This window comes from Cytobacillus oceanisediminis, from assembly GCF_003182355.1.
GTDB classification, from domain to species: Bacteria; Bacillota; Bacilli; order Bacillales; family Cytobacillaceae; genus Cytobacillus; species Cytobacillus oceanisediminis_A.
Genome location: NZ_QGTW01000019.1, coordinates 1 through 84,410, shown reverse-complemented (window position 1 = coordinate 84,410; position 84,410 = coordinate 1). Strand labels below are relative to the sequence as shown.

Annotated in this window: 76 protein-coding genes, 1 tRNA gene, 1 riboswitch and 3 other annotated features; of the genes, 73 read left to right on the top strand and 4 right to left on the bottom strand. The window is 41.6% G+C overall.

The genetic code is table 11. From position 1 onward, the window contains the following. The first annotated feature begins 223 nt into the window (after positions 1–223). The 27 genes from DFO73_RS25270 (at position 224) to DFO73_RS25135 (ending at position 30,971) form a co-directional block, all read left to right on the top strand. Positions 224–688, top strand: a complete 465-nt coding sequence (locus DFO73_RS25270; protein WP_110067450.1) for an acyl-CoA thioesterase — start codon at positions 224–226, stop codon at positions 686–688. Between the two features lie 147 nt (positions 689–835). Continuing rightward, positions 836–1,060 (top strand): helix-turn-helix domain-containing protein, encoded by a 225-nt coding sequence (locus tag DFO73_RS25265; RefSeq protein ID WP_009333184.1) that lies wholly within the window; start codon positions 836–838, stop codon positions 1,058–1,060. A gap of 179 nt (positions 1,061–1,239) precedes the next feature. Beyond that, complete coding sequence (locus tag DFO73_RS25260; protein ID WP_110067449.1) at positions 1,240–1,698, top strand: MarR family winged helix-turn-helix transcriptional regulator; 459 nt, start codon at positions 1,240–1,242, stop codon at positions 1,696–1,698. A 10-nt stretch (positions 1,699–1,708) separates the two neighbouring features. Further along, on the top strand, positions 1,709–2,503 hold the full coding sequence (gene racE / locus DFO73_RS25255) for a glutamate racemase (RefSeq protein WP_110067448.1): 795 nt from the start codon (positions 1,709–1,711) through the stop codon (positions 2,501–2,503). A gap of 144 nt (positions 2,504–2,647) precedes the next feature. Then, positions 2,648–4,792: a DNA helicase RecQ gene (gene recQ, locus DFO73_RS25250; RefSeq protein WP_110067447.1), complete on the top strand. Its 2,145-nt coding sequence runs from the start codon at positions 2,648–2,650 to the stop codon at positions 4,790–4,792. Positions 4,793–5,100: 308 nt separating this feature from the next. Next, the gene (locus tag DFO73_RS25245) at positions 5,101–6,174 is read left to right on the top strand and encodes a GerMN domain-containing protein (protein WP_110067446.1); all 1,074 of its coding nucleotides are present in this window, start codon (positions 5,101–5,103) and stop codon (positions 6,172–6,174) included. Between the two features lie 208 nt (positions 6,175–6,382). Further along, positions 6,383–7,153, top strand: a complete 771-nt coding sequence (gene rph, locus DFO73_RS25240) for a ribonuclease PH (RefSeq protein ID WP_110067445.1) — start codon at positions 6,383–6,385, stop codon at positions 7,151–7,153. Position 7,154: 1 nt separating this feature from the next. Continuing rightward, the gene (locus DFO73_RS25235) at positions 7,155–7,766 is read left to right on the top strand and encodes an XTP/dITP diphosphatase (RefSeq protein WP_110067444.1); all 612 of its coding nucleotides are present in this window, start codon (positions 7,155–7,157) and stop codon (positions 7,764–7,766) included. Beyond that, the gene (locus DFO73_RS25230; RefSeq protein ID WP_110067443.1) at positions 7,763–8,281 is read left to right on the top strand and encodes a metallophosphoesterase; all 519 of its coding nucleotides are present in this window, start codon (positions 7,763–7,765) and stop codon (positions 8,279–8,281) included. The genes DFO73_RS25235 and DFO73_RS25230 overlap by 4 nt, the downstream gene beginning before the upstream one ends. Before the next feature lie 143 nt (positions 8,282–8,424). After that, a tRNA-Arg gene (locus tag DFO73_RS25225) sits at positions 8,425–8,501 on the top strand. Positions 8,502–8,913: 412 nt separating this feature from the next. After that, entirely contained in the window at positions 8,914–9,816 is a 903-nt protein-coding gene (gene ilvE, locus DFO73_RS25220) for a branched-chain-amino-acid transaminase (RefSeq protein ID WP_110067442.1), read from the top strand. Positions 9,817–9,835: 19 nt separating this feature from the next. Then, positions 9,836–10,095: a binding site (T-box leader), on the top strand. A 78-nt stretch (positions 10,096–10,173) separates the two neighbouring features. Next, a complete protein-coding gene (ilvB, locus tag DFO73_RS25210; RefSeq protein WP_110067440.1) occupies positions 10,174–11,892 on the top strand; it encodes an acetolactate synthase large subunit in 1,719 nt (572 codons plus the stop codon). Continuing rightward, positions 11,889–12,407 (top strand): acetolactate synthase small subunit, encoded by a 519-nt coding sequence (ilvN, locus tag DFO73_RS25205; protein ID WP_110067439.1) that lies wholly within the window; start codon positions 11,889–11,891, stop codon positions 12,405–12,407. The genes ilvB and ilvN overlap by 4 nt, the downstream gene beginning before the upstream one ends. Before the next feature lie 59 nt (positions 12,408–12,466). Continuing rightward, positions 12,467–13,489, top strand: coding sequence for a ketol-acid reductoisomerase (gene ilvC / locus DFO73_RS25200; RefSeq protein ID WP_110067438.1), 1,023 nt, complete (start codon positions 12,467–12,469; stop codon positions 13,487–13,489). Continuing rightward, entirely contained in the window at positions 13,476–15,020 is a 1,545-nt protein-coding gene (locus DFO73_RS25195; protein ID WP_110067437.1) for a 2-isopropylmalate synthase, read from the top strand. The genes ilvC and DFO73_RS25195 overlap by 14 nt, the downstream gene beginning before the upstream one ends. Before the next feature lie 68 nt (positions 15,021–15,088). Beyond that, positions 15,089–16,201 (top strand): 3-isopropylmalate dehydrogenase, encoded by a 1,113-nt coding sequence (leuB, locus tag DFO73_RS25190; protein ID WP_110067436.1) that lies wholly within the window; start codon positions 15,089–15,091, stop codon positions 16,199–16,201. Between the two features lie 71 nt (positions 16,202–16,272). Continuing rightward, entirely contained in the window at positions 16,273–17,688 is a 1,416-nt protein-coding gene (leuC, locus tag DFO73_RS25185; protein WP_110067435.1) for a 3-isopropylmalate dehydratase large subunit, read from the top strand. A gap of 16 nt (positions 17,689–17,704) precedes the next feature. Then, on the top strand, positions 17,705–18,298 hold the full coding sequence (gene leuD / locus DFO73_RS25180) for a 3-isopropylmalate dehydratase small subunit (protein ID WP_110067434.1): 594 nt from the start codon (positions 17,705–17,707) through the stop codon (positions 18,296–18,298). A 97-nt stretch (positions 18,299–18,395) separates the two neighbouring features. Continuing rightward, positions 18,396–19,427 carry a tetratricopeptide repeat protein gene (locus DFO73_RS25175; protein WP_110067433.1) on the top strand — a complete coding sequence of 344 codons (1,032 nt, stop codon included), beginning with the start codon at positions 18,396–18,398 and terminating at the stop codon, positions 19,425–19,427. A gap of 159 nt (positions 19,428–19,586) precedes the next feature. Continuing rightward, positions 19,587–20,873 carry a trigger factor gene (tig, locus tag DFO73_RS25170; RefSeq protein WP_110067432.1) on the top strand — a complete coding sequence of 429 codons (1,287 nt, stop codon included), beginning with the start codon at positions 19,587–19,589 and terminating at the stop codon, positions 20,871–20,873. 968 nt (positions 20,874–21,841) lie between these two features. Next, a complete protein-coding gene (clpX, locus tag DFO73_RS25165) occupies positions 21,842–23,107 on the top strand; it encodes an ATP-dependent protease ATP-binding subunit ClpX (RefSeq protein WP_110067431.1) in 1,266 nt (421 codons plus the stop codon). A 184-nt stretch (positions 23,108–23,291) separates the two neighbouring features. Next, positions 23,292–24,959, top strand: coding sequence for an ATP-dependent protease LonB (lonB, locus tag DFO73_RS25160; RefSeq protein ID WP_110067430.1), 1,668 nt, complete (start codon positions 23,292–23,294; stop codon positions 24,957–24,959). Between the two features lie 275 nt (positions 24,960–25,234). Next, positions 25,235–27,562, top strand: a complete 2,328-nt coding sequence (lon, locus tag DFO73_RS25155) for an endopeptidase La (protein WP_110067429.1) — start codon at positions 25,235–25,237, stop codon at positions 27,560–27,562. After that, positions 27,559–28,140, top strand: a complete 582-nt coding sequence (gene yihA / locus DFO73_RS25150; protein ID WP_110067428.1) for a ribosome biogenesis GTP-binding protein YihA/YsxC — start codon at positions 27,559–27,561, stop codon at positions 28,138–28,140. Before lon ends, yihA begins: the two co-directional genes overlap by 4 nt. 327 nt (positions 28,141–28,467) lie before the next feature. After that, complete coding sequence (locus DFO73_RS25145) at positions 28,468–29,250, top strand: transporter substrate-binding domain-containing protein (RefSeq protein WP_110067427.1); 783 nt, start codon at positions 28,468–28,470, stop codon at positions 29,248–29,250. 320 nt (positions 29,251–29,570) lie between these two features. Further along, positions 29,571–30,218, top strand: a complete 648-nt coding sequence (locus DFO73_RS25140) for an amino acid ABC transporter permease (protein ID WP_110067426.1) — start codon at positions 29,571–29,573, stop codon at positions 30,216–30,218. Between the two features lie 15 nt (positions 30,219–30,233). Continuing rightward, on the top strand, positions 30,234–30,971 hold the full coding sequence (locus DFO73_RS25135) for an amino acid ABC transporter ATP-binding protein (protein ID WP_110067425.1): 738 nt from the start codon (positions 30,234–30,236) through the stop codon (positions 30,969–30,971). A gap of 53 nt (positions 30,972–31,024) precedes the next feature. On the opposite strand, the gene DFO73_RS25130 is transcribed toward DFO73_RS25135, so the two are convergent. Beyond that, the gene (locus DFO73_RS25130) at positions 31,025–31,510 is read right to left on the bottom strand and encodes a LiaI-LiaF-like domain-containing protein (protein ID WP_110067424.1); all 486 of its coding nucleotides are present in this window, start codon (positions 31,508–31,510) and stop codon (positions 31,025–31,027) included. Between the two features lie 315 nt (positions 31,511–31,825). Here DFO73_RS25130 and hemA point away from each other — a divergent pair, with 315 nt between their 5' ends. The 8 genes from hemA (at position 31,826) to ysxE (ending at position 41,133) form a co-directional block, all read left to right on the top strand. After that, on the top strand, positions 31,826–33,172 hold the full coding sequence (hemA, locus tag DFO73_RS25125; RefSeq protein ID WP_110067423.1) for a glutamyl-tRNA reductase: 1,347 nt from the start codon (positions 31,826–31,828) through the stop codon (positions 33,170–33,172). Positions 33,173–33,186: 14 nt separating this feature from the next. Then, positions 33,187–34,020: a cytochrome c biogenesis protein gene (locus tag DFO73_RS25120; protein ID WP_110067422.1), complete on the top strand. Its 834-nt coding sequence runs from the start codon at positions 33,187–33,189 to the stop codon at positions 34,018–34,020. Between the two features lie 50 nt (positions 34,021–34,070). Then, on the top strand, positions 34,071–35,006 hold the full coding sequence (gene hemC / locus DFO73_RS25115) for a hydroxymethylbilane synthase (RefSeq protein WP_110067421.1): 936 nt from the start codon (positions 34,071–34,073) through the stop codon (positions 35,004–35,006). Beyond that, a complete protein-coding gene (locus tag DFO73_RS25110) occupies positions 35,003–35,794 on the top strand; it encodes a uroporphyrinogen-III synthase (RefSeq protein ID WP_110067420.1) in 792 nt (263 codons plus the stop codon). Before hemC ends, DFO73_RS25110 begins: the two co-directional genes overlap by 4 nt. Next, entirely contained in the window at positions 35,794–36,774 is a 981-nt protein-coding gene (gene hemB / locus DFO73_RS25105) for a porphobilinogen synthase (RefSeq protein ID WP_110067419.1), read from the top strand. The genes DFO73_RS25110 and hemB overlap by 1 nt, the downstream gene beginning before the upstream one ends. A gap of 30 nt (positions 36,775–36,804) precedes the next feature. Beyond that, the gene (hemL, locus tag DFO73_RS25100) at positions 36,805–38,091 is read left to right on the top strand and encodes a glutamate-1-semialdehyde 2,1-aminomutase (protein ID WP_110067418.1); all 1,287 of its coding nucleotides are present in this window, start codon (positions 36,805–36,807) and stop codon (positions 38,089–38,091) included. Between the two features lie 416 nt (positions 38,092–38,507). Next, positions 38,508–39,719, top strand: a complete 1,212-nt coding sequence (spoVID, locus tag DFO73_RS25095; protein WP_110067417.1) for a stage VI sporulation protein D — start codon at positions 38,508–38,510, stop codon at positions 39,717–39,719. 355 nt (positions 39,720–40,074) lie between these two features. Continuing rightward, the gene (gene ysxE, locus DFO73_RS25090; RefSeq protein ID WP_110067416.1) at positions 40,075–41,133 is read left to right on the top strand and encodes a spore coat protein YsxE; all 1,059 of its coding nucleotides are present in this window, start codon (positions 40,075–40,077) and stop codon (positions 41,131–41,133) included. Positions 41,134–41,147: 14 nt separating this feature from the next. Here ysxE and DFO73_RS29530 read toward each other — a convergent pair whose 3' ends face one another. After that, a complete protein-coding gene (locus DFO73_RS29530) occupies positions 41,148–41,339 on the bottom strand; it encodes a hypothetical protein (RefSeq protein WP_110067415.1) in 192 nt (63 codons plus the stop codon). 284 nt (positions 41,340–41,623) lie between these two features. After that, positions 41,624–41,896: a binding site (T-box leader), on the top strand. A gap of 212 nt (positions 41,897–42,108) precedes the next feature. On the opposite strand from DFO73_RS29530, the gene DFO73_RS25075 reads away from it, so the two are divergent. The 34 genes from DFO73_RS25075 to pheA all read left to right on the top strand — a co-directional run bounded on the left by DFO73_RS25075 (position 42,109) and on the right by pheA (position 76,833). Beyond that, a complete protein-coding gene (locus DFO73_RS25075; protein WP_110067413.1) occupies positions 42,109–44,754 on the top strand; it encodes a valine--tRNA ligase in 2,646 nt (881 codons plus the stop codon). 70 nt (positions 44,755–44,824) lie between these two features. After that, a complete protein-coding gene (locus tag DFO73_RS25070) occupies positions 44,825–46,141 on the top strand; it encodes a bifunctional folylpolyglutamate synthase/dihydrofolate synthase (protein ID WP_110067412.1) in 1,317 nt (438 codons plus the stop codon). An 85-nt stretch (positions 46,142–46,226) separates the two neighbouring features. Beyond that, on the top strand, positions 46,227–47,936 hold the full coding sequence (locus DFO73_RS25065) for a sensor domain-containing diguanylate cyclase (protein WP_110067411.1): 1,710 nt from the start codon (positions 46,227–46,229) through the stop codon (positions 47,934–47,936). Positions 47,937–48,328: 392 nt separating this feature from the next. Further along, complete coding sequence (locus DFO73_RS25060; protein ID WP_142669546.1) at positions 48,329–49,006, top strand: hypothetical protein; 678 nt, start codon at positions 48,329–48,331, stop codon at positions 49,004–49,006. A gap of 156 nt (positions 49,007–49,162) precedes the next feature. Further along, a complete protein-coding gene (locus DFO73_RS25055) occupies positions 49,163–50,350 on the top strand; it encodes a VanW family protein (RefSeq protein ID WP_142669545.1) in 1,188 nt (395 codons plus the stop codon). A 39-nt stretch (positions 50,351–50,389) separates the two neighbouring features. After that, on the top strand, positions 50,390–50,797 hold the full coding sequence (locus tag DFO73_RS25050) for a type II secretion system protein (protein WP_110067408.1): 408 nt from the start codon (positions 50,390–50,392) through the stop codon (positions 50,795–50,797). Between the two features lies 1 nt (position 50,798). Next, positions 50,799–51,209 carry a PulJ/GspJ family protein gene (locus tag DFO73_RS25045; RefSeq protein ID WP_110067407.1) on the top strand — a complete coding sequence of 137 codons (411 nt, stop codon included), beginning with the start codon at positions 50,799–50,801 and terminating at the stop codon, positions 51,207–51,209. Between the two features lie 13 nt (positions 51,210–51,222). Further along, complete coding sequence (locus DFO73_RS25040; RefSeq protein WP_110067406.1) at positions 51,223–52,347, top strand: hypothetical protein; 1,125 nt, start codon at positions 51,223–51,225, stop codon at positions 52,345–52,347. 52 nt (positions 52,348–52,399) lie between these two features. After that, on the top strand, positions 52,400–54,046 hold the full coding sequence (locus DFO73_RS25035) for a GspE/PulE family protein (RefSeq protein ID WP_110067405.1): 1,647 nt from the start codon (positions 52,400–52,402) through the stop codon (positions 54,044–54,046). Between the two features lie 10 nt (positions 54,047–54,056). Next, on the top strand, positions 54,057–55,097 hold the full coding sequence (locus DFO73_RS25030; protein ID WP_110067404.1) for a type IV pilus twitching motility protein PilT: 1,041 nt from the start codon (positions 54,057–54,059) through the stop codon (positions 55,095–55,097). Continuing rightward, entirely contained in the window at positions 55,097–56,308 is a 1,212-nt protein-coding gene (locus tag DFO73_RS25025; protein ID WP_110067403.1) for a type II secretion system F family protein, read from the top strand. The genes DFO73_RS25030 and DFO73_RS25025 overlap by 1 nt, the downstream gene beginning before the upstream one ends. Positions 56,309–56,386: 78 nt before the next feature. Continuing rightward, a riboswitch (cyclic di-GMP riboswitch) is annotated at positions 56,387–56,470 on the top strand. Positions 56,471–56,598: 128 nt separating this feature from the next. Then, positions 56,599–57,099 (top strand): type II secretion system protein, encoded by a 501-nt coding sequence (locus tag DFO73_RS25020; RefSeq protein ID WP_375137349.1) that lies wholly within the window; start codon positions 56,599–56,601, stop codon positions 57,097–57,099. A 146-nt stretch (positions 57,100–57,245) separates the two neighbouring features. Next, on the top strand, positions 57,246–58,001 hold the full coding sequence (locus tag DFO73_RS25015; RefSeq protein WP_110067401.1) for a prepilin peptidase: 756 nt from the start codon (positions 57,246–57,248) through the stop codon (positions 57,999–58,001). Between the two features lie 16 nt (positions 58,002–58,017). Further along, positions 58,018–58,995: a type IV pilus biogenesis protein PilM gene (gene pilM / locus DFO73_RS25010; protein WP_142669544.1), complete on the top strand. Its 978-nt coding sequence runs from the start codon at positions 58,018–58,020 to the stop codon at positions 58,993–58,995. 9 nt (positions 58,996–59,004) lie between these two features. Next, a complete protein-coding gene (locus DFO73_RS25005) occupies positions 59,005–59,601 on the top strand; it encodes a PilN domain-containing protein (protein WP_110067399.1) in 597 nt (198 codons plus the stop codon). Next, the gene (locus DFO73_RS25000; RefSeq protein WP_110067398.1) at positions 59,601–60,620 is read left to right on the top strand and encodes a LysM peptidoglycan-binding domain-containing protein; all 1,020 of its coding nucleotides are present in this window, start codon (positions 59,601–59,603) and stop codon (positions 60,618–60,620) included. The genes DFO73_RS25005 and DFO73_RS25000 overlap by 1 nt, the downstream gene beginning before the upstream one ends. Before the next feature lie 112 nt (positions 60,621–60,732). Beyond that, positions 60,733–61,794, top strand: coding sequence for a hypothetical protein (locus DFO73_RS24995; RefSeq protein ID WP_110067397.1), 1,062 nt, complete (start codon positions 60,733–60,735; stop codon positions 61,792–61,794). 224 nt (positions 61,795–62,018) lie between these two features. Then, positions 62,019–62,588: a Maf family protein gene (locus DFO73_RS24990; protein WP_110067396.1), complete on the top strand. Its 570-nt coding sequence runs from the start codon at positions 62,019–62,021 to the stop codon at positions 62,586–62,588. A gap of 50 nt (positions 62,589–62,638) precedes the next feature. Next, on the top strand, positions 62,639–63,328 hold the full coding sequence (radC, locus tag DFO73_RS24985; RefSeq protein WP_110067395.1) for a RadC family protein: 690 nt from the start codon (positions 62,639–62,641) through the stop codon (positions 63,326–63,328). Positions 63,329–63,513: 185 nt separating this feature from the next. Continuing rightward, positions 63,514–64,536, top strand: coding sequence for a rod shape-determining protein (locus DFO73_RS24980; RefSeq protein ID WP_110067394.1), 1,023 nt, complete (start codon positions 63,514–63,516; stop codon positions 64,534–64,536). A 199-nt stretch (positions 64,537–64,735) separates the two neighbouring features. Beyond that, positions 64,736–65,620 carry a rod shape-determining protein MreC gene (gene mreC / locus DFO73_RS24975; RefSeq protein ID WP_110067393.1) on the top strand — a complete coding sequence of 295 codons (885 nt, stop codon included), beginning with the start codon at positions 64,736–64,738 and terminating at the stop codon, positions 65,618–65,620. Further along, positions 65,617–66,132, top strand: coding sequence for a rod shape-determining protein MreD (gene mreD / locus DFO73_RS24970; RefSeq protein WP_110067392.1), 516 nt, complete (start codon positions 65,617–65,619; stop codon positions 66,130–66,132). Before mreC ends, mreD begins: the two co-directional genes overlap by 4 nt. Before the next feature lie 308 nt (positions 66,133–66,440). Further along, positions 66,441–67,118 carry a septum site-determining protein MinC gene (minC, locus tag DFO73_RS24965; RefSeq protein ID WP_110067391.1) on the top strand — a complete coding sequence of 226 codons (678 nt, stop codon included), beginning with the start codon at positions 66,441–66,443 and terminating at the stop codon, positions 67,116–67,118. Between the two features lies 1 nt (position 67,119). Further along, a complete protein-coding gene (gene minD, locus DFO73_RS24960) occupies positions 67,120–67,923 on the top strand; it encodes a septum site-determining protein MinD (RefSeq protein WP_110067390.1) in 804 nt (267 codons plus the stop codon). A gap of 138 nt (positions 67,924–68,061) precedes the next feature. Next, positions 68,062–68,838, top strand: coding sequence for a M23 family metallopeptidase (locus DFO73_RS24955; protein ID WP_110067389.1), 777 nt, complete (start codon positions 68,062–68,064; stop codon positions 68,836–68,838). Further along, entirely contained in the window at positions 68,831–69,697 is an 867-nt protein-coding gene (locus tag DFO73_RS24950; protein WP_110067388.1) for a M50 family metallopeptidase, read from the top strand. Before DFO73_RS24955 ends, DFO73_RS24950 begins: the two co-directional genes overlap by 8 nt. Before the next feature lie 58 nt (positions 69,698–69,755). Continuing rightward, complete coding sequence (locus DFO73_RS24945; protein WP_258309762.1) at positions 69,756–71,231, top strand: Rne/Rng family ribonuclease; 1,476 nt, start codon at positions 69,756–69,758, stop codon at positions 71,229–71,231. Between the two features lie 189 nt (positions 71,232–71,420). Next, positions 71,421–71,545 (top strand) — a sequence feature (ribosomal protein L21 leader region). 13 nt (positions 71,546–71,558) lie between these two features. Then, positions 71,559–71,867 carry a 50S ribosomal protein L21 gene (gene rplU / locus DFO73_RS24935; RefSeq protein WP_076257366.1) on the top strand — a complete coding sequence of 103 codons (309 nt, stop codon included), beginning with the start codon at positions 71,559–71,561 and terminating at the stop codon, positions 71,865–71,867. 14 nt (positions 71,868–71,881) lie between these two features. After that, a complete protein-coding gene (locus tag DFO73_RS24930; RefSeq protein ID WP_110067385.1) occupies positions 71,882–72,223 on the top strand; it encodes a ribosomal-processing cysteine protease Prp in 342 nt (113 codons plus the stop codon). After that, positions 72,224–72,517 (top strand): 50S ribosomal protein L27, encoded by a 294-nt coding sequence (gene rpmA / locus DFO73_RS24925; RefSeq protein ID WP_026585361.1) that lies wholly within the window; start codon positions 72,224–72,226, stop codon positions 72,515–72,517. It abuts the gene before it with no gap. Positions 72,518–73,025: 508 nt separating this feature from the next. Then, positions 73,026–73,577 carry a sporulation initiation phosphotransferase B gene (locus DFO73_RS24920; protein ID WP_110067384.1) on the top strand — a complete coding sequence of 184 codons (552 nt, stop codon included), beginning with the start codon at positions 73,026–73,028 and terminating at the stop codon, positions 73,575–73,577. A 144-nt stretch (positions 73,578–73,721) separates the two neighbouring features. Then, the gene (obgE, locus tag DFO73_RS24915; protein ID WP_110067383.1) at positions 73,722–75,017 is read left to right on the top strand and encodes a GTPase ObgE; all 1,296 of its coding nucleotides are present in this window, start codon (positions 73,722–73,724) and stop codon (positions 75,015–75,017) included. Between the two features lie 25 nt (positions 75,018–75,042). Further along, positions 75,043–75,498, top strand: coding sequence for an ACT domain-containing protein (locus tag DFO73_RS24910; RefSeq protein ID WP_110067382.1), 456 nt, complete (start codon positions 75,043–75,045; stop codon positions 75,496–75,498). A 456-nt stretch (positions 75,499–75,954) separates the two neighbouring features. Continuing rightward, on the top strand, positions 75,955–76,833 hold the full coding sequence (pheA, locus tag DFO73_RS24905; protein ID WP_110067381.1) for a prephenate dehydratase: 879 nt from the start codon (positions 75,955–75,957) through the stop codon (positions 76,831–76,833). A 287-nt stretch (positions 76,834–77,120) separates the two neighbouring features. Here the strand turns inward: pheA and DFO73_RS24895 are convergent, their stop codons facing one another. Next, positions 77,121–77,660 carry a transcription repressor NadR gene (locus DFO73_RS24895; protein WP_110067379.1) on the bottom strand — a complete coding sequence of 180 codons (540 nt, stop codon included), beginning with the start codon at positions 77,658–77,660 and terminating at the stop codon, positions 77,121–77,123. A gap of 66 nt (positions 77,661–77,726) precedes the next feature. Further along, complete coding sequence (locus DFO73_RS24890) at positions 77,727–78,875, bottom strand: IscS subfamily cysteine desulfurase (protein ID WP_258309761.1); 1,149 nt, start codon at positions 78,873–78,875, stop codon at positions 77,727–77,729. A gap of 393 nt (positions 78,876–79,268) precedes the next feature. On the opposite strand from DFO73_RS24890, the gene nadB reads away from it, so the two are divergent. From nadB to safA, 4 genes are all read left to right on the top strand, one after another. Next, positions 79,269–80,855 carry an L-aspartate oxidase gene (gene nadB / locus DFO73_RS24885; RefSeq protein ID WP_110067378.1) on the top strand — a complete coding sequence of 529 codons (1,587 nt, stop codon included), beginning with the start codon at positions 79,269–79,271 and terminating at the stop codon, positions 80,853–80,855. Continuing rightward, on the top strand, positions 80,824–81,660 hold the full coding sequence (nadC, locus tag DFO73_RS24880; RefSeq protein ID WP_110067377.1) for a carboxylating nicotinate-nucleotide diphosphorylase: 837 nt from the start codon (positions 80,824–80,826) through the stop codon (positions 81,658–81,660). The genes nadB and nadC overlap by 32 nt, the downstream gene beginning before the upstream one ends. 33 nt (positions 81,661–81,693) lie before the next feature. Continuing rightward, positions 81,694–82,800, top strand: coding sequence for a quinolinate synthase NadA (nadA, locus tag DFO73_RS24875; protein ID WP_110067376.1), 1,107 nt, complete (start codon positions 81,694–81,696; stop codon positions 82,798–82,800). Between the two features lie 186 nt (positions 82,801–82,986). Continuing rightward, a partial coding sequence (gene safA, locus DFO73_RS24870; protein WP_110067375.1) for a SafA/ExsA family spore coat assembly protein occupies positions 82,987–84,410 on the top strand: 1,424 nt, incomplete at its 3' end.

The window sequence follows — 84,410 nt, the reverse complement described above, 5'->3', positions numbered from 1 at the left end:
GGGGCTTAAATAAAATGACCCCGGAACAATACCGGAGTCATTTACTAGCCGCATAGGCGCTTTTTTAAACTGTCCGTAAACTGGGGCACAGTTCAATTTTGGAAAGGGGGTATCTTTTTATTTTATCTAATGAAACCCAAAATGTTTTCAAATAATTCCAAAAACATTATAATAATTAGAAGTAGAGTGAATGCTCATTCATAATTAGCTAGGAGGAAACAGCATGGGGAAATTAAACTATATAGAGGATTTTAAAGCGTGGGAAGAAGAGTTTATCTTTTTTCATCCCATTAAGGTACGTTTTTCTGAAACAGATATGTTTGGACATTTGAACAATACTGTTCCATTCACATATTATGAAGAAGCAAGGATTGAATTCTTTAAGAGCAAAGGATTTATGCAGGATTGGGTAAAACGGGATAATGAAACAATCCCGGTTGTTGCAGACCTTCAATGCGATTTTTTAAGCCAGGTATTCTTTGATGAAGAAATTAAAATATATGTAAAGGCTGCTTCCATAGGGCATTCTTCTGTCGATCTTCACTATATGGGAAAGAAGGCAGACGGTTCTATTTGCTTTGCTGGGAGAGGGACAATGGTGCAGATATCCAAAAAAACAGGCAAGGGTGTCCCTTGGACTGAGGATATGAAAGAATTGCTGAGAAGCAAAGTTAAAGTACGAGCCTAGCGGCACAAAGGCACATTTTTTGAAAATAACTTTCTCCTTTATGTAAATATAGTCACTTCAGCACTTTTGCTGACATATGATATGTTGACTAAATATATACCCATCCCGCGGTTCATAGCTGGCGAAAGGCAAGGAGGGTTACAATACTTGAAGGAGAATGAATATACTCACAAGCCGTTACTCACCAAACGAGAAAGAGAAGTATTCGAATTGTTAGTACAAGACAAAACAACAAGGGAAATCGCTGGTGAATTGTTTATAAGCGAAAAAACGGTTCGGAACCACATTTCCAATGCCATGCAAAAGCTTGGTGTAAAGGGGCGTTCACAAGCTGTTGTAGAGCTCCTTCGAATGGGAGAGCTAGAACTTTAATCTAGACCGGCTATCCTTATGGGATGCCGGTTAACACATTTATACAGGCGAATTTTTGAGCAGGTATTTATTTCTGTCTTGAAATTTGCGCTGAAAAAGGTGAAAATAAATGCACAAGGGCAAAAAATATCGTTTTTTGTATATATAAATCGTAAAAGCTGAAATGGGAGTGTTTATTGATGAAGCTTGAAGATTCTAAAACAAACGAAATACATGATGTTGTGGCTGACATAGAAAAAGACCTAAGATACATATCCGGCATAATCAAGCAAAAGGGGCGGGAAATTTTAAGTGATTTTACAATCACACCACCCCAATTTGTAGCTTTGCAATGGCTTTTTGAAGAAGGAGACATGACAATAGGAGAGCTCTCAAACAAAATGTATCTTGCCTGCAGCACGACAACAGACCTGGTTGACCGTATGGAAAAGAATAATCTGGTTAAAAGAGTCAAAGATCCAAACGACCGAAGAGTAGTCCGCATCCAACTGTTGGAAGTAGGCGAACGGATTATTGAAGAGGTTATTAAAAAGAGGCAGGAATACTTGAAAGAGGTTCTAAGGGACTTCACAAATGAAGAGGTATTATTCCTCAAAGATAACTTAATGAAGTTACACCAAGATATGCGCATAGAATGAGGCGGTATGTTTGAAACAACCTATAGGAATTATTGACTCCGGAGTTGGAGGCTTAACTGTCGCGAAAGAAATTATGCGGCAGCTGCCAAATGAAGATATTGTTTACCTCGGTGACACGGCCCGCTGTCCCTACGGCCCCCGCAGTGGTGAAGAGGTAAAAGCATTTACATGGCAAATGACTCAATTTTTATTAGGGAAAAATATTAAGATGCTTGTAATCGCATGCAATACAGCTACAGCAGTAGCCCTCGAAGAAATTCGCCAAGAACTGTCCATACCTGTTATTGGTGTTATTTTTCCCGGTGCAAGAACGGCGATTAAAGTAACCCAAAACCATACAATCGGTGTTATTGGAACGGAAGGTACGGTCAAAAGCAGAGCCTATGAAAAGGCATTAATTCAGATTAACAGCAAATCCATCGTCCACAGTCTCGCATGCCCAAAGTTTGTTCCACTTGTTGAAAGCGGAGAATATGAAGGGCCTGTTGCTAGAAAAATTGTGGCGGAAACACTGCAGCTCTTAAAAGGCAGAGGAATGGATACACTTATTCTCGGGTGTACACATTATCCTCTTTTAGAACCGATTATTAAAAATGTCATGGGAGAAGACGTAAAGGTAATCAGTTCGGGTGAAGAGACAGCAAGGGAAGCCAGTACCATTCTTCATCATCACGGATTACTGAAGGAAAGTGCTGAGGAACCCGAATATAAATTTTTTACGACTGGATCCACTGCGATTTTTTCAAAGATTGCATCAAAATGGCTAAAAACACCTGTAAATACGGCAGTGAAAATTATGCTTTAAGTTTTCAGGAAAGCCGGCTAACACCTTCTGTCCGATTTAATTCAGAAGGTGTTTTTTTAATTTTTCTTTAAGGTTACAATCTAAAGAAAGCTTTGGTATCATGAAAAATGAGATACAAAAAAATGAATTGAGTTGGTGATCGATTTGCTGGCACAAGCTGAAAACTATTTGAATGAGTATTTTGGATACACCTCTTTCCGCCCTGGACAAAAGGAAATTATCCAAAATATTATTGGACAAACCAATACCCTTGGAATTCTTCCGACAGGAGGCGGAAAGTCAATCTGCTTCCAAATTCCCGCTCTTGTACTCCCCGGAACGGCCATCGTCATTTCTCCGCTAATCTCCTTAATGAAAGATCAGGTAGATGCCCTATTGACTGCCGGAATCCCTGCTGCTTATATCAACAGTTCATTATCCGCTGATGAGTACCAGTACATAATGGCAGGAATCCGACATGGTGAATACAAGCTCGTTTATGTTGCGCCGGAACGGTTTGATTCACCTGCATTCTTAGAGCTGTTAAATGAAGTGCCTATCAGTGAGATTGTTTTTGATGAGGCGCATTGCATTTCGCAATGGGGCCATGATTTCAGGCCAAGCTATCGTTCTGTTGTCAGCCAGCTAGGGAGCTTGAATCAGAACCCTGTTGTAGCTGCTTTGACTGCAACAGCGACACGGGATGTGGCGGATGATATTCGCAGGCTTTTAAACATCGGCGAAGAAAGTACTTTTATTACAGGTTTTGGACGGGAAAACCTGGCTTTTCAAGTAATGAAGGGTGTTAATAAAAGAGATTTTATTATTCAAAGCATTGAAAAGCACAAAAATGAAGCGGGCATCATTTATACTTCCAGCCGCAAGGAAACAGACCAGCTTTATCAATTTTTAAAAGGAAAGAGCTATTCTGTTGCGAAATACCATGCCGGTTTAAAGGAAGAAGAACGGAAAAAAGCCCAGGATGCGTTTGTTTATGATGAAGCGGAAATCATGATAGCTACAAATGCATTTGGGATGGGTATTGATAAATCCAATGTCAGATATGTTATCCACTATAATCTGCCCCGGAATATTGAAGCCTATTATCAGGAAGCAGGAAGAGCGGGAAGAGACGGAGAGGAGAGTCTGTGCTATTTGCTGTTTGCTCCGCAGGATATTCAGCTCCAAAAATTTCTAATAGAAGAAAGCAATCTGGACCGGCAGAAAATGGAGCAGGAATACAGCAAATTAAAGGATATGGTGAATTATTGCCATACAGAAAAATGCCTTCAATCTTATATCATTGAATACTTTGATGAGAATGCGGAATCGTTCAGCTGCGGAAAATGCAGCAGCTGCTTGGATGACCGTAAAAGCATAGATATTACACAGGAAGCTTTAATGATTTTTTCGTGTATTAAACGAATGGGAGAGAGGTTCGGAATTACATTAACTGCTCAGGTTTTAAAAGGTTCCAATAATAAAAGGATCCGCGAAATGAACTTTAATCAGCTATCAACTTTCGGGCTATTAAAAAACCGTAAGGAAAAAGAGATTGCAGACATTATGAATTACCTGCTTGCTGAAGGTTTTTTAACTTTAACGGATGGAAAGTATCCAACTGTAAAGCTTTCGGCAAATGCTGTTCCAGTTTTAAAGGGACAGGAAAAAATCGCAATGAAAATAAAAGAGCCTGAGCTTATTCAGGAAACAGAAGAAAATGATGAACTATTCTCAGTTTTACGCAATTTAAGAAAGAAGCTCGCAGACGAAGAAAAAGTTCCTCCATATGTTGTATTTGCCGATGCTGCATTAAAAGAAATGAGCCGCTGCTTTCCTGTTAATAAGGAAATGATGCTTAATATCAAAGGTGTAGGGCAAATGAAGTTTGATAAATATGGTGAGTGTTTTATCGAGGAAATTAAAAACTTTGTTGAGGAGCATAATATTTCACCTGTACCTGTTAACTCCGAAAGAACGGGAAAGGCTGAGGAACCTTTGGACGATCGCCCCAGCTATCTGATTTCATTTGAATATTATATGGATGGGGTTCCAATTAGCGAGATTGCCAAAAAGCGAAATTTCTCAACAATAACGATTCAGGAACATATACTTCGTTCTGTAAAAGAAGGTCAAACGATTGACTGGTCTGAAATTTTTGATGACGGAGAGGAACAGCTTGTCTTGAAAGCAGTGGACAAAGTCGGGAAGGACAAGCTTAAACCGATTAAGGAAGAACTTCCTGATGAAATCGATTATTTTACAATAAAAGCTGTGCTGGTTAAGAACGAGCTGCAGGAACAAAAATAGTAAAAGAGAGAGAAGCTCCGTTTGGGGCTTTTTTTTGTTACTGCTATTTTTGCAGTTTTGGTTTTTAAAATTAACTTTTGGGGAGGAGAATCAAGAGGAGTGAGGCATTGAGATTGGAAGAGCCGATGCGCACGCAGTTTATAAGTGGGGATTCTTAAGATTGAAGTTGACGCCGGTTATCTTTGCCGGAACGATTCGGTTTGTCCGAATTTGTCAAAAATCTATTAACACTTTTCTTCCGAAAGGCGGTCTAAATTACAGATAGGCTCGTATACATGTAGTACAAACTGTCTCAGGGGGGATTAAATATGTCTATAAATAAAAAATCGACTATAGTTTCAGCAGTTCTCGTTTCATCAGTTTTATTATCAGGGTGCGGATTATTTGGAAGCCAGGGAAAGGAAAAGGTAGATCCGCCAAAAGCAGTAACGTATTCGGATGAAGGAGAAAATGTAGCTGAAGAAACAAATGGCACAGAAACGGAAACAGCAGAGAAAGAAGAAGGTGTTGCAGCAAACCTTCAAACAGAGCTTTATTTAATTGATAAAAATGGCTATGTTGTGCCGCAGACACTGGAGCTTCCGAAAACAAATTCTGTTGCCACACAGGCTTTGGAATACTTGGTAGAAAACGGGCCTGTAACCGACCTGCTTCCTAACGACTTCAGAGCTGTCCTTCCAGCAGATACAAAGGTTTCAGTCAATATTAAGGATAAAGTTGCTACTGTAGACTTCTCCAAAGAGTTTCAGGAATACGCTCCTGAAGATGAAATGAAAATTCTGGAATCTGTTACTTGGACGCTGACGCAATTTGATTCCATTGATAAAGTAAAGCTGACTTTGAACGGGCATGAATTAAAAGAAATGCCTGTAAATGGAACACCGATTGCTGCATCATTAAGCAGAACCAATGGAATTAACATGGATACTGCAGAAGTAGTAGACATAACGAATACAAAACCGGTTACAGTTTATTACCTTGGCGGTGATGAAGAAAACTATTATTATGTTCCTGTCACGAAACGTGTCAGCAATAAAATGGACAACAATGTGGAAGCTGTTGTAAACGAATTGGTTAAAGGGCCAAACTATGCTTCCAAACTGGTAACAGACTTCCTGCCGGATGTTCAGCTGCTTGAAGATCCTAAGGTGGAGGACGGAAAAGTAACTCTTAACTTTAACGAAAATGTGTTCAGCAGCTTTGAAGAGAAAATTATCTCTCAGCATCTGTTGAATGCCCTTGTCCTCTCTTTAACTGAACAAAAAGGAATCGAGAGCGTTGCTGTCACAGTTGATGGCAAAGCAGAAATTGTAAATGAGAACGGGGAAAAGTTAACAGAGCCAGTCACACGTCCTGAAAATGTGAATACAGGAAGTTTTTAAAAAAGCGGATTTTGTTATACTATATAGTAACAGGAAAAAGAGGTAGGCATTTATTGCCGCCTCTTCTTTGTTGGAGAAAACCGGACTGCCAAGTTAGAATGGCAACTCCATTCAAAGATTACATATCTTTTAAGCAGAGCAGGGCATTTGTCCGGCTAAAGACAAACCAATGGATATCCATACGGAAAATTAAAGGGGGAAACAGATCATGCGTGCAGATGGACGTGAACCAATGCAGCTAAGGCCTATACATATTGAAACAGATTACTTAAAGCATCCTGAAGGCTCTGTCCTTATTACAGTAGGAGATACAAAGGTGATTTGTACGGCTAGTATCGATGAGAGGGTGCCGCCATTTATGAGGGGACAGGGAAAAGGATGGATAACAGCTGAGTATTCGATGCTGCCAAGAGCTACAGAACAGAGAAACATCAGAGAAGCAGCAAAAGGAAAAATCACTGGAAGAACAATGGAAATCCAGCGTCTGATCGGGCGTGCCCTTCGTGCAGTTGTCGATTTGGAGGCACTTGGAGAAAGGACTGTCTGGCTGGATTGTGACGTAATACAGGCGGACGGAGGCACACGGACAGCATCTATTACAGGTGCATTCATTGCGATGGCACAGGCAATGGACAAGCTTTACAGCAATAAAAAGCTTCCGCAATATCCTGTAAATGATTTTCTTGCTGCTACCAGTGTAGGAATACTTGATAATAAGCAGGCGGCAGTAGACTTGAATTATATTGAGGACTCTTCAGCACAAGTGGATATGAATGTGGTTATGACGGGCAACGGAGAATTTGTAGAACTTCAAGGTACAGGGGAAGAGGCGACATTTTCTTATGCACAGCTTCAGGAATTATTAAGTGCTGCACAAGGAGGCATCTCAGAGCTGTTTGAACACCAGAAGGCTGCCCTTGGAGAGAAAATCACAACAAGCATAAATAACAAAAGAGAAAAGCTGGAGGGGAAGGCGTAGAATGCAAGAAGTTATAATCGCAACTAAAAATGCAGGCAAAGCCAAGGAGTTTGAGCGGATGTTCAAACCTCTTGGCTATGAGGTCAAAACTTTATTGGACTATCCTGACTTTCATGAAGTTGAAGAAACCGGCACCACCTTTGAAGAGAATGCCATTTTAAAAGCTGAAACTGTTTCCAAAGCGTTCAAAAGAATGGTCATTGCCGATGATTCCGGACTGATGATAGACGCGCTTGAGGGCAGACCTGGCATTTATTCTGCGCGGTATGCGGGTGAAGAAAAAAACGACCAGAAAAACATGGACAAAGTTTTGGAGGAGATGGAGAACACACCCGATAACAGCCGCCAGGCGAGGTTTTACTGCGCTCTGGCAATTGCTGCACCTGGGAAGGAAGCATTAACAGTTGCAGGGACTTGCGAAGGCTTCATTTTAAGAGAAAAAAGAGGTGCTCATGGGTTTGGCTATGATCCTATTTTCTTAGCGGAGGAGAAAGGAAAAGCGATGGCGGAGCTAAAGCCTGAAGAAAAAAGCCAAATCAGCCATCGTGCAAAGGCACTTAAAAAGCTGGAAGAGCTGCTCCCTTCTTTTCTTTCTGGAGATGAAAAAGCATGAAAATCCTTATCCTAAGCGACAGCCACGGACTAACTTCCGAACTCAAGCAAATCCGTGACCAGCATACTGGGATGGATCTTTTGATTCATTGCGGAGATTCAGAACTGCAGGCTGATGACGAATCTATTAACGGGTATACTGTTGTAAGGGGAAATTGTGACATTGAGGCAGGGTTCCCAGAAGATCGTGTTGAAGAGGCTGGAGGGCTGCGCCTATTTGTTACACATGGCCATAGGTATTCAGTAAAGTCTACCCTAATGAATCTCTCATACCGCGCACGCGAAATGGAAGCGGATATTGTATGTTTTGGGCATTCGCATTATCTGGGAGCTGAAATGGTTGATAACACCTTATTTATTAATCCCGGAAGCATCAGGCTGCCAAGGGGGAGAAGAGAAAAAACATATATAATTCTGGAAGCTAAGGAAAGAGATATCATCCTGGATGTTTATGATACAGCCACAGGGAAAATTCCAGAACTGTCTCAAAAATTTTCACTGGCAAAAAAGCAATAACTTGAATATAATAACTGAGGGGAGCCAGGCTTCCCTCGAATAAAATTTTTTTTAATAAAGTGTTGACTTTGGATTGTTTGTCTAATATAATAAAACTTGTCTTTGAGATAATCTTTCTCGAAACTTTAGTTATTATTTTAAACGTCCCAGTAGCTCAGCAGGATAGAGCAACGGCCTTCTAAGCCGTCGGTCGGGAGTTCGAATCTCTCCTGGGACGCCATTTACACACCTAGCAACACTACATATCTTACCGAATTTTACTCACCTTATTAGGTGAGTTTTTTTGTTCCGCGAAAGGCCATCACTTTGCTCTCAAAAAGTTATCTGCGATCTCCTCTGATAAGAAAATTTTTAAAAAAATTTTGTCCCAAAGAATGTGAATATACCAACAATGTAAGCGGATACAAAAAAACTAACAAATCTAAATTATCAAATAATTCACAAAAGGGTGTTGACGGCTGTTAAAAATGGGCGTAAGATAGTCCTCAATATAAGAAATCAAAACCTGAATTGAATAAAAGCGTTACAGCTAAAATAAAAATTTTCGGCAATGAAATTTGCAGATTTTTTTAACCTAAAAATTCAGCGGTTTAAAGTGTTAAATTATTTGGATTAAGTGAGAGGTGTTTTTCGTGCCTGAACAGTGGATCTTTTTAAACGGAGAATTCGTTACAAAGGAAAACGCGAAAATTTCTGTTTATGACCATGGTTTTCTATATGGCGATGGTGTTTTTGAAGGTATCAGGGTATATAGCGGAAATATTTTTAGAATGAAGGAGCATATGGATCGCCTGTATCGATCAGCAAAGTCAATTATGCTCAATATTCCCTATACACAAGAAGAGTTCACTGACCTGGTGGTAAAAACAGTTGAACGAAACCAGCATGAAAGTGCTTATATTCGAATAGTAGTGTCGAGAGGAGTAGGCGACCTTGGACTGGATCCTAACAACTGCAGGGGGGCCAATGTTGTAATCATCGTAGAGCCTTTGGCCATATTCCCTAAACACCTTTACGAAACAGGATTGGAAATTGTAACAGTTGCAACCCGGCGAAACAGACCCGATGTTTTAAGTCCAAAAGTAAAATCCTTGAACTATTTAAATAATATTCTTGTCAAAATTGAAGCCCGATTGGCCAATGTAAATGAAGCATTAATGCTTAATGATCAAGGCTATGTGGCGGAAGGCTCAGCAGATAATGTATTTATTATAAAGGACGGGGTATTCTACACTCCTCCTGGATATGTTGGAGCGCTGGAAGGAATCACAAGAAATGCTGTTATCGATATAGCTGAAGAGCTAGGATATGAAGTAAAGGAAGAACCCTTTACAAGGCATGATGTTTACACAGCAGACGAAGTTTTCTTAACCGGGACAGCCGCGGAAGTCATCGCAGTTGTAAAAGTGGATGGCAGGCCAATAGGCAACGGCGTCCCAGGAAGCCATACCAAACATCTCCTGGAGAAATTCAGGGAGCGGGTTGTAGCAGAAGGGATTAAGGTGATCTCTCGAGCAGCTCCGCACGTAAGCTGACAAATGATTTAAACAAATAGGAAAAGCGTGGAAGAGGATAAGTAGTTTTATGACAAGGCGTTCACAGAGAGCCGGAGCTGCTGAAAACCGGCAATGCCCTCATAAAATGAACTCACCTCGGAGCGCAGGCCTGAAAGATGATTATCAAGTAGGGGCTGCCGGGTGTGCTTCACCCGTTATCAAAACGGATAGCAGATTTGCTATTCATGAGTGCACGCATTTAAGCGTGAATCAGGGTGGTACCGTGGAACAGGTTATCAAAGCCTTTTCATCCCTTAAGCCTAGTATCAATAGGTGTGTATGGGGATGGAAGGGCTTTTTATATTGGAGTAAAAAACATGAGGAGGTTATTAACAAATGTTGCAGGAAGCTGCCTTAACAGAAACAAAAACGGAGACCGAATCGGTTACCGGTGCAGATCTGTTATTAAGAGCCTTGGAGAAAGAAAATGTTGAAGTGATTTTTGGTTATCCGGGAGGAGCTGTTCTTCCAATTTACGACAAGCTGTATGACTCAAAGATTCTTCATGTTTTGCCCCGCCATGAGCAGGGAGGAATTCATGCAGCCGAAGGATATGCCCGAATCTCAGGAAAGCCTGGTGTTGTGATTGCCACGTCAGGTCCGGGAGCTACAAATATTGTAACCGGACTTGCGGATGCAATGATGGATTCACTTCCTCTTATTGTTTTTACAGGCCAGGTGGCAACAGGTGTTATTGGATCGGATGCCTTTCAGGAGGCAGACATCCTTGGGATAACAACCCCTATCACAAAATATAACTATCAGATCCGCAGCATCGAAGATATACCAAGAGTCGTGAAGGAAGCTTTTTATATAGCTTCAACCGGAAGACCAGGACCGGTACTCATTGATGTCCCTAAAGATATCGCATCATTAGCAGCAGAGCCCCCAGAGGAACAGGAAATTAATTTGCCGGGGTACCAGCCAACATTAAAGCCGAATTATTTGCAGATCCGCAAACTAACAGAAGCAGTTAGCAGAGCGAAAAAGCCTGTTATTTTGGCTGGAGCCGGAGTTCTGCATGCAAGAGCTTCCGGGGAATTAAAAGAGTACGCTGAACAGCAGCAGATTCCGGTTATCCATACATTGTTGGGGCTTGGAGGATTCCCGGCCAATCATCAGCTATTCATTGGAATGGCAGGGATGCACGGCTGCTATACGGCCAATATGGGATTGACAGAATGTGATTTGCTGATTAATATTGGTGCCCGCTTTGATGACAGGCTAACAGGTAATTTAAATCATTTTGCACCAAATGCAACAGTTGCCCATATTGATATTGATCCTGCAGAAATCGGCAAAAACGTTCCAACAACCATTCCGATTGTAGCAGATGCAAAAGAAGCCCTGGAGCAGCTGATCCAGCAGGACGGCAAACCGCCCGCCCACAAAGAGTGGATCGAAACCATCCAGCAATGGCAGAAGGAATTTCCTTACTTCTACGATAAAGAAACAACTGGTTTAAAGCCTCAAAAAGTAATGGAAATGCTCCACTCCAAAACTGGAGGAGATGCGATTGTGGTAACCGACGTAGGACAGCATCAAATGTGGGCAGCCCAGTATTATCGCTTTAATAAAGCTGACAGATGGGTAACCTCAGGGGGGCTTGGTACTATGGGATTTGGTTTTCCGGCAAGCATAGGTGCACAGCTGGCAGATCCTGATGCATGTGTGCTCGCTGTTTGTGGGGATGGCGGTTTTCAAATGTCCACCCAGGAGCTGGCAGTCATAAAAGAACTGAACTTGCCTGTGAAAATAATCATTTTAAATAATATGGCCCTTGGCATGGTTCGCCAATGGCAGGAAATCTTTTATGAATCGCGTTTTTCACATAGCAAGATACCTGTACAGCCATCGTTTGTTAAGCTGGCAGAAGCATACGGCATTAAAGGCTATGTAATCCAATCAGAAGAAGAGGCTGAGGCTATTTTGGCTGATGTGCTTCATAGCCGTGAACCGGTGCTTTTGGACTTCAGAGTCGATCCGGATGAAAATGTATATCCAATGATTGCCCCTGGAAAAGGACTTCACGAAATGGTAGGTGTTAAACCATGAAAAGAGTAATTTGCCTGACTGTTATGAACCGGCCGGGCGTCCTGAACAGAATTACAAATCTATTTTCAAAAAGAAATTTTAATATTGAAAGCATCTCTGTCGGCCTTTCCGAACATGAAGGGATGTCCCGAATAACTTGTGTCGTCCATGTGGAGGATGACAGGGCAAGCGAACAAATTACCAAACAATTAAATAAGCAAATTGATGTCATTAAAGTAACGGATATTACAGACCAGTCAATTGTTGCAAGAGAACTTGCTCTTATCAAAGTCCAGGCAGTTCCTTACACCAGAAATGAAATATACTCTTTGATTGAGCCATTCAGGGCTTCGGTTATAGATGTAAGCAAAGACAGCATGACCATTCAAATAACCGGAGAATCTGATAAAGTGGAAGCTTTCATTGACTTGATAAAACCATACGGCATTAAAGAGCTTGCCCGAACCGGAACGACTGCATTTCCAAGAGGAACACAGCGTTCTTCCCAGCAGCAGAAGTCATATTCCATTGTTTAATTTTAATTTATTGAAAATTAATAATCCAAAAAACTTTAAAAAAGAGAGGGAGATTTAAAATGGCAAAAATGTATTATAACGGAGATGCAAATGCAGAATATTTAAACGGAAAGAAAGTAGCGGTGATCGGTTACGGGTCCCAGGGCCATGCACATGCTTTAAATATGAGGGACAGCGGTGTTGATGTTGTTATTGGCCTTCGCAAAGGGAAATCATGGGAAAAGGCAGCGGAAGACGGCTTTCAAGTATATACAGTCGGGGAAGCAACTGCCCAGGCGGATGTGGTTATGATCCTATTGCCGGATGAACTTCAGCCAAAGGTATATAAGGAAGAAATCGAACCAAATTTAACCAGCCAGGCATTAATGTTTGCCCACGGCTTTAATATTCACTTTAATCAAATAGTACCTCCTAAAGAATGTGATGTATTGCTAGTTGCTCCTAAAGGTCCAGGGCATCTTGTTAGAAGAACATATGAACAGGATGCAGGTGTACCGGCACTGTTCGCAGTCTACCAGGATGTAACGGGGGAAGCCCAGGAACTGGCGTTAGCTTATGCTAAAGCAATTGGAGCCCTTCGTGCAGGTGCTTTGGAAACAACATTTAAGGAAGAAACTGAAACAGATTTATTCGGGGAACAGGCAGTGCTTTGCGGAGGGCTGACTTCACTTGTAAAAGCTGGCTTTGAAACTCTTACTGAGGCAGGTTACCAGCCTGAATTAGCTTACTTTGAATGTTTGCATGAACTTAAACTAATTGTTGACCTTATGTATGAAGGCGGTTTGGAAGGAATGCGGTATTCAATCTCTGATACAGCTCAATGGGGAGACTTTGTAAGTGGACCGCGTGTAGTAGATGCAAGAGTGAAAGAAGAAATGAAGGCAGTTCTAACGGACATTCAGGAAGGAAAGTTTGCAAAAGGCTGGATTTTGGAAAACCAGGCAAACCGTCCAGTTTTCAACGCAGTGAACCAAAGAGAGAATGAGCATCCAATCGAGCAGGTGGGAAGAGAGCTGCGTAAAATGATGCCGTTTGTAAATAGCAGCAAAAAGAAAGAAGTGGCTGTCAGTGCCAACAATTAAAATTTTTGACACAACTTTAAGAGATGGTGAACAGTCTGCTGGTGTGAATCTTAATTTTTCGGAAAAGCTGGAAATTGCCAGACAGCTAGAGCGCCTGAATGTTGATATTATCGAAGCTGGTTTCCCGGCTGCCTCAAAGGGTGATTTCGCTTCCGTGCAAAAAATTGCCCAAACAATCAGGAACTGCTCAGTAACTGGGCTGGCAAGAGCAGTTATATCAGATATTGATGCTGCCTGGGAGTCTCTAAAAGATGGAGCTGAGCCAAGAATACATACATTCCTGGCAACCTCCCCCATCCATAGGCAATATAAATTGAAAAAAACAAAAGAAGAAGTAGTTGAAACAGCAGTAGAAACAGTGAAATATGCTGCAGCCAAGTTTCCGGTAGTTCAATGGTCAGCTGAGGACGCATCACGGACTGAATTGCCATTTCTTGCGGAAATTATAGAGAAAGTAATTCAGGCAGGAGCAAGGATTATCAATATACCAGATACTGTCGGCTATACAACTCCACAGGAATATGGCGAGATATTTCAATACCTAAAAAATCATGTTCCTTCTATAGATAAGGTTTCCCTTTCAGCTCATTGCCATGATGATCTGGGGATGGCCATTGCCAATTCTTTGTCAGCGATTGAAAATGGGGCAACACAGATCGAAGGAACCATTAATGGCATAGGCGAAAGAGCAGGAAATGCTGCGTTGGAGGAACTTGCGGTTGCCCTATATATCCGTAATGATCACTATCAGGCATCAACCCGCTTGAATCTGCAGGAAATCAGCCGATCAAGCAGCCTTGTCAGCAAACTTACAGGCATGGTGGTGCCTGCCAACAAAGCAATTGTCGGACGAAATGCTTTTGCCCACGAATCTGGCATACATCAGGATGGCGTGTTGAAAGAGAAAACAACTTATGAAATCATTTCTCCAGATTTGGTAGGTTTCCAATCCAATTCTATGGTGCTTGGAAAGCATTCAGGACGGCATGCATTTAAAAATCGCCTGATGGAACTGGGGCTTGAAGTTTCAGATGAAGATGTTAAACCATTATTTACGGTATTTAAAGATTTGGCTGACCGCAAAAAAGAGATGACGGATGATGATCTTGCTGCAATCGTATTGGAAGAAAAGCTCTCCAAAGAACAGCGTTTCTACGAGCTGATCGGCATCCAAATCCAATATGGCACCAACTCCGTCCCAACGGCGACTGTTACCCTTTCAGGTCCAAACAATGAGGTTATACAGGAAGCGGGTACCGGGGCAGGAAGCATAGAGGCACTATATAACACATTGGAAAGATGTGTAAATGGAACGGTTAACCTTCTTGATTACCGGATTCAATCTGTCGGGGCAGGCAGGGATGCTTTAGCCCAAGTATTTGTGAAACTGAAGTATGATGGAGTGGAGACCAGCGGCCGGGGATTAGCCCAGGACGTACTGGAAGCTTCATCAAGAGCCTATTTGAATGCTGTTAATAGAGTGATTTACATGAATGAGAAAACAGCAGCACCGGCAGTTGAGGCAAGATAAAAAAATTACGTTAGAGGCGCCGCTTCTATGGCATCTTTCAAACTAAAAAACTAGGCGGAGGGATTAAAATGAAAAAACGTATCGCGGTACTTCCTGGAGATGGAATCGGCAAAGAAGTGGTGAAGGGAGCAATTGAAGTCCTGCAGGCTGTGGGGGAACGTTTCGGGCACCAATTTTATTTTTCATACGGAAAAATCGGCGGAACGGCAATTGATGCAGCAGGAACTCCGCTACCTGATGAAACAATGGAGCTTTGCAAAGAAAGCGATGCGGTATTGCTTGGAGCGGTTGGAGGCCCAAAATGGGATCGCCAGCCTCCCCACCTTCGACCTGAAAGGGGCCTTTTGAAGATTCGCAAAGAATTGAACTTATATGCGAATCTGCGGCCAACCCATTATTATTCAAGCCTTTCAGATACTTCGCCATTAAGGAAGGAAGTTATTGAAGGCGTTGATATGCTGATGGTAAGAGAATTAACCGGCGGCCTGTATTTCGGGAAGCCAAGCGAACGCACACAGCAAAACGGGGAAGACGCAGTAGTTGATACATTATTTTATCAAAAAGAAGAAATGCACCGTGTAATTAAATTGGCTTTCGAACTTGCCAGAAAACGGCGCGGAAAAGTCACATCCGTCGATAAAGCGAATGTCCTTGAATCAAGCAGAATGTGGAGAGAGGTAGCGGAGGAGATTTCAAACCAATATCCCGACGTTATTTTGGAGCATATGCTTGTTGATAATGCTGCCATGCAAATGATTAAAAATCCGAAGCAGTTCGATGTTGTGGTAACGGAAAATATGTTTGGAGATATTTTGAGCGATGAAGCATCCGTATTGACAGGTTCTTTGGGGATGCTGCCATCTGCTAGCATTTCAGAAAATGGACCATATTTATACGAGCCAATCCATGGTTCAGCACCGGACATTGAAGGCAAGAATGCAGCCAACCCAATTGCCATGATTTTATCGGCTGCTATGATGCTTCGCTTATCTTTTGGAATGGAAGAGGAAGCAGAAGCAATCGAAAATGCAGTAAATCAAGTACTGGATGCAGGCTATCGTACGAGAGACATCGCCTCATTCGGGAAAAAACAGGTTTCTACATCGGAAATGATCGAAGAAGTGAAGGCTACTCTTCTGGATAACGAAGCAATCTTAAATATCATGGGGGCTTATGCATAGATTTAATCACTAAAAACTGAAACACGGCCTTAATTGGCCGTGTTTCTTTTAAAAAGGGCGTGGAGAAGATAATGGGAAAGTCAATTGTAGATAAGATTTGGGAAAAACATGTTGTCCACAGGGAAGAAGGAAAGCCGGATTTAATGTACATTGACCTTCATTTAGTGCATGAAGTTACATCACCTCAGGCTTTTTCTGGCTTAAGAATGAAAAATAGAAAAGTAAGAAGGCCGGACAAAACGTTTGCCACTGTAGACCATAACATTCCTACAGATAATCGAAAAGTAATTAATGATCCGGTGGCGTTGAACCAAATGACAACCCTTGAAAAAAACTGCTTGGAATTTGGGATCCCGCTTGCCGGGCTGAACAGTCCTGAACAGGGTATTGTGCACGTCATCGGGCCGGAGCTGGGGCTTACACAGCCGGGGATGACTATTGTATGCGGTGACAGCCATACCTCTACACATGGCGCTTTTGGATCCATTGCCTTTGGAATAGGCACTAGTGAAGTGGAGCATGTAATGGCAACCCAGACCTTATGGCAAACAAAGCCTAAAACATTAAAGTTGGAAATTAATGGTGAATTGAAAAGGGGTGTTACAGCAAAGGATGTCATTCTTTATGTAATTGCCAAAAATGGGATTGGTTTTGGGACAGGCCATATTATCGAGTATTGCGGGGATACCATTGCTAATATGACGATGGAAGAAAGAATGACAATTTGCAATATGTCAATCGAAGGAGGAGCCAGAGCAGGGCTGGTTAGTCCCGATGAAACGACGTTTGCCTATCTCGAAGGCCGAAAGTATGCTCCAAAAGGGGGAGACTTCGCGCAAGCAGTTGAAAGCTGGAAAGAACTTGCTTCAGACCCGGATGCAGCCTACGATAAAACCATCGAAATTAATGCGGCTGATATTGCACCAATGGTCAGCTGGGGAACGAATCCATCGATGACCTCAAAAGTGACTGAACAAATTCCAAAGCTTGAGGATTGTAAAACCGAGCTTGAACAAAAATCGCTGTCCAGAGCTTTAGTTTATATGGGCTTGCAGGAAGGGCAAAAAATTGAAGACATTCAAATTCAGCACGTTTTCATTGGGTCGTGCACGAATTCCAGATTAGAGGACTTGAGACAGGCAGCAGAAATCATCAGAGGCAAAAATGTTCATCCGCAAGTTAGAGCGCTTGTTGTTCCCGGTTCGCAACAGGTGAAAAAGCAGGCGGAGGCTGAAGGCCTTGATGTTATTTTCAAGCAAGCTGGCTTCGAATGGAGAGAATCAGGCTGCAGTATGTGCCTGAGCATGAACAATGATATTGTGCCGAACGGCGAACATTGTGCTTCAACCTCAAACCGCAATTTTGAGGGACGCCAAGGATCTGGAGCAAGAACACATCTTGTCAGCCCTATGATGGCAGCTGCAGCTGCATTGTACGGACACTTTGTGGACGTGGGTGCTTTGCTGGCAGCGGAAACAATTCAATAAGAAGGAGGAGAGCAGAATGAGCGGATTTAAAACTTTACAAGGAAAAGCAGTTGCTCTAGACAGAGCGAATGTAGATACAGATCAAATTATTCCTAAGCAATTCCTGAAAAGAATTGAAAAGACTGGATTTGGCCAATATCTTTTCTATGATTGGAGATTTACCAAAGAAGGAGAACCGAACCAGGAGTTTGAACTGAATAAGGAAGAAAACCAGGGTGCCCCTATTCTTATTGCGAACGAAAATTTTGGATGCGGATCTTCACGTGAGCATGCTCCCTGGGCACTGGGAGATTTTGGTTTTAAAGTGATAATCGCACCTTCTTTTGCTGATATTTTTCATCAAAACTGTTTAAAGAATGGTCTATTGCCTATCAGCCTGCCTGCTGAAACGGTGGATTATTTGCTTGAGCGTGCAAAGAACCAGCCGTATGAATTGAAGATTGACCTTCAAAATGAAAATATTGAAGATGGGCAAGGCTTCGCCGCCCAATTCTCTATCAATGATTATTGGAAGAAGATGCTTATTAATGGCTGGGATGAGATCGAGATCACGCTTCAATTAGAAGATAGTATAGCAGATTTCGAAAAAAATGAGCTTGTGCAACATTAAATATTAGAAGATTCATGGCTGATGTCGTGAATCTTTTTGTTTTTTTAATATTTCATGCTAAACTAACTTCAAAAATATAAGTTGAGGCGGTACTAGCATGGACAAACGGGAACGGAAAAAACCAAACAGTAAAATTATTCTATTTCCCGGAATTGAGAAAAGATTGTTGGAAAAAGGGCTTGAGAGCTTTCAGCAAAGAAGGTATCAGGAATCTATCCGTTTTTTTGAGGAAGCGATGGAGATCGAACCGGATAATACCGATATCCATATAGGGCTCGTTCTGGCTTATTTTGAAGCCGGCGGACTTCATAAAGCAAAAGAGCTAGCTAATAAAATGCTTCAAACAGGTATTGGAGATTACATACAGGTAATGGATTTATATTTAATGATCCTTGTTCAGCTTCATCAATATAGTGAGATCGTTGCAACCATTGAGGTCCTGCTCGAAGAGAGGGAAATTCCGAAGGAGAAGTTTGAGCATTTTAGCAGAATGCTTGAATTCAGCAGAAAAATGGCTAGTTCAAAACCGGAAGAACGGGAGAAAGAAGATCCACCTATAGAAGAATTTAAAAATAAAAAGCTTAATCTATTTTCTTATAAGGATCAAAATGAGCAAATGCAGCTGGCTGCACAGCTGGCTGAGCATAATATAAGGCCTTATGTAGAAGAAATTAAAGCATACCTTGAATCCAGGGAGGGTCATCCTTTTTTTAAAACAATGCTTTTAAATGTGCTGTCAGAGCATGAGTATGATAAAGAAGTATTGTTGCGGAAATTTGATAAAAGCATTCAGGTTAAGCCCTCGGAGCTTCCGCCGGTCCACCAGCAGCCACAGCTTTTAACGATTATAAGCCGGTTGGGTGCCCAGCTGGAGCAGGAAGACCCCATACTATATGAAAATACAAAAAGCCTCATTCAAAGGCATTTCTTTATGCTCTATCCACTTGAGGTGCACCCGGCTAATGCAGCTTCCTGGGCCGCAGCATACCATAGTCTTGCAAACGAGTACCATGGCCTGGGTGATTCTAATGCCAAGCTGGGACAAATTTACGGGGCACCTGAAGAAGAAGTTGAACAAGCTTTAGCATACATAAGAAAGATAGAAGAAATTTCTTATCCCAATATTTAGCCTTCAATGTTGAAAGACCGGGTACGTATGTTATAATATAATGGTTGTATTATGTGTATATATACATTTAATCCATGGATATGGCTTGCAAAACAAGGGATATTCATAACATTCTGCTGTGAATGAAATGATAATAGATTTTTGGAGGGAAATGATTGTATGTCTGCTAAATTTGAAAAGTTAGAAGGGAACCGCGGGGTTCTTACAATTGAAGTAGATGCAGAGAAAGTAAACGAAGGTTTAGACGCTGCATTTAAAAAAGTAGTTAAGCAAGTAAACGTACCTGGGTTCCGTAAAGGTAAAATGCCTCGCGGAATGTTTGAAAAGCGTTTCGGAGTTGAGTCTTTATACCAGGATGCAGTAGATTTTCTTCTTCCTGAAGCTTATGCAAATGCAATCGACGAAACAGGAATTGAGCCTGTAGACCGTCCTGAAATTGATGTTGAGCAAATTGAAAAAGGCAAGAGCCTAATTTTCAAAGCTACAGTTACTGTTAAGCCAGAAGTAAAGCTTGGCGAATACAAAGGCCTTGAAGTTAAGCCGCTTGATACAGACGTTACTGATGAAGATGTTAACAACGAGTTAACTTCACTTCAGGAAAGACAAGCTGAGCTTGCTGTTAAAGAAGAAGGCAAAGCGGAAAACGGCGATACAGTTGTTATGGACTTTGAAGGATTCGTTGATGGTGAAGCTTTCGAGGGCGGAAAAGCCGAAAACTACTCACTTGAACTTGGTTCAGGCCAATTCATCCCAGGTTTTGAAGAGCAATTGCTTGGAGCTGCTGCTGGTGAATCAAAAGATGTTGAAGTGACATTCCCAGAGGAATACCATGCTGCTGAGTTAGCTGGCAAGCCTGCAACTTTCAAAGTTACAGTACATGAAATCAAAACGAAACAGCTCCCTGAGCTGGATGATGAATTTGCTAAGGATGCGGACGAAGAAGTTGAAACGCTGGATGCATTAAAAGAGAAAATCAAAACTCGTTTAGAGGAAAGCAAGAAGCATGAAGCTGAGCATCATGTGCGTGACACTGTAGTAGAAGCTGCTGCTGCAAATGCGGAAGTTGAAATCCCTTCTGCAATGGTTGACACTGAAGTTGACCGCATGATGCAGGAATTCGAACAGCGCCTTCAAACGCAAGGCATGAACCTTGAATTATACTTCCAGTTCTCTGGTCAAGATGAAGCTGCATTGCGCGAACAAATGAAAGAGGAAGCTGAAAAGCGTGTACGCGTAAACCTTACTCTTGAAGCAATCGCAAAAGCAGAAAACATTGAAGTAGCGGACGAAGAAGTAACAGAAGAACTTAACAAAATGGCAGAAATGTACAACATGTCTGTTGACCAGATCAAACAAGCGCTTGGAAGCCTTGAAGGCCTAAAAGCTGATCTTCAAATTAAAAAAGCAGTTGATTTCCTTGTAGAAAATAGTAAAACTGTTGCATAATAAAGAAAAGCGGAGCCGGTGCAAATGATCATCGACTAAAAGCCGCCACGTCCTGTGGCGAACGTCGATGTCAGCACATCCTGTGCAAGTCCGACAAGCATAAGACGAATTACGGAGGAGGTTGTTAAACCTCAGTAGTAATTTGGCTTATGACCTCGAGGGGCAAGGAGGCGGAGCTAGACAGTAGTCTAACTCCGGAGGCAGAAACGTTTTCCCTTTTAATAGAAACAAGGCGCGAGTTTATCGTGCCTTGTTTTATACAATCTAGACTATACATAACAGCACAAAAGTGCCCTTGTATCTTTTGCCAAGTGAAAAGTTTTACGACATATTAGACATGGACAGGAATATAAATACATATATATAGTTAATTTAATTATCGGCCTGAGGGGCCGACTTAATTTAGCCATTTTTGGTTAAGCTTATGGAAGTACATATAAATTCAGCCTGTTTTTCTTTGCGGATTATCATCACATGCATACATACATAATCTACTCGGTTTCTAAGAGTTATCATTTCCTGTCCACTGTAAAAATGTGTTACAATGCAATACATAACTGCTGAAGGTTTTGATTTTTAAGAAAGTGTGAATTATTAAAGATAGGCTGCTGCCGGACCTTTTGAGGACCTTTAATAACTGGCTATGTTTTAGCACCGTATTGATTGGAGCGGAAGGCACGAGATTCTCGAAAATGCATACGTATTTTCTTTGTGCGTTGTTGATTCGAGGAAGCTTATTCAAAGTCCTGCGGGAAAAGTGTACCCAAGGGGGACCCCGCAGGCGTAAAGCGCCGAGGAGGCTCCCGGTAGCCCGCGGTTCGCTGAGTGCCTGCAGCGGAAATCAATACGCTAATTTAACGAAGCCTTATAAATATTTCCAACTTTCTATGGCTGAATTTCTGATTTTTTTGCATGTGATTCGCAAGCTTAATATATCGTTTTGAAGTTTCTTTCAAGGGGTGAAGAATTTGTTTAAATTTAATGATGAAAAAGGGCAATTAAAATGTTCTTTCTGCGGAAAGACACAGGACCAGGTTCGCAAACTAGTTGCCGGACCAGGGGTTTATATATGTGATGAATGCATTGAGCTCTGTACAGAAATTGTTGAGGAAGAGCTTGGAACAGAAGAAGAAGTTGAATTCAAGGATGTACCGAAACCGGCTGAAATCCGTGATATTCTTGATGAATATGTTATAGGCCAGGATCAGGCCAAGAAATCTTTATCTGTCGCGGTATATAACCACTATAAGCGCATCAATTCCAACAGTAAGATTGATGAAGTAGAACTATCAAAAAGTAATATTGCCATGATCGGGCCGACAGGAAGCGGTAAGACATTGCTTGCCCAGACACTGGCACGTATTCTTAATGTTCCGTTTGCCATCGCAGATGCAACTTCATTGACTGAGGCTGGGTATGTTGGAGAGGATGTTGAAAATATTCTCTTAAAGCTGATCCAGGCAGCAGATTATGATGTTGAAAAGGCTGAAAAAGGGATTATTTATATCGATGAAATTGATAAAGTAGCACGAAAGTCGGAAAACCCTTCCATTACTCGCGATGTTTCAGGTGAAGGTGTACAGCAGGCCTTATTGAAAATCCTGGAAGGTACAGTTGCCAGCGTACCGCCTCAAGGCGGGCGCAAGCACCCGCATCAGGAATTTATTCAAATCGATACCACTAATATCCTATTTATTTGCGGTGGTGCATTCGATGGCATCGAGCAAATCATTAAACGCCGTCTTGGCCAGAAAGTAATTGGCTTCGGCTCTGATCAAAAACAAAAAGAAATCGAACCAAAGGATCTGCTGGCAAAGGTACTTCCAGAAGACTTGCTTAAGTTTGGTTTAATTCCGGAATTCATCGGACGCCTTCCAGTTATTGCAAGCCTTTCACAGCTTGATGAAGCAGCATTGATTGAGATTTTAACAAAGCCGAAAAATGCTCTTGTTAAACAATATCAAAAAATGCTGGAGCTTGATGATGTGGAGCTTGAATTTGAAGAAGACGCTCTTGAAGAGATCGCTAAAAAAGCGATTGAAAGAAAGACAGGGGCACGCGGACTCCGTTCCATTATTGAAGGAATCATGCTGGATGTCATGTTTGATCTTCCTTCACGTGAAGATATTAAAAAATGTATTATCACAAAAGAAACAGTTATCGACAACGGTACTCCCAAGCTTGTTTTAGAGGATGGAACAGTTGTTGAAGAAGAACGCAAAACTTCTGCATGATTATATGGCCAGCCCTTATGGGCCTGGCCATTTTTATATGGGATTATGCCCTTAAAGGGATTTTTAGCTTCCTTCTTTTTGCCGCCTTCTTTCCATACTTTTAAGTGAATTCCTTGTTTATTCCAACTCAGTGAGGGAGATACTAGCATTATCAGCGAGAACTAATAATGCAGGAGGGAACACAATGAGTTGGACGGGGATTGCTTTATTTATCCAATTGTTTTTTGGAATTGTCATCGGGCTTTATTTTTGGAATTTGCTAAGAAGCCAGCGGACACAAAAGGTTTCAATTGACCGTGAATCAAGAAAAGAGATGGATGTTTTAAAAAAGATGCGATCAATATCTTTAACTGAGCCATTGGCTGAAAAAGTGCGTCCAACCAGCTTCGCGGATATTGTCGGGCAGGAAGACGGAATTAAATCTCTGAAAGCAGCATTGTGCGGACCCAATCCTCAGCATGTCATTATTTATGGGCCTCCCGGTGTAGGGAAAACTGCTGCAGCCAGATTGGTTTTAGAGGAAGCGAAGAAAAATGAGAAGTCTCCATTTCGGCCATCCTCCGTATTTATTGAATTGGATGCCACAACAGCCAGGTTTGATGAACGGGGAATTGCTGATCCGCTCATAGGCTCTGTCCACGATCCTATCTATCAGGGAGCGGGTGCAATGGGACAGGCGGGCATACCACAGCCTAAACAAGGAGCAGTTACAAATGCTCATGGAGGGGTGCTGTTTATTGATGAAATTGGAGAACTCCACCCTATTCAAATGAACAAACTTTTGAAGGTGCTTGAGGATCGTAAAGTATTTCTTGAGAGTGCGTATTATAATGAAGAAAATACACAAATCCCCAATCATATTCATGATATTTTTAAGAATGGGCTTCCGGCAGACTTCCGGTTAATTGGAGCAACGACCAGAACGCCAAATGAAATCCCGCCAGCCATTCGTTCGAGGTGCATGGAGGTGTTTTTCAGGGAATTGGCCGAAGAAGAAATTGCGGTTGTCGGGAAAAAAGCCGCAGATAAAGTTAATCTTAAAATAAGTGAAAATGCACTGGGGATCCTGGCAAATTATGCAAGAAATGGCCGTGAAGCTGTAAATATGATCCAAATTTCGGCTGGAATTTCCATTACGGAAGATAGAAATTACATAAAAGATGAGGATATTGAGTGGGTTATACAGTCGAGCCAGCTTACCCCGAGAATGGAACGGAAAATCAATTCCAATTCGGCAGTCGGCCTTGTAAACGGACTCGCAGTTTATGGGCCAAATACAGGTGCCCTGCTTGATATTGAAGTTACAGTGATACCGGCTAAAGAGAAGGGCAGTATAAATATTACAGGGATTGTGGAAGAAGAAAGCATTGGCGGACAAGGAAAATCAATCCGCAGAAAAAGTATGGCCAAAGGATCAATTGAAAATGTAATAACTGTGCTCAGGTCAATGGGGGTCCCGGCAGATGAGTATGATATTCACGTTAACTTCCCGGGCGGTGTTCCGATAGACGGGCCTTCTGCTGGTATTGCCATGGCTACGGGAATTTATTCAGCGATTTATAAGCGCCCGGTTGACCATACTCTGGCCATGACCGGAGAAATCAGCATTCATGGCTTCGTAAAGCCAATTGGCGGAGTTTATCCAAAAGTAAAAGCTGCCAAAAAAGCAGGTGCCCAAACCGTGATTATTCCAAAAGAAAATATGCAATCCATACTAAAAGAAATCACAGGCATAAAAATTGTACCTGTAAGCCATTTAAATGAAGTATTTGAATTGGCCCTACTAAAGGATTTTCACAAAGAGCAAGCCATAACCGCTTCAATCGAATTATCGAAAAAAGAGAGCATTTAGTGGCCTAGCTCAGGCATACAGGGGAATTCTAAGGATTAAGTTCCCCGGTCAGGGCCTCCCGCTAATCGCGGTAAAAAACTTCGGTTTGCAGTTTAGGCTACAAACCGAAGTTTTATTTGCGTAAAGAAGGATAAAGTGTAATTATCAGTTAGTATTCCTATACAGTCACCCGCTTTTCTCTTTGATAGACACTGTTTAATAAATACGATAGAATTGACAAAGAAATTATTAGCAATTTTGGGGTTAAAATGATATGCATTTGGAGGTGCAAAGGAATGGCGAAAAAGAAAGAAATCATCGTCCCCCTCCTGCCGCTTCGGGGTTTGCTTGTTTATCCGACCATGGTTCTTCACTTGGATGTAGGCCGTGAGAGATCGGTACAGGCACTTGAAAAAGCAATGGTAGATGACCATTTAATTTTCTTAACAACGCAAAAAGATATATCTATAGATGAACCGTCTGAGGACGATTTGTATCACATGGGTACGCTTACCCGTGTAAAGCAGATGCTCAAGCTGCCAAACGGAACGATCCGTGTGCTGGTTGAAGGGCTGAAAAGGGCTGAAATCATCCAATTTCAAGAAGAAGCTGATCATTATTCCGTAAGTGTCAAGGTCTTTGAGGATCCTGATACTAAGGATGTGGAAGACCAGGCCTTAATGAGAACAATGCTTGAGTATTTTGAGCAATACATAAAGGTCTCGAAGAAAATTTCTGCAGAAACGTATTCCTCGGTTGCAGATATAGAAGAACCGGGCCGTATGGCAGATATCATCTCTTCGCATTTACCTTTGAAGCTCAAGGAGAAGCAGGAAATACTTGAAACGATTGATGTAAAGGAACGCATGAACCAGGTTATTGAAATCATCCATAATGAAAAGGAAGTTCTGAATCTGGAAAAGAAGATTGGCCAGCGCGTTAAAAAGTCAATGGAAAGAACTCAAAAGGAATACTATTTGCGGGAACAGATGAAAGCAATCCAAAAGGAGCTTGGGGACAAAGAAGGCAAGACAGGAGAAATTGCCGATCTCACTGATAAAATCGAGAAAGCAGGCATGCCGGAGCATGTCCAGCTAACAGCATTAAAGGAACTCGATCGTTATGAAAAGGTTCCATCCAGTTCTGCTGAAAGTGCCGTCATCCGAAACTATATTGAATGGCTTGTTACATTGCCATGGTCAAATTCAACGGAGGATGATCTGGACATCCGCAAAGCGGAACGTATTCTGAATGAAGACCATTACGGACTTGAAAAGGTTAAGGAACGGGTTCTTGAATACCTTGCCGTCCAGAAACTGACAAACTCCCTTAAAGGTCCTATTCTATGTCTTGCAGGACCTCCAGGGGTCGGTAAAACAAGTCTGGCACGTTCGATCGCGACATCCCTTAACCGGAATTTTGTAAGGGTATCTCTTGGAGGGGTACGGGATGAGTCAGAGATCCGCGGCCATAGAAGAACGTATGTAGGAGCCATGCCGGGGCGCATCATCCAGGGAATGAAGAAAGCAGGTACAATTAATCCTGTATTTTTGCTTGATGAAATAGACAAGATGTCTTCAGATTTTCGCGGAGATCCTTCATCAGCCATGCTGGAGGTACTAGATCCTGAGCAAAATCATAACTTTAGCGATCATTATATTGAAGAAACATATGATCTTTCCAAGGTTATGTTTATTGCAACGGCAAATAATCTGGGAACAATACCAGGCCCATTGCTGGACAGAATGGAAATTATCACAATTGCCGGCTATACCGAGCAGGAGAAAATACACATTGCAAAAGACCATCTGCTTCCGAAGCAAGTAAAGGAACATGGGCTTTCCAAGTCTCAGCTTCAAATTCGCGAAGATGGACTGCAAATGGTAGTCCGCTATTATACCCGTGAAGCTGGAGTCCGCGGATTGGAGCGCCAGCTTGCTACAATTTGCAGGAAAACAGCCAAGATCATCGTCTCAGGGGACAAGAAGAAAGTCATTGTATCTGCAAAGAACGTAGAAGAGTTTCTTGGAAAACCAAAGTTCCGATACGGCCAAGCAGAGCAAGAGGATCAAGTTGGTGTTGCCACCGGGCTGGCATATACGACTGTTGGCGGTGATACGCTGCAAATTGAAGTATCCCTTTCGCCAGGCAAAGGAAAGCTTGTTTTAACAGGCAAGCTGGGAGATGTCATGAAGGAATCTGCACAAGCTGCGTTCAGTTATGTGCGTTCCAAAGCAAAGGAACTTGGCATTGATGAGAACTTCCATGAAAAACATGACATCCATATTCATGTTCCGGAGGGGGCTGTTCCAAAGGATGGACCATCTGCCGGTATAACCATTACTACAGCGTTGGTATCAGCCCTGTCAGGAAAACCGATCCGCAAAGAAGTGGGAATGACAGGCGAAATTACACTAAGGGGAAGGGTACTCCCTATCGGCGGCTTAAAAGAGAAATCATTAAGTGCACACCGTGCCGGATTAACCAAAATTATCCTTCCAAAAGATAATGAGAAAGATATCGAGGATATCCCGGAAAGCATCCGGGAGGAACTTGATTTTGTTTTGGTGTCCCATGTAGATGAAGTACTGAAGCATGCTCTGAACGGCGGTGCACAAGCATGAAAGTAACCAGCTCAGAAATCGTCATCAGTGCTGTAAAGCCGGATCAATACCCTGACAGTGATTTGCCGGAATTTGCCCTTGCTGGCCGTTCAAATGTCGGGAAATCCTCCTTTATCAATAAAATGCTTAATAGAAGGGGACTGGCGAGAATTTCCTCCAAGCCAGGAAAAACGCAAACATTAAACTTCTACCTCATTAATGAGATGCTGCACTTTGTAGATGTACCAGGCTATGGTTATGCAAAGGTATCTAAAAAAGAGCGTGAAGCATGGGGTAAAATGATTGAAACTTATTTAACAAACAGAGAGCAGTTAAAGGCAGTTGTTCTGATTGTTGATTTGCGGCATCCTCCAACAAATGATGATGTCATGATGTATGACTTTTTAAAACATTATGACATTCCTTGTGTAGTGATTGCCACGAAAGCGGATAAGATACCAAAGTCCAAGTGGCAAAAGCATATGAAGATAACAAAAGAAACTTTGGATATTGACCAGAATGACCAGTTTATCATGTTTTCCTCGGAAACAGGGTATGGAAAAGATCAGGCTTGGTCTGCACTGTTAAGCTATATGTAAGAGAATCCCGCTGTATATTGCAGCGGGATTTTTTTCGTGCTTAAGGAGCAGGCGGATATGACTAGGGGCGTATAGCCTGACAGAAGAGGCGAAGCTGTGCGGAAAGATAAAGCAATCGATTTGGCTTTGTCGAATCAAAAGGAATTTGCAGGATAGATGAGGATCTAAGGACATAATGGAGCAAAGGGCATGTCAGTTGATGAGAATCGGCCATATGATTGTTTATCATGAATTATCATAAAATATGAATTTTGAGAAAATTTTAAAAGAATGATAAAGTTAAAGGGTATTTATAAAAGAGAGAAACTGAAGGGGGAATTTAGACTAGTGAGACATTGGTTAAAAGGAATTATAGCAGCTGCTTTCGTATTGATCCTGGCTGCGTGTGGGTCAGAGGAAGCGTCTAAAGATGGAATGGACCTTGTAGAAGATGGAAAGTTTACGTATGCGGCATCAGGTGAGTTCAAACCTTTTAGTTTTACAAATGATGATGGAAGCATGAGCGGCTTTGATATTGAAGTAGCAGAAGCTGTAGCAAAGGAGCTTGGACTCGAGCCGGTTCAGAATAAATTTAAATTTGGAGGTATTGTAGAAGGCGTAAAATCCGGCCGTTTTGATGCAGCTGTAGCCAGCCATACAATTACTGAAGAACGTTTACAGGCTGTCAACTTCTCGACGCCTTACTACTATTCAGGTCCGCAAATTTATGTGCGCCCAGATAGCTCTGTTGAAACACTTGAAGATTTGGAGGGCATGGAAATCGCCGTATCTAAAGGCTCTACATACACTGCAAATGCAGAAGAAGTCACAGATAATATTCAATTTTACGACAGTGATGTTGTAGCCCTGGAAGCATTAAGCAAAGGCAAGCATGATGCTGTTATTACAGACTTTATAACAGGAAAAGAAGCGATTGGGGCAGGTATGAAAATTGAAGGAAAAGAGCTTATTGGACGCAGTGAGCAGGCAATCGCAGTTGCAAAGGATAATGAAGAGCTCTTGGAAAAAGTAAATGAAGCTCTGAAAACACTTCGCGAGAATGGAACACTCACAGAAATCAGCAAAAAATATATCGGAGAAGATATAACGGTTGATCCTGAGAAGGAATAACATTGCGGGCGGATGTGTGTAAGAAAACATTCGCCTTTATTTGATTTATAAAAGATTTACAGCAAGGGCTGTGTTAAACCTAAATGTTGATTGCAGAGGAAGGCGTGAGACTCCTTGGAAATACATTCGCATTTTCTGCGTGCGGTGTTTCTTCGAGGATGCTAATCAATGCCCAGCGAGTCAAAGGGAGACCCCAGAGGCACACCGCCGAGGCCGCTCTTGGATGCCCGCTGTTCGCTGAGTGCCTGGATCGGAAATCAACAGCCAAGTTCAACAGAGCCGCATCAAAAAAGAATTAACATCAGGGAGGGGGAATCCATTTGGATTTACTGACTAAGTTTATTGATACATATCCCGTATTCTTAAAGGGAATGCTGTTAACTTTTCAATTAACAGCGGTAGCAGTTTTTATTGCAATTTTTATAGGATTGTTTTTTGCCTTTTTAAAGATATCGAGAATAAAAGTTTTGGAATGGATTGCTGATATTTATATTTTCCTAGTAAGAGGAACACCGCTGGTTGTACAAATTTTCATTTTCTATTTTGGATTGACTGCTTTGGATATATCACAGTTTTGGTCCGTTGTGCTTGGCCTTGCATTCCACAATGGCGCATATATAGCGGAAATATTTAGAGGCTCCATCCAATCCATCGACAAGGGACAGATGGAAGCAGGGCGTTCGCTTGGAATGACAGCCGGCCTGGCAATGAGGAGAATTATTCTTCCACAGGCTTTCCGCCGTGCCATGCCGCCGCTTGGCAATCAGTTTATAATTGCTTTGAAGGATTCTTCGCTTGCTTCCTTCATTGGCATGTACGAGCTCTTTAATGTGGCGACAACATATGGTTCTAACGAATATGACTACATGAGCTACTTGCTGATCGTAGCTGTTTACTATTTAGTACTTGTACTTATTTTCTCCGTCCTTGTAAATATAGTGGAGAAAAGAATGGCAAGCAGTGATTAAGGAGGAAGGATAGGCATGAGTGAATCGTACATGATAAAAGTGGAAAAGCTTAATAAATCATTCGGGGATTTGCATGTATTAAAGGATATTGACATAACGGTGAAAGAAAGTGACGTTGTTTGCCTGATCGGTGCGAGCGGGTCCGGAAAAAGCACACTGCTCCGCTGCTTGAATTTTCTAGAGCTTAAAGATAGCGGAAATATCATTTTTGAGGGTGAAAAGGTTGAAAAAGAAACCCATGACCTTAATAAAGTCAGGGAAAAGGTCGGAATGGTTTTCCAGCATTTTCACCTTTTTCCTCATATGACGGTTCTCGAGAATGTCATGGAAGCACCCTTGCATGTGAAAAAGCTGTCTAAAGATCAAGTAAGGAAGGAAGCTCAGGAGCTGTTAAGAAAAGTGGGACTTTCTGACAAGGAAAACGTGTATCCATCAAAGCTATCCGGGGGACAGAAGCAGCGTGTTGCCATTGCCAGGGCTCTGGCGATGAAACCGGATATCATGCTTTTTGATGAGCCGACATCCGCCTTGGATCCGGAGCTTGTCGGGGAAGTTCTTTCAACTATGAAAGAATTGGCTGAAGAAGGCATGACCATGGTGGTCGTTACCCATGAAATGGGCTTTGCGAAAGAGGTTGCGGACTGGGCTGTCTATATGCACGATGGAAGAATTGTGGAAGTTGGGCATCCGGAGGATTTGTTTAATAATCCAAAAGAAGAGCGGACCAAGAACTTTTTGGATTCCGTCTTATAGTATTGTTTGCATACAGAAAAGACAGGGGAAGATTAAAGCATCCCCTGTCTTTTCTATTTTTTCTTTGCTATTAAGAAATAGAATCCGATTAGCATTAAGAGAATCGGCCAGAAGCGCCAGGCGCTGGATACGCCATTTTCCAGAAGTCCCATCCATTCAATGACTCTGTCATAAAAAAGCAGCATGGCGGCAAGAATTAAAAATAAGATGCCCTGGAACAAGCCAGTGCCTGTCTTTTGGTGGCGAAGAAGGAAACCTAGTGCGATGATCAGAATAAAAGTTCCTATGTGATCGGGCCATATTTCAAGGCGGTTCACAACATGGAAGTGCAGGCCGAATCCGGCCAAAATCACACCTGGCAGAATTGCCTCATAGTCTCTGGCGCCATAAGCCTGAAATAAAAAGCCGCCTCCGACGATCAAAAGAAGAGTAGGCCAAGTATAAAACGGCTGTAAGGGACTGAAGTTTGTTTGCTGCAGAAAAAAGTAGGCTCCAAAGCCGATCAAGATTATTCCCGGAAAAAAACGCTGATTTTTCATTAAAACACCACTTCCAATAAGGTTCACTTGAATCTGGCAAGTTTTTTTGTTAATGTACTTAAGGGAGTATTTGTCTATTTCATAGGTAAGTTATTAAATATAATTTTTATATCTTTTTAGTAGCCTGCTGTCTAGCTTCAAGCGCCACGGCTTGAGATCATAAGCCGATAAGCGGACGGATTATACTTTTCCTGTCTAAAACATATTAACATATGTGTTCAATTTCTGTTCACATTTTAGCATTAAATTAAATAAATAGAAGTGATATAATTATCTTAGAGAACTATGCAATTTATCTGGGGGTGTCAATTTCAAATGCATATCTTGGTCGTCGGTCTAAATTATAAAACTGCCCCTGTTGAAATTCGTGAGCGTCTAACCTTTAATTCTTCACAATTGGGCGATGCTATGAAGACATTGAATGATAAAAAGAGCATCTTAGAGAATGTTATTCTGTCTACATGCAATCGGACCGAAATTTATGCGGTGGTGGACCAGCTTCATACTGGCCGTTATTATATAAAGGAATTTCTGGCAGAGCATTTTAATATGGATCAAAGCGAATTTTCTCCTTTCCTGTTTATCTATGAAGAGGATGGGGCAATAGAGCATTTATTTAAAGTTTCATGCGGACTGAATTCCATGATTCTTGGAGAAACACAAATTTTGGGACAGGTGCGGTCAAGCTTTCTGGAGGCTCAATCAGAAAATACGACTGGTACGGTATTCAACCACCTGTTTAAGCAGGCGGTAACTCTTGCGAAGCGTGCACATTCGGAAACTGAAATAGGTGCCAATGCTGTTTCTGTCAGCTACGCAGCCGTAGAACTGGCTAAAAAAATATTCGGTACGCTTGAAAATAAGCATGTCCTTATTTTAGGTGCTGGCAAAATGGGAGAGCTTGCAATCCAGAACCTTCATGCTAATGGAGCGAGCAAAGTAACGGTCATTAACCGCACTTATGTAAAAGCTCAGGATCTTGCAAGCCGTTATGCCGGTGAAGCAAAGACACTGGATGAGCTGCAAAGCTCCCTTATGGATGCTGATATTTTGATTAGTTCAACTGGAGCCAAAGAGTTTGTTATTACTAAGGACATGATGGCTAACGTGGAAAAAAAGCGCAAAGGCAAGCCTCTGTTTATGGTGGATATTGCCGTACCGCGGGATTTGGACCCAAAGCTGGCTGAATTGGACAGCATTTTCCTATATGATATTGATGATCTTGAGGGAATTGTCGAATCGAACCTTCAGGAGCGGAAAAAGGCAGCAGAAAAAATTCAGCTGATGGTTGAGGGAGAAATTGTTGACTTCAAACAATGGCTGAATTTGCTTGGAGTTGTTCCGGTTATTTCTGCATTGCGTGAGAAAGCACTGGCTATACAGAGTGAAACCATGACAAGCATTGAAAGAAAGCTGCCTCACTTGAGTGATCGTGATAAAAAGGTGTTGAACAAGCATACAAAGAGCATCATCAATCAGCTATTAAAAGATCCTATTTTACAAGCTAAAGAAATGGCTGGACAGAAAGATTCCGAACAGGCATTAGATTTATTTGTAAAAATCTTTAATATAGAAGAACTTGTTTCAGAGCAGCAGAACGTGTACGCAGCCAAACCTAAACACGCTATCGCTCAATCACCGCAGGCTTCCTTTCAATCATAAGAGGGGTTCTGTCCATGTTTGACATCTATATGACACGGCTGCATGAATTTACGGTGGTTCTGTATGCCTTATGTGTCCTTTTATATTTTATCGATTTTCTTCATCATAACCGGAAGGCGAACCGAATTGCCTTCTGGTTACTTGCATTTGTTTGGGTATTGCAGACCGTATTTCTTGTTCTATATATGATAAATACAGGCAGGTTCCCGGTACTGACGATTTTTGAGGGCCTTTATTTCTATGCTTGGGTTCTTATCACTCTTTCACTGGGGATTAACCGGCTTCTCAGGGTCGACTTTATCGTCTTTTTTACAAATGTTCTCGGCTTTATTATTATGGCCATCCATACATTCGCACCCGTTCAGATTGATTCGGCTGTAAAGGCGCAGCAGCTTATTTCAGAACTTCTGCTGATCCATATAACCGTTGCGATTCTTTCTTATGGGGCTTTTTCTCTCTCCTTTGTTTTTTCATTACTATATTTAATTCAATATGATTTGCTTAAAAGGAAAAAATGGGGAACCAGATTGCTGCGGATAACGGATTTATCAAAGCTTGAACATTTGTCATATGTATTAAACGTTATTGGTGTACCTATGCTGATGATAAGCCTAATTTTAGGTATACAGTGGGCTTATCTCAAAGTGCCTGATATGGTTTGGTTCGATTCGAAAGTTATCGGGTCGTTCATTGTCCTTGCTTTATACAGTATCTATCTCTACATGAAAGTTGGGAAAGGTTTATACGGCAAATCTTTGGCATTATGGAATATAGCATCTTTTTTAATTGTATTAATTAATTTCTTTTTGTTTGGAAAGCTTTCATCTTTCCATTTTTGGTATTCATAAAGCCCAGCGGCCACAGCTTACAGGCAGTTGGACAATTGTAGGAGGCTGTCATGAGAAAAATTATTGTTGGTTCACGACGAAGCAAGCTAGCCCTAACCCAAACAAAATGGGTGATCAATCAATTGAAAAGCATCGATCCTTCCTTTGAGTTTGAAGTGAAGGAAATCGTGACAAAGGGAGATAAAATTCTTGATGTAACACTTTCCAAGGTAGGAGGCAAAGGATTATTTGTAAAAGAAATCGAGCAGGCTATGTTTGATAAAGAAATTGATATGGCTGTACATAGCATGAAGGATATGCCTGCTGTCCTGCCTGAAGGCCTTGTGATTGGCAGCATTCCTGAAAGGGAAGACCATCGTGATGCGCTAATATCAAAAGGGCATGTTAAGCTCAGTGACTTAAAAGCCGGTTCCGTTATTGGAACAAGCAGTTTGCGCAGGGGAGCACAAATTTTAGCCCAGCGCCCTGATTTGGAGATTAAATGGATTAGAGGAAATATAGATACAAGATTAGCAAAGCTCGAATCGGAAGAGTATGACGCGATAATTCTCGCAGCGGCTGGACTGTCCAGAATGGGCTGGGCTTCTGATGTTGTGACAGAATTTTTGGAGCCTGAAGTCTGCGTGCCGGCTGTTGGCCAGGGCGCGCTCTCCATTGAGTGCCGCGAAAGCGATGAAGAGCTTCTTGCGTTGCTGGACAAATTCACATGCCGTAAGACAAATCAAACTGTTAGGGCAGAGCGGGCGTTTCTTCATAAAATGGAGGGCGGCTGCCAGGTGCCGATTGCAGGATATGCCACACTTAATGAGACAGGTGAAATTGAATTAACTGGCCTTGTCGGTTCACCTGACGGAAAAGTCATTTATAAGGAAGCGTTAACAGGTACAAATCCAGAAGAGGTCGGGATTAAAATGGCTGAGAAGTTAACTGAACAGGGAGCTAAAGAACTGATTGACCAGGTAAAAGAGGAGCTTGACGGGCAATGACCCTTTCCTCCCCTTTAAAAGGCATGACTGTTTTGGTGCCAAGAGGGAAAAAACAGGCTCAGGCCTATTCAAAGCTTGTTAAAAACTATGGGGGGATACCAGTGGAGATCCCCCTGATTGCTTTTATGCCTATAAGGAACCCGGAAGTTTTTTCTGCAGCGCGAAAGCGTATCCATACTTATGACTGGGTAATCTTCACAAGTAAAACAGCTGTTGAAGCTTTCTTTGAGAATTACAAAATGAATTTCAATAAAATTATTCCGAAAATCGCAGTTATCGGTGAAAAGACGCGAAAATGCCTTGCGGATAAAGGGATTAAAGCGGACTTTATACCCCGGGAATTTGTTGCAGAGGGATTTGTTGAGGATTTTTTGCCATTCGTTGAAAAAGGAACCAAGGTGTTGATTCCCAAAGGAAATCTGGCAAGGGACTATATTGCCGCAGCCCTTTCTGAAAAAGGCGCCGAGGTAGATGAAATCATCGTTTATAAGACCTTTTTTCCAGAAGAAAGCATTGACTTGTTAAAAAAGCAGCTTTCCGGGAAAGGGATAGATATCCTGACTTTTACAAGCCCTTCAACTGTGGATCATTTCATGGGGGCCATAAAGGAACTTGGATATCTAGATTCTATAAAGGGCAGCTTGATCAGCTGTATTGGCCCTGTAACAAAAGAAAGAGCAGAAGCCTACGGTTTGCAGGTCCATGCTGTTCCGGAAGAGTATACCGTATATAGCATGCTTAAAAGTATTATAGCCTATTTGAAAACAAATACCAGGAGGGAAAATTAATGGATCTACACTTTACAAGGCATAGACGGCTTCGCCAAAGCCCAAACATGAGAGCGCTTGTACGCGAAAACTTTTTGCGTACAGAGGATTTAATTTACCCAATCTTCGTAGCTGAGGGAAATGATATCAAAAGAGAAATTTCTTCTATGCCGGGAATTTACAATCTTTCACTCGACCATTTGGAAGAAGAAATGAATGAAGTGGTTTCTCTTGGAATTAAATCAGTTTTATTATTTGGAATTCCCCAAGAAAAGGATGCATGCGGGCAGCAGGCCTATCATGAACATGGCATCGTCCAGGAAGCAACAAGATTTATTAAATCCAAGTTTCCTGAAGTGATCGTCATTGCTGATACATGTCTTTGCGAATATACGGATCATGGCCATTGCGGACTGATTGAAAATGGGGAAGTGCTGAATGACGCATCACTTGAATTGCTTGTACAGACTGCCATCAGCCAGGCGAAAGCGGGAGCAGATATAATTGCACCTTCAAATATGATGGACGGTTTTACAGCTGCCATACGGGCTGGGCTTGATGAAGCGGGCTTTGAAAATATTCCGGTTATGTCTTATGCTGTAAAATATGCATCTGCATTTTACGGCCCTTTCCGGGACGCAGCTGACAGCACTCCGCAATTCGGCGACCGTAAAGCATACCAGATGGATCCAGCCAATCGGATGGAAGCAATGCGTGAAGCAGAGTCTGATTTAATGGAGGGTGCGGACTTCCTTATAGTAAAACCAGGTATGCCGTACCTTGATATTGTCCGTGATGTAAAAAATAACATTAACCTGCCGATTGTCATATACAATGTGAGCGGTGAATATTCCATGGTTAAAGCTGCAGCCCAAAATGGCTGGATCGATGAAGAAAAAATTGTAATGGAAATGCTAACTGGCATGAAGCGGGCCGGTTGTGATTTAATTATTACCTATCATGCAAAAGATGCAGCGAGATGGATTAAGGAACAACAATAATCTTACCTATAAAACGAAAAGAGGGATGACATGCGCTCTTACGAAAAATCTATTGAAGCTTTTAAAGAAGCAAGCAAATTGATGCCTGGAGGAGTTAACTCCCCTGTCCGTGCCTTTAAATCTGTCAATATGGATCCGATTTTCATGGAACGGGGAAAAGGGTCCAAAATCTATGATATTGATGGCAATGAATACATTGATTATGTTTTATCCTGGGGGCCTTTAATCCTGGGCCATACAAACGACCGTGTTGTCGAGTCAATTAAAAAGGTTGCCGAAATGGGGACGAGCTTCGGTGCACCGACTGAAATTGAAAATGAACTTGCTAAGCTGGTCATTGAACGTGTGCCATCCATCGAAGTGGTGCGCATGGTTTCATCAGGTACAGAAGCAACAATGAGTGCATTGCGATTAGCCCGAGGCTATACAGGCCGAAATAAGATCATGAAGTTTGAAGGCTGCTATCATGGCCACGGGGACTCCCTGCTAATAAAAGCGGGTTCTGGTGTAGCAACACTTGGACTTCCAGACAGTCCTGGAGTTCCTGAAGGTATTGCCAAAAATACAATTACTGTTCCTTATAATGACCTTGAAAGCGTCCGTTATGCTTTTGAACAATACGGTGATGATATTGCAGGAGTCATTGTTGAGCCTGTTGCAGGGAATATGGGCGTAGTTCCTCCTCAGCCTGGCTTCCTTGAAGGCTTGAGAGAGATCACTGAGCAAAATGGTTCTTTGCTGATCTTTGATGAAGTTATGACCGGTTTCCGTGTTGGTTACAATTGTGCCCAGGGTTACTTCAATGTAACACCGGATATTACATGTTTGGGCAAGGTTATTGGTGGAGGCCTGCCTGTCGGTGCATACGGCGGTAAAGCTGAAATCATGAAGCAAATTGCACCGAGCGGTCCAATTTACCAGGCTGGCACGTTATCCGGTAATCCACTTGCGATGACAGCCGGCTTTGAGACATTAAGCCAGCTTACTCCTGATTCGTATAAAGAGTTTGAACGGAAGGCAGACAGGCTGGAAGAGGGCTTAAAAGCTGCCGCAGAAAAATATGATATCCCGCATACAATTAATCGTGCCGGGTCTATGATCGGTTTCTTCTTTACGAATGAAGATGTTATTAACTATGAAAAAGCAAAAACATCCAATCTGGAATACTTTGCAGAATACTACAGGGAAATGGCAAATCAGGGTGTCTTCCTTCCCCCATCCCAATTTGAAGGTCTTTTCCTCTCAACTGCGCATACAGATGAAGATATTGAAAAGACGGTAGAGGCTGCTGAAAAGGCATTTTCCAAATTAAAATAAAACGATTTAACACTCATCAATTTGATGGGTGTTTTTTTGTCCCTGTGTTAAAAGCTAATCGTTGATTTAGCACTGTGTTGATTGGAGCGGAAGACGATAGATCCCTCAAAAATGCATTCGCATTTTCTTCGTGCGGTGTTTATTCAAAGTGGTTTACGCAAAGTCCTGCGGGAAAAGCGTACCTAGGGAGACCCCGCAGGCGTAGAACGCCGAGGAGCGGCGGAAGCCCGCGGTTCGCTGAGTGCAGCTGAAATCAATACCTCAAAGTTACAAAGCCTTATCTTAACTAGGATAGAAAGCTCAATAAGTAAAGAATCTTTCTGAGCTTTATTTTCTAATCATAAAGTATATATAACTCTCATAGGATTGTTAATGACATAGTGATTAAACGTGAAGATTTGAAGGGAGGAGTCGCTTTGTCTCAGGGGAATCCATCGTGCTTACGATTTTCTTTAGAAGAATCGGTCTGGTTTCAAAAAGGACAGGAAGTATCAGAACTGATTTCAATTTCGTTAGATCCCAATATAACTATTCAGGAAAGCGATCAATATGTAACGATTCAGGGAGCGCTTGAACTAGCAGGTGAGTATAAACGGAGTGATGCAGAAGCAGCCGGTGATGAAGAGGTTTTTGCAGGAGCCAAATTCGTTCAGGCAGTTGAGGAAAGAGAAGAGGGGACCTGCGAATTTAAACACTATTTTCCCGTCGATATTACAATCCCAAATAATAGGATCCAAAGCATTTATGATATTGACGTAGCGGTAGAATCTTTTGATTATGTTCTGCCGGAAAGAAGCTGCATGAAATTGACAGCCAATTTAACGATCACCGGATTATATGGCGATCAGCAGCATATACCTGTTCAGGAATGGCAGGAGGAAGTTGAAGTCGAACAGCTTGAGCCGCTTCAGAGATCAACAGCTGCTGTTGAGGAGACTGAGAAAGAGGCGGTAAACCAGGAGGAATGCTCAGCCTATCAGGAAAAAGAACATGAGGACGAAAATGCTGAGCCGGTTTCCGATTTTGCAGTGGAAGAGAATAGGATAGAGGAAGACCAAGAGGAACAGGCTGAGCCTGAAGAGGTATTTGTACCATTTGAGGCAGAGGCAAGGAAACAGCCTGAAACTGAAGTAGAGCAGCAGGAAGCTCCAGCAGCAACTGAAGAAATACTGGAGAAAAAAGAAGAACAGCCTGCAGAATCTACACCAGAAATTTCATTTGCTTCCCAGCGGAGTGAGGAAGCGCCACCTTCAGCACAGGAAATCTATCAAATGACGGAAGCATTAGAATCGGATAGCCCTTCCTATGAAAAGAAGCCTGAAGAAATGGCTGTACAGGAAAGTCCCGAGGAGGAAGAATCATCATCATCTTCTGAACAGGAAGCCAAAAAGAAGAAATTTTCGAAAAAGAAAAGTATGTCTTTAACTGAATTCTTTGCCCGCAAAGAAGAGGAAGAAGAACATGTAAAGCTGAAGGTCTGCATTGTGCAGAATGGAGATACAATCGATGCAATTGCTGAAAGGTATGATATTCCTGCCCAGCAATTATTAAGGGTGAATCACCTGGAAATAAATCAGGATATTTATGAAGGGCAAGTGCTGTACATTCCTGTTGCGGTAGCCCATTAAATGGTTAACAAGCTGAGCAGGTAGTGATAACCCGCTCAGCTCTTTTCATTTCTTGAGAAATGTGGGCATGAAAAACATTTTTTAAAAAAAGTCTGAAGAAATGCGTAAAGGGGGAATGACCCAATATCTCAGGCGAGATTTCCGAGAAGTGGCGCCAAAAGAGAGGAATAATATTATATCTCAGGAAAAGATCCAAAGAAGTGGCGTCAAAGGAGAAGAATGACGCAATATCTCAAGAGAAAGACCCCGAGAAACGGCGATAAATCTGGGAGTGCATCAGGCTCTTAGGAAAAGGCCAGAGAGTAAAGCTGCTCCTAATTACAATCAAGCCCCATCTGGAAAGCGAGTGGTTAACGTGGAAGAAAAAAATCGGCTGCGTAAAGCCTCTCCCATTTTAAAGCATTATTCATTAGAGCCGCATTTTGTGGAGGAGTTTGGGAGAGTCCAAAAGATTTACAGCAATAAAGGTGTTTTTGCTTTGAAAAAAATTAAGCCTCAGCAGGGGGCGGATTTTATCCGGCATGTCCAGGCCCTTTACCAAAAAGGCTATAATCGAATCGTTCCCATTTATCCAACTGTTGATGGCAGATATGCAGTCCTTCATCAAAATGAGCTTTTTTATTTGATGCCGTGGCTGGCAAATGAAGAGAAAGAGGACCGGTTTGAACGCCATCAGCAGATGCTTAGGGAGCTGGCCCGCCTTCATACTCTGTCAGCCCGTGAAGTTCCCATCAAAAAGGAAGATCGAACGGAACATTATGAAAGAACATTGCAGGAGTGGGAGAAAGAGAAAGAATTTTTGGATGGCTTTATTGAATCGTGTGAGAGGAAAGAGTATATGTCGCCCTTTGAGCTATTGTTCTCACTTTATTATCATGATGTCAGCCAGGCTTTAAAGTTCTCAACAAATAAATTAAAGGATTGGTACGAAAAAACGAAAGACAGTGATAAAGCCCGGACTGTTATCATACATGGTAAAGTCTCCACTGAACATTTTTTATATGACGATAAAGGATATGGATACTTTATGAATTTTGAAAATGCAAGGCAAGGTTCCCCACTCCATGATTTGCTGCCATTTTTATCGCGGACCTTGAAAAGCTTTCCAAAGAGATCGGATGAAAGTGTGGATTGGATATACACGTACTTAAAATATTTCCCTTTTAAGGAAGATGAAATGCTGCTGTTCCAAAGCTATTTTGCCCATCCTGGTTCCATTATAAGGGCGGCTGAACAATATCATAAAGGAGAACATAATAGGGGGGAAAGAAAGGCTGTCCAGCATCTGCAAAGGCAGTATTGGCTATTGAAAAACACCGAATATGTAGCAATGAGAATAGATGAAATTGAACGCCAAAAACAAGAGGCAAAAGCAGCTGCTGAAGCACAGCAGCAAGAAGGAGCCCAAAGCTGACACGACTTGGGCTCCTAAATTATTTCCAGGTGGAAGGCAATCGCTGTAAGGATAAAAATCGATAGCAAGAGCACATCGAAGGTAGTGGGCAAAAGTATTGTTCTTATGCCCTGAAAAACACAAAATGGAATAATGAACTGTGCACACACATTTCTAAAAGTTCTTAACCAGGGAGGCAGTGTATAAGGGTTATATTTTCTTCTCAACTTTGCATGCCCCTTTCCAGAATATCCTTATTTATTTCTATCCTATGATTCTTCCAGCGGTAAAGTGCCTAATTTTCAAATGGGAGCAGCTTCAGCTTCAGTAAATGAAGGACCAGATCATATTACGCATCAATCGCGTTGCTTTCAACCTAAATCACCTGTTGCCTAATTTCATTTTATGCCTCACCTCTAAATGAAAAACGTATAATATATAAAAAACTCGGTTATCCTTATTGACTATAACAGCCTTTTTTCGGTAGTATATCTTATATATAAAAATGTATATCGTTGCTAAGACAGGGAAGAGTACGATGGCCCTTTGCCTTTAGAGAGGAAGACCAATAGCTGAAAGGTTTTCCAGGCAGAACCGTTGGAAGGTCGCCCTCGAGCATCTTTTGCGAAAGGATCTATCATCCAAGTAGTGAAAGACGGGAAATCCGTTATCTGTTTAAGAGTCAATCCTTTAAGGGAATTCTGAATGCCAGTGGGCATCTGTATTTTCCTTAGCAGATTGAAAAAAAGGTGGTACCGCGAAGCAAACTCCATTCGTCCTTTTATGGCGATTGGAGTTTTTTTATTTTTAGGCTGTGTTAAAGCTTATGGTTCTTATAAGCACCCTGCTGATTGGAGCGTGTCAACAGGAGACCCTTCAAGCCCGGCTCCACCGAGGAGGCTCCCGGACCGTCCGTGGTTCGCTGAGTGCCTGGAGCGGAAGTCAACAGGCTAATTTAACAGAGTTATTTTTGCTTTTTAGAAAGGAAGAATGCAAATGGATAATAATGAATTATCAATGCCGACTAAGTATGATCCGCAGTCGATTGAAAAAGGACGATATGACTGGTGGCTGGAGGGCAAATTTTTTGAGGCGAAGGACGATGCTGAGAAGCAGCCTTACACAATTGTTATTCCACCGCCAAACGTAACAGGAAAGCTCCACCTAGGCCATGCATGGGACACTACACTTCAGGATATTCTTACACGAATGAAGCGTATGCAAGGCTATGATGTCTTATGGCTTCCGGGGATGGATCATGCAGGTATTGCCACTCAGGCCAAAGTAGAAGAAAAACTTCGCAGTGAAGGCAAAAGCCGTTATGACCTTGGCCGGGAGAAGTTCGTAGAAGAAACCTGGAAATGGAAAGAAGAGTATGCAAGCCATATCCGTCAGCAATGGTCCAAGCTTGGGTTGGGCCTGGATTATAGCCGGGAACGTTTTACCCTTGATGAAGGCCTGTCAAAAGCGGTAAGAGAAGTTTTTGTTTCACTGTATAATAAAGGGTTAATTTACCGCGGCGAATATATCATCAACTGGGACCCCTCCACTAAAACAGCTCTTTCAGATATAGAGGTTATTTATAAAGATGTCCAGGGTGCCTTCTATCATATGAGATACCCGCTGGCGGATGGATCAGGGCATATTGAAATTGCAACAACACGCCCTGAGACGATGCTTGGCGATACAGCTGTTGCTGTACATCCTGAAGACGACCGATATAAGCATTTAATCGGCAAAACTGTTAAGCTGCCAATTACAGGCCGTGAAATTCCGATTGTTGCCGATGATTATGTAGAAATGGATTTCGGTTCAGGTGCGGTAAAAATTACCCCTGCTCACGATCCGAATGATTTTGAAATCGGAAACCGCCATAATCTTGAAAGAATTCTAGTTATGAACGAAGACGGTACGATGAACAGCAAAGCAGGCAAGTATCATGGGATGGACCGTTTTGAGTGCCGCAAGCAAATCGTAAAGGATCTTCAGGAAGAGGAAGTTCTTTTCAAAATTGAAGAACATATGCATTCTGTTGGCCATTCCGAACGAAGTGGTGCAGTTGTAGAGCCATACCTTTCAACACAATGGTTTGTTAAAATGCAGCCGCTTGCTGATGAAGCGATTGCCCTTCAAAATAAAGAAGAAAAAGTAAACTTTGTTCCTGACCGATTTGAGAAAACATATCTGCGCTGGATGGAAAACATCCGTGACTGGTGTATTTCCCGCCAGCTTTGGTGGGGTCACCGCATACCTGCCTGGTACCATAAAGAAACCGGTGAGGTATATGTGGGTCACGAAGCACCTGGAGATATTGAAAACTGGGAACAGGATAAAGATGTCTTGGATACTTGGTTCAGTTCAGCGCTTTGGCCATTTTCGACAATGGGCTGGCCGGAAACTGACTCGGCCGACTTCAAGAGATACTATCCAACCGCTGCACTTGTAACAGGCTATGATATTATTTTCTTCTGGGTATCACGGATGATTTTTCAGGGAATCGAGTTTACCGGACAGCGGCCATTCCAGGATGTATTAATCCACGGCCTTGTTCGTGATTCACAGGGACGGAAAATGAGTAAGTCTCTTGGAAATGGTGTAGACCCTATGGAAGTCATCGATCAATATGGTGCCGATGCTCTTCGTTACTTCCTATCAACAGGAAGCTCACCGGGACAGGATTTACGATTCAGCATGGAAAAGGTAGAAGCCACATGGAACTTCGCCAATAAAATCTGGAACGCCTCCCGTTTTGCTTTAATGAATATGGATGGGTTAAAGTATGAAGAGATTGACTTAAGCGGTGAAAAGACTGTAGCAGATAAATGGATTTTAACCCGATTGAATGAAACAATTGAAACTGTAACAAGATTGTCTGATCGCTATGAATTTGGTGAAGTTGGCCGCGTGCTTTACAACTTTATCTGGGATGACTTCTGCGATTGGTATATCGAAATGGCAAAGCTTCCGCTATATGGCGAAGATGAAGCTGCCAAGAAAACAACACGCTCCATTCTTGCATATGTGTTGGATAACACAATGCGCCTGCTTCATCCATTTATGCCATTTATAACGGAGGAAATTTGGCAGAACCTTCCGCATTCAGGTGAATCTATTACAACAGCCCAGTGGCCGGCTGTTAAGGAAGAATACACCGACAATCAGGCTGCAAATGAAATGAAGCTGCTTGTAGAGATTATCCGCTCTGTCCGGAACAGCCGTGCAGAAGTGAACACGCCGATGAGCAAGAAGATTAAAATGATGGTAAAAGCAAAGGATCAGGAAGTTCTTAATACTCTCGAAAATAACCGCGCCTATATTGAGCGCTTCTGTAATCCGGAAGAACTCGTACTGGCTCTGGAGATTGAGACACCTGATAAGGCTATGACAGCCGTTGTGACCGGAGCAGAGATTATTCTTCCGCTTGAAGGCTTACTTAACATTGAGGAAGAAGTTGCACGCCTGCAAAAAGAATGGGATAAATTAAACAAAGAAGTAGAACGTGTTCAAAAGAAACTTGGAAATGAAGGCTTTATTAAAAAAGCGCCTGAAAAAGTAATTGAAGAAGAAAAGGCAAAAGAAAAAGATTACAGTGAGAAGAGAGCAGCTGTCGAAGCTCGGATTAAAGAGCTAAAAGGAGAATAACTAATATATCCGGAAGGCGGGTCCATTTATAGGATTCGTCTTCCTTCCTGTATTATGGAGGTGCATTTGCATGTTTTCGACTTATGAAGAAACACTTAATTGGGTTCATTCCAGATTAAGGCTAGGGATCAAGCCGGGGCTTCAAAGAATGGAATGGATGATGGAAAAACTCGGACATCCAGAGAGAAGAATTAAATCTGTCCATATAGGCGGGACCAACGGCAAAGGGTCAACCGTTACATTTTTGAGATCGATTCTTCAGGAAGCGGGCTATTCTGTTGGAACTTTCACATCACCCTATTTCGAGCAATTCAATGAGCGAATTTCCCTTAATGGTGTCCCCATCAAGGATGAGGAGATCGTTCGGCTCGCTAATGATATATATCCCTTGGCTGAAGAACTAGAAAAGACAGAACTTGGGGGTCCCACCGAATTTGAAATTATTACAGCTATGTCATTTCAATATTTTGGGCATGTCCAGCCTGCTGATATTGTTTTGTTTGAAGTAGGGCTGGGGGGCAGATACGATTCCACTAATATCATTTATCCTGTCTTATCTATCATATCGAGTATTGGGCTTGACCACACAGCCATCCTGGGGGATACATATGAGAAAATAGCTTTTGAGAAAGCTGGAATCATTAAACCTGGTATAAATGTTATTACTGGCGTAAAACAGCAAGAAGCCTTGGCTGTCATACAAGAAAAAGCTTTTGAGATGAAAGCGCCGGTTTACCAGCTGGGGAATGAATTTACCATTGCTGGACATAAATCTTTGCCAAGAGGAGAATTCTTTAACTTAAAGACTGTATTTCAGGAGTTTTCAGGGCTTGAAACTGGAATGGCAGGCAAGCATCAGACAGAAAATGCTTCACTTGCTGTGATGGCGGCCGAGCTTTTAAACAATTATTATTCTTTCCTAATAGAAGATATACATATAAAGGCTGGGTTGAAAAATGCATACTGGCCGGGGAGATTCGAAATCATTTCTGAAAACCCATTGGTAGTCATTGATGGAGCACACAATGAAGAAGGGATAGCTGCTCTGTCAGAAGAATTGGCAGCCCGTTTCCATGAAAAACGGAAAAACCTTGTTTTTGCTGCCCTGTCTGATAAAAAGCTTGATAAAATGATTGGCAATCTTGATTCAGTTGCAGATAAAATTGCTTTCACCGAATTTAATTTTCCAAGAGCAGCTGCTGCAGAAGATTTATATGAAATCAGCTCACACAACAATAAGCATTTTAATAAAGATTGGGAACAGCTTTTGGAGAATGAGCTGAAGGAAACAGAAAAAGACACTATCTTGGTTGTTACTGGATCACTCTATTTTTTATCAGAAGCAAAACCTTACCTTTTGCAATTGATAGGTAATGAAACCTACTAATGTGACAAAATTTTGAAAAGTTGCTAAAATGATTGTATAATCTAACTATTTACCTAATATGATGAGAGGTAAAGGAGGGGAAATAATGGTTAGTTCTAGCATGAAAAAAGTTATATGGATCATATGGTTTTTAATCTTTCCGGCAGGACTATGGCTAACCTATTATTTCTATCCTCCAAGCTTGTCAGGGCAAGGGGTCAGTGTTTTTTCCTTTTTCATCTTGATGTCATTTGTGGCGGCTATGCCCATGGTCGTAAATAATACACCTGTCTTTTTGCTTCAATGGGTTTCCATGGCTGTATTCTTATCTTTTGGCCTTTTCACAGAATTGGTTATGGTACAATTGGCGGTTATTGTTCTCCTATTCAAACTTAAGATACAAAAAGATCAGCTTTTCCGTTTCCCGCTTAACTCTTTAATGTTTTTTGCTGTATCGCTTGTCAGCGGTTTGCTTTATAATGCATTGGGCGGAAAAACAGGGATTGATTTAATTGCCAATCCTGAATATTTCTGGGTTGCTGTAGCCTATCCTGCTGTTCATTTCATTTTAAACCAGCTGCTGCTAAGCCTTATTATTTACCTTGTCTACGGCAGAAAGGGCTCTTTTTTTGGAAAAGACTTTGTATGGGAAACTGTAACAACCATGATTACTTTTCCAATTGGCCTTGTGCTCTACATGCTTTTTCAGGAAGTTGGACTATTGGCTTTGCTTTTTGTTGGTGTCCCCTTTGTCAGCCTTTCAATCATTCTCAATCTCTATTATTCTAGTGAAAAAGTTAATAGTTACCTCCAAAAAGCTGCAGAAATTGGCCATCAATTGGCTGAGAGGCTTGATGTCAATGAAATTATGGAACTTTTTATTTCTAAATTAGGTCAAATGCTGCCGGTCGATTATGCCTATATTTTGGACATAGTAGATGATAAAGAATTGCACTTAATCTACCGGGTGGAACATGGCCAGACAATGAGCCTGAAAAAAGAAAGCCTTAAAAAAAACGAAGGCATTAGCGGGCTCGTATGGGCCACCAAGAAAGCCGCACTGTTTCATTCAAAAAAAGAATGGAGAAAGATTACGAAGGGCTATATGCCTAAAGATACCGAAAGCATAATATGTGTTCCGATTATGCGGAACCATAAAGTAACCGGTGTACTATTGCTGGCATCGACACAAAAGAGGTCTTATGAAAAATCTCAATTGATGATAGTAGACATACTGTGTTCACATTTTGCTATCACTGTGGAAAATGCCAAATACCATGAGGAAACAAAGGCTAAAAGTGAGAGGTGCGCACTAACTCATTTATATAACTATCGATATATTGAAAATAGGCTCAGTGAAGAATTTGCTCACCTTAAAACGGGGGCAAGAAAATCCTTATCACTATTAATAATCGATATTGATCACTTTAAACAAGTTAACGATACATTCGGCCACCAGAGCGGCAATGAAATTCTCTGTGAGCTGGCTGACAGGCTGACGGGTTTAATTGGATTGAAGGGGACAGTTGCCCGTTACGGAGGGGAAGAGTTTGTCGTCCTGTTGCCGGACGTTGAAAAAGATGAAGCGCTGAAATGGGCGGAGCTTGTTCGGAAAGCTGTTGCTGACAGGTCTTTTAATCTGAAAAATAATCTAAAAATAAATAATGATAACAGACCGGTACAAATTACTGCATCTATTGGAGTAGCTGCTGCTCCAATGGATGCAGAGGATTCTCTAGGCTTGATTCGCTGTGCAGACAGAGCAATGTATGTTGGAGCAAAACAGGCAGGGAGAAATAGGGTTGCAGGGCTGTAGTTTTAAGAAACCCAAATTCTTGGGTTTTTTATTTTTACATGGATTATTAATAATTGAAATACTGGAATAAACAGGAAATTTTGAGGGAGCTAAGTTCTATTAGTTTGTGAAAAAGACAAGAAATTCATGGTACTTCCTTACTGGAATCATTTACAATAGAATTGCAGAGTTATCTGGAAAAATAGGGTGGTGGTTTTCATTTGGGATTGGCTATAAGCTTCATTCTATCGATTCTTTTAGTTGGTGCGATTCTTTTGATTACTCCTTTGAGATTATCAATTGGAGGAAAGTTAACAATCGTAATGGTAAGTGCTTTCCTGGCTTTATTAGGCTTATTGGGAAGTGGTTTTTATCCTATTTGGATCGTTTTTCTGATTCAAGCTATACTCGCAATGTTAATTTCCTTTTTATTGTTCAAGAAAACTCACTCTTTCTTTGTTGAGGATGAAAAAGAGGAAGATATTTTTGAGACGAAGCCTCTTTTTTCAATAGCTGATTTAATGGAAAAAACCAAGCTGTCCGAAACTTTAGATACATTTTATTCATCAGGCCCTATGGGCAGCTCAAATCATACTAATGACTCAGTTATGCCACATATGAAAAAAGATGAGCCGGAAACACAACTGGGAGAACCAGAAACTGTTGCTGAATATCACGTAATGGATTTATTGGAACCTTTAAATGAGGCTAATATTGATAACGCACCTATGGAATCTGAGGCTGCAGTGGCGGCTGAAGAACCTGGCAATAATGAAAGTGAAAACATAATAGAACCAATGTATATAAATGATAGTGTAGAGGAAGGCCGACCGGAAGCATCAGGGGAGGAAATTCCTGCACTGTCATCCTTGCAAATCGAAGATGATGCTGAACTTCTGATGAAGGCCCGGATTGAAATGTTCAAGGAAAATAAGCACGGGCAAATTTCAGAAGAAGAGTCCCTAGAAGATTTACCTAAGGATATGACTAAAGGGATTGAAAAGAAAGCTGAAACAGAAAAAACTATTCAGGTTTATTTCGATGATTTAGAAGAGTTATATTTAAGCCGAAGAAATAAAAAAGATATCTAGGATTTTTACCATCTAAAGTGGTTGGCAAAAGGAGAGACTTTCAGTTTGCAAGCAAATCAGCATTTTTTATTAAAATTATTTAGCCTTATCCTTATATGCACTCTGTTTTTCACTGTTTTTTCACGAATAGGAATTTTTGCTTATGAGAAGGTATTTATGCAGGATACCCCATTTAGTGATGTAACTTTTATTGGACCTGTAGAGGTTCATGGAATTCAGAAGGATGACGTAAGCAACAGGCTGAATCAATCTATTGCCCATTGGCAAAGTGCCAATGGGGTCCAATTGTCATTTTTAGATCAAAAAGTTGATATTCCTGGGAAGCTTTTTAGATTTCATATAGAGGATAGCATTGCAGCGGCTGTGCAGGGAAATGCGAATCCACTTTATACAACCATACATGAGCAGGATTTAGTTGAACAGCTGAGAAAAATTCTGGATGAAACAATACTGTCAAATGTGAATATCAAAAGCTTGCGCGCCCGATTGGAGGAAGAAGCGGGAGCTCTTAATACAAAGGTAAGTGTTCTTAAACTTTCAGATCACATGGGGGAAGGGGCAGTTAACAGACAAAGCCTTCTTTCAAATGCGGAAATTAAGATAGATGGAAACAGCCTATCATCTTGGCTGGAATCACATAGCCAAGTTATTATACCTGCCCATGACAGTTTTTCGTTTTTAGAGCTGCTGAATGATGAGGATCCGTTTTTATCGAATGAGCTGCTTACTAAAATTTCATCGGGAATTTATGAGGCAATCCTTCCGACAAATATCCAAATTATGGAGAGGTATATTAGCAATGAGCTGCCGGAAGGAATTACTGCAGGATTTGAAGCAAGAGTGGCCAAAGAGAAAATGGATTTAATGTTATTTAATCCAAATGATAGTGATATCACGATTCAATTTGATAAGGTGAACAACAGTACTGTGGAGGTATCCGTATTGGGGATTGACCTTGGCAACAGTTATAAAGTCCGGTTTGAAAATAAAAAAACATACGGACCAAAGAAAATTATTCAATACCAAGGTAATACCAAAAACGTTTTTAGCAGTGAAAGAAGAGGCAGAAAGGGATCCTTGGTTTCCGTTTATCGTGATGAATATAACTCACAGGGTGAGCGGTTAAAAACGACTCTGATTGCTGAAGATTTTTATCTGCCGGTAAATGAAATTATTATAAGAAAAATCGCTTATCCTGAGACGAGTGAAACAGAAACCACTGAAACACAAAGACCTGACAGTGAGAAAATAGACGGTGAAGTACAGGGTGTAGTGGAATCTGAAGCTGGCCAGAAAGATGCAATAGTTGAGGATTCTACTGAACTTGCTAATGGAGAAAGATAGAGTCTATGAAAAGCAGACAAATATATTAGGTGAGAATACATGAAAAGGATTCGTAATGGACAAATGGGGTTTACATTAGTTGAAGTGTTGGCGTCAATCGGACTTATAGGATTGATCCTGCTTGTGTTTTTTGGAATTTATTCTCAATCCATGCTGTTTTCTAGTAAAAACGAAAAAAAGATTGAGGCAATGAATATTGCAAGAGAGGTTCATGCAAATTTACAGCTAGGGTTTGCATATGACACTGAATTCACAGCTGAAAGAGGCAATAGTACGTATTATGTTTCTATTGAGGATGTTACACCACCGGAACTTCATGATTTAAGTAATGGTAGAATTCCGCCCTTCAGCATATATTTTAAAGAAATAAGTGTTTATTCCTCGTCCATTAAAACAGATAGCAGCCTTCTGGCCAGGACCTTTGGCTATAAGGAAGGTGGGCCATAAAATGGGGATAAAATCGGAGCAGGGTATGACACTGATCGAATTACTCGGTGCCATTGCGATCTCTGCAATCATTTTCAGCTTAGTCAGTTCTGTGTTTTTGGGAAGCGTTACAAATTATAACAAGACATTAACTCATTCCCATTTAAGGCAGGAAGCAAACTTGGTGCTTGCTGAGCTTACTGAAGTGCACCATAAAAATCCTGATTACGAAATTAGCATTGTGGATGGGCTCATTCAAGTGACCACTAGCCAGCGTGTTTGGACAATAGGCAACCCCAATTTCTTATACCATATTCCAAATTCCATATCGATAAATAAAACAAATGATTTTTTTTACCTCACCTTATCAATATCAGACCCGGACAATGATACGAATCCTTATGAAGTAAAGACGATTATAAACAGACGGTAATAGGGGTGGCAGGATGCATCGGAAATACTGTAATGAAAAAGGATACACCCTTATATATATACTGCTTTCTATTTCTTTGATTTTTATTTTTACTACTGTACTGATAAGAGCGAATGTCAATTCAGCAGGACAAATAGCCAAAAGCCACAATGATGTTCAGACAACCCACTTAGCTGAAATGGGTTTGGAGTTTTTCAATGAAACGTTAAAACTGGCAATTGCACAGCCGCTTACTGGCGATACAGTCCAAGAAGCAAGAAACAGCTTGGAAGGGCACTTAAATTATAATCTAGCTGAAATGGGCATTCCAGTGAATAGTGGGCTTAATAATTTTTTTGAATTCAGAGTAAATATGAATAATCGTCCGGATACCTTTTTTAAAGTTTCCTATCAGTTTATAGTGACCCAGGATGCAAACGGAAATGGCGTAATTCGCCTAACATACAGGCTTACCAGTGGTAACGGAGAGATTGAAGAGACTCAGCCTTATCAGGAGGAAGAAAAGGACTTCAGCTGGACATCTGAAGGGGGAATCGGCCTTCCAGGCACAACGCCACCCCCTCCAGTTGAATCAGATCCTAACAACTGTGACAATAATCCGGATACGCCGTGTGATGTCTATTCTACCGGTCCAGTTACAATAAGTGACAAATCAGAGGTCTATGTAAATAATCTATATACTGCCGGACCGCTAACAATGGATAACGCAACCACTTTAATTGCCAAGGGAGATTTTTACGTGAGCGGTTTGGCAACTTTATCAAACCATAGTGTCATTGAAGTGGAAAATGGCAGTGCTTATTTTAATGATATAGACAGCAAGCCAAATTCGAAAACTGTAGTAATAGGAGATGCATATTTCTACGGTGATGATATAGGGAAGCTGGTTGGCAGCGGAAACTCATCTCTAATGTGCATTCAAGGCACTGCCCATCTTCGGGAAGGAATTAATATTAAAATTGAGGATATTAACATATTGCCTGCCGGAATGAGCTGTAAAAATACTGACGGGCTTAGCGCTGGAATTTGGGCATTGGGTACAGTGACGTTCACTGGAGATTTTCCGGCTCCGCCAGAGTGGACTTCTCCACAGCCTGGAGAAGGCGGGGAAATAGAATTGGATCCATCCTATAATTAACACATTTAGCTTAGTGTTGATTTACAAATAATTTCTTTAAAAGGTGACAAAAATGACAAATAAGCGGAAACGATTAGGAGACCTGCTAGTTGAATCAGGGATGCTCTCTGAGGATCAGCTTCAGAAAACGCTCACAACTAAAAAAGATGGCCAAAAGCTGGGAGATGCCCTTTTAGAAAGAGGATATATCAGTGAACAGCAGCTGATTGAGGTGCTGGAATTTCAGCTTGGCATTCCGCATATTAGTCTCTTTAACTATCCTGTCGATTCAAAGATGGTTACTTTAATATCCAAGGATTTTGCACTAAGAAATAATTTGATGCCCATTAAGAAGGACGGAACGCAGCTTATTGTGGCCATGAATGATCCAATGGATTATTTTGCGCTGGATGATATGCGTTTATCAACAGGTCTGCAGATTACTCCCGTTATAGCAAAGCGAGACGAGATTATTTCCGCTATACATAAATACTATAATTTAAATGAGACATTTGAGGACCTCGATCTAACCGAAATAGATGGAGATGACTTGGATAGTGAGCAGGCACCGGCGATCAGGCTTGTAAATCAGATACTATCAACCGGTGTCCAAATGAAGGCAAGTGATATTCATATTGATCCTCAAGAGAAAAAAATACTTGTCCGCTATCGGGTAGATGGTTTGCTTCGCACAGAGCGCGAGCTATCCAAAAATATTTTCAGCCTGCTGGTTGCCCGTATTAAGATCATGGCTAATTTAAATGTGACCGAAACCCGTTTGCCGCAGGATGGAAGAATAAAGCTTGAAATTAATCATGTGAAAATAGACCTTCGCATTTCACTGCTCCCTACCGTAGATGGAGAAAAGGTTGTTTTACGGATACTCGATTTATCCAGTATCCTGCTAAAACTTTCAAACCTGGGTTTTAATCGTGTGAACCTGCAAAAATTTGTTTCAATGATTGAAAAACCTTCAGGAATGGTGCTTATAACCGGTCCTACCGGATCCGGGAAATCATCAACTCTATATGCAGCATTGAACCATTTAAACACAGACAATGTGAACATCATTACAGTTGAAGATCCTGTCGAATACCAGATTTTCGGAATTAATCAAGTTCAAGTCAACCAGTCTATCGGTCTTACATTTTCTAGCGGGCTCCGGTCGATCCTGAGACAGGATCCGAATATTATTATGATTGGAGAAATCCGTGATAAAGAGACGGCTGATACTGCGATTAGGGCTTCACTAACCGGACACTTACTGTTCAGTACTTTGCACACCAACAGTGCGCTTTCAACCATACCGCGTTTGCTGGATATGGATATAGAACCTTATCTGGTGGTATCCTCTCTGACTGGTATTGTCTCTCAGCGATTAATCCGGAGAATATGCAAGGAATGTGCATTTTCCTATGAGCCTTCCGAAATGGAAGTGAATTTGTTTAAAGACAGAGGAATTAAGGTCGATAAACTATATAAAGGAAAAGGCTGTCCAAACTGCCAAAATACTGGGTATCGCGGCCGTATGGCGATCCATGAAGTCCTCGAGATGGATGATTATATCAGGAGTTTAATGACAAATAATAGACCATTGAGTGACATAAAAGAGTATGCAATGAAAAGCGGCATGATTTTTCTTATCGATGATGGCTTGTTAAAGGCAAAAAGTGGAATGACTACAGTGGAAGAAGTACTGAGAGTGGCACTGAGGGATTAGGAGGAAAAAAATGAAAGAGCGATTAGACTATATATTGACAGCAGCCTATGAATTAGGCACCTCAGATATTCATTTAACTGTAGGCGTTCCTCCGATTATGCGTCTGCATGGAGATTTAAAGCAATACGGGAAGGAAATAATTAAACCACAGGATACGGAAGAAATGGCAAAAGCCATTATTCCTGAGACACTATGGGAGACCTTTAAGGAAAACGGTGAACTTGATTTTTCATATGGAATTCCAGGTGTTTCACGCTTCCGGATTAATGCCTATCATCAGCGCTCGTCAGTTAGTTTGGCGATACGCGTTGTCCCAACTAAAATCCCGGCGCTGGAGGAGCTTGGACTACCAAATGTCTTAAAGGAAATAGCAGGAAAACCCCAGGGGCTTGTTCTGGTGACAGGACCAACCGGAAGCGGAAAATCAACTACTTTAGCTGCGATGATAGACTATATCAACAAAAATATGAAGAGGCATATAGTTACCCTTGAAGATCCTATTGAATACCTTCACAATCATGGGACAAGCATTATTGATCAGAGGGAAGTAGGGTTTGATACAAAAAGCTTCGCCAATGGCCTAAGAGCCTGTTTACGGCAGGATCCTGACATCATCCTGGTAGGGGAAATGCGGGATCTGGAAACCATTTCAACGGCGATAACAGCTGCAGAAACAGGTCATTTGGTGCTCGGAACCCTTCATACAACGGATGCGCCGTCTACAATTGACCGAATCATTGACGTTTTTCCGCCCGGTCAGCAGTCCCAGGTAAGGATCCAGCTAGCCTCCGTTCTTACATCAATCATTTCACAGCGTCTTTTCCCTGCGATCTCAAAGGATGGAAGGGTAGCTGCATTAGAAATTATGATTAATAACGCTGCCATACGCAATTTGATCCGCAATGAGAAGATCCATCAAATACACAGTGTCATGCAAACAAGCAAGGCCTCTGGAATGGAAACGCTCGGAATGGCTGTCAAACACCTATCGGAAAAAGGAAAAATTGATAAAAACACTGCAGCCCAATATTTGCAGGAGAGTGACTTTTAATGCCAGTTTTCCGTTATACCGGCAGAGATAAAAAAGGCAGGCGAAAAGATGGAAAACTGACGGCGGAAAATAGAAGAGAGGCTGTTGGGAAACTAAAGGAACAAGAAATAGCGGTCACGTCCATAGAAGAACTAAAAGGCTTCTTGCATAAGGAAATTAAGCTAGGGCCAAGCAAGGTTAAACATAAAGACCTTGTCGTATATATCCGGCAATTTTCCACACTTCTCAAAGCAGGAATCACTTTAGCTGAAGCCACCTATTTATTATCAAGGCAGACATCAAGCAAATTGCTGGAAAAAGCGTTAAAAGATGTAGCTGAAGGGCTTGAAGGAGGGAAACCTTTTTCAGAAGCAGCGGAAAATCACCGTAAAATCTTTCCGCCCCTTTTTATAAATATGATGAGGGCAGGCGAAGCTGGAGGAAATATGGATGAGATATTGGAAAGACTGGCTGTTTATTATGAAAAACAGCACAATACCCGCCAAAAAGTGAAATCAGCCATGGCATATCCCTTAACAGTAGGGCTTATTTCCATTGTTATCGTAATCTTCTTATTATCAACGGTTGTTCCAGTATTTGCTGATATGTTTGTTTCGTTTGATGGAGAACTGCCTCTTATCACTAGGATGGTACTTGGAATGGGTAACGTTTTTAGCGGTTATTGGTGGTTTCTATTCTCTGCTGCTGTACTGATAATCCTTTCCATTCGCAATTTGCAATCAAATCGAAGAACAAAATATTATTTTGATTATGTCCTTCTTAAGCTTCCGATCTTTGGAAAGCTTCTTCAAAAAGCTGAGATTGCTAAAATGACCAGAACCTTGAGCTCCTTGTTTGCAATTTCGGTGCCGATTCTGCAATCTTTGACTATTGTCGAAAGAATAATGGGAAATGAAGTACTGGCACAGGTAATAAAGGAAGCAAGAATTTCAATTGAAAAAGGGCAGTCCATTTCGATTCCAATGGAAAAGCATTGGGCATTCCCTCCTATGGTTTCACATATGATTTTAGTAGGTGAAAAATCAGGGACACTCGACCAAATGCTCGATAAAGTAGCGGATTTTTATGAAATGGAAGTCGACAACGCTACCGACCAGATCAAATCCTTAATTGAGCCGATGATGATTGTCCTCCTTGCTTTTATAGTAGGAGGAATTGTGGCTGCCATTGCAGTCCCAATGTTTACGATCTTTGAAAATATTCAGCAATAAATATATAAGTCTTCACATTTCTATAATTGATTTTAGGACTTAAGCATCATATAATGATTTTATAAGTTGGATTTTTATAGTGAAATTGGAAGCTATGACCGTTCGTTTTTATATGGGCACTTGAACGAACAAGAGCTTGTAGTGCAACCCGCCAATTTTCAAGATTGATATGGGAATTTGTTCTTATACAGTCTGAAAATTGGTTTTTTATTTCACTAGATTTTTTATTGCCATCATCCTAGTTTAATAGACTCATAAAAGGCACACTTTCAGTATAATAGGGGGAGAAAATGATGTTCAAAAGGATCAGGAATTATTTTAAAAATCAAAAAGGATTAACGCTTGTTGAATTGTTGGCGGTTATTGTGATTTTAGGGATTTTAGCTGCGATAGCAGTGCCGAGTATTGGTGGGATTATAGATAATAGTAAGAAGGATGCCCATATTGCTAATGCGAAGCAGATAGTGAGTGCAGCAAAACTCGCAAATGCTGGGGGATTAGATTTAGAATCTGTAAATGGTGGCACTGGAGATCCTGATCAAGGGTATAATTTAGATGACTTAATTAACAATGGCTACTTAGAAGAATTTATTGATCCTGACACAAAATCAGCATATACCAGTGGTTACGTTGTGTTAGTTTCTGATAGTACTACCGGGAACTATAGTTATGAGGTCTCTTTGGTAGGAAATGATAGAAGCATTGGTCAAAGTGTTCCAATTGATGTAAATGATATAGACAGGGATGATGTTGTTATCACAACAGTGCCAGAACCAACATCAGGAGGATAATGAATTAGATTACCAAATAGATGGATAATTATAGAAATATATAAATTAAAGAGCTCCTTCCCAAAGGAGTTCTTTTTCTAATTTCCATCAGCAGCATTGTTTAGTATAATAAGGACTATATTCATAGAAAAGGAAAAAGGGCTTTTATGCTTTTAATTTATTTGTATTTGTTCGTTTTAGGCGCTGTTTTGGGTTCTTTTTATAATGTGGTTGGGCTGAGGGTGCCTTTGAAGAAATCCATTGTTGCACCGAGATCTCATTGCCCTGTATGCCTGCGGAATTTGACAGCTGGAGACCTGGTGCCAATATTCTCTTATATCTGGCTAAAAGGAAAGTGCAGGAGATGCGGTACTTCTATATCTCCAGTGTATCCATTGATCGAATTGGCTACAGGTTTATTGTTTGTGTTTACGTTCTATCAAATAGGCTTTAATCCCGAACTGATTGTCGCTTTAACGTTCATTTCCTTATTGGTGATTATTTTTGTTTCGGATATTGTTTATATGATTATCCCTGACAAAGTCTTATTGTTTTTCCTGCCGATTTTAATGTTGGAAAGGATTGTGGTGCCTCTTTCTCCGTGGTGGGACTCAACTCTAGGTGCTTTTGCAGGCTTCCTGCTGCTCTTCGCCATTGCTGTTATAAGCAAAGGGGGAATGGGGGGAGGAGATATTAAATTGTATTTCCTCATCGGCATTGTACTGGGCTTTAAATTGACTATGCTTTCATTCTTTTTGGCTACACTTGCTGGGGCTGTTTATGGATTTGGCGGCATGCTTCTTGGCAAATATAAAAAGAGGCAGCCTGTACCCTTTGGCCCTTTCATTGCCGCAGGTGCGATTTTGGCCTATTTTTATGGAGAAGAAATTATTGATTGGTATTTTACGAGTTTTTTAATGTAATGGAGAGGTGAAGCGGTTGAGGTCATTAATGAGAAGCAGCAGGCATAGAGTTCATTTTATAATTAACGACCATTATATTCGCTTCGTGGAGAGTGATAAGAGGCATAGTTTCCTTTCCTATCGGCAGAAATGCCTTCCTCCCGGAGTCATCGAAGAAGGACGGATTAAGGATATTGAGGTTTTTGGTATGATTCTCGACGAAATCGTTGAGGAAGGGAAACTAAAAGGAAGCAAAATCACTATGTGTGTACCAGATCCTTTCATGATTGTCAGAACGGTTTCAGTACCGCTGGAAATTATGGAGGATGAGCTAAAGGGATATTTATATATGCAGCTGGGAGAGACGATCCATCTTCCTTTTGATGATCCGATCATTGAGCCTGTTTTCCTCGGGGGGAAAGGAGGACAAAATGAAGTCCTGCTTATAGCTACAAAGGAATCTGTTATAAGGGAATATACGGATGTTTTTGAAGCCAGCTCTTTAAAGCCTGTTGTAGCGGACTTATCAATTTTGTCACTTTATCGATTTTATTACCATATAGGACAAGCTGATAAAAAAGAACATTTACTAATGGTTCAGCTTGGTATGGATACGCTGCAGCTTTCTGTCTTCCATGACCATTATCCAAGCATTGTCCGGCACTCCAAACTCTCTTTGGTTCAGGACGAGCTGGAATTGAAAAGAGGCAGGAGCGGACAGGAATTTTACATATTGAATGTTGAACAAAACAGGTTAGATGGCCAGGCAAGAGATATAAATACAGAAATTGAAAGATTCATGAATTTTTACCGTTTTAATTTAACAAAAGGCAGCAATCAAATAACAAAGCTTATTTTGTTTGGAGACCACCCTTATATGGATGAATACGCGGGAACCATAAGCGACTCATTTGAACTCCAAGTCCAAGCGCTTACACAGCCTTTGTTTCAGATAAAAAAGGGAATTAATATTCCTCACGTATTCAACGATTGTATTGGACTCGCATTAAAGTAGGTGCCTAGCATGCTGGTTGATATAAATTTATTGCCCCAAAAAGAAAAGAGGAATTCCACTACTGCTGTAGTTTTTATCCTCATCATTATTTTAGCAGCTGGGTGCGGAGGATATCTTTGGTTTGAACAAAAGCAGCTTACTGACCACGAAAAAAGACTGCAGACGGAATTGGCTGCGGTTCAGCAGCTGAAAAGCATTGTACAGCAGAATCCCAACTCTCCGGATAACCCGAATGCGGAGGAAAAGCTGCAAACGGCATTGGCCTGGGCGGAAAATTACCCGGTTTCCACTTATAAATTGCTGCGCCATATAACTTCCCTTTTGCCAGAACGTGGATTTGTATTGTCATTTTCCTATCAGGAATCAGGGAATGTCCAGTTGTCTGTCCAGTTTGATTCTTCAAGGGATGCTGCGTTTTTTTTAAAAAGCATGCAGGAATCAGAATTCATTCAAAACGCTAACCTGTTAAGCATAACAACAGAGAGAGTATCCAGCGAGTCAGAATCTGATCTATCTATATTGCCGAGGTATATTGCACAATATACAGTTCTGATAGATAAAAACGCCATTAAACAAGTCCACAAGAGCGGGGAGGGCGGCTCCTAATGTCTTCCCGGCAGAAAATTACTTTATCTTTTACCTTGATCTTTCCCTTGCTTATTTTGGGATTGGGCTATTATTATTGGTTTCATTTAATCCCTTTGAAAGATCGGGTTGAAGGGTTTACTCAATCTATTAAAAGTGAGGAACTGCAAATTTCCCAGCTTGAGAAAGATCCAAAAAGTACAGGAAATGAGTTAGCGAATCACACTGCTTTTTTGCAGCAGAAGCTTCCAGTTGACCCTTTACTGGATCAATTTATTCTCGATCTTGAAAAAGCCGAAATATCATCTGGCAGTCTAATAACAAGCTTTTCTTTTAATGAGAACCAAAGTGTTGCTCAAAATGAGTCTTTATCCGAATCGGACTATAAACAATCCGAAGACCTTTCGGTCGATCTTAACTTTCAGAATGACAATACAAAAGACGAAATAGCTTCTGAGCCCCGTAAATTTTTCTTCCCTGAAGGAATTGAAAGGCTTACTGTGTCTATGATTGTTGAATCACCTACTTATATCGAGCTCGAAGCTTTCATAAAGGCAATTGAAGATTTGCAGCGTGTAACTCAAATTGACAGCCTTGCCTTTACAGGGAACAGGGAGGTTCGAGAGACTGGAAAAACAGTCAATAAACTTATTTATAGCGTGACAGTTTCAGCGTTTTACTATCCGACACTTGAGGAACTTAAAGATCAGCTTCCAAAATACGAACTGCCTTCACCAGCTAATAAAACTAATCCTTTGTATCCTTTTGCAGAAAATAAAAATGGTAGTATAGAGGGTGTGTCGGGTAACGCAGCGGAGCATCCGTCAGAAAATCTTGGCACCTTGGCTTCAAAGGTTGTAGAAAAGAACGGAAATTCATATATAGTGTATATATACGAGGTTAAACCAGGAGATACGTTATTTAGCCTTGCGATTAAATATTATAATAACAGGGATGGCGAAGACACCATTATGGAATGGAACGGGATTACCAGGCTTTTAGCTGGTGAGACGATTGAAATGCCCTTTCTTCTTAAATGACGATATTTGACGAAATCATTCAATAACAAGACGACAAAAGTCTTGTTATTTTTTTTTTGCAGTATGTTAGGATGAAACCAATTCAGCAATCGACATGGAAGGAGGACAAAATGTGGACAAGCCTAATAACGGAAAAACAATCACTATAAAGATAAATGGCAAGGACCGTCCGTTTCAGGAGAAAAATGAAGATAAAAAGAAAGAAGCCTGGAAGCCAAAAGATTTTGAGAGAAACGAAAACAACGAGGAAACGGAGTTCTTTGCTTCAATACAAACCGCAGCTGGAAAAGAAGCAGATGATAGTTTTGATTGGATCCTGCCAGAGGAAACAGAGGATTCTGAAATTAAAGAATTTAAGGTAGCAACCCCTCCAAAATCGCCAGCAAAAAAAGGATTCAGTACATTGGCCCAAAACTTCAAGAGGAAAAATAACCAAGGTTTTCTTACATCCATTTTTCTGGCTGTCTTTTTTGCTGTCCTGCTTGGGACAAGTTTTGGATTCATTATGCTTAAATTGGTATTCACTGACCAGGCGGCCGAGACAGTTACTCCTGCCGTAACTGAAACCCCTGCTGCTTCTAGAGAGCAGGCCGGAACGGAAACGGCAGCCCTGGACCCATTGGCCACTTTTGTGGTTCAGGGAGGAGTCTTCTCAAATAACGATGCCGCCAAACAAATACAGGAAGCAAATGCTCAAAAAGGAGCCGATAGTCACCTTATAGAAATCGGCGGACAAACATTTCTTTATTTAGGAGTATCTGACAGTATAGAGCATGCCAAAGAAATGGGGGCAGATTTAAAAAGTAAAGGAATAGATGTATTTGCAAAAGAAATCACATTTGATGCGAAGTCTATAGAGGGGTTAAATGCAGTGGAGAAAAAATTGCTTGAAATCACACCTTCTTTGTATCATACTCTTTCAGCAGGTGCAGCCAATGCAGCTGTTGAAAAATCCATCCCTGAAGGCTTGGTAGAGGATATAAAAAAACAGAGTGCTAATTTAAATGAATTGCAAGCAGATCAAATCAAAAACCAAACACTTATTTCTATAAAAGAAGAACTGGAAAATGCATCAAAGCAAATGGATGCCTTCCAGCAATCTGGAGATGCAGCTTCAGCAAGCAAAGTTCAGCAGCATCTGCTTGCGTTTCTTGCTGCTTATCAGTCATTATAAGCAGATAGTGCCAAAATCTTCTTATATTCGAATATTTTCTGGGAAATATCACATATTAAAGGAGTCTGTTCGGGAAATTTCGGCAGGCTCTTTCATTTTGTCGATATTTATTAAATTTTATCAAATATTTTTATAAAGCAGTCTTTTTAAATTGTTTGTCTAGCCGATTTTTGATACGATTAGTTTGTATCTCCCAAAATGATACATAAAGGTAAGGTGATTTTATGCATAACCTCATTTTAGCCTCTTCTTCCCCACGGCGAAAAGAACTTCTTGAAAATCTTCATTTAACATTTGAAGTTTCCAGCAGTGATGTTGATGAAAGCTTTGATCCCTGGTTAACACCTGATGAAATTGTGAAAGAACTCGCCTTCAGGAAAGCTGATGCGGTGTTTAAAAAGTATCCTGATGCTTTTGTTATTGGATCAGATACTGTGGTAGTCAAAGGTGGAAACGTTTTAGGAAAGCCAAGCAGCAGTGAAGAAGCCTTTAGTATGCTAAAGAGCTTGTCGGGAACAACTCATTCCGTCTACACTGGTGTCTGCATTCTGGCACCAGGCAAACAAATAAAATTTTATGAAAAAACCGATGTGGTATTCTGGGAGTTAACAGATGAAGAAATTAACTCTTATATCGGCACCGGTGAACCATTTGACAAAGCGGGAGCATATGGAATACAAGGCTTTGGCAGCGTGCTTGTAAAAAGCATTAGTGGAGATTACTTTTCGGTTGTCGGCCTTCCTGTGTCAAGAACGGTTCGGGAATTAAGGAAGGCGGGCTACTCGCATCCTTAAATACTTTCCTCATCTCCGCTCCCTGGCCCAAAGGTTAGGGAGGAAATAGTATGCAAACTGAATCCTTTTTGATTAAAGATTTTCCTCAAGATGAACGTCCTCGTGAGCGATTTGTCCAAAATGGACCGCAAAGCCTTTCCAATCACGAATTGATTGCCATTTTGCTCAGAACGGGCACCAAAGAAGAATCCGTTTTGCAATTATCAAATAGGCTCCTCACCCAATTTGAAGGGCTCCGGCTGTTGAAGGATGCATCGTTGGATGAAATCACCGCGATTAAGGGTATTGGGACAGCAAAGGCGATCCAATTGCTTGCTGCTGTAGAAATTGGCCGGAGGATTTCAAATCTTGCCTACGATGACAGATATATCATCCGTTCTCCTGAAGATGGTGCAAATTATGTAATGAACGACATGCGGTTCCTGTCGCAGGAACATTTTGTATGCCTTTATTTAAATACGAAAAATCAGGTGCTCCATAAGCAAACCATTTTTATTGGAAGCCTGAATGCTTCAATTGTGCACCCAAGGGAGGTATTTAAGGAAGCCTTTCGCAGATCAGCCGCATCAATTATCTGTATTCACAATCATCCGAGCGGGGACCCAACTCCGAGCAGAGAAGATATAGAGGTAACAAAAAGGCTGGCAGAGGCCGGCAAAATAATCGGCATCGATGTACTTGACCATCTTATTATCGGTGAGAATAAATTTGTCAGCTTGAAAGAAAAAGGTTACCTATAATATGTCTTTTCAAATAACCTTTAAAAAGGCTATGTTTTTATTTGACGTTACGCTATAATATTGGTTATGATTTTTGAGATGCCTTGCGTTTAAAAGGCTCATTTTACCTGATAAATTAAAGAAGTTTCAATTATTATACCTTATCTTAAAGTTAGCATTATGTATCAGAAAGGGAGATACCAATTATGTTTGGAATCGGTACTAGAGACCTTGGAATAGATTTAGGGACAGCTAATACACTTGTTTATGTTAAAGGAAAAGGAATCGTTGTCAGAGAGCCATCAGTAGTTGCACTCCAGACGGACACCAAAAATATTGTGGCTGTCGGAAATGATGCGAAGAATATGATCGGCCGAACACCTGGCAATATTGTAGCACTCCGGCCAATGAAAGATGGGGTAATTGCCGATTATGAAACAACGGCCGTCATGATGAAATATTATATTAAACAAGCCAATAAAAATAAAAGTTTCTTCTCAGGCAAGCCTTATGTAATGGTTTGTGTCCCATCTGGAATTACAGCTGTAGAGGAGCGTGCAGTCGTGGATGCAACCCGCCAGGCAGGAGCTCGTGATGCCTATACAATAGAAGAGCCATTTGCTGCTGCAATTGGCGCTAATCTTCCTGTTTGGGAACCTACAGGAAGCATGGTTGTAGATATAGGCGGAGGAACTACCGAGGTAGCCATCATTTCTTTGGGCGGCATTGTAACAAGCCAGTCTATCCGTATTGCCGGTGATGAAATGGACGATGCCATTATAAATTATATCCGCAAAAATTATAATTTGATGATCGGTGACCGTACTGCTGAAATGATCAAGGTTGAAGTTGGCTCTGCGGGAGATCCAGAGGGCGTGGAAAACTTGGAAATTCGAGGACGCGATCTTTTGACAGGCTTGCCAAAAACGATTGAAATTACTGCAGAAGAGATATCAAAAGCTCTTAATGATACTGTTTATGCCATTGTGGATGCAGTGAAAAACACGCTGGAAAAAACACCGCCTGAACTAGCTGCTGATATTATGGATCGGGGCATTGTTCTAACTGGCGGGGGTGCATTGCTTCGCAACCTGGACAAGGTGATCAGCGAAGAAACGAAAATGCCTGTCCTTATTGCCGAAAACCCGCTTGATTGCGTAGCAATTGGTACTGGAAAAGCTTTGGACCATATTGATTTATTCAAAACTAAAGCAAAAGAGTCACGATAAAAAACAAGATAGATACGAAAAAATTATGAAGCCCATTCACGTGTATGAAGTGTTTGGGCTCAACTTTCGTATGTTTGTCCTTATATTCTAAATGATAAATTTGTAGATATATGTTATCTTTGGAAGCATTGATAGTTTAGAGAGACGCCATGCGTTTTTCTTATAGCCTTTGGAAAAAATACTAATCGAGGTGTAACTGATGCCACAGTTCTTTTTGAATAAACGCCTGATTATTTTGCTTGTCAGCATCATTATTCTCGTGGCATTGATTGGGTTTTCTTTAAAAGATAGAGAAAATTTAACTTGGCCTGAGCAATTTTTAAAAGATACTACCGGTTTTGTGCAAAATGCCGTATCCCGTCCTGTAAATTATGTTGCAGGGTTTTTTGAAAATGTCCAAGACTTGCAAAATACATACAAAGAAAATAAAGAGTTGAAAACACGGCTGGATGAACTTGCCCGCCTGGAGTCAGAAGTTCAGCGGCTTAAGAAAGATAATACAGAGCTGCGCGAGATCCTTGATAAACAAGATTCATTAAGTGAATTTGAACCAAAGCAGGCAACGGTGATAGGAAGAAACCCTGATAGATGGCATGAACTGCTTATCATCAATAAAGGGAAAAATGCAGGGATTGAACCGAATATGGCTGTCATTACATCGAAAGGGCTTATTGGTAAGGTGAAGAGCAGCAATACTTTCACTTCAACGGTTCAGCTGCTAAGTTCGATGGATCCGACCAATCGCATATCGGCCAAAATCCAGGCTGGGGAAAATAACTTTTTCGGTCTGATCGAAGGCTATGATAAAGAGAAGGGGCTTCTTCTCCTTAAACGCATACCCTATGATGCTAAAGTTGAGAAAGGGCAGAACGTTATTACTTCAGGCCTTGGAGGCGTATTTCCTGAAAGTCTGCCAATCGGCAAAGTCGTGGATGTAGTTCCTGATGAATTTGGCCTGACGCAGACTGCTTATATTGAACCTGGGGCGGATTTTTACGATATTGGACATGTGATGGTCGTAAAGAGAGGGGCTCTGCAGCCTGAATTAATGGAAATGATTGATGAGAAGGAGGAGGAACTGTGAGAAGATTCCTTCTTCCTCTCATACTCCTGGGTTTATTTATTGGTGAAAGTATATTTGTTCAATTAACACCGCCTGAGTTGTTTGGCAGCGGAAAAATTGCCGTTCCGCGTTTTCTGATTGCCAGCTTGTTATTTTTGACCATTTACGGTTCAAAAAAACATGGAGTCATATACGGGCTCTTATTCGGCTTGCTTTTCGATATCGTTTATATAGAAATAATAGGGATTTATCTATTTCTGTTTCCGATCATTGCATATATCATGACAAAACTGATTAAAATTCTTCAGACGAATATAGCCATGGCTTCTATTATTGTTCTCTTGGGTGTTGCCTTGCTTGAAGCTGGCGCGTACCAAATGAACTTTCTTATTCATCGTACAGATATGGATATTGCAGCCTTTTTATCCTCCCGCCTTGTGCCAACGCTTATTTTGAATTTGATTTTTATTATCCTGGCTGCCTATCCATTCAAAAGGCTATTTGAAAAATATGCTGATAGCTTAAATGAGTAGCGATCGGGTATAGGAAAAAAGAGTACCTTTCTAATTTTAATATCACCATTTAAAAGAAACCGGGTGGCCCCGGTTTCTTTTAAATGAATATTTTTAGGGAAAAAGGAATTTAGAAGGTTTCTGTCGAATTCTATTTACTATGGGCAATTTAGGATAGGGATAATAGACATAATTATTTGTTTGAAAAATTCAGCCTTAACTGATCTCTAGTCTTCTATTGCAGATTAGTTCCTATTAGGCGGGCTGCTTGAAAATAGAGGGCAATAAAGCACTTATGCGTTTCTTATCATTGAGGTGAACATCTTGAAATGAAAAAAAACCAAAACGTAATAATTAAAGGGACAAAAGACGGGCTGACATTGCATCTTGATGATTCTTGCTCCTACGGTGAACTGAAGAGAGAGCTTGATCTGAAGCTTTCAGAAAGCTCCAGAGCTGGCGAAGACAGGCTTATTTCGGTTAGGGTTCAAGTAGGCAATCGATATCTCACCGAAGAACAGCAGGAAGAATTGAAGGAGATAATCCGGCAAAAGAAAAATCTGATCGTTGAGTCCATAAGTTCTAATGTTATAACAAAAGAAGAAGCTGAAAACCGAAAAGAAGAAAACGAAATCGTATCAGTTGCAAAAATGATTCGATCAGGACAGGTTTTAGAAGTTCCGGGAGATCTGTTGCTCGTCGGGGATGTTAATCCGGGAGGCACTGTAATGGCGGGTGGAAATATATTTATTATGGGCGCTTTAAAAGGAATTGCCCATGCAGGCTGTCATGGAAATAAGGAGGCGGTTGTGGTTGCTTCTCTTATGAAACCTTCCCAATTAAGGATCAGCGACTGCATAAATAGAGCTCCTGACAAGGATCAGGACGATGTAAAGAGAGAAATGGAATGTGCTTACATAGATGAAAATGAGCAAATTACAGTTGATAGATTACAGGTCTTAATGCATCTAAGACCAAATATTACTAGATTGCAAGGGGGAAGCTAGGATGGGAGAAGCGATTGTCATTACGTCCGGTAAAGGCGGTGTCGGAAAAACGACTACTTCCGCAAATGTAGGTACGGCTCTTGCCCTTCAGGGAAAAAGGGTTTGCCTGGTGGATACAGACATTGGCCTTCGTAACCTTGATGTTGTTATGGGGCTTGAGAACCGCATCATTTATGATCTTGTTGATGTGGTTGAAGGCCGATGCAAAATTCATCAGGCACTTGTCAAAGATAAGCGGTTTGATGACTTGCTGTATTTGCTGCCAGCTGCTCAAACAAGTGATAAATCAGCCGTAAATCCTGAGCAGATGAAGAAGTTGGTTGATGAGTTGAAGCAGGATTATGATTATATCGTAATCGATTGCCCTGCTGGGATTGAGCAGGGTTATAAAAATGCGGTTGCCGGAGCGGATAAAGCAATTGTTGTTACGACTCCGGAAGTTTCGGCTGTGCGTGATGCAGATCGGATTATCGGTTTGCTTGAAAAAGAAGAAAATGTAGAGGCTCCAAAGCTGATTATTAATAGAATACGGAGCCATATGATGAAAAATGGAGACATGCTGGATGTGGATGAGATTACAGCCCATCTATCGATTGATTTAATCGGTATTGTGGCAGATGATGATGAAGTGATCAAGGCTTCGAACCATGGCGAGCCCATTGCTTTAAACCCTAACAGCAAAGCATCTGTAGCATACCGAAATATTGCCCGCCGCATTCTTGGCGAATCGGTGCCGCTTCAGCCTCTTGAAGAAGAGAACCAGGGCGTCTTTTCCAAAATTAAGAGGTTTTTTGGTGTAAAATAAGCAGATATCAGCAGTCAAACAACCGGGGAAATTCCCCGGTTTATTTTTTTCAAATCTATTCCTTCCATGAGTCATACTCTATTTGGACAACTCATAAACTTGTACAAATAGAGCTATTAAGGAAATGGTGGGGATCTCATGAATTCAAGAGCGGATGAAATACGCAAAAGAATTGCACGGAGGAAAAAAGAAAAAGACAGGGTGACTAAGAAGGTAGATTCAAATATTCTTTGGACAGAGGATGAGGAACGTTACGGATTTAATAAGCTGCCTTCTTATGACAGCAAAGTTGGGGAAGGGGACCACCCTTTATTTCGAAAAGAATTATTTCTGTTTAAACTGCTAGCTTCAGCCTGTTTATTTTTACTTGCAGCGATTCTTTTTAAAAATGAAGCCGTAACTCTTGCCCCTGCAAGGGATTTTGTGAAAGCTTCCATGGAAAAGGATTTTCAATTCGCAGCTGTTTCAGGCTGGTATGAAGAGCAGTTTGGAAAGCCGCTGGCGCTCCTTCCATTTTCAGACGGAAAACAAGAAACCCAAAGCCCATCAAAAAACAGTGATTATGCACTCCCTGCTTCTGCTAAAATTCTTGAAGACTTTAATGATAACGGCCAAAGGATTACGATTGAAACCGGGAAGGAAGCTTCTGTTGAAGCCATGAGCGAGGGTCTTGTGCGGTTTGCCGGGAAAAAAGATGGTTTCGGAAACACAGTTATCATTCAACATGGCGATAAAAGCGAGTCCTGGTATGGCAATTTAGCAGATATTAATGTAAATCTATATCAATATATTGAAAAAGGTACAGGATTAGGCACTGCGGGTGATACTGATGATGGTGAAAAAGGCTCTTTTTATTTCGCTATTAAAAAAGGTGATGACTTTATAGATCCAATTCAGGTGATACCATTTGAATAAAATGGCAGAATTGATAAAGCATATTCATATCCATCCTTTGTTATGGGCGATTATTGGGCTGGCAGTGGCTACTGCCCATTTTATTGAACTATGTCTGTTGCTCCTGATTATTTTCGTGCATGAGATGGGTCATGCGGCGGCAGCGGCCCTTTTTTCCTGGAGAATCAAAAGGATAGCCCTTTTGCCCTTTGGAGGGGTAGCGGAAATGGATGAGCACGGAAATCGGCCGCTTAAGGAAGAAATTATTGTGATTATTTCCGGACCGATTCAGCATATTTGGATGATGGGAGCAGCCTTGCTTTTTTACCACCTTTCTTGGATGCCAGAAGAAATCTTTCAGCTATTTATACAATTTAATTTAATGATTTTGATATTTAATCTGCTTCCTGTCTGGCCTTTGGATGGCGGAAAGCTGATTTTTTTATGGATGTCACTTTACCGGGCTTTTCCGGATGCTCACCGAAAAACATTGCTGATATCAGCAGCTGGCATTGTGGGGTTCATTATTTTTACTTTGCTGACCTCTCCTGTTAACCTGAATATATGGGTTGTCCTCGCTTTTTTGCTTTTTTCGCTATATCATGAATGGAAGCAAAGCCGATTTGTCTTTATCCGCTTTCTCCTTGAGCGATATTACGGCAAGAACAGCGATTTTAGGACGTTAAAGCCCCTTGTTGTTAAAGAAGAAGAATTGGTTATTCACGTTCTTGAAAGATTCCAGCGTGGATGCAAGCATCCAATCATAATTGAAAAAGACGGGAAAGAAAAAGGTGCTTTAGATGAAAATGAGCTGTTGCATGCCTATTTTGCAGAAAAAGTACTAACAGCGAAAATAGGTGATTTGCTGTATGTTTATTAAGAGCAGGCTTTTTAAAGATGACACAGCTTGATTACTGCGTTAAAGTGAGGAAATGTATTTGGATAAGCTAGTTGTTAATTATGTAGCAAGAGAACGGAGATTTGCACGCTTAAAAAATAACAGGGTCGAGAAGCTTTTTATTGATCAGCCGAAGCAAAGGTCATCGGTTGGAAATATTTATATGGGAACGGTTTCCAAGGTCATGCCTGGGCTGAATGCTGCCTTTGTAGAAATTGGTGAAGAGGAAAGCGGCTTTCTTCATCGCGATAAATTGGCTTCCTACATTCAATCTAACGAAGAAAAGCTTGTTAAGGATAAAAAGAGTATTTCTTCCTATGTGCATCAGGGGGAAAAGCTTCTTGTGCAGATTGAGAAGGATGCGACAGGAACGAAAGGCCCGAGATTGTCGGGGCTGATTGAGTTTTCCGGCGATTCTCTCATTTATATGCCCAATGGCCGTTATGTAGCCGTTTCAAAAAAGATTGAGGATAGTGCTGCTAGAGAAAAATGGCGCCAGTTTGGCTATCGTCTTAAAGAAGAGAACGAAGGGCTGATTTTCAGGACCTCCTCTCAAAAGAAACAGGAAGCTGAACTGATTGAAGAGCTTGAAAAGCTTAGGATGGAGTACAGGGATATCTTAAGGACAGCTGAAGCTCTAAAAAAGCCAGGAAAAGTATTTGAAGTGGATTCCTTTATTGAGGAAATTTTCGAAGAAATAAAGGACCTGAAAGAAGGAGAAGTAGTTTTAGACGATTTAAACCTGAAAAATTTGCTCCAGCAATCCAGCAGTCTCCCTATTCACCTGCATACCGGCAGGGAAAATATTTTTGCTGCCTATAAAATAGAAGCTGAGATTGACAAAGCGCTAAAGCGTATTGTTTGGCTTGAAAATGGGGCTTACCTGATTTTTGACGAAGCAGAGGCCTTAACGGTTATAGATGTGAATACTGGAAAATTTACCGGTAAACAGGATCGTAGTGATACCGTTTTGAAGACGAATGAATGGGCAGCTGAAGAAGCTGCAAGGCAAATCCGGCTTAGGGATATTGGCGGCATGATTTTAATTGATTTTATCGATATGAAAGAAGAGTCTGACCGAAAGCATATTCTCGCCAAAATGGAAGCTGCCCTGAAGGAAGATGATAGGCGGACTAATTTGGTGGGATTTACCCCGCTTGGAATCCTTCAGCTGACCAGAAAGAAAACGAAGCCGGCGATTTCTGAGTCACTTACCGAAAGGTGTACAGTATGTGAAGGTACCGGAAGGGTTTTGAGTAGTGAAACGATTGCATTCAGACTTGAAAGGGAATTATGGGAGCATCGGGGCCAGTACCATGAAGCCGTTTTGGTTGAAACCACACCGGAGGTAGCAGTGGTCTTTTCCGGTGAGAATGGAATCCATAAAAAAAGAATAGAAGGCAGTATCGGCTTGAAAGTGATCTTTTCCATCAAGGAGACTTGTAAGCCATTTTATGAAATAAGGCAATTTGGCAATGCGGAAGAATTAAAGAAAAAGCAGGCGAGGGAAAAATAATCCCGGCCTGCTTTTGTTTTGGGAAGCATGAGCATTATTTGCCACTTTCCCAGGAAGGCCAAAAGCTATATAATAGATAAGGCATGCCAGTAAAATATTTAATTGGATGCCTTTCGGAAGAATCATATAATTCTTATTGACATGATTATTCATTATATGATAGGATTTTCATGTTATGTTTGTAGCGCACCCGTGCTACAACCGCTCAGAACAGGTTGTTAAGTCCGCGCAGTTATGTCTGGCTGCGAGTGCCGATAAACAGGCACTCTCCGCTTTTCTTGTCGGCGCCTGGGATGGCGAGTCTTAGTCTAAGAGGAGGTGCAGTTCATGTACGCGATTATTGAAACTGGCGGAAAGCAATTACGTGTAGAAGAAGGTCAAGCTATCTACATCGAAAAGCTTAACGCAGAAGCAGGCGAAACAGTTACTTTTGAAAAGGTTCTTTTCGTTGGCGGAGATAGTGTAAAAGTAGGAAGCCCTGTAGTTGATGGTGCTACTGTTACAGCTAAAGTTGAAAAACAAGGCCGTCAAAAGAAAATCACTGTTTTCAAGTACAAAGCGAAGAAAAACTATCGCAAGAAGCAAGGTCATCGTCAGCCATACACTAAAGTAGTGATTGAAAAAATCAACGCTTAATAAGGCGATATTAGATGATTAAAATTACGATTAATCGTAAAAGTTCCGGAAATATTCATTCGTTTGAAATTAGCGGCCATGCATTCTTTGCAAATAGAGGAAAAGATATCGTCTGTGCAGGCGTATCTGCTGTCTCCATTGGCGCAATCAATGCCGTGCACGCCTTAACCGGTGTGACGCCAGAGATTGGCCATGGGGAAGATGGCTTTCTCCGCTGTGTTCTGCCGGATCTGCCGGAGGATGTAAATGAGAAAGTCCAACTTCTTCTTGAAGGCATGGTCATATCATTGCAGACGATTGAAGAAGACTACGGAAAGTATATAAACATTACCTTCAAAAAGCAGGAGGTGGAATAAATGCTATTAAAATTAGATCTTCAGTTGTTCGCTTCTAAAAAGGGAGTAGGTTCTACAAAGAACGGCCGTGATTCAATCGCTAAGCGTCTTGGCGCTAAGCGTGCAGACGGACAATTCGTAACTGGCGGCTCTATCCTATACCGTCAGCGCGGTACTAAGATCTACCCAGGTGTAAACGTGGGTAAAGGCGGCGACGACACACTATTTGCGAAAGTAGACGGTGTTGTTAAGTTCGAGCGTCTAGGACGTGACCGTAAGCAAGTGAGCGTATATCCTGCAGCTCAAGAGGCGTAAGCCTTTCGAGAAAACCCTAGCCCACAAGGTTAGGGTTTTCTTTTTGGTTAAAAAGGATCAACTATGCACTTCTGCTTTATAAGCTGTGTAAAGGCTCATTATTGATTTTAGCACCCTGTTGATTGGAGCGGGAGGTGGGAGATCGCCGGAAATGTAAAGTCGCATTTCCCTCGTGCGTTATTATTTAAGGGTGCTTATTCAATGTCCTGCGGGAAGAAGCGAGTCAAAGTGAGACCCGCAGGTGCAGAGAGACGAGGAGGCTCCCTGACCGTCCGCCGTTCGCTGACCTGGAGAGGAAATCAACAGGTAAGACTAACAGAGCTTTTAATTAAGTAATTTATAGCTTTTTAGAAGGGAGCAAACTATTTTAGAGTCCGTGTACCCTTCTTATACATAAAGCAATATTTTCTTATTTAGTATAAAATTGCTTACTGCCATTTAGTTTTTTGATATACTTACAGCAAGCAGCAGTCTTCTGACACCTTAATAACCATACAGGAGTGCATATATGGAAAAAGACTGGAATATGATTGAGGTACTGCGTCATGCCCGGCATGACTGGCTAAATAAAATACAATTAATTAAAGGTAATCTTTCCCTTAACAAGGTTGACAGGGCAAAGGAAATTATAGATGAAATTGTGGTGGAAGCACAGCAGGAAGCAAAACTGTCGAATTTAAACCTTCCACAATTTGCTTCACTTCTTTTCACATATAACTGGGAGAATCATTCCTTCCAGCTTGAATATGAAGTCCTGGATGATGCAATAGCAGGACGATTGAATGATTGCATTCTTTCTGAGTGGACAGGCTCTTTTTTTGACTGTCTTAATTCATCAGTAAAGCCTTACCATGAAAATCATTTATCCGTTTCAATCGGTCATGAAAAAGAAGGTGCTCGTTTCTTTTTTGATTTTAGCGGAATAATAACAGATATGGACAGTTTGGAACAATTTTTAAAGAAGGAATACACTGACATAACTGTAGCTGTTCAGGAATTAGCTGAACAGGAGCTAGCGCTGGAGCTTTTTGTGCCATTTGCTGCAAATGGCAGAGAGTGATTTCCGTCGTAAAAAGTAATACTATAAAGTGAAACTCTGCAGGTTTGGGGGTAATCCTTCAAAGTAGGAGTGGATCCAGTCAGTACCGGCTGTTTGGCTGAATGCCAGACAAACGGGACATACTGCAGACGGGAGGAATAAAAAATGTTTGTCGATCAAGTCAAAGTTTATGTAAAAGGCGGCGACGGGGGGAACGGAATGGTTGCTTTCCGCCGTGAAAAATATGTGCCGAATGGCGGCCCTGCCGGGGGTGATGGCGGTAAAGGCGCCGATGTTGTTTTTGAAGTAAATGAGGGTTTGCGTACGTTAATGGATTTCCGTTATCAGCGCCATTTTAAAGCGCCTCGCGGTGAACATGGAATGTCCAAGAACATGCATGGCAGAAATTCAAAAGATATGATTGTAAAAGTCCCTCCTGGCACAGTTGTAACGGATGCAGAAACTGGCGAAGTAATAGCAGACTTAACAGAGCATGGCCAAAGAGCTGTTATTGCCAAAGGTGGACGGGGCGGGAGAGGAAACACCCGATTTGCAACACCTGCGAACCCAGCACCAGAATTGTCAGAGCATGGTGAGCCTGGCCAGGAAAGGGATGTAGTTCTTGAACTAAAGCTTCTTGCAGATGTAGGTTTGGTCGGTTTTCCAAGTGTAGGAAAATCCACGCTTTTATCTGTTGTATCCTCTGCAAGGCCGAAAATTGCCGAGTATCATTTTACAACCATTGCACCTAATTTGGGCGTGGTTGAAACAGAAGATGGACGTAGCTTTGTTATGGCAGATTTGCCGGGGTTAATCGAAGGCGCCCATTCAGGAGTAGGTCTTGGCCATCAATTTTTAAGGCATATCGAGAGGACAAGGGTCATTGTTCACGTTATTGATATGGCAGCAGTAGAAGGTAAAGATCCTTATGAAGATTATTTAACCATTAATAACGAGTTGAAAGAGTACAACCTGCGATTAACAGAAAGACCGCAAATTATTGTTGCTAATAAAATGGATATGCCGGAATCAGAAGAAAACCTTGAGAAATTTAAAGAGCGACTGGAAGAGGATTACCCAATCTTCCCTATTTCGGCTGTTACACGCCAGGGGCTAAGGGACTTATTATTTGCAATCGCTGATAAAATCGAAGAAACACCTGAATTTCCTCTTACACATGAAGAAGAGGGAGAAGAAACGGGAGTTCATCGCGTTCTTTACAAACATGAAGCCGATCAAACAGAGTTTGTTATTACAAGGGATCCGGCTGGAGTGTTTGTTGTATCTGGAGATGCAATTGAGAAGCTCTTTAAGATGACGGATTTCTCGAGAGACGAATCCGTCCGCAGATTTGCAAGGCAGCTGCGCGGTATGGGTGTAGATGATGCTCTTCGCGAAAAAGGAGCAAAAGACGGCGACACCGTCAAGCTTCTTGATTACGAATTCGAGTTTATTGACTAACCTTCTCGATTGACGGGGTGGAGAAATGAGAAAAGATAGATTCGATAAAAAATTTTATTTGGTTCGCGAAGATGTTTTGCCTGAAGCAATGAAAAAAACATTGGATGCGAAGGAAATGATCGAAAGGGGAAAGGCTGAGTCAGTTTGGGACGCCGTCCAGAAAGTTGATTTGAGCCGGAGTGCTTTTTATAAATACAGAGACACTGTATTTCCTTTTCATACCGTTGTAAAAGAACGGCTTATAACATTATTTTTTCATTTGGAAGACCGGTCGGGGACACTTTCCCATTTGCTGGGAGTAGTGGCATCCTCAGGATGCAATGTCCTCACGATTCACCAGACTATTCCCCTTCAAGGGAGGGCAAATGTCACTTTATCCTTGAATGTAACTGACATGGGGATAGACATTGATGAGCTTTTAACCAGGCTCCGAAAATTGGAATTTGTAGAAAAAGTAGAGGTGCTGGGAACAGGTGCGTAGGGAATTGCGCACCGGTATCCGGCCCTTTTTTTTACTAGGCTATGCTAAACTTGGCTGTTGATTTCCGCTCAGGAAGTTCACTTTTTGCGGGCGGTCCAGGAGCCCCTCGGTGAACTCCCGCAGGACATTGAACCAGCACGCACCCTCGAATAAACACCGCACGAAAAAATGCGAATATATTTTCGAGGAGTCTTACGCATTCCGCTCCAACAATGTGCCAAAATCAACATTAAGCTTTTACTAAGCTTTTCACTAAAAGGAGTTAACGCAGTTAAATAATACTCATATAAACTATGATTCCAATATTTATATCGCATAAGAAAAGACTAAGGCTGTGCGAATGCCTGGGTTTTCTAAAATTTTCATTTTGTAATTTACATACATTTGTTAAAGTGGTAAAGTATAAAGAAAGTTTTCAGTAAGTTGAAACAACTCTGACGAAGGGGGGAAGTTACCGTGAAAATTGGATTCTTGGGCCCGAAGGCAACGTTCACAGATATAGCGGTTAGGGGCTTATTTCCGGAAGGGACAGCAGTTCCCTACCCGACAATACCCGCTTGCTTTGATGCTATCATTGGAAATGAAATAGACTTGGCGGTAGTTCCTCTTGAGAATGCATTGGAAGGTTCAGTGAACATTACTCTAGATTATTTAATCCATGAGGTAGATTTGCCGATAGTTGGCGAACTAACAGTACCTATACGCCAGCATTTTATGGTCCATCCCGACAATTTGGAGGATTGGGCAGAAACAGATGTGGTTTACAGCCATTCCCATGCCATTGCACAATGTCACAAATTTTTACATAAAGAGCTGAAGGGAATTGCATGTGAAAGTACAACTTCCACGGCTGCCGCAGCACAATATGTTAAAGATCATCCAGGTGAGAAAGCTGGTGCCATTGCCAATGAATTAGCTGCACATGTGTACGGATTGGCTATTGCAAAAGAGGATATACACGACTTTGATTTCAACCATACAAAATTCATTGTTTTATCCAATAAGAAAATCACAATCGAAGAAGACAGGCAAGAGTTTTCCGGACATAAAACGACTGTCATGGTTACATTGCCGGCTGACAGGGCAGGAGCGCTTCACCAAGTTCTTTCTGCGTTTGCTTGGAGGAAATTAAATTTAACTAAAATAGAATCAAGACCAATGAAAACGGGATTGGGCAATTACTTCTTTATCATAGATGTAGATATGAAACAGGATGATGTGCTGATCCCCGGGGCGGTTGCCGAATTGGAAGCATTAGGATGCAGTGTGAAAATATTGGGGAGTTACCCGTATTTCCAGCTGCATAAAAAGGAAAGTAAGGTCCTTCAAGACTAAATGGCTTCGTATATGCGTGTTTTAATCATTTTTTGCTAATAAATTTATTTGGATGTATACAAAAGGATCCGTTTTGATGGATCCTTTTTACCTTAATAAATTTAATCAATTTACAAGATTATCCTGCATCACACCCTATGTACGGAAAAAATGTTTCAAGAGTCTGGGATATGCTTACTTTCAGAATACATGAATGTTTTCCTATTTTTGGGTCATTGCTTGTTCCTGTACGGTTTTCAGTGGCTATAAAAAAAACACTCCCGGCAGTGCCGAAAGTGCGTCTCATATTATAGGTCAATTAAAAACCCTGCTTTTTTTAATGACTGTTCAGCTTCATCCAGTTTTTGATCGGATGGCGCCGAGATGGTGTGAAGGTGTATGCCGTCCGTTAGTTCTGATAAGAAAGCCGCATTTGTGGCTTTTATTTTTTCCATAAACTGCTTTACTTCTTTACGGGTCGACACCATAACAGAAGCGGTTAAATCCCCATACACAGGATGCTCGATTTTTACATCCTTTATTGTGACCCCGTGATCAACAAGGAGATTTAATTCTTCTTCGGTCCTCTCGGGGTGGTGATGGCAGGCAATGGTACGTTCAGCTGTAACAGAAGGAGACGCCTGATGAAGATACATATAACCCTGGCTTGTAGCAATGATCGGTTCGTTTCTTGCCTTAAGCAATGTAATATCTCCTACAATTACTTGCCTGCTTACATTTGTCTTTGCAGCAAGCTCACCGCCCGTAATGGGCTGCCCGCTTTCTTTAAGAAGCTGGAGCAAAAAGGACCTTCGTTCTTCACCGAGTACCTTTTTTTGTTCCTTCATGTTTTACTCTCCCTTACTTTCCGATAATGTCTCATTCTAACATAATAACCGGAAGAAGATAAAAACTTAGAGCGGCATTGATGCCTGTACGATTTCTGTAAGTGTTCTGCCTAAAGCTTTTGCTTCTTCGACGGATGTATCCCATCCAAAAGAAATTCGGATAAATTCCTTGCCGCTTTTTCCGGACACTCCGAGTGCCTCCATCGTTTTTGATATGGCCTTCATTCCTGTTCTGCAGGCGCTTCCAGTTGAAATGGAAAAGCCGTGTCTGTTGCATTCCAGCATGATATATTGCCCTTCAAGTCCTTTAATGCGCAATCCTAATGTCGAAGAAAGCTGGTATTCGCGCCCAAAGTCGTAAATCACGAATTCTCCTTTTGCAGTCTCAAGTTCTTGCAAAAGGGTATCGCGTAAAAGTTGAAAGTGGCTGGTATGGACGTTAAGATTTTCATATGCCTTTTGGGCTGCAACCGTCATCCCTGCAATACCTGGAACATTTACAGTTCCTGGCCTGAATCCTTTTTCATGGGACACTCCTGGTAAAAAAGCATCCCACCTTAGTCCGGGTTGAAGGTAAACAGCTCCAACCCCTTTTGGGCCATAAAATTTATGTCCTGAAATAGATAAACTGTCAACATTCGCTGCTATTTCTTTTAGATCTGTTTTGCCAAATGTATGGACACAATCACTGTGCAGCAAAATCCCTTTTGATTTGCAAATATCGCTAATTTCACGGATTGGCTGCAACGTGCCTATTTCAGGATTGCCGTGCTGAAGGGTAATTAATACGGTATCATCCCTTATGGACGACTTTAATTTCTCTAGGTCAATGCATCCATCTATTCCAAAAGGGACCTTGGTAATTTCATAGCCTTTTTCCAGACTGAGCTTTTCCAATATGATATGAATTGAAGAGTGCTCGGCCATCCCCATAATAATATGTTTCCCAATTTTCTCTGAAGAAGAAAGCAGTGCATGAATTGCAAGGAAATTCCCTTCCGTCCCCCCGCTTGTAAAGTAGATTCCTTCCCTCTCTATACCCAAAATTTTTGCAAGTTCCCCACGGCAGTTTTCGAGAAGACCCTCAGCCTCACTGCCTGTATCATGAAGGCTCCTTGAATTGCCAAAGAATTCAGTTGAAGCTTTTATATAGGCATCTGCCGCATCTCTATCCAGTGGACAAGTTGCGGCATAATCAAAGTATTTTATAATCACACCTGCTTTCGTTTTTTATAAATTTTTTTCTTTGGCTCTGTTAAACTTACCTGTTGATTTCCACTCAAAGTGCTCAGCTAATCGAGGGCGGTCCGGAGCCTCTTCGGCGGCTCCCTTTGACTCGCTTCTCCAGCACATTGAATGAACATCTTCGAATAAACACCGCACGAAGGAAATACGAATGCATTTTCGAGGGTCTCGCCCCTTCCGTTCCAATAAACAGGGTGCCAATATCAACAGTAAGCTTTAACAGATCCTTTTCTTTAAATACATACTGTTCTCTGCTAAAAACGGACAGAAGTTCCTCTTATTCTATGAAAAACTCTTGTCATAATTCTAAAACTATGTAAATATAGGTGTCAAGACACCTGTAAAAACAGGAGGTAAAAAGTGATGTACGCCGACGTTCTAATTATTGGAAGCGGGGTGGCCGCTTTGCAGCTGGCAAAGAAGCTGCGCCAAGACTTAAATGTGATAATTATCACAAAGTCTGCTGTGAAAAATGGAAATTCTTATATGGCACAAGGTGGGATTGCTGCTGCTCTCGGAATCAACGACCATCCCTCTAAGCACTACATGGACACACTTGAGGCAGGGAGATTCCATAATGATTTTGATGCAGTCTTGGCCCTTACAAATGAAGCCCCATCCCTTATTAATAGCCTTTTTGAAGAGGGCTGCATGTTTGATAGGGACTCAAACGGATTCCTCGCATTGGGCAGGGAGGGCGCCCATACAGAAAATAGAATTGTCCATGGAGGCGGAGACGCAACCGGAAAGACAGTAATTGATTTTATGCTATTAAAGAAATATGAAAACATTAGAATCATAGAAAATATGCATGTATTTGACTTGCTGATAAATGAGTCGGACGGCAGGTGCATAGGTGCAAAAGGAAAAGACACTAATGGTAATATTCACAGCTTCTTTTCAGAGCATGTTGTGCTGGCTACCGGCGGCTGTGGACAGCTATATGAATTTACATCCAATGCTGAAACCGTAACAGGAGATGGCATTGCCCTGGCATATAGGGCAGGAGCAAAGATCGTAGATATGGAATTCATACAGTTTCACCCTACTTTGCTCTATAAAGACGGCAAAGCTTTAGGCTTGGTCTCTGAAGCGGTAAGGGGGGAGGGTGGCCGTCTGGTCACTGATGAAGGCAAACCAATCATGGAAGGCATTCATCCTCAAGGAGACCTGGCACCTAGACATGTCGTATCACAGACCATTTACAATCTATTGAAAGAAGGAAAATCGGTCTTTTTGGATATTTCTCCTATTGAAAATTTCAAATCAAGATTTCCAACCATTACAGATATCTGTGAGCAAAATGAAGTAAACATAAGCCTGGGAAGAATTCCTGTTTCACCTGGCAGCCACTTCTTGATGGGAGGGATTAAAACCGATTTACTGGGAAGAAGCAGCATCCCCGGTTTGTATGCAATAGGAGAGGCTGCATGCACGGGCATACACGGCGCAAACCGCCTTGCAAGCAATTCGCTCCTGGAGGGCTTATTCTTTGGCAAAAAATTGGCGGAATGGATTAATGAACAGCCTGCCTGTGAATTCGGTGACAAGGATCCAAGTCCAGAGTCAGGAGGAGTGAGTCCTTTACCAGAGTATTTACCTTCCATAACTGAAATAAAGGCAAAAATGATGAAGCATGCGGGCATTATCAGAACAAAGGAAGGGCTGCTGAAGCAGCTTGCTTGGCTTGAGAGCTTTCAAATTGAAAAATGGATAGCAGCGGAATTAGATGATCTTTCCCAGGATGAGATTACAAGGGCATGCATGCTTATTACTGCATGGCTTGTAACCGATTCGGCCCTAAAAAGGACGGAAAGCCGGGGTGGCCATTTCCGCCAGGATTTTCCCTTTGAAAACAATCATGAATGGCTTAGAAAAAGGATTATTCAATGCCGAAAAATAGAAAAGGATGGTAAAAATGAACAAATTAAAGCTGCGATTGCAACTTGAACAATACTTCCTGGAGGATATTGGTGACCGTGACTTGACGAGCGAACTGATATTTGGGGATGGGCAGACAGGGAAGGTTGTTTTCATTGCCAAAGAAAATGGGATTTTTTGCGGAGAAGAAATTATCCGGGAAGGATACGCAGTTCTCCACTCAAGTGTGGATATTGACCTAAAAGTGCAGGACGGAGAAAAAATTGAGAAAGGCCAAATTCTTGCAGAAGCATACGGTCCTGCAGCTATTCTTTTAAAAGGAGAAAGAGTTATTTTGAATCTTCTCCAAAGAATGAGCGGAATTGCAACGAAAACAAATGAGGCTGTCAGGATTCTTAACAGCTCCCATACAAAAATCTGCGACACAAGGAAAACAACTCCAGGCCTGAGAATGCTAGAAAAATATGCAGTCAGGTACGGGGGCGGATTTAACCATCGTTATGGTCTTTATGATGCAGTTATGATTAAAGATAACCATATTTCTTTTGCAGGTTCGATTGCAAAAGCAGTGGAAGCAGCACGGTCTAAAATTGGGCATATGGTAAAGATCGAAGTCGAAACAGAGACAAAAGAACAGGTAATGGAAGCAGTTGAGGCAGGGGCAGATGTTATTATGTTCGACAACAGGAAGCCTGAAGAAATTAAAGAGTGGATCAGCCTTGTCCCTGAAAAAACCCTGACAGAAGCGTCCGGTGGCATAACATTAGAAAACCTGGCGAGTTATAGGGATACTGGGGTAGATTTTATTTCGCTCGGTTTTCTTACACATTCAGTAAAAGCGCTTGATATTAGCGTGGAAGTTACCGTCGAATAAAAAAAGTATATATGGCAAAGGGGGATAAAGGATATGAATATTTTTCAGACAGCAGAAAAACAATCAAATATTCTTCCGGCAAAATATCGCGAAATGACAGTTTTGGAACTCGAGTCACGTGTAAGGGAGATAAAAGAAAAGCTGGGGAAGAGGCTTTTTATCCCCGGTCACCATTACCAAAAAGATGAGGTTATTAAGTTTGCGGATGTCACTGGTGATTCATTAAAGCTTGCCCAGCTTTCGGAGGAGAACAAGGATGCAGAATATATTGTATTTTGCGGAGTCCATTTTATGGCTGAAACCGCGGATATATTGACTGCTCCAGTACAAAAAGTACTGCTGCCTGACATGCGGGCGGGCTGCTCCATGGCTGATATGGCAGATATACACCAAACAGAAAGAGCCTGGGTGAAGCTTGTTGATATATTTGGGGAAACCATGCTTCCTTTAACCTATGTAAATTCCACTGCAGCCATTAAAGCTTTCGTAGGCCGTAATGGAGGAGCAACGGTCACTTCTTCAAATGCTGAAAAGATGGTAAGTTGGGCATTTGAGCAAAAACCGAGGATCTTATTCCTGCCTGATCAGCATTTAGGCAGAAATACTGCCTATAACTTAGGAGTTGAACTTGATGAAATGGCCGTATGGAACCCGGTTTCAGATAAGCTGGAATATGAGGGCTCCCTTGAGAACGTTAAAGTGATCCTTTGGAAGGGCCATTGTTCCGTTCATGAAAATTTTACTGTGGAAAATGTAAAAGAAGTCCGCAAACAGTACCCGGAAATGAAAATCATTGTTCATCCTGAATGCAAAAGGGAAGTGGTAGCAATCTCCGATATGGCTGGATCAACGAATTATATAATAGAGGCAATTGAAAATTCCAAACCGGGTTCTTCATGGGCGATTGGAACGGAAATGAATCTGGTAAACAGGATTATCAATCAGCACCTGGATAAGCATATTATCTCTCTTAATCCGCATATGTGCCCTTGTTTGACTATGAACCGTATTGATTTGCCGCATCTGGCCTGGTGCCTGGAAACAATTGAGCAGGGTGAAGGCCACAATCGTATCCAAGTGGAAGAGCAGACAGCAGCTTTTGCCAAACTGGCATTGGACAGAATGCTGGAACGGCCATGATAAAATAAGAATCCTCCCCAAACGGGAGGATTTTTATTTAACAATCAACCCCCTCTCTTAATAGGATTTGAAGAAAAGAATAAATCATAATTTCAGGAAAAAAAGCATATCTTTTTGTGTAGATTGTTAGCAATTTGCCCATTTCTTCATACACTATATGGACTTACGCATAGGAGGGAATTCAGAGTGAAAATCCATATCGTACAGAAAGGGGACACTCTTTGGAAGATTGCCAAGAAGTACGGCGTGAATTTTGAAGAGCTGAAAAAGATGAATACACAGCTCAGCAACCCTGATATGATTATGCCCGGAATGAAAATAAAAGTTCCCGCAACTGGAGGCTCTATAAAAAAAGAAGCTCCAATCGGGGGCAAACCGGAAGCTAAAATAAATATGGGTGCCAAAAAGGAAATGCCAAAAGCCGAACACCCTTTTGCCAAAGAGAAGCCTATTACCATGCCTGTTGTTGAAGCACCAAAGGAGCAGCCTGTAAAAGAAGTGCCAAAACAGGCACCGCCAAAGAAAGAAATGCCCAAAGTTACGGCTCCAAAGGTTGAAATTCCAAAGGAAGTTCCAAAAGTTACTGCGCCAAAAGCAGAAGCGCCAAAGGAATTACCCAAAAAACCTTATACTCCAAAGATGCCAAAGCCAGTTATGCCGGAAATTGATATAAATAATTATTACATGATGAATATGTCTGCTCAACAGCCGGCACCACAGCAAAAGCCACTGCCTGTATCCGAAGTTAAACCACAGCAAAAGCCACTGTCTATTTCAGAGACTAAACCACAGCCGCAGCTCCCGCCTAAACCAGTCAATATCCTCCCACAGGCAAAGCCGATTGCAGAAGAAAGTCCGGAATCGCCTGAAAGTGAAACATCTATTTACACACAACAAGGAGGTCAATATCAGCCAATGTATCCATATAATCCTAATTGTTTTCCACAAATGCCGTTCCCGCAAGTCCAAGGTGCCATGATGCCAGAGCATCAGATGCCGCATCAAATGCCATCAGGAGTAATGGGAGCAGAATATATGGGCCATCAGATGCCACACCAGATGCCGCATCAAATGCCAATGGCCCAAATGCCACACCAGATGCCGCAAGTTCAAGGTGCCATGATGCCGATGGCCCAAATGCCACATCAAATGCCGATGGCTCAAATGCCGCATCAGATGCCGCATGTACAGGGTGCCATGATGCCAGAGCATCAGATGCCGCATATGGGTATGATGGCCGGGGTTGAGAGCCCAGATTACGATGAATCTTCTCCGTTTATGCCAACGGCCCAAATGCCGCAAATGCCATCAGGAGTGATGGGAGCGGAGTATATGGGGCAACAGAATCCGCATCAAATGCCATCAGGAGTAATGGGAGCGGAGTATATGGGGCAACAGAATCCGCATCAAATGCCATCAGGAGTGATGGGTGCCGGGTATGGCCAGCAGATGCCGCACCAAATGCCGCCAGGAGTGATGGGTGCCGAGTATGGCCAGCAGATGCCGCACCAAATGCCATCAGGAGTGATGGGTGCCGAGTATGGCCAGCAGATGCCGCACCAAATGCCATCAGGAGTGATGGGTGCCGAGTATGGCCAGCAGATGCCGCA

Coding starts and splice junctions, on each gene's coding strand:
- DFO73_RS25270 (WP_110067450.1), top strand. CDS start 224: ATGGGGAAATTAAACTATATAGAGGATTTTAAAGCGTGGGAAGAAGAG.
- DFO73_RS25260 (WP_110067449.1), top strand. CDS start 1,240: ATGAAGCTTGAAGATTCTAAAACAAACGAAATACATGATGTTGTGGCT.
- DFO73_RS25245 (WP_110067446.1), top strand. CDS start 5,101: ATGTCTATAAATAAAAAATCGACTATAGTTTCAGCAGTTCTCGTTTCA.
- rph (WP_110067445.1), top strand. CDS start 6,383: ATGCGTGCAGATGGACGTGAACCAATGCAGCTAAGGCCTATACATATT.
- DFO73_RS25235 (WP_110067444.1), top strand. CDS start 7,155: ATGCAAGAAGTTATAATCGCAACTAAAAATGCAGGCAAAGCCAAGGAG.
- DFO73_RS25230 (WP_110067443.1), top strand. CDS start 7,763: ATGAAAATCCTTATCCTAAGCGACAGCCACGGACTAACTTCCGAACTC.
- ilvB (WP_110067440.1), top strand. CDS start 10,174: ATGTTGCAGGAAGCTGCCTTAACAGAAACAAAAACGGAGACCGAATCG.
- ilvN (WP_110067439.1), top strand. CDS start 11,889: ATGAAAAGAGTAATTTGCCTGACTGTTATGAACCGGCCGGGCGTCCTG.
- ilvC (WP_110067438.1), top strand. CDS start 12,467: ATGGCAAAAATGTATTATAACGGAGATGCAAATGCAGAATATTTAAAC.
- leuB (WP_110067436.1), top strand. CDS start 15,089: ATGAAAAAACGTATCGCGGTACTTCCTGGAGATGGAATCGGCAAAGAA.
- leuC (WP_110067435.1), top strand. CDS start 16,273: ATGGGAAAGTCAATTGTAGATAAGATTTGGGAAAAACATGTTGTCCAC.
- leuD (WP_110067434.1), top strand. CDS start 17,705: ATGAGCGGATTTAAAACTTTACAAGGAAAAGCAGTTGCTCTAGACAGA.
- DFO73_RS25175 (WP_110067433.1), top strand. CDS start 18,396: ATGGACAAACGGGAACGGAAAAAACCAAACAGTAAAATTATTCTATTT.
- tig (WP_110067432.1), top strand. CDS start 19,587: ATGTCTGCTAAATTTGAAAAGTTAGAAGGGAACCGCGGGGTTCTTACA.
- lonB (WP_110067430.1), top strand. CDS start 23,292: ATGAGTTGGACGGGGATTGCTTTATTTATCCAATTGTTTTTTGGAATT.
- lon (WP_110067429.1), top strand. CDS start 25,235: ATGGCGAAAAAGAAAGAAATCATCGTCCCCCTCCTGCCGCTTCGGGGT.
- yihA (WP_110067428.1), top strand. CDS start 27,559: ATGAAAGTAACCAGCTCAGAAATCGTCATCAGTGCTGTAAAGCCGGAT.
- DFO73_RS25135 (WP_110067425.1), top strand. CDS start 30,234: ATGAGTGAATCGTACATGATAAAAGTGGAAAAGCTTAATAAATCATTC.
- DFO73_RS25130 (WP_110067424.1), bottom strand. CDS start 31,510: ATGAAAAATCAGCGTTTTTTTCCGGGAATAATCTTGATCGGCTTTGGA.
- hemA (WP_110067423.1), top strand. CDS start 31,826: ATGCATATCTTGGTCGTCGGTCTAAATTATAAAACTGCCCCTGTTGAA.
- DFO73_RS25120 (WP_110067422.1), top strand. CDS start 33,187: ATGTTTGACATCTATATGACACGGCTGCATGAATTTACGGTGGTTCTG.
- hemC (WP_110067421.1), top strand. CDS start 34,071: ATGAGAAAAATTATTGTTGGTTCACGACGAAGCAAGCTAGCCCTAACC.
- DFO73_RS25110 (WP_110067420.1), top strand. CDS start 35,003: ATGACCCTTTCCTCCCCTTTAAAAGGCATGACTGTTTTGGTGCCAAGA.
- hemB (WP_110067419.1), top strand. CDS start 35,794: ATGGATCTACACTTTACAAGGCATAGACGGCTTCGCCAAAGCCCAAAC.
- hemL (WP_110067418.1), top strand. CDS start 36,805: ATGCGCTCTTACGAAAAATCTATTGAAGCTTTTAAAGAAGCAAGCAAA.
- DFO73_RS25075 (WP_110067413.1), top strand. CDS start 42,109: ATGGATAATAATGAATTATCAATGCCGACTAAGTATGATCCGCAGTCG.
- DFO73_RS25070 (WP_110067412.1), top strand. CDS start 44,825: ATGTTTTCGACTTATGAAGAAACACTTAATTGGGTTCATTCCAGATTA.
- DFO73_RS25065 (WP_110067411.1), top strand. CDS start 46,227: ATGGTTAGTTCTAGCATGAAAAAAGTTATATGGATCATATGGTTTTTA.
- DFO73_RS25060 (WP_142669546.1), top strand. CDS start 48,329: ATGTTAATTTCCTTTTTATTGTTCAAGAAAACTCACTCTTTCTTTGTT.
- DFO73_RS25055 (WP_142669545.1), top strand. CDS start 49,163: ATGCAGGATACCCCATTTAGTGATGTAACTTTTATTGGACCTGTAGAG.
- DFO73_RS25050 (WP_110067408.1), top strand. CDS start 50,390: ATGAAAAGGATTCGTAATGGACAAATGGGGTTTACATTAGTTGAAGTG.
- DFO73_RS25045 (WP_110067407.1), top strand. CDS start 50,799: ATGGGGATAAAATCGGAGCAGGGTATGACACTGATCGAATTACTCGGT.
- DFO73_RS25040 (WP_110067406.1), top strand. CDS start 51,223: ATGCATCGGAAATACTGTAATGAAAAAGGATACACCCTTATATATATA.
- DFO73_RS25035 (WP_110067405.1), top strand. CDS start 52,400: ATGACAAATAAGCGGAAACGATTAGGAGACCTGCTAGTTGAATCAGGG.
- DFO73_RS25030 (WP_110067404.1), top strand. CDS start 54,057: ATGAAAGAGCGATTAGACTATATATTGACAGCAGCCTATGAATTAGGC.
- DFO73_RS25025 (WP_110067403.1), top strand. CDS start 55,097: ATGCCAGTTTTCCGTTATACCGGCAGAGATAAAAAAGGCAGGCGAAAA.
- DFO73_RS25020 (WP_375137349.1), top strand. CDS start 56,599: ATGATGTTCAAAAGGATCAGGAATTATTTTAAAAATCAAAAAGGATTA.
- DFO73_RS25015 (WP_110067401.1), top strand. CDS start 57,246: ATGCTTTTAATTTATTTGTATTTGTTCGTTTTAGGCGCTGTTTTGGGT.
- DFO73_RS25005 (WP_110067399.1), top strand. CDS start 59,005: ATGCTGGTTGATATAAATTTATTGCCCCAAAAAGAAAAGAGGAATTCC.
- DFO73_RS25000 (WP_110067398.1), top strand. CDS start 59,601: ATGTCTTCCCGGCAGAAAATTACTTTATCTTTTACCTTGATCTTTCCC.
- DFO73_RS24990 (WP_110067396.1), top strand. CDS start 62,019: ATGCATAACCTCATTTTAGCCTCTTCTTCCCCACGGCGAAAAGAACTT.
- radC (WP_110067395.1), top strand. CDS start 62,639: ATGCAAACTGAATCCTTTTTGATTAAAGATTTTCCTCAAGATGAACGT.
- DFO73_RS24980 (WP_110067394.1), top strand. CDS start 63,514: ATGTTTGGAATCGGTACTAGAGACCTTGGAATAGATTTAGGGACAGCT.
- mreC (WP_110067393.1), top strand. CDS start 64,736: ATGCCACAGTTCTTTTTGAATAAACGCCTGATTATTTTGCTTGTCAGC.
- minC (WP_110067391.1), top strand. CDS start 66,441: ATGAAAAAAAACCAAAACGTAATAATTAAAGGGACAAAAGACGGGCTG.
- minD (WP_110067390.1), top strand. CDS start 67,120: ATGGGAGAAGCGATTGTCATTACGTCCGGTAAAGGCGGTGTCGGAAAA.
- DFO73_RS24955 (WP_110067389.1), top strand. CDS start 68,062: ATGAATTCAAGAGCGGATGAAATACGCAAAAGAATTGCACGGAGGAAA.
- rplU (WP_076257366.1), top strand. CDS start 71,559: ATGTACGCGATTATTGAAACTGGCGGAAAGCAATTACGTGTAGAAGAA.
- DFO73_RS24930 (WP_110067385.1), top strand. CDS start 71,882: ATGATTAAAATTACGATTAATCGTAAAAGTTCCGGAAATATTCATTCG.
- rpmA (WP_026585361.1), top strand. CDS start 72,224: ATGCTATTAAAATTAGATCTTCAGTTGTTCGCTTCTAAAAAGGGAGTA.
- DFO73_RS24920 (WP_110067384.1), top strand. CDS start 73,026: ATGGAAAAAGACTGGAATATGATTGAGGTACTGCGTCATGCCCGGCAT.
- obgE (WP_110067383.1), top strand. CDS start 73,722: ATGTTTGTCGATCAAGTCAAAGTTTATGTAAAAGGCGGCGACGGGGGG.
- DFO73_RS24910 (WP_110067382.1), top strand. CDS start 75,043: ATGAGAAAAGATAGATTCGATAAAAAATTTTATTTGGTTCGCGAAGAT.
- DFO73_RS24895 (WP_110067379.1), bottom strand. CDS start 77,660: ATGAAGGAACAAAAAAAGGTACTCGGTGAAGAACGAAGGTCCTTTTTG.
- nadB (WP_110067378.1), top strand. CDS start 79,269: ATGTACGCCGACGTTCTAATTATTGGAAGCGGGGTGGCCGCTTTGCAG.
- nadC (WP_110067377.1), top strand. CDS start 80,824: ATGAACAAATTAAAGCTGCGATTGCAACTTGAACAATACTTCCTGGAG.
- nadA (WP_110067376.1), top strand. CDS start 81,694: ATGAATATTTTTCAGACAGCAGAAAAACAATCAAATATTCTTCCGGCA.